The following is a 115343-nucleotide window of genomic DNA, read 5'->3' as shown; positions in this document are numbered from 1 at the left end:
GTTAGGTGTTCCCTAACCAACGGTTCTATTTTAGCAGAATTCCTGACACTTTTCTAGTAAAATTCCCTTTTTCAGAAAATTTTTGTCTATTCTTTCACATAACCTTCATTTTTATAAAAAAACCTCCAGTTTTCCCGTTATCACTTTGGGATCTGAAGGCCGACTTGCTATTTTAATTTTTTCTTTGGTGGATAACGTTTCACCTTGTAAGATTGAAGCTCAGGAAATGTTCCTGTACTATGAAAAATCCGTTGTTCATCTTCATTGGCAAAACGCCCTAAAACCGATTGTGTTGGTAAAATATTTACAAAGGCATTCTCATCGATACTGTAAACTGCTTGTTCTAAATCATAGAGTTCGTAGCGAGTAATGACCATCATAATCATCCGACCTTCTGCACCTGAATAGCCGCCGATTGAAGGCAACAAGGTCATGCCACGAGCGATTTGTTGAGAAACTTCTAAGGCAACGGCTTCTGGTCTCGTGGTGACAATCATTGCTGTGACTTTTTGGTGACTGGTATGAATCATGTCGACCACCTGACTCAAACAGTAAATAGAAATAATAGTATACAACGCACTTTCCCAGTTAAATACAAAACCAGCCAACAGCACAATAATACCATTTAATAAGAACATAAAATTACCAACGGTTTTCCCTGTTGTTTTTGAAAGAATCAGTGAAATAATATCCATGCCGCCAGTGTTAAAGCCCATTTTCAATGAAAGCCCTGCGCCAACGCCGACTAAGACACCACCCATAATTGCGTTCATCAAAGGATTCGTTGTGACTGTTACGATTGGCACAAACATAGTGACAACGGAAATACCAATAACATTGATGAAACTAAGAATCGTTGATTGTTTCCCTAATTTTACAAACCCTAGAATGAAGACGGGAATGTTTAAAAATAAAATGAAGATCCCTGTATTAATATGGATTCCTAAATTTGTATATAATAATGTAGCAATGATTTGCGCAATTCCGTTCATCCCTGCCGAAAAAACTTTTGCCGGAATCAAAAAGAAATTCAAACCGACCGCAGAAGTCAAAGCGGTTATCGCCATCACTGCTATTTTTTTTATCGATTCATTTCTTTGGTAAGTACTAACCAATCGACTCATTTTTCTTCGCTCCTTCGCTATTCTTCTGACTTAGAATAACAGGTTCTATCCTAAAAGAAAAGGGGCTAAAAGCGAACATTGAAAAAAATTTTTTTGCAACGTTTCCATGAAAGAATGCGAGAAGATATCCCTAAAAATTGATCTTCTTATTTCTCTATTCAAAATGATTCTAGCCTAACCTTTTTTACTATTTCATGATATGATGAAGCAAAGAATATTTTAGGAGGTTTTTACATGGCTGCAAAAGAAGCAAGTTTTGATGTAGTTTCAGAGGTCAATATGGAGGAAGTCAAAAACGCAATTCAAATTGCCTTGAAAGAATTGAAAAATCGTTTTGACTTTAAAGGGTCAATTGCTGATATTAAATTGGAAAACGATAAACTAGTAGTCGTAGCTGAAGATGATTATAAAGTCGAGCAAGTGAAGGATATTTTATTTGGAAAATTAGTCAAACGCAATGTTCCGATTAAAAATATTCATTTCTCAGAAAGTGAAAAAGCCTTAGGCGGTACTGCTCGCCAATATGGTGATTTAATCAGTGGTATTGATAAAGAAAATGCAAAAAAAATCAACACAGCTATCAAAAACTCTGGGATTAAAGTTAAGTCACAAATCCAAGAAGACAAAATTCGGGTAACTGGAAAAAGTCGGGATGATTTACAAAAAGTCATGGCTCTTTTACGAGAATTAGATTTACCAATGGCTCTTGAGTTTAATAATTATCGCTAAAAAAATCCTTCAACTGTTAATGAACAGTTGAAGGATTTTTTGGTTTTGGTACCGGCCATTCTTGATTATTCAATAAAACGATTGGTCGGCGTTGAATTTTTTCTGAAAAAGCGGCAATTGCTTTGAAGACCTTTGGCATAAAATAAAACGCATTTAATTCTTCTAAATCCAGTTCTTCTTCTGCCGTAAACGAGACACAAACCTCTTGTTCTGAAAGCATAATTTCAATTTTCTTTAAAAATTGAAGTTGCCGCATTCCCGGCACGAAATAACCAGCCTTTGCAACACGAGAGGTTGTAATATCTAATTTATCACTAATGATTAGCGCTAGCGTCATTAGCTCTTCCGAATCAAAGCCGTTACTATGATTTTCTATAGAAGATAAAATTTCTTCTTGATAAGGCAAACAAATCTTTTGCTTACGAAAATATGCTTCTGCAAATTGTTTCCCCCGAAGTGCATGTCCTGCTTTTCCTTGTAGCGCACCCACATCATGGAGCAGTGCCGCAATTTTTGCCGCTTCTAAATACTCCTCTGAAACAGCAAGTTGTTTCAAAATCATTTCCGTCATGGCTACGACATTGGTTACATGAAGCCAATTATGGTATGCCCACCCAGCTTCTTCATCTTCCATTTGACCAATTGCATCATAAATTTGTCGAATTTCAGTATCTTGATGAATGCGTTCAAACAGCTTCATTTATTTTCTCCTTAAAATTAGTTACTGTTCCAAAAATTCTTTTAACTCTGTAGGATTTTTTTCGCTGTTTAAACCAACAATTAAACGAATCCGCGCTTTCGGTCCGTTTAAACCACGGGCAAAAACGACCCCCATTTTTTTCAAGCCAACGCCACCACCAGCATAATCATAGATATCTTCAGCAATGCCATTGGAACAACGAGAAACTAAAACGACTGGAATCCCGTTGTCTAGCATCTTTTGTAATGCTGGGAGCGTTTCTGGCGGTAAATTACCCGCGCCTAGCGCTTCAATTACTAACCCATCCGTTTCTGGGGTGTTTAATAATTCAAACATCCGTTCACCCATCCCCGCATAGGCCTTCACTACGTGGACATTTCCTTTCACAGAAGAAACATCGCAGACTTCTTGCGGTAAGACCTCTTTCGCAAAAAAAGCACGTTCTTTCGCAATGGTTCCAATTGGTCCAAAAGTTGGCGTCCGAAATGTTGCTACGTTCGTTGTATGTGTTTTTGTCACATAACGCGCCGTATGAATTTCATCATTCATCACGACTAAAACACCTTTATCGTACGATTCGTCTGAACAAGCAGTCCAAATAGCACTGATGAAATTATACAAGCCATCACTACCGATTTCATTACTTGACCGCATTGCTCCTGTTAAAACAATGGGGATTTTTTTCTCTAAGGTTATATCTAAAAAATAAGCTGTTTCTTCTAATGTATCTGTTCCATGCGTAATAACCACGCCATCAATTGGTTCAGAATAAGCTTTTTGAATCCGTTCTTTTAATTGAAACATCCGTTCTAAGGTCATGTGTGGTGAGGGAATATTAAAAATATCTTCGACAACTAAATGAACCTTGCCAGAAAATAATGCTTCTTGTTCCATCAACGGATTTTTTTCATTCGGGGCAACACTTCCTCCTGCTACTTTCGACATGGAAATGGTTCCACCTGTATGAAGGACTAAAATGGTCTTCATTTGTTTCCTCCTTTGTTTTCTTTATTTTTTAACCAAAATTGTTTCACTTGTTGGATAAGTTGTTCATTGGTGTTTGCCTTTCGATGCGCCAACCAATGCGGCGGAAAGAAACGCTGGACACTTGGTAATTCAAATCGTTCGTCTAATAACAACACAAATCCTTTATCTCGCGCATCTCGAATGACACGTCCAGCCGCTTGCAAGACTTTATTCATACCAGGAATTTGATACGCAAATTGAAACCCTTGCCCTCGCTCTTCTTGATAAAACGTGCGAATCAGTTCTTGCTCCGGATTCATTTGTGGTAGCCCGACACTAACAATTATCGTACCAATCAATCGGGTACCTTTCAAGTCAATTCCTTCTGAAAATATACCACCTAAAACACAAAAACCGATGAAAGTTTCTTGAGGATTCTCTTTAAATTCAGCTAAAAATGCTTCTCGCTCTTTTTCGTTTAAGTCCGTTCCCTGAATTTGAGTTTTTACTTGCGGGTAGCGTTGGCTAAATACTTGATAGACATCATCCATATAGGCATAAGAAGGGAAGAAAATTAAATAATTACCTGTTTTTGTTTCACTTAACTTCCCTAAAAGTTCACTAATCTGTGGATAACTTTTTTCACGGTTTTTATAGGTTGTTTGAAGATGACTACCAATCATCAACAATTGATTTTCTTCTGGAAAAGGATACGGAATCCGATAACGTAGGCTTTCTTCACCTCCACCAAGCACTTCTTGATAATAATTCAGAGGTGTTAAACTTGCTGAAAATAAGATACTCGCTTTCCCTTTATCTAATCGTTGTGACAATAAATAAGCCGGATCGACACAAAATTGTTTCACAACGCAGTCATAGTTTCGCAAAGAAATAGACGTATAAAAGCCGTTGTCGTAATACTCGCTGATTCGAAGATAACTTAAACAATCAAAATAAAAACTGAGAATCGACGCCAATTCCTCAATGTGTTGATTTTCTGGCAACCATTCTGCAATTACTTCTGTTAATCGATGTATCTGTTTAACTAATGAATCAATTGGCGCGCGTTGGGCAAAAAAATCCGTGTCTTTTTCTTCGCAGATTGCTTCAATATCATCAAACGTAGTTAAGACTTTTTGACAAGCTCTTTTTAATTGAACAGATTCTTTTTGCAATCTTTTTTGAATTTGCAAAACCGCATTCCTAGAAATAGCGGCCGAATACATCTCCCGTGAACGATTAACCAAATTATGGGTTTCATCCACTAAAAAAATATTCTCTTCTGCACTTTGGGGTTCTTCAAAGAAGCGCCGCAAATAAACCGTTGGGTCAAATAGATAATTGTAATCGCCAATAATTAAATCACACCAAAGACTTGCATCTAACGACAACTCGAATGGACACAATTGGTGCTTTTGTGCATACCGTTCAATAACCTCTCTCGTTAAATGATTTTCATGTTGCAATAAATCCCACAGTCCCTCATTTAAACGATCATAATAGCCGTCAGCAAACGGGCAATGTTCTGGTGTACAATTTCGTTCAGTTAAAAAACAAATTTTATCTTTTGCTGTTAACGTAATACTCTTAGTTTGCGCTTGTTTTTCGGACAGCGCTTTGACGGCATCTTCAGCCACTTGCCGCGTAATGGTCTTAGCTGTTAAATAAAAAATCCGTTCACCTTCTTCTTCACCAATTGCTTTCATCGCTGGAAAAAGAGTGGACATTGTCTTGCCTGTTCCAGTTGGTGCTTCCACGAAGAGCCGCTGTTTACTAAGAATTGTTTTATAGACGGCTACCGCCAATTCTCGTTGCCCTTTGCGATACTCCCCGTAAGGAAAACTAAGATTTTTTAATGATTTATTTCTCAAAATACGCCACTCTTCTTTAAAAATTACCCACTGTTCATAGCGCTTCATCAAATCAGTAAAAAACTCCGCTAATGCAGCTTCTGTAAAATGGCGTTCTTGTCGTGTGATTTGTTTTGTGGTGGTCTGATAATAAGTGAGTTGCAGCGTTATTTCAGAAAGTTGTTCTTGTTGGCAATACATGTGACCATAACACATCGCTTGATACCAAAACAATTCGACCTTTTCTGGCGGCAATTCTTCAAACGCTGGCTCGGATGTTTTAATTTCATCAATGACCACTTGCCCAGTTTCTTTCACAAAAATGCCGTCTGCACGACCTTCTACACAATAATTATGGCCATTTAAAGGTATCTCAATTTTTAAAGATACTTCCTTTTGATAAAGGCTCCCCGCTTCCTTTTGCAACATTCGATGAAGGCGACTACCTTCTTGTGGTGTATGTTCACTCACATGGCGAGAATCGATACTTCCCCGCCTTAAAATAAATTCGACCACTTGACGAACCGCAATTTTTCTCGTTGATTTCACGTAATCCCACCTATCTGCCTCCCTATTATAGAACATACATTCGCTAAACAAAAGCAAAAAATCCAAAACGAACACAATCATGCATTCATTCTGGATTTCTCTTTAGATTATCAACAATTAAAAACAACTCGTTTCTTCTAACTGTTTGGTTTCTTTTCCATTTGCTTTTGCCACGACCAATTGCGCCATTTGTTTAAACGAATTATTTAAACCAATGCCACCCTTTTTGGGCATCTTCACAATTGGCACTTGCTGATAATAGTGACTGACTGCTGGATTTTCTTCTGCCATCGCTGCAATTGCAGGAATGCCCGCAGCATTAAACTTACAAGCTAGACGAGCAGCCATTTCTCCAAAATTAGGATAATGCATGGCTGGTCCGCAAAGAACCGCATCGGCATGAAACTTTTTTGCAAAGCCAATAAATTTCTTTGCTACCTCTTCCTCGTTTTCCAAATAATATTGGTCACCACAATAAAGTGTCGCAACAATTTCCGCTCCTTGCTTCTGTAAAAATGGTAGCAATGTTACCCCTGGACCTAAGGGAGCTTTTTTACCACTTGGTTTCAGCTGAGCTTGTTCATCACTGCCAAATCCTGCTAAACTGTGGTTTAAGACTAAAAGGATTTTTTTCACGCCTATTTCCTCCTTATTTATAAATCATCAAAGTCAAAGGAATCAAAATCAATTTCTTCACTCTCTTCTTCTTGTGCTTTCCATTCTTCACGTAAATATTGGTCATCCATAACTCGAATAAAAGGATAGTAAATGAACATTCCTAGTACCAATAAGAGAGCTTGCAGAATTGATCCTTGCCAACCGCTGACTAAAAATCCTGAGATAATTGGCGGGGTCGTCCACGGCAATTGAATACCGTTCGTCAATGGAACTAAGCCCCAATCCATAGCAAAATAGGCAATAATAATATTAATTGCGGGTACTAAGACAAATGGAATCAAAAGAATTGGATTTAAAACAATTGGCAACCCAAAAATGATTGGTTCGTTAATCCCAAAAACACCAGGAATTAGTGAAAGTTGCGAAAGCTTTTTAATTCGTTGACTTTTACAGAATAAGACCATCACAATGATTAATGAGAGTGTGGAACCGGCGCCACCAAATGTTGCAAACATATCTTGAAATTGTCCAGTGATGATGTTGGGAATTTCATGACCGTCTTTAAATGCTTGTAAATTTTCAACAGACAATGCCCGCAAAACAGGATTAAAGACTGCGCCAACCACGCTACCTCCGTTAATGCCAAAGAACCAAAAGAAGTGTAAAAATAAATAAGCAATGCTCATTGCACCTAAGGTATTACCAAGACTCAATAAGGGCGTTTGTAGAAATTCAAAAATAACATCTTGTAAATTACCATAAGGAGTTAAAGCAGCCAGCCAATTGACTAAAAACATGAGAGTAACAACTAAAAAACTCGGAATCAGGGCCTCAAAAGACTTAACCACTGTTGGTGGCACTCCTTCTGGCATTTTTATTGTCCACCCTTTACGAACAATGGCCACAAATAAACGAGTCGCAATTAATGCGACAATCATTCCTAAAAACAAGCCACTGGAACCCATCCATTTTAAAGGTAAACTAGTAACTTCATAAACCTTTGAACTATTTTCCGGTGTAAATAATGTTTGATAAGGCGTTACAATAAAAAATGAAACCAATGCGATAATTCCTGCTTGCATTGCATCCACATTGAATTGTTTCCCTAAACTATAGGCAATACCGACAACGGCCAGAATGGTCATTACATCAAAACTAGCACTAGCTGGAACAGACATCATTGTCGCCCAGTCTTTACCAAGCAAATGAGACATCCAAGTATCCCATTGTGGCAAAGGAAAATTAGCAATTAATAAGAAGACCGAACCAACAATCAACAAGGGCGTTGATAAAAGGAAGCCATCACGAATCGCTACTAAATACTTATTTTCTCCTATCACTTTTGCCAAAGGGGTCAATACGCGCTCTAACCAATCCAAAAATTTTTGCACGGTCGTCACTCCTATCTATTATTTTTTATTTTGCTTAATTAACCGCAGCGCTTCTTTCAATGCTTTTTCGCCATCCATCATGCCATAAATTTCTGGCGCAATTGCAGCGACAGGAATCCCTTGAGGAGCAAATTGTTCTTTTGTTTTTTCTAATAAAAAACGGACTTGTGGTCCTAATAAAATAGCAACAGGCTTCTCTGCTTCAACCACTTCTTGTGCTCTTGCAATAGGAAAAGCAGTAATCATTAAAGGCATTTGATGTTTTTCAACCACTTCCATCATTTTATTCACCATAATACTTGTAGACATCCCTGCATCACAAAAAAGATAAATTTGTTTTTTACTCATGTTCCTTCACTCTCCTCATTTATTCAATTGGTGCTTTGATTCTTTTTTCATAGGCCGCTAACCATTCTTGTGAAATCGGCTGAATCTCTGTGGTATGATTCTTGCCTGGATTTGCAATATAGATTTCTGGTTGCTGCATATCAGTACCAACCGTAAAAGTAAATTCCACATTCGTAGCTACGCCCCAGTCTCCCTGTTTGTTCATGGCCACCAGTGAAAAAGCTCCTGCTTTCCCATAACGTTGGGTCAATTTTTCGTGAAAAGCATAGACCGCTTGATCACATGCTTGTTGTGGCGAGCGCCCTTCCCCCATTAAACGAACGATTTCATAAGAAAGACAGCCTTTCATTAAATCTTCACCTAAGCCTGTAGCCGCAGCACCACCAATTTCGCTATCAACATAAAAACCAGAACCTGACAGTGGTGAATCACCAACACGTCCTGCTTTTTTCATGAAGAGTCCCGAACTGGAAGTGCCAGCTGCCATTGATCCTGTTTGGTCTAACGTAATAGCGCCGACAGTATCATGCCCATCATAGGGGTTCAACTGATTTTCCTGAATTTCTTTTAAACGCTTTTGCCACCATTGATTAGCGCGTTCTGTCAACATATTCTTTCTTTCAAAACCGTGCAACATTGAATATTTCGTTGCACCTGTGCCAACACGAAAACTATTAAACTTCTCTTTACTTAATGCTTTAGCCACTGAAATCGGATTTTTAACATCTGTAATTCCTGCCACAGCACCAATTGCAAATGTGTCTCCATCCATATAGGCAGCATCCATTTCTAAAATCCCTTCCTCATTAGGTAAACCGCCGTAGCCCACTGACTTATAAAAAGGATAGTCTTCTACTTCTTTAATTAATTGTTCCACGGCCGTGCCTGCAGCACCTCCTTGTTGTAATTCTTCTGTAGCTTTTAGTAACCCATCATGTGCCATCCGCCATGTCGCAATTGCACCCCAAGTCATTTTCCATCCGCCCTTTCGTTAACGCTTACATTTCTCCACCATTATAAACTAGTATATACTATTTTGTATATACTGAAAATGAAATTTTATACAGAAAAATAGAAGATACACGTATGCGACCTCTACGAAACACATTGGCTTCTTCTCATACGTGTATCTTCTATTGGTTTTATGCTTCTGTTAATGCAATCATCGCTTGCATATAGATTTCCAGATTAAGCAGTAAATCTTTTTCATCCATATATTCATCTTGGTTATGCGCAATGCCTTTTTGACCAGGAAATGATGGACCAAAAGCAACGATATTCGGCATAAAACGAGCATACGTAGCACCTGTAGTTGTGACTGGCGTCCCATCTAAGCCAGTAATTTGTTCATAAACCTTGGTTAATTTTTGAACATTGCGCTCATCTTTTGGAAACAGCGTACTAGGGAGGCGGCGGATGACGGTCACTTCACTTTCTGGAAATAGTGCCTTCGTTAGCTGCGTGGTTACTTCGTTTTCTGTAATAGAAACAGGATAACGCACGGCCAATGATAACACCAATTGCTGTCCTCGTTTTTCCAACGCATAGGGCGTTAAAATCAATTGCCCGCTATCCTGATCCTTAAAGTCCAGAGCTACTCCTTCGCCATAGTGCTTTTCGTGAAAACTAGCGGTTAACCAGTCGAAATACTGTAATAAATTTCCTTTGACTAACTGTTCCTCGCTAATTTTCTGTGCCAATAAAGTAATCGCGTTCTTGCCTAGTTCTGGCGCATTGGAAGGAGCACGTTTTCCCGTGATTGCCGTTGTTTTTCCCGCAATCACCACACTTAATTGATCAGGCACATGGTCTTTTGCTTGATCACCCATAATCTGACCAATTTGTTCACTTGAATCATCTGGGATGGTCGTTGTGATTTCATAATTAACAATCCCTCGCTCCCCATAAACTACTGGATATTTACAATCTGGAGTAAATCCAAAAACGGGTGCGTTTTCCTTCTCTAAATATAAGGGGATATCTCCACTCCCACTTTCTTCATCCGTGCCAAACATTAAGCGAATGGTTTTCTTTGGTTGGTAACCAAGTTCTTTCAGTAATTTCATTCCATACAGGCAAGCCAAGATAGGACCTTTATTATCTAGAATTCCTCTACCATACAAACGTTGATTTTTTTTCGTTAATTGAAAGGGTGGCACTGACCAGCCAGAACCTTCTGGTACTACGTCTAAATGACCAATAATCCCCAGATATTCTTCCGCTGTTCCCCATTGCGCATAGCCAACTGCGTCATTGACAATCTCAGTTTGAAAGCCATAACGCTCTGCAAGTTTCAGCGTTTCTTCCAAGGCTCTTTTCGGTCCTTCGCCAAAAGGTGCCTCTTTTTTAGGCGACCCTTTCACACTTCGAATCGCGATAATTTTGTTTAAGTCTTCATAAAATAAATCTTTTTGAGCGGCTATTTCTTCTTTTATCTTCATTCGTTCCAAGAACCTCCTAGCTCCACTTGGTTGTTTTCAGACGGGCTATAGCGGGTCAGTGTGTTTTTAAACGTGTACCGATCTGCTCGATATAAAGAGACATCATATAAAATAGGAGTTGCATCAAGCGCATAGGTGATAGAGTGGACTTGTAAAAGTGGTTGGCCCACAGGAACATTCAATAATTCTGAAATTTCCGCTTCAACTAAAATTGCTTCAATTTCTTGATGCGAATAAGCAATCTCGACGTTTTTCTCGATTAAGCAGAAAAGAGAGCCCTCGAAGTCTTGCTTCGTATGGCCTTGTACGTATGCCTGTGGCAAATAAATTTTTTCAACTGTCATTGGCTCGCCATCTAACATTCGGCGGCGAATCAGTTCATAAATCGCCTCATTTTTGCCCACTTGGAGTGCCTCCCGAATTTTCTCAGCGGGATGTACTACTTCTTCAAAGGAAATGACTTCTGTCTGGCTTTTTTTCCCGTAAGCTTTGGCTGCCTCAGTAAAACCTTGTAAGCCAGCGCGGCCACTTTGAATTTTCGCTTGCGACATCACATAACTACCTTTACCATGTCGTTTTACCAAAATATTTTTGCGAATCAAATCATCAATCGCTTTACGGATGGTCAAGCGACTGCAGTTATATTCTTTAGCTAAATCATATTCTGAAGGTAATTTTTGTGCACTTACATACAGACCGTCTCGAATCTTCTTTTCAATTTCTGCAGAAATTTGCTTAAATTTGGGTGCATTTTCTGTCATTTCATCGCCTATCTTTCTTCAAAAAAATAAATTTCCTAGTATATACCACACTGTCTATACTAAATCAATTTTTAAGAAACCGCAATCATTTGTTGCGTTTCTTAAAAATCAAAAAAAAATATGTTATTTCCCTTTCATCCGTTCTTTGCCTTCTTGACACATATAGAGTAGCGGACAGGCTTCACATTTAGGCGCTCTTGCTAGGCAGTGATAACGCCCAAAGAAAATCATGGTATGGTGCGTTTTCACCCAGAGTTCTTTCGGAACTTTACGCATTAAGGTTTGCTCAACTTCAGTAACATTCGCATTTAGCTTACAAATTCTAAGGCGCTTGGACACTCGTTCCACGTGTGTATCTACTGCAAAAGCCGGTTCACCAAAAGCATCTCCCATTACTACATTGGCTGTTTTTCTCCCCACGCCAGGTAAACTGACCAGTTCATCTCTGGTTTGCGGAACTTCTCCATTGAAACGTTCTAAAAGTTGTTGTGCGCACGCTTTAATATTTTTTGCTTTATTGCGATATAAGCCAATGGTTTTTATTTTAGCAATAATCTCCTCCACCGGTGCAGCTGCTAAAGCTTCTGGTGTTGGAAAAGCTGCGAATAAACCAGGAGTCGCTTTATTTACCGATACATCGGTTGCTTGCGCACTTAAAATCACAGCAATTAATAATTCAAAAGGATTCTTATGTTTTAATTCACATTCTGCATTTGGAAACATCTCATACATAATTTCAATAGCTTCCATTGTTTTCTCTTGTGATAGCATGGCCCACCTCCTTTTTATTCACTGTCTTCTGGATTTAACCAATTGTGTAATGTAACCTTTGGTAACGCTTCTTGTGTCTGACCTTGTTGTTCAATCTCATTTTGAATCATAGAATCTTTTCGTTTTTTCTGATCAGCAGCCACTTGTTCTTTGGTGGTAATATTTTTACGCTCCCACGCAAGTAAAATACGATCAATATATTTCAAACTATACGCCTGATTTAAAACGGCTTCTCGCAACGCTAACCGGATTAATTCAGGGGAATAATGGTCTGTGTTCAACCACTGACCAATCATTTCTAATTCAATTGGTGAAAGTGGACGTCCGAATTCTTTTTCAAAGCCTTGGTAAAGCTGTTTAATTTCATCTTCGTGGTTTGCGACAACTTGTTTTTCTTTGCTCGTTTGTAAAAATAATTGAATCTTTTGAAAAACAGGCAGTAAATCATACGTATCCATCATTTGACCTTTTTGGTTTTGTTGTGTTTCAATTCGAATAAATCCGCGAGAAACCAATTGATTTAATAACTTATAAATCGTATCTGGCGTTTTACCCATCGTCTCTGCAATCGCCATTAAGTCTGGAAATAAATCGCCTGCATTTTGCGAACGAAAAAGTTGCAGTAAAAAGAGAAATTCATCATCTTTCAAACCAATTTTTTGGTAATGATCAAATAGTAAGTTTGAGATCGTTGTTTCACCAGCTTCTAAATATTCACGAATTGATAACATTGTTGTTGTCCACTTCCCCTTGCTTGTTTCACTTATTGCACATGATAAACATCAAAATAAATAGCTTTCATATAATCAATTAAATAACTAGGATTCAATTCTTCCCCCGTTGCATCATAAATTAATTGATTTGGTTTACGTGAAGCGCCGTACTGATGAATATGTTGTGTTAACCATTTACGGATATCAGAATAATCCTCCGAAGCTAAAATTTCATCAACAGATAATTCTTGTTTCATTGCGTGAAATAGTTGCGCGGCGTACATATAACCCAAGGCATAAGATGGGAAATAACCAAAGCTACCTCCAGACCAATGAACATCTTGAAGGACACCTTCTAAATCATTTCCAGGTGAGACGCCTAAGTACTCTTGGTATTTTTCGTTCCACACTTTTGGCAAATCAGCGACTTCCAAAGAACCATTAAATAACATTTTTTCAATTTCATAACGAATAATGATATGCAAAGGATAGGTGAGACTATCGGAATCAATCCGAATCAAACTTGCTTTCGTTTCTTTTAAAGAAGCATAAAAATCTTCAAAAGTAATATCATCAAAAGTGCCTTCTGCGCATTCTTGGAAAAACGGGTATTGTTTTTGCCAAAAAGCCCGGTTGCTACCAATGATAATTTCATTAAAGAGCGATTGTGATTCGTGAATCCCCATAGAGGCACCTTCGCCTAGTGGCGTAAAGTCAAATTTAGGATCAAAATTTTGTTCGTACATCCCATGACCCGCTTCATGAATCACACCAAATGTTGCCATTGAGAAATTATTTTCTTCCCAGCGCGTAGTAATCCGCGCATCATTTCGATTTAGAGCTGTCATAAATGGATGAACTGTATCATCTAATCGGCCTTTTGAAAAATCATAGCCTAATTGTTCAACCACACCAATCACAAAACGGCGTTGTTGTTCTTTGGTCATTTTTCTAGATAAAAAGTCAGTTCTAGGCGGCGTACCTTTTTCCGCTAAAACGGTCCGAATTTCTTGAATCCCTTGTTTTACTTGGTCGAATACTTGGTCTAGCTTCTCAACCGTCATCCCCGGTTCAAATTGATTTAATAACACATCGTACGGTGTTTTTTCTTCTTTTTGCCAATAAGGAATGAACTCCTTTTGAAACGCAACGACCTTCGTTAAGGTTTCTTCTAACAAGCCGAAATCTTGTGCAGCGCGTGCTTTTAGCCAATCTGTATGTGCTTGGTTTAATACTTTAACATATTCTTGCATACGTTCAGCTGGAACATTTTTATTCAAAGCATATTCTTCTTTTACTTTTTCAAAAACCAGTTTCCCTAATTCAGATAATTCTTCAGGGCGTGTCTCAAAATAGGCCAATGCTTCTTGAATAACTGGGCCAATACTTCGTTCAAAATATAATCCGGTTAAATACCCTTCTACTTCTCCTCGAAAAGGACTACTTTTTTCTGGCATCCCAGTTGATGAATCCCAGTCTAATAATGTCAAGGCATTTTTTAGTAATTGAATTTCTTTCACTTCTTGTAAAAATACAGCTTCCTTCATTTTTTACACCAGCTTTCTTAGTCTTCCCGTGGTTTTCTTGGTGGACGTGTTCCCCAGTATTGGAATAAATCTGTTCGTAAGGCTCCGTTGTAAAGCTTCCGTTTTTTAGTAGCTTTGGCACCATAATATTCTTCAAAAGCAAGATCACTCGTCAGTATATACTTGCTCCAAGTAGTTAACGGACGGAAAACATGGCCCATTTCTTTATACAAACGGCGAACACTTTCCTCTTCTCCTAAACGCTCACCATAAGGCGGGTTAGCTACCATTACACCATATTCCTTCTCGGTTGTAAAATCTTTTAAGGCCAATTGTTTAAAGGTAATTGAATCACCTAAACCAACTTCCTCAGCATTCGCTCGTGCGACTTCAATCATTCGCCCATCAACATCTGAACCACAGATATCTAATTCAACATCGTAGTCTGCCTTTGCCTCGGCTTCGTTACGTACTTTTTCAAAAATTGCTGGATCAACCCAATCCCATGTTTCACAAGTAAAACTACGATTAAAGCCAGGGGCAATGTTATGGCCAATTAATGCTGCTTCAATACAAATCGTTCCAGAACCACAAACTGGATCATAAAAAGGACGATCTTTGCGCCAATTGGTCAACATCACTAAAGCAGCTGCCATGTTTTCCTTAAGAGGTGCGCCCCCCTTTTCAATGCGATAGCCTCGTTTAAATAAACTTGGTCCAGTCGTGTCCAACGTCAACGTCACTTTATCTTTTAGAAGAGCCACTTCTAATTTAAACAAAGCTCCTGTTTCGGTTAAAGGCACCGTCGCTGGACGATGGTAAACTTCTCTTAAACGGTTAACAATGGCTTTTTTGGTGATGGCTTGGCAATCAGGAACACTATACAATTTTGACTTAATTGATTTACCTGCAACTGGAAATTCTGCATCTAAAGGCAAATAATCTTCCCAAGGAAGTGCTTTAACTTTTTCAAATAATTCATCAAAACTATAGGCGTTAAATTCGCCAACGACGATTTTAATCCGATCTGCTGTCCGTAGCCATAAATTGGCAGTAGCAATTGTTTCAACAGTGCCTTCAAAGACGGCCCGGCCATTTTCTACTTCACAGGGAATCCCTAAATCACGCAATTCTTTTCCAACTAATGCTTCTAAGCCACTAGCAGCTGTTGCAACAAGTTTGAATGTTTTTTCTTTCGTCATAAAAACTCCTTCTTGACTCTTTTTTATTGTCTGAAGCTAACAGTCCTGCCGACTACTGCTCCGCTTGTTTTTTGTAATTGTCCGCTTTCTCTGAACTAAACGGTCCTATCCCGGCCTCTTTAGAACAGACAGCTTACTACTTTTATCTCAGTTTCTTTATTTTAACATTTTTTTATTCTTTTCGTAAAAAAAGCCTTCACAACTACGTTGGAAGGTCTTCCTGAATTACTTGTAATTTTCTATAAGCCATGTTCTGTATCACCAATTCTTCAGGAAAAATTGGTGACGGTCATCATCTATCTGCAGAGTAAACTCTGCCTCTTCTACTCGTTCATTTCCTTTAGAAGAGCGCCCCTACCATTGTTTGGGTTGCTCGCTCGAGGGGTTTACCGCGTTCCACCGATGGAGTTTCCCACATCGCTTCGTCACTGTGGCACTTTCAAGGATACTTTGACATAGTCGAAACCTTAGTCATTTTTCCTGCCGTTACTCTAAAAGAGTACCTTAGCTTATGATTTCGCTAAGCACGAACACTACAAGCATCTCAGCTTGTGCGAGCATGGACTTTCCTCAGCTTGCAAAAGCAAACCGCGATCACCCGAAAATTACAAATCTGTTTAGACGAACAGCAAAAATTTACACACTACAACAAGTGTCCGCTATTCTAACAAATGCTTTCTGTTCCTCGTGAAAACTTGACTTAAATTGTCTTGTTAAAATTGACGTGTTTGTGCATTATCAACATCATGATTCGCTGGTTCTGTAGTCATTGACGGTGCAGAAGGCGTTACAGGTGTTGAAGGTGTTTCATCTAACTTTTTACCAAAAACTTCACGCTCTAAGTTTGATAAACGTTTTAAAATATCAAAGTTGGTCACTGCTGCACTTTTTGGTACTTCTTGAGCAACACGAGGCGTTGGTTGGGCTTTTGATAATTGGTCTAATTTTGCCATTAAGCGGCTGTTTTCTTCTTGCAAGCTTAATAATTCTTTATTATAAGCTTCGTAGTCTTTAATGACATTGTCTAAAAATTCGTCTACTTCAATTGGGTCATACCCGTTCATCATTTTCGTTTTAAATTCTTTTTGTAAAATGTCTTTAGGACTATATACTAAATTTGCCATGTTTACACCTCATTTGTTTATTTACGATAGAAAATTTCATAGTTCCACAAATACTATTGTAACGAAAAATAGCTAGAAAATCAAACAGATTCTCTAATCAATCACCGAGTTTTGTAAATCATCCATTGTAATTAAGCGAATATCATAGGGTTCTCGTTCCGAAAAATGTTGTGCGTCCTTTAAAAAATACTCCGTTTTGCCAGGGTACTCTTTGTCATAAATAAGTAAGCTGCCCCCAGAATGTTCCAAAAGAAATTTTGTATGCATTTTTAATTGTGCTGGCGATTGATAGGGCTGGTGACTTACTGAGTTGATATAATCAGCCAAACTTTCCGCTTTCGTTAACAGTTCTCGATTTTGTTCATTCCAATTATTGCCAAAGTCTTTAAATGGATAAAGCAAACCTAGCTGGACTTCTGGATATTCCGTTTTTAATTCCCCAACTACTTCAGCTGTCCAAAGTTCAACACCTAAATTGCCAGAAATCAAAATCCATTCTACTCCCGCTTCAATATAACTGGCTAACTCTTTTTTTAAGACATTTTTAATAACTGTGATTTTCGGGTCTTTTCCTTGAAATATCCCCAATTCAAAGCTGCGATAACCGGTGACAAAGAGGGTTTTTATCATTTCCATAAGTCATCCCTTTTCTTTCAGGTCTTTTTTTTGGTATAATACAGGCTAGGAGTGTGATAAACGTGACGTTCCATTATCCTAACGGAATACCTTATAATCATCATGAAGCACAATCACCAAAAAAACAAGTAAAAAAGAAACGCCCCGTTGAATTTGGTAATCGCGGGATGGATTTCGAAGAAGCGATCAATCAAAGCAATCAATATTATCTATTGAATAAGCAAGCAGTCGTTCATAAGAAACCCACTCCTGTTCAAATTGTTAAAGTAGATTATCCCAAACGAAGTGCGGCTGTTATTAAGGAGGCCTACTTTAGACAAGCTTCAACGACTGATTATAACGGTGTATATCAAGGCCGTTACATAGATTTTGAAGCGAAAGAAACGAAAAATACCACGTCCTTTCCCTTTAAAAATTTTCATCAACATCAAATTGATCATATGGAACAATGTATAGCACAACAAGGGATTTGTTTTGTGCTATTATGGTTTTCAAGCTTAAAACGCTGCTTCTTTTTTAGTGGTGAAAATCTAATAACGCATTGGAAAAACCAAACAGTTACTGGAAAAAAATCTATGCCGCTTGCACTCATCGAGAAAGAAGGAATTGAATTATCTTTTGGAATCGCACCGCGAATCCCTTATCTCGACGCAGTGGAACAATATATTCAGACACACTAGATTCATAAAGTTTTGAAAGTATAACAAAGGAGTTGCTATTTATGCCAACCGCAAATTCAGGCTCGCGAGCTGCTAGACATGCATCCAACACCTCATCGAAGTCGAGTTACAAGAAAAAGACACAACCGCCGAAAAAGAAAAAACGGCTTGTTTTAAAAATCTTTCTTGGCTTACTTATCGCTGGGATGGTCGCTTTTTTAGCAGGCGTTGGTCTTTTTTGGTTCTATGCACGACAAGCCCCAAAATTAGAAGATGACAAACTGAATGCGACAGTTTCATCGAAGCTTTACGATATTAATAATGAAATTTTTGAGGATTTAGGCGCAGAAAAGCGTGAATTAATTCAACCAAATGATGTGCCTCAATTATTAAAAGATGCCATTGTTTCTGTCGAGGACCGTCGTTTCTATAAACACATTGGTGTGGATCCGATTCGGATTATCGGTTCTGCCCTTTCAAATGTCAAAAATGGTGGATTACAAGGCGGAAGTACCTTAACCCAACAATTAATTAAATTGTCCTACTTCTCTACAAAAGAATCTGACCAAACCTTGAAACGGAAAGCACAAGAAGCATGGATGGCTGTTCGTTTAGAACGTGAAAAATCAAAAGAAGAAATTTTAACTTACTACATTAACAAAGTCTACATGGCGAATGGTTTCTATGGAATGGAAACAGCGGCTGAAAATTATTATGGTAAACATTTATCTGAACTTGATTTACCACAAACGGCCCTACTGGCAGGAATGCCACAAGCGCCAAACTCATATGATCCCTATACAAAACCAGATACTGCTAAAGAACGCCGGGATGTCGTACTCTACACAATGTACGACAATAAAAAAATCTCGAAAGCAGAGTACGAAAAAGCCAAAGCTACCCCAATCGATGAAGGCTTAGTGCCATTAAAAGCCAGTGATGACAATCGAAAAGTCGTAGATAATTACGTCAAAGAAGTAATCAATGAAGTGAAAGCAAAAACTGGTAAAAATGTTTACACAGACGGACTAGATATCTACACAAACTTAGATATGAATGCCCAAAAACAACTTTACGATATTGTCAACAGTGATCAATACGTTGCGTTTCCAGATGATAAAATGCAAGTGGCTTCAACCGTTATTGATGTTGCCTCTGGACAAGTCCGAGCACAGATTGGTGGTCGTCACATTCCTGATGATGTACAATTAGGAAACAATTTAGCTGTTAACACCCAACGTGATGTTGGTTCAACCGTGAAACCAATCATGGATTATGGTCCCGCAATTGAGAATTTAAATTATTCGACAGGTCGCCTCATGGTGGATAAGCCAACGAAATATCCTGGTACCGACATTGATGTCTTCAACTCTGATTTAACATATCAAGGCGTCATTACTATGCGCCGTGCGATTATGGGTTCTCGTAACACGACCGCGGTCCAGACGTTTGATGAAGTTGGTAAAGAAAACATCATGCCTTTCATTAAAGGACTAGGAATTGACTATAAAAACTTAGAAGCGTCGAATGCCATTTCAAGTAACACAAGCGACGTAGATGGCGATAAATACGGGATTTCCTCATTGAAATTAGCAGCAGCATATGCGGCTTTCGCCAATAACGGGATTTACAACAAACCGTATTACGTAAACAAAGTCGTTTTCAATGATGGAACTAGCGTTGATTATCAACCTGATGGCAAACGTGCGATGAAAGACTCTACCGCCTATATGATGACGGATATGTTAAAAGATGTTTTAAACGGCGGAACAGGATTTAACGGTGCCATTCCAGGCTTAATCCAAGCGGCCAAAACAGGGACTTCTAACTATACTGATGAAGATTTAGCGCGAATGGGCACAACAGAAAAAGGAATTGCCCCGGATAGTACCTTTGTTGGTTATACAACACACTATGCCGTTTCTGTTTGGACTGGATACAATGATCGAAATACACCAATCTATCAAGAATACTATGGAATTGCCTCGGATGTTTATCGTGAAATAATGAGTTACTTGTCTCAAAATGTTTCAAACGATGACTGGGTGCAGCCAGACAGTGTTGTGCGGGTAGGTAATGAATTATACGTGAAAGATGCCTATGAGGTACCAAATGTACAAGTTTTACCAAGTACTACCTCTTCAGCACCACAGCCGGAATCTAGCAGTACGGTGGAATCCTCTTCCACAAAAGAAGCGGAAAGTTCATCAAGTTCTAGTTCAGAAAGTGCGCCTTCTTCCTCTGAAGCGCCACCATCAACCGAACAACCGGCAAGCTCTTCCTCAGCAGAGCAACCGGCAACATCGGAACAACCACCTGAACCATCAAGTTCTAGTTCACAAGAACCACCGCAACCACCTGAAAGTAGTTCTAAACCAGACGAAAATAAAGCAGCATAAAAAGTACGGGGCTCATCATGAGCCCCGTACTTTTTTAGATTAAAAATGGACGAAGTGAACTGAATCACTTCGTCCATTTTTACTTATTTACTTTCTTTATTTGCCAAAGCTGCACCAACGAATCCTTTGATTAAGCGTTGTGGGCGATTTGGACGAGAAATTAATTCTGGGTGGAATTGACAAGCCACAAAGAATTGTTTTTCAGGAATTTCAACAATCTCAACTAAACGATTATCTGGTGAAACTCCAGAGAAGACTAAGCCATTTTCTTCAAATAATTGACGGTATTTGTTGTTAAATTCATAACGATGACGGTGACGTTCTTGTACAACATCTTCATTTCCGTATGCTGCCGCAGTTTTCGTTCCTTTTTTCAATTTACATGGATATAAACCTAAACGTAGTGTACCACCTAAATTCTCGATGTTTTCTTGATCTGCCATTAAATCAATAATGTTATTTGTCACGTCAGGATTAGTTTCTGCAGAACCAGCATCTTCTAAGCCCACAACGTTACGACCAAATTCTACACAGGCCATTTGCATACCTAAGCAAATGCCAAGGAATGGTACGTCATTTTCGCGAGCAAAACGAATCGCTTCAATTTTTCCTTCAATTCCACGATCACCAAAACCACCAGGAACCAAAATACCATCTGCTGAACCAATTCTTTCAGCGACATTTTCAGCAGTTAATTCTTGTGAATCAACCCAATCAATTTCGATATCTGAATCAAAATCAAACCCAGCATGTTTTAATGCTTCTACAACAGAAATATAGGCATCTGGTAATTCAACATATTTACCAACCAGCGCAATTTTTGTTTTCTTTTTCAAGTTAAGAACTTTTTCTTCTAATGCACGCCACTCAGTCATGTCTGCAGCCGGTGCGTCCAATTTTAAATGATCACAAACAATTTGATCCATGTTTTGTGCTTGAAGTGCTAATGGAATGGAGTACAATGTTTCAACATCACGAGATTCAATTACCGCTTCTGGATTAACATCACAGAATTGTGCTAATTTGTTTTTAGTGTTTTGAGAAACAGGTAATTCTGTACGGACCACTAAAATATTTGGTTGAATCCCTAAACTTCTTAATTCTTTGACACTATGTTGTGTTGGTTTAGTTTTCATTTCGCCAGCCGCTTTTAAGTAAGGAATCAAGGTTGTATGGATGTACATTACGTTGTCACTACCCATATCAGCTTTCATTTGACGCAATGCTTCTAGGAAAGGTAATGATTCGATGTCGCCGACAGTACCACCTACTTCTGTGATAATCACATCGGCATCCGTCATTTTCGCTGCACGCATGATTTTTTCTTTGATTTCATTGGTAATGTGTGGAATAACTTGCACTGTTGCACCTAAGTATTCCCCTTTACGTTCTTTACGTAAGACTTCTGAATAAATTTTCCCAGTGGTTACGTTTGAGTATTTATTTAAGTTAATATCAATAAAACGTTCATAGTGACCTAAGTCCAAATCTGTTTCGGCACCATCATCTGTGACAAAAACCTCTCCATGTTGGTAAGGACTCATTGTCCCCGGATCCACATTAATATATGGATCGAATTTTTGAATCGTTACTTTTAATCCACGATTTTTTAATAATCGTCCTAAAGATGCTGCGACAATCCCTTTTCCGATAGAAGAAACCACGCCACCTGTAACAAAGATGTATTTTGTCATAATAGTTAAAAACCCTTTCTTTGATAATATTTTGTAGAGAGAAGTAAAACAACTTTGAAACTCTTACGTTTCTCCAAATAAAAAAGAAACAAAAATAGAAAAGCTCCCTATCCATTACGAATAGGGAGCTTGTAAGTTCGTTCAAACTTCTGACCTTCTTAAAGGTGCCCAAGTAGTATAATACAAGCAAACGGACATCAGGTCAAGTACTTCTATTCAAGAAAATAATTTTTTCTATTTTCTCATTTTTCTTGGACATTCAACTAAAAAGCTTGACTCCTTCTTAGGAATCAAGCTTTTTGGTTTCTTACTCTTCAGAATATTCGTCATCAAAATCGTCTTCATCTTCAACATCATCGTCATCAATGATTGTTAAATCTTCTTCGATTTGTGGAATGTCTTCTTCATCATCGTCTGAATCTGCACCAATCTCTTGTAAATCAGAGTTGTATGCTTTAATTTCTTCATCTTCATCTTCTTCATCATCGTACAAGATGTCTTCTTCATCATCATTTGTTAATTCAGCATCTTCTGGATCGTCATCGTTATAGTCAATTACATCTTCATCGTTTGGATTAGTGATGAAGGCATTTACTTTTTTACGTTTTCTACGACGTGGTGCATCTTCTTCGTCTTCTTCCAAGCCATGTGTAACTTCTTCATCGATTGAATCGATTGGATACCATGAACGTAAGCCCCAACGATTGTCTCCCAATGAGATAAAGCTACCGTCGATGTTTAAATCTGTATAAAATTGTGCTAATTGGTCACGAATTTCACTATCAGACTTGCCAAGATAATTTTGGATTTGGTTAACTAAATCAGAAAAATCCATTACATCTGCATGTTGTTCTAAAATAGCGTGTGCTACTTCAATCATGGATAATTCTTTTTTGTTTAACCCTTCAAATACATTAATTTCCAAGAGGTACACGTCCTTTCACAGTCTACTCCTTATCATACAAAAACATTGAAAAAAAATCAATTCTATTCTGCAATATTTATGCAGTAAATTCTAATTCTAAATGATATTCTCCGATTCGCTCTGTTTGAGAGTATAAATCATAATCAACTAAAATCTTACCAGACATTGGTTGGTCTTTTAAACTAACACGCAAATTATGGGTAAACGTACTAATCTGCAGCAAGCCATAAGGGGTTCGATAACTTGTATCTAATTTTTCCTGATAGCCAAATCTTAAACGCATCCGTAATTCGCCAGCACGAATCAACTGAACATGCCCGTCTGGTTCAATTTTAATGGTTACGGGGGTTGGTTCTGTATCCTCTAATAATTCTTCTTTGTAACGAATGTATAATGTATCACCCATTTTTACTAATTGACCTTCTAAGTCAAAGAAAAAATCTTTTTGTTCGTTGCCTTGTTGGACAATCGTTTTTAGTTGAATCGATACAGGAACGCCTGTTGATAAATCCATAATGGTCACTCCTTTTCCAAAATATAACTTTCTTATTGTTGACTTTTTCAATGTATTTGTCAACTAAAGTCAATTTTTCCTTGCTTATGTACCTTTTCTTATTGTATAAGCTCTTTTCACGGGTTGCAAGCATTTGTTTCATCTATTTAATAAGAAAACCGTTTACTATTTTAGAGAATTCCTTCAGAATTCGTTTATATAACATGCTTTTTTGCGTTTTTTGTATATAATATAAGAGAGAGTAAGAAAATAAACGTATTAAATGACGTAATTATAAATAGACAGGACGTTTTTTATGAGCACAACTTTTCCCCTTCACACCGAATCATTTATGCTCCTTGATTCAGGTTGTTTAACAAACAGTGACTATTTTTTACCTTTTGCCTTGACCGATGTTTTAACCACTTTTTCAGGAATGCAGCACCAACCAATCATTCATTTCTGGCAATTGGATCAAGCAATGATTCTTGGCATGAAAGATACCCGTGTACCACATCTAAAAGAAGGCATCACTTCTCTGCAAGAAAACGATTATTCTGTAGTCGTTCGCAATGCCGGCGGTTTAGGGGTGATTGCCGATTCGGGTATTTTAAATGTTTCACTTATTTTACCAAATAATTCTGAACACAAATTAAGTATCGATGCGGCTTATGAATTAATGTGGGCTTGGCTCCGTCAGAGTTTTCCAGAGAAAGAGATTGACGCCTTTGAAATTACTACATCCTATTGTCCCGGTACTTATGATTTAAGTATTGGCGGTCAAAAGTTTGCAGGGATTGCCCAACGACGCGTCAAAGACGGTATTTCTGTCATGATTTACATCAGCGTTAACGGCAATCAACTTGCTCGTGGAGAAGTGGTTCGAAACTTTTACCTTGCTGGGTTACAAGAACAATTTGGTGAAAATGGCTATCCACCCGTTGATCCAGCAGTGATGGCAAATTTAGAAACCCTGATTGAGACTCCATTAACAATAGACGCCGTAAAAACCCGTTTAATCGAAGCATTACCTCAACAATTTGAAAAATCTATTGATCCAAACTTAACCGAACCAATTATAACCTCAGAATGGTTCCAAACAAATTTAACTGTCCAGCTGGAAAAAATGGCGCAACGAAACGCCTTAATTAAAGGAGAGATCGTATGACGATTCCGTATAAAGAGCAACGATTACCAATCGAAAAAGTTTTTCGTGATCCCGTTCATAATTATATTCATGTCCAACATCAAGTGATTTTAGACCTTATTAATTCTGCTGAAGTGCAACGATTACGTCGCATTAAGCAACTAGGTACTTCTTCTTTTACGTTTCACGGTGCCGAACATAGTCGTTTTTCCCATTCTTTGGGTGTTTACGAAATTACACGTCGGATTTGTGAGATTTTCCAACGTAACTACTCTGTGGAACGATTAGGTGAAAACGGCTGGAATGACGACGAGCGCCTGATTACACTTTGCGCAGCTTTATTACATGATGTCGGTCATGGTCCTTATTCACATACATTCGAGCATATTTTTGATACAAACCATGAAGCAATCACGGTCCAAATCATCACCTCACCAGAAACGGAAGTCTATCAAATTTTAAACCGTGTTTCGGCAGATTTTCCTGAAAAAGTCGCCAGCGTTATTACTAAACAATACCCAAATCCTCAAGTGGTGCAAATGATTTCTAGTCAAATTGATGCCGATCGCATGGACTATCTGTTACGTGATGCATACTTTACAGGGACGGAATACGGAACTTTCGATTTAACTAGAATCTTACGTGTGATTCGACCATACAAAGGAGGCATTGCCTTTGCTATGAATGGGATGCATGCGGTGGAAGACTATATCGTTAGTCGTTACCAAATGTATGTCCAAGTCTATTTCCACCCTGTTTCTCGTGGGATGGAAGTGATTCTTGATCATTTATTGCATCGGGCGAAAGAATTATTTGAAAACCCTGAATTTGACTATGATTTACAAGCCTCTCTGCTTGTACCATTCTTTAAAGGGGACTTCACCTTACAAGAATATTTAAAATTGGATGATGGCGTCCTCTCTACGTACTTTACACAATGGATGGATGTGCCTGATTCAATTCTAGGTGATTTAGCCAAACGTTTCCTTATGCGTAAGCCTCTGAAGTCAGCCACCTTTACTAACGAAAAAGAGAGCGCAGCAACGATTGCTTATTTAAGGGAATTGATTGAAAAAGTTGGTTTCAACCCTAAATATTATACTGCCATTAATTCAAGCTATGATTTACCTTACGATTTTTATCGTCCAAATAAAGACCGTCATCGTACACAAATTGAATTGATGCAAAAAGATGGCTCATTAGTGGAATTGGCAACGGTCAGTCCCCTAGTTGCAGCACTTGCTGGTCAGAGTCAAGGAGATGAACGTTTCTATTTCCCTAAAGAAATGCTTGACCAAGGAAATAAAAAACATTACGATTTATTTGATGAGACGTATCGTGAGTTTTCAAGTTACATTCATAATGGTGCGTTAGTTTTAAAAAAATAGGTTTTCTAGGAGGATTCTATGTCAATTAAGTTAGTTGCTATTGATATCGACGGAACATTGCTAAATTCACAACACAAGATTACCCCACGGGTCAAAGAAGCGCTCCAAAAAGCAAATGAGCAAGGTGTTCGTATTGTTTTATGTACAGGCCGTCCTTTGCCAGGCGTGAAAGAACAATTGGATGAATTAGCCTTATATGGTGAAAATGATTTCGTGATTACCTACAACGGTTCGCTTGTCCAAGCAACCAAAGATAATACGATTATTTCACGCTATACCTTGAGTTATGAGGATTTTTTAGAAATTGAAATGTATTCTCGTAAAGTCGGCGCTCACTTGCATACAATTGATGATTCCGCTATTTACACTGCCAATCGCAATATTGGTAAATATACGATTCACGAAGCATCTTTAGTGAACATGCCTTTAAAATATCGTACGGTGGATGAAATGACACCAGAGATGAACATTATTAAAATGATGATGATTGATGAGCCGGAAGTTTTAGATCCTGCCATTGCAAAATTACCATTACATTTTACCGAAAAATATACGACTGTTAAAAGTACGCCTTTTTACTATGAAATCATGAATAAAAATGCTAGCAAAGGCAATGCTCTAGCAAAATTGGCAGACCATTTAGGCTTAAATAAAGACGAAGTGATGGCCATTGGTGACAATGAAAATGACTTATCCATGATTGATTACGCTGGGATTGGTGTTGCGATGGGCAATGCGACAGAAAATGTTAAAACAATTGCCGATGTGCATACCACTAGTAATGACGAAGATGGTGTCGCTCAAATTATTGAAAAAATGGTTTTAATTTAAACATTCTTTTCAATAACAATAACCCTCAATCTAATCAACATAGATTGAGGGTTATTCGTTATTTTATGATGCTGCCGCTAGCCATTTTTCAACGGCCCAGCGGTGGCTTCCTCTTTTTAATAAACGGACTGCTTCTTCTGGTGCAACCCAGTGTAAAGTATTGGTCCTTTCTAAGGGTTCGCTAAGTTGCCGCCAAGTATTCGCTACATAAAAATATCCAGGATTATAATAGGCAGTTTGGCGATGGTTCGAATAAAAATATTCATCAGCTTCCCCTAAATAACAGCCAATTTCTACACTAATTCCCAATTCTTCTAGCACTTCTCGATGGATCGCTTCTTCTTTCGTTTCGGTGCCTTCAATTTCGCCTCCTGGTAAAAAATAAGCTCCATTTGGCGCTTGTACCAGAACCATTGTGTTATTTTCTGGCTTTGAAACAATAATGTATGCAGCATATCTTGTTTGATAGGTCAATGTCTCTTCTCTTTTTCCAAACGTTGGCGTTTTCATTGGCGCACCTCTTCTCTTTTCATCTATTTTACCTGAGAAATTCCTTTAGAACAAGTCAGAAACCAAGCGTTTTTCTCTACATTTCACGTTTATCTATGCTACTATTAACGTTGGAAATATAATTAAGTTTGAAAGGGAGTTTTTAACTATGAAAATGGCTCATACATGTGTGCGTGTAAAAGATTTAGAGGCATCATTAGATTTCTATCAAAAAGCCTTCAATTTTGAAGAAAGTCGCCGTCGTGATTTTCCAGAAAATAAATTTACTTTGGTTTATCTAACTTTACCAGGAGACGACTACGAACTAGAACTAACTTATAATTATGATCATGAAGCATACGATTTAGGAAACGGTTATGGTCATATCGCCATCAGTACAGATGATTTAGAAGGATTACACGAAAAACATCAAGCGGCTGGCTTAACTGTTACTGACTTAAAAGGCTTACCTGGAACTGCACCATCTTATTACTTTGTTGTCGACCCAGATGGTTATAAAATCGAAGTCATTCGTGAACGTTAAAAAGTTTCACTTGTTCACTTACTGAGTTTTTTGTGTTTGAGAGCTGTCCGAGACAAAACTTGTCTCGACTTCTTCTCAAACACTTTTTTCAAAAAAAGTGCTACAATAGAACGTATGAATTTATTGAGGATGTGATGTTATTATGACAAAAAAAATTATTGGAATCGCTGGCAATCAACTTTTGCAGGCAGCTGAAGTGTTTCACGGTAACCAAGTGACTTACACCCCACAAGGTTTTGTTAGCGCTGTTCAAGCCGCAGGTGGCGTTCCTCTCGTTTTGCCAATTGGCCCCAAAGAATTAGCCGCTACGTATATACAACAAATTGATAAACTACTTTTAGCAGGCGGTCAAGATGTTGCCCCTGAATTTTACGGACAAGAACCCCATATAAAATTAGAAGAAACGAATCGTGATCGTGACGAGTTTGAGTTAGCCCTAATTGAAGAAGCCTTAAAACAAAACAAACCTATTTTTGCGGTTTGCCGTGGAATGCAATTAGTCAATGTTGCTTTAGGTGGCACATTATATCAAGATTTATCGATGTATCCTCAATGGTCAGTTAAGCACGGACAACAACCCACTCAACCAATCTTTGCGACGCATCGTATTGATGTTGAACCAGACAGTCAATTATCAAACATATATGGTACAACTGGTAAAGTCAACTCGTACCATCACCAAGCACTACATACTTTAGGAAAAGATTTACGCGTTACTGCTTGGTCCTCTGATGGCCTTGCAGAAGCAGTGGAATCAACAAATGAACAGCAGCCTTTATTAGCTGTTCAATGGCATCCTGAACTAATGTACGCACGTGATGCCAAATCCCAAGCACTCTTTAACTACTTTGTTCAAAAATTATAGTAAAAACGGAGGGACGTCTTTCGCCCCTCCGTTTTTACTTGCTATCATACTTAAAAATCAAAATTATCTGGATCTGCACCAAAACGATGATCCTTATTTAACTGATTGATTGCGGTTATTTCTTCTGGCGTTAATTCAAAATCAAAGACAGCAAAATTTTCCTGAATTCTTTTTTCGTGAACAGATTTAGGAATCACGATAATATCATTTTGTAAGTGCCAACGAATAATCACTTGGGCCGCTGATTTGCCATATTTTTCACCAATTTTCACTAGTACTGGTTCAGATAATAAATTACCTTGTCCTAGAGGAGACCAAGCCTCCACGGCAATCTTATTTTCGGCTAAATATTTTCGTAGCGGTTCTTGTGTTAACGTAGGATGTAATTCAATTTGATCCACCATTGGCACAACATTTGCTTCTGTTAATAAATCTTCCAAATGATGTTGATGAAAATTGGAAACGCCAATTGCTTTGGCACGACCACTTGCGTAAATTTCTTCTAATGCTTTCCATGATTCTTTATATTTACCAGCAACAGGCCAGTGAATTAAATATAAATCAACATAGTCTAACCCTAATTTTTCTAAGCTTTTATCAAACGCTTTAATCGCATTTTCATAGCCTTGATCTTCATTCCATAATTTCGTCGTCACGAAAATTTCTTCGCGGGGAATACCCGATTGACGAATACCTTCGCCCACCCCTACTTCGTTTTTATAAACGGCTGCCGTATCAATCAAGCGATAACCCGCTTCTAAAGCCCATTTTACTGAATTTGTTGCTTCTGAGCCATCTTCTACACGCCAAACACCTAAACCTAGGCGTGGCATTTCATTGCCGTTTGCTAATTTTTTTGTTTTATCCAAAGTCATGTGTTTCTTCAGTCCCTTCATTTTCATTACTTTTAGTATACTACGCATTCTTCTTTCACGAAACAATCACGACTCGTCAGGTCATTTTCTTTATTTTTAATAAATAACGACGCCAATAGGTCAGCACTCCGATTAGTGCCACAACTACAATTGTTCGACCGCTAACGCTTCCAATCCACAGTTTAACTGCAAGTAACCAGATACAAAAGAGATAAACACAGGACCAATTAAAGGAAACTTTCAATGTACATGATTCCGCAATTTCGATTATCTGACTACTAAAAAAACGACTCCCTAATCGTAAAGCGACTGGATTATGGAAGATGAATGTTCGTCGCTTGTCAGCCGTCAAGCGAGTAGCACATCGTTCATCAATAAAAATTGTTACAGGTAATTTAGAAAGTAAATCATTTTTTGCCCATTCAATTGAAACTTTCACGCAGCACTCACAACCTTTAACAAAATTATAAAATATATTATTTATTTACAAAATTATAACATTCCTAAAAAAACATGTTAAGTCTTTAAAAAAACTTTCTATTTTCTTCCCCTTTCGCCGAGAGATTTAGTATACTAAAAGAAGAAATTTTAGAGAAAGTTGGATTTTTATGTTGATACTTGGGTTAGCCAGTACTGAAACAGTCGATTCTTCTGCTCCTGATTTAGCAGAAGCGACCGTAAAAAAAGTGAGCGCGCTACAACGCTTTTGGAACAATATTAATTGGGATGCCATTGTCGCTACCTTAATTGAAAAAAGTTTATCAATTTTATTTTTAATTTTTCTATTTTTTATTATTCAGCGAATCGGGAAATATTTAATTGATCGCACCTATGCAAATTATAGTAAAAAGCAACATTTTAGTGAAAGCCGTTTAAAAACGTTACACACTTTAATCATTAATGCATTTCAATATACGCTGTTCTTTTTCTTCATCTATTCTCTTTTGACCATTGTCGGTGTGCCTGTTGGCTCATTATTAGCCGGAGCGGGAATTGCCGGTGTTGCCATTGGTTTAGGGGCCCAAGGATTCATGAATGACTTAATTACCGGATTTTTCATTATTTTAGAACAACAAATGGATGTAGGCGATTATATTCGCTTATTGGCGTTAAATATTGAAGGAACAGTTACTTCTGTCGGATTACGAACCACTCAAATTAAAGCGGTTGATGGAACTGTTCATTTTATTCCAAACCGAAACATCACCACAATCAGTAACCTGTCTCGTGCCAATATGCAAGTGTTAATTGATGTCCGCATCAATCCTGAAGAAGGTTATGAAAAAATTTGTGAAGTGATTACAGAAGTCAATGAAACATTAAAAGAAAAGTATATCGAAAGTATTCAAACTGGGCCAGATATTTTTGGCATGGTCGATTTAGGCAATGGCAACTTTGCGGTGCGAACGACCATGTATGTACTAAACGGCAAACAATTTGCGGTCAAAGAAGAATTTCTAGCCCAATATATCAAAGCATTAACAGAGGCCGGCTTTACGATTCCCAATACGCCTATTATTGCAAAATAAAAAACAGCCACCAGATATTTATTAGTTATCTGGTGGCTGTTTTTTTAATTGTCCAATGATTTTAAAAAGCCACTAACTGCCTCCACTCCAAACAATAACGCCTCTTCGTTCGGTTCAAACTTGGCAGAGTGAAGGCTATAGGGACTTGCCACGCCTAACCAAAACATCGTGCCTGGGACTTTAGACAATAGATAGCCAAAATCTTCACCTGTCATTGCAACCGGTGCTTGTTGAAATTGAACTGTTGCTTGTTTGCTCATGTATTCAATCAAATTCGTGGTACATGCGGGCTCATTCACTACAGGTAAATACCCTTTCTGATCAAGATGAACAGTTACTTCACATTGAAAAGATTGCGCAATACCTTCACTAATTTCGCGAATTCTTCGCTGCGTTTGTTCATTAGTTTCTGCTGTCAATGTGCGAATTGTACCAGATAAAGTTGCTTCTTCGGCAATCACATTGCAGGCAGTCCCTGCATGAAAAGTTCCAAAGGTAACGACTGCCCCAACCACAGGATCAACATTTCGACTAACGATCGTTTGTGCTTGCTGAATTAAATTGGTGGCCGCCAAGACCATATCATTTGCTTGATGCGGAAAAGCCGCATGTCCACCTTTTCCTTTTAAGGTAATGTTCACTTCACAAGTGGCAGCAAACAATGTCCCTACTCTGGTACTAATAGTTCCGACTGGCAAATCAGGATTAACATGAAGCGCATAAAATTCATCAGGTAACCACTCACCAAACGCGTGATCTTCATACATCAGCATCCCCCCTGCTTCATTTTCTTCAGCAGGTTGAAATAAAAATAAAAAGTTATTGTCTGGTTGCTGTTGACTTAATTCTTTCAAAACCCCTAAGCCGATTGTCATGTGAAAATCGTGCCCACAGGCATGCATAAATCCTGGTCGTTTTGATTGAAAAGCAGAAACCACTTCCTCTTGAATAGGTAAACCATCAATATCAGCACGCCAGCCGATGGTTTTCTGAGGATTTTTGCCCTCTATGAAGACTAAAATCCCCGTTTGCCATGTTCGAACTTGCAGATAAGGTTGCTTCATTTTATCAATTTCATTAAGTAAAAAGGCTTGTGTTTCCTTTTCTTCTAAACCGATTTCAGGTATTTGATGTAGTTGCCGTCTAATCGCAATTAATTCTTCTTGCTCCACAAAAGCCACTCCTTCATTTTTGGGGTAATCGAAAGCCGCCATGAAGAAGTTTCTTCATCGCGACTGACTAATTTATTTTTAGAGTTTACGTAATTCTTCTAAAATCTCTGTTTTACTCTTGGTTTTATCATCAATTTGTTTAATTACTTTTGCTGGCACGCCTGCGACAACGGTATGCGCTGGAACGTCTTCCACAACTACTGCCCCAGCAGCCACAACGGCACCTTCACCAACACGAACCCCTTCTAGTACGACCGCATTCGCTCCAATGACAACCTCGTTTTCAATAACCACAGGTGCGGCACTTGGTGGTTCAATGACACCAGCTAAAACCGTTCCTGCGCCAATATGACAATGCTTCCCTACAGTTGCACGACCGCCCAAAACAGCGCCCATATCAATCATAGTCCCTGCACCAACGACGGCGCCAATATTTAGAATAGCCCCCATCATAATCACCGCTTGATCGCCAATTTCAACTTTTTCGCGAATCAAAGCACCTGGTTCAATCCGAGCATTAATGTCTTTCAGATCAAGAAAAGGAATTGCTGAGTTACGTGCATCATTTTCTACAACATAATCCTCAATTTTTTCTTTGTTTGCTTCTAAAAAAGGTTTTACGTCAGCCCAATCGCCAAACAATGTCCCAGTTTTACAATTATTAAAGACCTTAATTGTTTCCGGAAACGTGACTTCTTTTAATTGCCCTTTCAGTGTTACTTTAACAGGCGTTTGCTTTTTGGCATCGCCAATATACTGAATAATCTCATATGCGTCCAATCACAGCACTCCTTTACTTCGTGTTATCATACAGAATAACGCATTTATGAGAAAAAAGTAAAGAGTTTCTTGCGTTTTATTTAAATTACTTTCATTTCTTCTTCTGATTTAGGCAGAACAAGATGATGTTTTTCTAATTCATGCGCCATATGATTGACCGCTTTTAAAATTTCTTTGCGTGTAATGATACCCTTAAAGCGTTGATTATCATCAACCACTGGTAAAAAAGAAGCATCTACTAATAAATGTAACACTTCTTCTAAATCCCACGATTCACCAATTACAGGAACATTGACTTCCATTACATCGGCCACAGTAAATTCATTCAATTTTTCAAAATCCACTGAAGTCAAATCAAACATTTTATCTACAACGTCTGTCAAACCGATTAAGCCAACAAAGCGATCTCCCTTATCTAACACAGGAATCTTGGAATAGCGAACTTTCGATAAGACTAATGCCGCGTGACTTAAAGGATTTAAACACATTACATTGGCGACATTTTCGGCAGGTACTAAAAACGTTTCTTGTTTTTCTAATAATAATTCTTTTACAGCAGTCCCTATCATGATTGGGTTGCCTCCATTTCTAATTCTTTAACACGTAACTTATTGTACCTAATTCTGCGGAAAAAGTCTTGGAATTCGCAAATTCTTCATAACTTAACAAACGAAAATTAACGTTTTGTTCTATTCTCCCCAAAAATAAGAGAACGCTTTCTTAAAAAAATAAAAACTTAGTTGTCCCATAACAGACAACTAAGTTTTTATAAAAGACCAATTAATCAGTCAATTATACTTCTTTTTCACACATTTTATCACAGCCATCACTGACCATAATAAGCGGAAATCCCATGTTTTCTAAAATAGTGTTTATCCAATAAAAAATGATCAATTGGTTCAACATCTGGATTAATTATTTCCGTCAAACGGGCCATTGAACAGATTTCATCTAAAATCAAACTGTTTTCAACTGCTTTTTCCGGAGTCATTCCCCAAGTAAATGGGCCATGTCCATAAACTAACACTCCTGGAACTGCTAAAGGATCTAGTTCTTGTTCATGAAATGTTTCAACAATGACTTTGCCAGTCTCTTCTTCATAGTTTTCTTTAATTTCACTTTCAGAGAGCGCTCTTGTGCAAGGTACAGCGCCATAAAAAGCATCCGCATGGGTGGTACCGTAAGGAGGTAAGGCTCGCCCTGCTTGAGCCCATGTAACACTATTCAGGGAGTGCGTGTGCGCAATCGCTCCAATTTCTGGCATTTTTTGATAGAGATAAAGATGCGTGGGTAAATCAGAAGACGGCTTTAATGCATTGGTTTCCAATAGTTGTCCCTTTAAATCAGTCACTACCATCTGTTCCTTGGTCATTTCTTGATATTTGACGCCGCTTGGTTTAATTACGATAATCCCTAATGCCCGATTGATTTCACTAACATTGCCCCACGTTAATTTGACTAAGCCCAGTTTTGGCAAAGTCAGATTCGCTTCATAAACACGTTGTTTCATTGCTTGGATAATCGCTTTATTGTTCATAATAACCCACCTCTGCTAATTTGGGATAGAGATACTGCTGCGCGGCTTGAATTTTTTCTTGAAAATTCAAATCCGTTTCATTCCACATTTCAATTAAAAAAGGACCACTATAGTTTAACCGCTTGAGTGTTTTCAATAAGCCTGTAAAATCAACACAGCCTTCTCCAAAAGTAACTTCCCGAAACTTGCCTTCAAATGTGTCTGTTACAGCGAAGGTATCTTTTAAGTGAATAGCAGCGATTTCAGCAATTCCCTTTTCAAGCTCAACCGCCGGATTATTTTCCGGCCAAGCAGACAAATTACCTAAATCAGGATAGACATGCAAAAAAGGAGACGGAATTTGTTCTTTAATTTCTAGAAATTTTTGTATGCTATTCATAAAAGGGTCATCCATAATCTCAACAGCCAGAATGACACCGTATTGTGCAGCTTCCTCAACGCCCTTTTTCAGACCTTGAAGAAAAAATTCCCTTGTTTCAGCAGTTTTTTCTTCGTAAAAGACGTCATAGCCAGCTATTTGAATTACCCGTATGTTTAATTGATGGGCCAAATGAATCGCTTGAGATAAAATTTCCCGTCCTTTTTCACGTGTTTCTTTATTTAAAGAGCCTAAAGGGAACCGCCGATGACCACTTAAACACAAAGAATGGATAAAAAAATCTTCTTTCACCATTAATTGAGAAAGTTCTTGTAACTGGCTTGGTGTCCAAGCCAATCGTGCTAAACGTTCATCGGATTCATCAATTGACATTTCTAAAAAATCAAACCCTAACTTTTTGGCCCAAGTTAATCGTTCTGCCCAAGTTAAATTTTGCGGGAGTGCTTTTTCATATAGTCCAATTCGTGCCATTTTATCACTTCCAAATCTGATCGATTTTTTTTTGAAAATCTTTGGCTGCTTGTTCAGGATTTTTTGATTCAGTAATCCCACGGCCCGCAATAAATGTTGCAACTGCCATTGTTTGAAACAATTCAAGCGTTTCGACAGTTAAACCACCTGTGACGGACACTTCAAAGCCTAAGTCAATTAGTTCTTGAACTTTATTCAAATCTTTCTCTCCCCAGCTGCCGCCAGCTAAAAGAGCATCTCTACTTTGATGATAAATCACCTGATTAATCCCTAATTCTCGCCATTGTCGAGCTTGTTGCATTGTCCAATCTCCATATAGTTCTACTTGTAATTCTCGGACTTCTTTTTGAGCTGCAGCCATCGTTGGCAAGGTGGCGCAACAAATGACCGTCATGAAATCAGCGCCTGCTTGTGCGACATTACGAGCAACTGTACCGCCCGCATCAGCACATTTTGTATCAGCAACAATCGTTTTATTAGGAAACATGCGTTTTAAACAACGAATTGCTTTTTGGCCTTCTTGTAAACACAAAATAGTGCCAACTTCGATAATATCGACAATTTCTCCGACTTTCATACAATCTGCTAAAGCGTCTTCTAATCTATTATGATCTAAAGCGATTTGTAAGTTTGGTCTTTTCATCTTTCCCATCCTTTTATTCAGATTTTTGATAACGATCTGAAGCCATATATTTTTCTTGAATTTCTTTTGCAGACATTACATTTTTAATGCCAATCACTGTGACTCCACGTTTTTCTGCTTGCTGAAACATTTGTAAAAAATTGACTGGAGTAAAAACAACGTCGTATTGGCTAGCAGAGCTTTTTCCTTCTGAAATGGCGCAATGATGAATTTTTGTAATCGGTACACCTAGTTCTTTCATTGCTTTTTCAACACTCCGCATCATCATTAGACTCGTGCCAGAACCATTGGCACAGGAAACAAGTATTCTCATTTTAAATTCCTCCTTTAATTCTCTTGAAATTTTTTAGCATATTGTTCATAATCATTGACAATCATAAAGTAACCTTCTGGATTTCTCCGATACTGAAGTTGCGGAATTATTAGTAACCCAATCACCACCACTGCTACGCCAACATAGCCTAGAACTTTCATAATGATTGTAAATAACGGCCAAGCTGTTGCCCAATCGAACATACCCAAATAACCGCCATATTGAGATAATCCAATCCATGTAGCAAATAAAGCTGAGCCACCTACTTGGATTAAACCTGAAAGGAAGGGGAATAAACAAGCAGCTTTTACTCCGCCACGATTATTTGCATAAACAGCTATGACAGCGTTATCAAAAAACAATGGGATAAAACCCGCAATAACGATTGTCGGAGACTTTAATAGAATCAGTAAGCCAATCATTAAAAACTGGCCTAATGCGCCAAAGAGAAACCCAATTGTTACTGCATTGGGCGAGCCAAACCCGAAAGTCGCTGCTACGTCAATCCCAGGAACAGCGCCTGGTAAAATGGTATTTGAAATCCCTTGGAATGACTGCGTCAACTCGTCGACAAAGGTTCTAACGCCCAATTGTAAGATAGCTAAATAGACAGCAAAATTTAATGAAGTGGTCATGATATAAAAGAAGAAACTCTGCCCTTCTTGCATAAATTTAGCTTGAATTAAATAATCTTGTCCCAAAACAAGCAAGATAATGCCAAAGAAAAAGAGCATCAAAATGGACGTAGCAACCATATTTTCATTAAAAATGGATAGAAATCCTGGTAATTCGATATCTTCCAATTTTTTATCGACCTTCTCTGAACGATGTTTCTTTTGATCACGTTTTTTCAACCATTCTGCTAATTTTGCAAAAATAAATATGCCAAACATTTGTTGATGGGCTACCGCAAAACCAGCACCTTCTGTTAATTCCTGCGTAATCCCTACCGTTAAATTTGAAGCAACTGCCCAATAACACCCAAGAATTAAGCCCATAAAAATTAGTACTTCGATCCTACCTAAGTTAGGAAAACAAAAGAGTAAAATCCAGAAAGCGGTAGCTGCTTGTTGAATCTGAACATTCCCTGTTGTAAAAACGGCTCTCAATTTTGTATATTTTTGAAAACGAACCAACAAAATATTCATAATAAATGCGATCAATAACAAAATCATCACATCACCAAAGGTTCGTCCAAAGGTTTTCATCAATCCTGCATCGACTGCATTTTGCCCGAAATATGGATCGGTAACCATCGCCTGTAAATTAAATCGCTCTTTCAAGCCTACTAGAATAGGGCGAAAATTATTAACCAAACCACCAGAACCAACACTCAAAATAAAATAACCAACTGTTGCTTTCAGAAAACCTGCTAAGCATTCATAAAAGGGCCTCCGTAACAAGAGATAACCTAATAACACGATGAAACCAATCAAATATGCTGGCTGTGTTAAAACGTTCGTAGCAAAATAAGTCCAACTATTTAACAAGAACTCCCCCATTGATTTTTCCCCCTATAATTGATATTTCTCCATAACTTCTTTAAAATCCATTAGCGTGTTTGTTTCTAACAAGTCAGCAATCACGCCATCCGTCATCAATAAATCCATCAATTGCTGGATATTTTCCAGATGTTCGGCGGGATTTTGGGCTGCCAATGTAAAAAATAATGTTGCTGTTTTTGCTTCTTGATCGCCAGCAAAAGTGACTGCTTGCTTAAATTTTGTAAAAGAAATGGCCGTTCCAAAAACGCCTGCGCTTTCCTCTGATGAATGTGGCATGGCTACTTCAGGAGCAATTATGATATAAGGTCCAAACGTTTCGACACACTGGATAATCTCATCGACGTAACTCTGATCGATGATGTGTTTTTGGAGTAAAATCAAACAACTTTCCTGAATCGCCTCTTGCCAACTAACCGGTTCTTTATCAGGGTAATGAATAAGCTCTTGCTCCCAAAAATAAGTTAACATTGTACATCCAGCCTTTCTTACAAGAATGAAGGAAATGGTGTATCATTTTCTTTAACAAAAACATCATCAAAGCCACGATCAAAGTTAAATTCTAAGTTGTCTTTGTCATCTGGATAAACAAATTTGCCACCCACTTGCCAAATATATGGTTTAAATTGATAATGTAAACGATCTTTTTTAAATTTCCAAATTTCCATGATTTCTTTTGGATCCGCCATAAAATTAGACCAAATATCATAATGAACGGGAATGACTACTTTCGCATTTAAAGATTCGGCCATTCTCAACATATCAACAGAAGTTATTTTGTCTGTGATACCGCGAGGATTTTCGCCATATGCTCCTAAGCAAACATCAATTGCATATTGATTACCATGTTTCGCAAACAAGTTAGAATAATGAGAGTCTCCGGCGTGATATACCGTACCACCTGAGGTTTCAAATAGATAATTGACAGCTAGTTCATTCATGTCCTGAGGCATTTTACCTTTAAATGTATTTTCAGAATCATCAGAAGTAATTAGCGCGGTTCGATCAAAAGCTTCCAAGGCCACTACATTCACATCATTCACTTTTATTTCTTGACCAGGCTCTATAACCCGTGTTTTTTCTGCCGGAACACCCCAACGCTGCCATGTTTTCACTACTTCTTTTGGACCAATAAATAGAGCCTTAGGACAATTTTGCTGAACAGCAGCAGCTGTGTGAATATCCAAATGGTCTGAATGAATATGTGTAACAACTAAAGCATCTACCTCTTTTATTTCAAAAGGATCAATCACAAAAGGTTGTGTTCTTAAATTAGGTTGCATTTTTTGGCAACCACTCATGCGCATCATTTGATGGCCATTTTTCATTAAGCCGTTCCCGTGCGTTTGTTTTCCTGTTCCACACCATAAATCACATAAAATATTCGTGTTCTCATGCGTTTTCAGCCAAATGCCTGTACAACCAAGCCACCAGAGGGCAACCGTTCCTTGAAGCACATTTGTCTGATTAATTTCTTCGTTTAAATAAGTGCCCCATTCTGGAAATGTCGCCTTCAACCAACTTTCTTTTGTAATTTCATGAATCGATTTGCTCATGCTACCACTCCTCTTCTCAAATGATTGTGTTATGCTTTATAAGAAAATCATAGCCGCAAAAAATCACAATGAAAACCCTTTTATATGATTGTTTGCACTTTTAATGATTCTTTTACGTGTTTTGTTTTCCTATGAGTTATACTATTTCATGGGGGACCGTGTCCAAAAAAATAACTAAAGGAGGTTGTATTACTTGAAAAGTTCATTAGAAACCATTGAAAAAAGGCAACAAAACATTCTCGCGCTGCTGCAAAAAAATAAACAAATGACTACCTATAAATTAGCAGATGCTTTAAATGTTTCCTTGAGCACAATTCGTCGTGATTTAAATGTCTTAGAAACTAAGAATGACATTATTCGAAAATATGGGTATTGTATTTACAACGACCAAAATCAGAAAGACTTTGATCAATCAGGACCGGAGTTATTAAAACAAGCCATTGCTCGTGTTGCTTGTAGCTATCTAAGTGATTATGATACCGTTTTCATTAATTCAAGTTCCACTGCTTTGAATATTCTCCATTATTTAAAGGCCGACCATCTGACCATCGTAACGAATAATTTAAAAATTGCCACCAAGCCTCATGTTTCTCAATACAATTATATTTTGACCGGAGGCGAATTACGTTTTCCCAAAGAAGTTCTGGTAGGAGATATTGCCATTAACACAATCACCGCAACGCATGCCGATGTTTGCGTAATTGGCTGTAGCGGGGTCAGTTTAGAACATGGCGTCACTACAAAAATTTTCAATGAAGCAAAAATTAATGAGCTTATGATAAAACAAACAACAAAAGTAAAAATTCTGGTCGCAGACCATCGAAAAATCGGCTTGACATCTAAATTTAAAATTGCTGATATTACTGCTTTTGATTGCTTGATTACAGACAAACATTGCTCATCTACTTTAATTACAGAACTTCGTAAGACCGGCTTAAAGGTTATCCAAGTCGACTAAAAAAAGAGCGTAGGACAAAAATCCAAAAGAGATTTTTGTCCTACGCTCAAAATTTGATAAATAAAAAAGGAGCACTTATTTCTTAACATTCACTTACTTCGTAAACGTTGCCTTTAATCGTTCCAACGGTTGGTGCTCTTTGTTATAGTACTGAACGAGATATTGTTCAGGTGTACTTTCAATTATGGCATATGTTTTCTCTTGAACTGGTCCACGAGGTAAACGAATACTTCCCGGATTAACAAAGAGAATGTTATTGTGTCGCTCTGCACCGAGTACATGAGTGTGACCAAATAAGGCAATTGTCGCTCCTGCTTCTTCCGCTTGTAAAGCAAGTGTCGTGAGCCCCATTCTAACATTGGCCAAATGACCATGTGTCATATAAATAACTTGATCCCCCACTTTTTTAGTCACAGTTTTGGGAAATTCATCATAAAAATCACAATTTCCTTGAACTACAATTAATTTCTGCCAAAGCTCATCTGTCGGTTCTAATTCAGAATCACCACAGTGAAAGAGTGCATCGACTTGTCCTTCATAATGATTCTCTAAGTCAACTAAACAGTCACGGTCGCCATGATTATCGCTTACTACCAAGATTTTCATACGTTTCAACTCCTATTTTTTTAGCCATTCTTCCCATTGTTCTTTTAATTTTGCCACTGCTTGTCCACGATGACTAACTTTATTTTTCTCTTCTCCAGACAATTCAGCTGCCGTCTTACCAAGCTCTGGGACATAGAAAAGTGAATCGTACCCAAAGCCTCCTTCACCACGAGGAATCGTGCCGACTTCTCCTGGCCATTCAGCTTCGACCACCAGACTTTCTTTCTTTGGTTCAGCAAAAACCAATGTACAATGGAAACGCGCTTGTCTTTTTTCTTTTGGCACGCCCGTTAACTCGTGCAATAGTTTCGCATTATTTGAAGCATCGTTAGTTGGTTCACCAGCAAAACGAGCAGAATAGATTCCTGGCATTCCCCCTAACGCATCAACAATTAATCCTGAATCATCTGCTAATACTGGCTTCTGTAAAATTTCTGCAATTGTTTCAGCTTTTAGACGAGCATTTTCTTCAAATGTTCGACCAGTTTCTTCTACATCTGGCAAATTCGGATAATCTAATAACGTCTTAACCGTATATCCTTTTTCACCAAAAATTGAACTAAACTCTTTCGCTTTACCAGGATTTCTAGTTGCAATGACAATCACTTTCTCTTCTGAATCTTGCGAAGGGACTTCTTCAGAGGCTAAAGCATAAAGCGCTTCTTTCTGATACGCAATTAATTCCTCAATCCCTGTTTTTCCATAAAAGAGCATGGCATTTAACTCATCTCCTGAGAAGGTAGCTTCTTCACCCGTTCCTTGAATTTCCACAAATTCACCAGACTCGGTCATCACGATGTTCATATCCACTGCAGCATTCGAGTCCTCTGCGTAATCTAAGTCCAGCACACAATAACCATCGGGCAAAATACCCACGCTGACAGCAGCTAAATGCTCTTTAATTGGGTCTTCCGCTAGCGCACCAGTCATCAATAAATGATTGACTGCTAAGCGTAGAGCAACAAAAGCGCCTGTAATACTAGCAGTACGGGTTCCACCATCTGCTTGAATCACATCACAATCGACAACAATGCTCCGTTCCCCTAACTTTTCTAAGTCAACAACAGCTCGCAATGACCGCCCAATCAAACGTTGAATCTCCATTGTTCGCCCTGTTAATTTTCCTTTCGCACTTTCCCGAATATTTCTTGTGTTCGTCGCGCGAGGGAGCATGCTATATTCAGCTGCTACCCAACCTGTTCCCCCGCCTCGTAAAAATGGGGGAACCTTTTCTTCGACAGTGGCTGAGCAAATTACTTTGGTATCGCCAAACGAAATAACCACCGAACCTTCTGGATGTTTAAAAACATTGGTTTCAATAGTGATCTTTCGCAATTCTTTTGGTGCACGACTATCATGTCTAATCATTTTCGTTTCCTCCTAAGTGAATCTGTTGTGCTTTTAAGTTCTTTATACTAAGCCAACTGCTTGCAATCTCTTCAAACATTTTTGCAGAACCAGTTGTATAAAATTCATGGGGCTGTGTAGGCGCTTCAGGCGTATGGGCAATGTCAAAATAATCGAGAAGCATGCTAACTTCGCCAACTGTTTCGGCTCCTGAGTCAATTAATGTCACATGACTCCCCATCACATTTTGAATCACCGGACGTAACAACGGGTAATGGGTACAACCTAAAATCAACGTATCAAGTCCTTTTAATTGTAATGCTTGAAGGGTTTCTGCCACAATTTTTTTTGCTACGGAAGAACGATATTGATTGCTTTCAACAATGGGGACAAATTTAGGGCAAGCTAAACTAGTCACCTCAATTGCTGGTGCCTTACTTTTAATGGCGATTTCATAGGACGCACTTTTGATTGTCCCTAACGTACCTATGACACCAATTTTGTTATTTTTTGTGACTTTAACGGCTGCTCGTGCGCCAGGTAAAATAACACCGACAACTGGAATTGGCAAGGCAGCTTTAATTTCTTCTAATGCGACAGCCGTCGCGGTATTACATGCGATTACTAGCATTTTTATTCGTTTTTTCAATAAAAAATCGGCCATTTCCCAAGTAAACTGAACGACTTGTTCGGCTGGTCGTGGACCATATGGGCAACGGGCTGTATCTCCTAAATAAATTAATCGTTCATTTGGTAATTGTTTTAGCGCTTCCTTTAAAACAGTTAATCCACCAACGCCAGAATCAATTAATCCAATGGCTTCTTGATTGCTCATTCTCATCCTACCTTTGCCTTTTATTCACTGCCTTTATTTTCTACTTTTTAAGGACTATTGTCAATTTTTCCTGTTTTGCTCTCATTTATTTCTTTTTTTGAAGGAAATCTTTTTCGATTAAAAAACTAGTAATTCATTTTTTTGTATGTTATAATTCCTAACATTGAGAATACAATTAGAAATACATTTGGTTAATTTAATTTAAATAACACGTTTCTCACCGAATCCTCTGTTATCTTTTCTACCAAATGATTGCAAAGGAGACTGCCTATGATTTCTTTAGAACATGTAAATAAGTATTTTGGGGAGCATCACGTTTTAAAAGATATTACTTTGAATGTAGAGCAAGGAGAAAAAATTGTCATTATCGGACCCTCCGGCTCTGGAAAAAGTACATTAATTCGGTGTATGAACCAATTGGAAAAAGTCAATGATGGTTCCGTCGTAATTGATAACATTGACATCACCAAACCGAAAGCACCGATTCAAAAGGTTCGCCAGAAAGTTGCCATGGTCTTTCAAAATTTTAACTTATATGCTCACAAAACGATTATTGATAATTTAACGTTAGCACCGATTAAAGTGATGGGCGTTTCCAAAGACGAAGCGGTTCGTACTGGCATGGAGTATTTAGAACGAGTCGGCTTAGCTGATAAAGCTTCTGCTTATCCTTCGCAGCTTTCTGGCGGGCAGCAACAACGGGTCGCTATTGCTCGTGCCTTAAATATGCATCCTGAGATTATCCTTTTTGATGAACCGACTTCGGCACTTGATCCAGAAATGATTCAAGAAGTTTTAGATGTAATGGTCGATCTTTCCAAACAAAATATTACCATGGTTTGTGTCACACATGAGATGGGCTTTGCTCGTCAAGTGGCTGACCGTGTAATCTTTATGGATCAAGGACAGATTATTGAACAAGGAACACCTGAACATTTCTTTACAAGCACTGAAAACCCTCGTGCAAAAGAATTTCTAAGTAAAATTATTCATAACGGGTAATGAATAAAAAACAAAAAATTGGAGGAATGAAGGAATGAAAAAACAAAATAAATGGCTGGCTGGACTCTCCTTACTTGTATTAGCAGGCATCATTGTTGGCTGTGGTAGCGGCAACAATGACTCAACTTCCAAAAGTGCTTCATCAAACAAAACGGTCACAGTAGAACAATTAAAAAAAGCAGGGAAAATTAAAGTAGGTGTCAAAGAAGACATTCCTAATTTTGGCTATATGAATCCTGATACAAATAAAAATGAAGGAATGGAACCAGATATTGCACGCTTGATTGCGAAAGAAATTACTGGCAGCGAAGAGAATGTGGAATTTGTGGGCGTGACAGCGAAAACGCGCGGTCCCCTTTTAGACAATGGTGAACTAGATATGGTAATTGCTACATTTACAATTACTGATGAACGTAAAAAGACTTATAATTTTACAACTCCTTATTATACAGATGAGATTGGTTTCCTTGTGCGCAAAGAGGATAACTTCTCCAGCATGAAAGATTTAGACGGAAAAACAATCGGCGTTGCACAATCTGCTACGACAAAAGAAAACTTAGAGAAAAAAGCGCAAGAGGAAGGAATCAAATTTACTTATCAAGAATTAGGTTCCTATCCAGAATTAAAAACAGCGTTAACTTCTAAACGAATTGATGCATTTTCAGTGGATAAATCAATCCTATCTGGCTATGTGGATGGCAAGACAGAAATTTTAAAAGATGGTTTTTCGCCACAAGAATATGGAATTACCACAAAGAAAGCAAATACTGAATTAAATGATTATCTAAATGGTTTAATTGAAAAATGGGAAAAAGACGGCACACTAGAAAAAATTTATCAAGACTGGGGCTTAAAAAATTAATCATTCCTAAGACTTGAAGAATCAAAAATTTTAGGAGGGATTTTTATGTTTTTGTTAGCCAATATTTCCTGGCTTGAAGAAGGGCCATTTGCCTTATATCGTTGGGAGGCTTTATTTCAAGATTGGCGAATTTTTGGTCAGGCTTTTCTCTATACTATTCTGCTCTCTTTAGGAGCGATCTTAGTTGCCTTTGCTTTAGGTATTTTCTTTGGCAGTTTATCAGCGACCAAAAGTAAACTTTTACACGCAATTAGTCGTGTCTATGTAGAATTTTTTCAAAACACACCTTTGTTGATTCAATTTATCGTAGTCTATTATGGCTTTCCTCTGCTAAGCCCGCTGCTTTCATTTTCTATTACTACGATTGCCATTCTGTGTGTAGGCTTCTATCATGGCGCCTACATTTCTGAAGTGGTTCGCTCAGGAATCGGAGCTGTTCCAAGAGGGCAATTTGAAGCGGCTTACTCCCAAGGATTAACGTATGGTCAAACGATGCGGTATGTGATTTTACCACAAGCATGGCGGATTATGTTACCGCCTTTAACCAATCAAGTCGTGAACCTAATTAAAAATACGTCAACAGTTGCCATTATTTCTGGCGCAGACGTAATGTTTGCTGCCAATAGTTGGTCGTCTGTCAACTTGAACTATATTCCCGCCTTTGCGCTCGCTGGTTTCTTATATTTCATTCTTTGCTTCCCATTAGCGAATTTGGCTAGAAAAATGGAAGAAAAAAATAAGAAAGCATATAGTAGATAGGAGGAAAACAGATGCCTTTTTCAGAAGAAATGCGTCAATTACTGACAGCAAATAATTTTCAATTTCTATTTAACGGCTTAAAATTGACGCTCTATATTTCCTTCGTCTCAATTATTTTGAGTACGATTTTTGGCACCATTCTAGCCGTTTTGCGAAATCAAACCCATGGACCACTGAAGTTACTTGCCAGTATTTATGTAGAAGTGGTGCGTAATATTCCAAACTTATTGTGGATTTATGTTATTTTTTTGATTTTCAAAATCAAATCCACACCTGCTGGAATTGTGAGTTTTACTGTGTTTACCACCGCTGCTTTAGCGGAAATTATTCGTGGTGGTTTAAATGGTGTTGATAAAGGACAAATTGAAGCGGCACGTTCTCAAGGGTTTTCAAATTGGCAAATTCTTTATCATATTGTTTTGCCTCAAGCCATTCGCAATGTTTTACCAGCGATCGTTTCTCAGTTTGTTACTGTCATCAAGGATACAAGTTTCTTGTATTCCGTAATTGCTTTACAAGAACTCTTTGGCAAATCTTATATCTTAATGGGGCGCTACGCACAAACAGGACAAGTATTCACTATTTACGGAATCGTCGCCCTAATTTATTTCATTATTAACTTTAGTATCTCACAATTTTCACGTTGGCTATCACGAAATTGGGCGAAAAGTTATTAATGTAGTTAAAAACAGGAGGCTGAGACAAAAGTGTTTAGCTCCAAGAAATAAGAAGGAATTTCCGAAAATTGTTCTTTAATTTTTGGAGAATTTCGGCTTATTTCCGAAGGAGCTGCTTTTGTTCAGCTGATTATCTTAAGATTTAGAAAGTGGGGCATAAGTCATTTCGACTTATGCCCCACTTTCCTGTTTTTATTTTATCTTACTTCTACTTGATGTTTTTCAATTAGCGCTTTTTCAACTTTTTCCATTGAACGGTTAATTTCTTCATCCACTAATGTCGCTTCTGCATTAACGAAAGTTAAACTATACGCCATTGATTTTTTGCCAGCGCCTAGTTTTTCACCTTGATATACATCAAATAAATGAATCTCTTTCAAATATTTACCTGCGTTATCTGAAATAGTTTTAACTAGTTCTTGATTGGTAACTGTTTCATCGACTAATAAAGCAATATCTCGAGAAACTGCTGGGAATTTAGACACTGCTTCATAAGTAACCCCGCCTGCTTCTGTGGCTACTAATTGTTGCAAGTTTAATTCAGCAACATATGTTTCAGGAATATCGTACGCTTTTGCTGTCGTTGGGTGAACTTGTCCGACAAAACCAACCACTTCATCTTCTAAATAAATCCATGCTGTCCGGCCTGGATGCATTTCTGGAATCGCCGTTGTCGCTTGGTAGCTGATTTTTTCTGTTAATCCTAAAACAGCTACAATACTTTCCACTAAGCCTTTTACTGTATAAAAATCAACGGCTGTTGCTTTTGTTTGCCAATCTTTAACCATTGTATTACCAGTTAAAGCAAGTGCTAAGTGATTTTCTTCTGTAGGTAAATTTTTTGTTGGATCTTCTGTTTGGTAGAAAACGCGTCCTACTTCGTAGAAGGCGATATTATTATTTTTACGTGCCACATTGTATGCGACATCATCTAATAAACCAGAAATTAAGTTCATACGTAACACAGAACGCTCTTCACTCATTGGCCATTGCAAACGTGTTGTTTGACTTTCTTTCATCATAAATTGACGGGATTTTTCTTCTGTTGTCAACGCATAGCTGATGGCTTCACTCGTACCATGACCTTCCAGTAAGCTCTTTAATTGGCGCGTAACATGTTGTGCTTTGGTTAGACTTCCAGCAACTGTTTCTCCACTTGGCAATGTTGAAGGTAAATGATCATATCCATAAATGCGCGCCACTTCTTCAATAATATCTGCTTCAATCGCAATATCCCAACGTCTTGGTGGAATCGTAATTTCATAGGCGCCTTGATTTACTTCATAAGCAAAACCGAGTGCTTCAAAAATTTCATTCACCGTTGCTTCATCTAATGCAGTGCCTAAATATTGGTTGATTCGTTCTAAAGTCACAGCTACCTGTGCTTCTTTAACGGCCACTTCAGAACCAACTGCAATGCCTGAGACCACTGTTCCGTTGGCTAACTCTGCAATCATCGCGGCTGCCACATCACAAGCTAGCCCAACTGTCGCTTGGTTGATGCCTTTTTCAAATCTACTTGAAGATTCACTCCGTAAATTGAATTGTTTAGACGTTTTGCGAATAGACAATGGATTGAACAATGCCGCTTCTAAAGCCACAGTTGTTGTTTCTTGACTGATTTCAGAATTAGCCCCACCCATTACACCGGCTAAGCCGACAGGCGTTTTTCCATTCGTAATGACGATATTTTCTTCTGTTAATTGACGTGTTTCACCATCTAATGTAATTAGTTCTTCTGCTGCTGTTGCTCGACGAACCAAGATTTCTTTACTATCTAATTTTTGGTAATCAAATGCATGCAATGGTTGACCAAATAATAATAAAATATAATTTGTCACGTCCACCACATTGTTAATCGGACGGATTCCTTCATTCATCAATCGATTTTGCAACCACTGAGGACTTTCTGCAATCGTCACATCTTTAATAACACGAATTTGATACGCTGGCGCATCTTGTGAATCTTCAACAGTTACTGTTACGTAATTTTCCACGTTATCTGAAGCATCTTCTTTGAGTTCGGGATCATTAAACTGAGGCGTTTGACGATAAATTGCGCCAACTTCATAGGCTACCCCTCTCATACTTAGTGCATCTGCACGGTTTGGTGTAATTGATAATTCAATAATCGCATCATCCATGTCTAAATAAGGGAAAACAGGTGTCCCATTCACTGCTTCTTGAGGTAAATAATAAATTCCTTCAGCGTAGGCTTTTGGTACGACATTATCTGAATATCCTAGCTCTTCTAACGAACAAATCATTCCGTTAGAAACTTCGCCACGCATTTTACCTTTTTTAATTTTTTGATTTCCTGCAATTCTTGAACCAGGTAACGCTACGATGACTTTAATTCCTGCTTTTACATTTGGTGCTCCACAAACAATTTGTGACAATTCTTCTTCACCGATGTCTACTTGGCAAATTGATAAGTGGTCAGAGTTTGGGTGAGGAACACATTCTTTTACTTCACCGACAACAATTTTCTTTAAGCCTTCTTCAGGTACAGCAACGCCCTCAACTTCGATACCTGTCACAGACATTTTGTCCGCTAATTCTTGCGGAGTAACGTTTGAAAGATTAACATATTCATTTAACCATTTATAAGAAACTAACATTTTTCAACTACTCCTTTACCTTGAATTGATTTAAGAAACGTAAATCATTTTGATAAAAATTACGGATATCATTTACACCATAACGTAACATAGCAACGCGATCTGGTCCTAAGCCAAAGGCAAAGCCTGAGTACTCTGTTGGATCAATCCCTGACATTTGTAACACATCTGGATGAACCATCCCTGCACCTAAAATTTCAATCCAACCTGTATGTTTGCAGACGTTACAACCTGCGCCGCCACATTTAAAACAGCTAACATCTACTTCGACTGAAGGTTCTGTAAAAGGGAAATAGCTAGGACGTAAACGAATTTTACGATCTTCACCAAACATTTTTTTCATCATGACTTCTAACGTCCCTTTTAAATCACCCATTGTGACATTTTTATCGACAACAAGGCCTTCAATCTGATGGAATTGGTGACTATGTGTCGCATCATCTGTATCACGACGGAATACTTTCCCAGGAGAAATCATTCGTAATGCACCTTTTGAAAAATCGTGTTTTTCCATTGTTCGAGCTTGAACTGGTGAAGTATGCGTACGAATTAACATCTCATCTGAAATATAAAACGTATCTTGCATGTCGCGTGCTGGATGATCTTTTGGTAGATTCATGCGTTCGAAATTATAGTGATCCGATTCTACTTCGTATCCTTCCACTACTTGATAACCCATGCCTAAGAAAATATCTTCAATCTCTTCCATAACTTGTGTCAAAATATGACGTGTACCTTGAGGCATTTGTTTTCCAGGTAAAGTTACATCTAAACTTTCTTCTTTTAGTGCCGCATTTAACGCTTCGTTTTCTAAAACAACTTTGCGCGCTTCAATTGCTTCGGTTAATAAATCACGAATTTCATTTGCAAAGCCCCCCACCACTGGTCGTTCTTCTGGTGAAAGGTTTTTCATGCCTCTTAATACTTCGGTGATTGGCCCTTTTTTCCCTAATGTTTCTACGCGAATTTGGTTTAATTCTTTTAAAGTAGCAACTTGTGCGATTTCTTTGAGCGTATTGTCTCTAAGAGCTTCTAATTGCGCTTGTAATGTCATTATGCGTTCCCCTCTATCTTTTATTTAAACTAAAAAAAACGATAACCCATTCCTTTCAAAGGAACGAGCTATCGTGTTACCATCCTAATTCATAACAAATTGTTGTCATGCACTCATTTCATTTAACGGCAATTACCGGTTTGCTTTCTTCTTGAAAACAAACAAACTCAGGAAGTGAATTTCGCTTGGTGACTGTGTAAATCAGCTTCCAGTCTCTGGCTGACTCTCCCTAAAACACGTCAATTCAAACTACTTGTTTCCATCACTGTTTTTTTAGTTATTGAATTACGTTTAGTTTACAAGAAGTTTTGCTTGCGGTCAACTGCATTCTTCGTCTTTTACCCATTTTTCTGCCCAATGTTGAATTTGTTCCATTGCTAATTGCAAGTCTTCGCCTTTTTCGGTCAGGAAATATTCTAAGCGATTTCCTTCACCGCAACGAACAGCTTTGGTGATAATTCCTTCAGCTTCTAGTTCCTTCAATCGCTCTACTAAGACACGATCACTTAACATTGGAATTTTTTCTTTTAATTCGCCAAAACGTTGAGGACCTCGTTCTAATAAAACATCAATAATTAAACCATTCCATTTTTTACCAAGTATTGAAAATGATTTTTCAAATTTGGGACAAAGTACAAACGATTCTGTTTTTACTTTTTCCATCTTCCTCACCTCTTCAATGAGTATAGCACATTCCTTACAAAATGTAAGTGTTTCTGCTTCTAATTTTTTCTACTTTATAAAATCTACAACATTTCCTGTCTGCATGTCAATAATTACTCCTCCATTTAATAAAATTAAATAGACGTGCGACACCTCTTTATGCGTTGACTCTTGTAGCGCTCTACGATAAAGATTCATCTGTCCGCGATACCGTTCGACAATTTCAGAAATCGCTTGGGGAGAGGTGCCTTTTACATGATCGGTTTTATAGTCATACAAAATGCATTGATTGTCTAATTCGATATAGCCATCAATAATCCCATGAATTAATAAATCATCTTGTGTCGTTTCTGGATAATTTTGAATGAGCTCTTCTGCTTCAATCAGCATAGAAAAAGGTTGTTCCCTTCTAACGGTTTGATGGTGTTGAATCAATTGTTTTCCTAAGGCGGTGTCAAAGAAGGCCACGATTTGTTCCAGATTCATTTTTTCAGCAATTGCTGGTAAAATCAATTTATTTTCCACTAAGCGTTCTTGAACAGCTCGCACTTCCTCATAAGAAGGTTGCGTACTTAAATCAATTAGTTGTAATAAATAATGGGTTGCTGTCCCAATTTCAGCTGCTGAGGGCGCTTGAACCGTATCTAAAAATTTAGGCTTACTTAAATCTCCTTCAATCATTCGATTGACAATCAACGGTTGCGCTTGAATAGTATTGTCTTCCCGAACCTCAATTTTACCAATTTCTTTGTTGTCGGGGTCATCAAATACTCGCTTGATTTCAGAAACAGACTGATAACTGGTAGTCCGAGTAGCCACTTCAAACGGATAATTGAAACTTAACCGTGCAAGACCACGATTGATTTTGTCAGCAGATAATTGCGCTTTTTCGGCTAAATCCTCTGCTTGTCTTTCTGGCAATTGTAATTGCTGAATGGCTGCTCGTAGTTGTTCTTCGTTGAACCACTGAATATGAAAATTAGCTGGGTGCTTTTTGACTTGCGGAACGTTACTTACTACTACTTCTTGCTGATATTCATCGGCTTTTTGATGACGTACCAATGTCATCCCTACCCAATTCATTAAACTACTTTTACTTTGCAAGCGATTTTCAGCTGGTAGCACCAGTGTTTCTACATCGCCAACTTTCAGCCACTCTTTCCACATCGCCGCTTGGTCTTTATAGGAGCCTACCAGAAAAAGTTTTTGTTCTGCACGTGTCAACGCCACATATAACTTCCGCATTTCTTCGGATAGTAATTTTCTTAATCGTACTTGTTTAATCGCCAAAAATGGTAAAGTATCGTACATAACTCGTTCTTCAGGTTGTAAATAACGAATGCCTACCCCTAAATTTTCTTCAAAGATATAGCGTTCATTCAAATCACTGACATTAAATTCTTTGGTCATATCTAAAACGAATACCACCGGAAATTCTAACCCTTTACTAGCGTGAATCGTCATGACGCGTACGGCATTCTCTTCACTTAAAACGACTGGTTCCGCTAAATCTTTGTCTTTTTCTTGCATTTTTTCGATGAAGCGAACAAATTGAAATAATCCGCGGAAGGTTGTTTTTTCATACGCCGCGGCCCGATCGACCAACGCATATAAATTGGCTTGGCGTTGTTTGCCAACAGGCAACCCGCCAACATAATCAAGGTAGGCCGTTTCCCGATAAATCGTCCACAGCAAGGTACTAATCTGGTTGCGTCGAGCCTGTTCCCGCCATTTTTCTAATGATTCAGCAAAACGTATAGTTTTTTCCTGAACAACTGCTTCCTCCATGGTTGGTTCCATCTTTTGATTAAACGTTAAAAATGCTTCGTAGTAACTGGTTTCCTTATTAGCCAAACGAATAAGCACTAATTCGTTTTCTTTTAATCCAACAATTGGTGAACGTAACACAGCTGCCAAAGGAATGTCTTGATAGGGATTATCAATCAATTGAAGCAAGGCAATCATTGTACGAATTTCCGTTGCTTGGAAATAATTTTGAGCATCATTGACTTGAACTGGAATTTCTAATGATTTAAAAACATCTAAAATAGTTAAATTATTTTTCTTCGTAGGCGTTAATAAGACAATATCTTGATAAGTAATCGGTCGATCCGTTTTCAGCTTTTTATCATAAATTAAGAAATTTTGGTCAATTAATTCACGAATTTTCAAAGCAGTAACGTAAAGTTCCCCTTCTGTCTTATCTTCAATCAACAACTCAGGGGATTGTAATTCTGGAAATTCAACTGATTCTGTTGCTTTTTTTTCATAAATTAGCAATTCGGTTGAATAATCAGCCGCCTCCGAAAATTGATCAAAACCATGAACCAAAGCGGCTGACTCATCGTAAGCAATTTGGCCCACTCGCTCATCCATTAATTGACTAAATACTAAATTCGTAAAGTCTAAAACGTCTTTGCGGGAACGAAAATTTTCAGCTAGAATAATTCGTTTACCCTCTTTGCCTTGCCCATACTGATTGTATTTTTCAATAAACAATGTAGGATCTGCCAAGCGGAAAGAATAAATAGACTGTTTCACATCTCCTACCATAAAAAGGTTTCCTTCTGTGCTAAGCGGACGGCGCAACCAATACAAAATAGATTCTTGTAATTGATTGATATCTTGGTATTCATCGACTAACACTTCATCAAATTTTTCGCGATAGTAAACCGAGGCTTCTGATGCTTGCCAGCCATCTGCCTGATTTTTCGCTAAAATAGCTAACGTATAATGTTCTAAATCGTTAAAATCCACTAAATTTTTAAGCCGTTTTTCTGCGCCATAGGCCTCCATAAATTGTTTCCCCACGTGAGCCATTTCTTGAACAATGGGCGTGGCCTCTTTCAAGACTTGTTTCATGGCATCTGGAGAAAGTGTAAACAGTTGCTTTTTCAAATCATTTAACGCTTTTTTATTTTGTTCTCGTAACTGTTTGGCTTGTTCCGCGGTTGGTTTCAACTCTTCGGCACGAACTGTTGGATAGCGGTCAAAGCTTAACAATTCAGTCAAATTATAGGCGCTTTCTAAATCATTTCTCTCTAAAAATTGTAAAAATTGTTTTGTTTGTTCCTTTTCATTTTGAGCTAAATACCAAATCTTTTGAAGTTTCTCTTCGCCCTCTGTTAAGGTCACCATTTCTTCGTAACGCTGAAGAGTTCGTTGCAACGTCTCAACGGCTAGCGGTTTTAAATACGTCTGAAATAACGTTGATTCGCCTAGCTGATTCCCTACTTCGTAGGCTTGTGTTAAGCCATTAATCCACGCCTCTGGATCAGGATTGGCTTTGGCAAATTCATAAAAAGAAAAAATTAAGTTAGTGAGTCCGTCATCACTACGGTCATTGGAAAAATTCGCTGTTAATTGGTAAAACGCTTCTTGATTTTCCGCATAAAATTGTTCACGTAATGCATCCCAAACATCTTCTTTTAATAACAATGTTTCTGTTTCATCTGTTAACATCCGAAAAACCGGATCTATGTCAATTAAATAATAAAAACGACGAATAACAGTTAAACAAAAGGCATGTAACGTGCTGATATTGGCTGTTGGCAAAAGAGCAATTTGACGAGAAAAATGCCGTCTTCTTTCTGGATCTTGTTCTTCATTCATTGCCTTTTGTAAAGCCACTTGGATACGTTCTTTCATCTCACGGGCGGCAGCTTCAGTGTACGTCACAATCAAGAGACGATCGATATCGACGCCGCTTTTGACTTTTTCAATGACACGGCGGACTAAAACAGTGGTTTTTCCTGAGCCAGCCGAAGCAGAAACTAAGATATTTTCATCGCCATCAAACACCGCTTGCCATTGACTGTCGGTGAATTGCTCATTGGCTGGACGTAGTGGAATTGTTTTACTCATCTTCGGTTGCTCCTTCCTCATCTTTGTTTAACAAGCGCGCCATAATTTCCTCTTTGGATAAATTCTCAATACGATGATAATTATTTTCTTTTAACATTACATCAAAATCACAGACACTTCGAAACGGACAATAGCGACAAGCAATCCGTTCCTTGCCTTGATAAGCGGGATTAAGTTGAACTTCGCCGCCAATAATTTGATTTCCCGCTTCAATAAATTTATTTCGGTTATGGGAAAGCAACGCGCCTAATTCTGGTTCTGTCACAAATTTATCTTCTTGGCGACGACCAGGTTTAATTTGTTCTTTGGCGGATTCTTCAATTGGAAACAGCAACGAACTTTGTTTAGCTTGCAGACTCGTGTCTAAATGATCCAATAAATCTGGGTCTTTCATCAAAAGACCATCAAACTGATATTTTTTAAGCATTTGTTGTTCAATGTCGTCTTTGCCTTCATAAGATAACGTAGGATTGTGTACATGCAGATAAAGTGAGCCAGCAGGTTTAGCTTCTTGACCAACTAATTGCACAGCATCCATTAAAGCCACATCCAAGTACGTCAGCATTTGCATGGCTAAGCCGTAATACGCTTCTGTCATATTAAATTTACGGTGACTCGATTTATAATCAATCACACCTAAATAGGTTGATTCGGGTGTAACCAATTGATCAATCCGGTCGATTTTTCCCCGAACATGAATCTTCCCTTGATTTTTTAATGGTAATTCCAAACCAGAAATTCCTTTTTTAGCGGCAATTTGGCCAAATAACACTTCCGTTTGAACAGTCGTCATGCCACTTCGTTGGCTTTGGCGTTTCAGCGCCCAACTGACTTTTTTAATTGTTTGACTTAATTGATAGCGAATATAGTTCATGCGACTAGAGGTCGTTAATACAGAAAAACGCGCATCCCCTAATATGCTATTTAGCACTTCCTCCGCCAATAAATTGACTTCCTGATCGGTTAGCTCAGATAAGTTCCGTTGATTCATAATCAATAATTTAAAGAACTGATCCAATGCTTCATGGAAAAATTCCCCTGTAGCTGCTGGCGAAAGCCCAAAGACATCTCTTTCTTTCAAACGTAAGCCATAGCGAGAAAAGTATTGATATTGACACCGATAAAAACTCTCCATCCGAGAAACGGATGTATAAATATCTTTACCATATAAAGGTTCTGCTAAGACCTCATCAATCTTTTCAGGAATATTTTGATGCGTTAAACTTTCGAAAACTTGCTTGGCTAGCGGAGCAATTGGTTGGTTCATTAGTGCTTTTTCCATATTTAACCAGAAAGGCAACAATCCTTCTTGCGTTTCTTTCCGTTGTCTTTTCAAACGCGTTAATTCACCGATTAACGTCCGATACGTACTAATATGGGCTAAACTGGTCGTTTCATCATCGAAAATGGTTGTTTCATTTTTTTCAAAAACGGGCAAGTTTAAATCTTTTTGGATATTTTTAAAATAAGGAGACGGTTTGACTTCTTGAGCGGTGTCTTTAACACTTGGATAGGTTAAATATAACCGTTCTCGCGCTGAAGAAAAGACGAGATACGCAACAAACGGTTCTTGCGCAATTTTGCGTCCGGTTGTCCCACGTAAATATTGGTTTTCCGTTAAAGTATCATTGATTGTCTGACGTTCTTCATCAGACAATAGTGTTTTATTTTCAATCTTTTGTGGAAAAATTTCTTCCGTCATCCCAATAGCAAAAGTAACCTTGGCAGCGCCAGGTCGCGTTAAATCCATTGCGCGAACTTGTACTTGGTCAATCGCTGTCGGCACTTTACTATAGTGCAAACCTTCCAAACCACTAACAAATATTTCTTGAAACGTTGTAAAATCAAACGAACTTTCTCCGTAAACAGTGACGTATTCATCTAGTAACGACATCAATGCATCCCAAGTCTGTTCATGGTTACGAGCTGTTTCTAGTTGACCTGCTTCGATAGCTTGTAAGCGCCACATTTTTAATTGTGTTGCCACACCACTTTGCAGTAAAAAGTGATAGAAGACGGTCGCTGCTTCCAAACCAGTTTTGGCACTTATCATTGCTTGAAAGTAACTAGGTAACAGCCGTTGAAGCGATTGACGAATCGCATTTGACTCTTCTTCCATCGTAGCGACATCTTCTTGCTCTTCCGCTTCAAAATCATACCGAATAAATTCCCAATCTTTTTCTTGCGACCAATAATAACCTTTATAGCCGTATGCCAGGACTACATTTTCGGTAATATCAACTTTTCTGCGCCAAGCGTTCCGTTGGTTTAACCAATCAGTCAAGCTTTCTTCAGAAGTAGCGAGTTGATTCATTGGCATAAATAATTCCGTTCTCAAAAAACGGAGCACATCGCGATAACGATAATTGTACGAATGAATAGCAAATAAAGATTCAATCCATTCGACTAAAGGGTGCCGATCCATAGCCATATCTCGGTCGACATAAACAGGAATCTCGTGTTCCGCAAAAATCGGTTCTAATAAATTTTCATAACAATCTAAATCACGAGTCAACACCTGAATTTCTTTGTACCGATACCCTTCTTCCACTACTAAACGGCGAATTTCGGTTGCAACATGTGTTAATTCTTCTTTAACGTTTTCTGCACGCCACAGAAATAAGCCATCGCCCCTCCAGTCAGATGTGCTTAATGGAGGCAGGTGTTCTTGTGATTGAATCCAATAATCGTTTAATCCTTGCAAGTCTGGATTTGTAATTAATACCTCTTTCTTTTCCACATAATCTGAAAGAATCGGGATTTGCTTCTGCCTTGCCAGTTGATAAAGCTGATGATAGGTTTGTCCCGCTTCATAAAATAACGACCGCGGATCAGGTAAGTCATGCGGATATTGTTTGTCCAATAAAAGGCCTACTTTCACAGAACCTGCTTGCGCCATTAGTACTTCAATCAACTTTAATTCTCTGGCAGTAAACTGCTGATAGCCTGAAATAACGAATTGAACATTCGACAAATCAACCGTTTGTAAATACTCGCTTAAATGTTGAATAATCTCCGCTGATTCATAGCCATACTGACTCATTTGCAATTGGAATCGCGTAAAAATTAACGTTAAATCTTGAAACTTAAGTTGTAAATCTTGTCCTTTAGGGTTCTCCGTTTGTTTTTCTAAAAATGGATAAAGCTCCGCAATTTCAATATTGCCTTCGCGCATTTCTTGATAAAGCTGAAATAGTTGCTGGATAAAGCCAGGCTTGTTAATTTCACCTCTAAAAATTTGTAACTCTTCTTCTGCTTCTACTAAAATTTTGCGAAAAATCATCGCAGCACCTGCGTCAGATAAAACATCTGCCGAGTAAAAAGGTGTATGTTGTAAATAGTACCAAGCCAAACGATAAAAACTAAAAACCTGCAGACGGGTACTGGTTATTGAATCAGACGTAGTTGTCTGTAATTGACGTAACTTTTGCAAGACTTGAATTTCTTGCTCAAACTTAATATGGTTCGGGACTAAATAGAATACTTCATGCTGTGCGTCTTCCTCTAGCCATTGTTTTGTCGCCTGTATAAGTGGCGCTTCTAAGTCTGCCACGGCGGTTCCTCTAATAAACTGCACACTCATGGTTTCACATCCTTTTCCTTTGCACTGCCTTTATTTTACCACAAAAGAAGGACGGAAACATGTGTTTGTTTTTACACATTTCCGTCCTTCTCTTTTACTCATTGTCTCTTTTATTGTTTTGACACTTCTGGTATTGGACCAAACCGTGAGAATGGCCACATCACAAATTTCACTTCACCCAAAATATCTTTTTTATGAATAAAACCAATGACACGACCGTCTTTTGAATTCCGTCGATTATCACCTAAAACAAAGTAGCTATCTGCTGGTACTTTTTCTTTTAATGAAAAATCGCCTGTCAAAGGTTGACCATCTGTTAAGGCTTTTTTAAATTCATCTAAATAGGGTTCGTCAACTTCTTTTCCATTGATGTACAACGTATCATCCTTGTACGCAATTGTATCTCCAGGTAAACCAATCACACGTTTAATATAATTTTTATCTGGTTCATCTGGCGCTGGGAAAGTAATAATATCGAAACGATTAATTTCTGTGTTTTTTAACGTAATTACCCGTTCACCATCTGCTAACGTTGGATCCATTGAATGACCTCTCACTACGACAGGCGTAAATACAAATTGTCTCAGTAAAAACAGACCCAAAGCTAAACAGGCAAAAAAGACGACTGTTTTAATTAATTCTTTTGATTTCAAACTCATTCCTCCAAAAACCTTATTATCTTATGTCTCATATTCTACCACAAAGTAAATCAATCCTATAGTGCTTAACACCCAATTAATTTTTATGTACGCTTTTTTTACAAAATGGTCAGAAAAAAAACGTATTTCTTTCAAATTTGATTCTTACTTTTTTGATCCTGCTCATAAAAAAAGCATAATCAATTCTAAAAAGGGCTGAATTGATTATGCTTCTAGCGTTTTAGCGATCCATCACAACCACGTAACAAACTTCTAAAGGACCATGCAACCCGACAACCAGTTGCATTTCAATATCTCCTGAATTAGAAGGCCCTGAAATAAAGTGAATCGCTGAGCCGATTTTTTCGCCTTTTTCTATTTTTTCTGTATAAAAAGCTGCTGGCTGAGTCGAACGTGGAACGAGTTTGCTAAACGGTATAATTGAAATGTAATGCTTCGGTAAAAAATGTAAGGCTCTGCCTTGTCCCGCATTGGACTCCACCACAATCGTTCCTGATTCAGCTAGTAAAAACTCAGCAAAGGCAATCGCAATATTTGCCTGAGCAGCTGTTTGAATATTCGCTTCTCGTTGCTCACTTCCAGGTTGCCATTGCTTAACAGAAACAGCCTCTAATGACTTAGCTAAATCAGCTAATCCATAGGCTTCAAAACGTGCATCTGTTGGCAATAAAAGATTGCCCCCACCAAACTCAGCAACAATTTGCTGAATCGTCGTCAGTAAATTTTCTTGTGTGGTTTCCACTAAGTTCGTGTGAATCGTTTCCACACGTTCTTTCACAATCGTTAATAGCTCCGCTGGTGTTTTATCTGCCAACTGTTCTTCTGGTAAATGATTAACTGGCTCAAATGGATGGGCCGAAACAGGCTGTTTTTCTACGCCTAATTTTTCTCGTAGATTTTGTAAAAAAGGTTCTCGATTTTGAATCGCTTCGTTAGTCATTTTTTTCACCTTCTTGATGTTTTTTGAACCAACTTCTGAAGTTTTCTGAAGATTTTGGTGGTCTTGGCAAATCACGAACATCGGTCCAACCTTTTACTAACCCTGGTCCTTTATCAAGGTAGCCCCCATGATTGTACATGTTTTCAACAGTAATTTCTTTTTGTTTACTTAAAATGCCCGCTGCAGCATGATCGACTTTCATGGCTGCTTTAAACATTGCTGGTGAACCAGTGGCTTTACCTACCATACGCATTTGGAAATCTTCGAATCCATGTTTCATTTTCAGATCATCGGTCATCACTTTACGATGTTCAATTAATAATTCGTGCAATGGAATTTTCACAGGACACGTTTCCGTACATGCCCCACAAAGACTAGACGCATAAGGCAATTCCCCAAACTGTTTATATCCACCTAAAATTGGAGAAAGCACAGCACCAATTGGTCCTGGATAAATAGAGCCATAACCGTGCCCTCCAATATGGCGATAGACCGGACAAACATTCAGACAAGACCCACAACGAATACACTGTAAGACTGGCTGAAAGGCTGTTCCTAACGCTTTTGAACGTCCGTTATCCAAAATGACCACGTGAAATTCTTCTGGACCATCGGATTCATCCGCATTTTTTTGCCCGGCAAACGTCACATACGTTGTTAAATTTTGACCAACGGCACTTCTGGCTAAAAGGTTATCTAAAACCTCTGCTTCACGCATTGTTGGTACGATTCTTTCCATTCCCATTAACACGATTTGTGTCTTAGGAATACTGATGGTCAAATCAGCATTTCCTTCATTTGTATTTAAGTTAATTAAGCCGCTATCCGCAATAGCGAAATTACAACCTGTAATGCCAATCTCCGCTTCCAAAAAGAATTTGCGCATCACTTCTCGTGCACAGCGTGCCAAATTTACCGGGTCATTATCTCCTTGATACCCTAATTTTTTCGCAAAAACCTGACGAATCTGTTCGCGATTTTTATGAATACTTGGGAAAACAATATGTGACGGCTCATCCCAGTCATCCATTTGTAAAATGAATTCCGCCAAGTCTGTTTCCATCACACTGACATCGTCTAATCCCAATAACATTGGATCAATATCGACTTCGGTCGTCACCATTGATTTAGATTTCACAATTTTTTTCGCCTTTTTTTCTAGAACCACTTGTTTCACATATTCATTGGCCTCTTCGGCGGTTTGAGCAAAAAAGACTTTGCCACCTCGTTTGGCGACGTTATCACTGAACTCTTCTAAATAGTCAGGCAGATACTGAATTGTATGTTGGCGAATTTGTTCTCCCAGTTCACGCCATTGTGGCCAATTGCCTAAAGCTTCCCGCGCACCTTCTCGTTTCTCCCATTGGGCATCTTGTGCTTTGGCGACAGCCTTTTGCATAAACACATCTTTTTTACTTTCTTCAATTCGTTCACTTAACGGCTTATTGCTCGTTGATAATCCCACAGTTCTTCCCCCTTACCCTACCGATATGATTTGTGGTTGGTCCATGCGTGATTCATCCACTTCGTGATTAAGGACTTCTGCAATATGCATAATCTTAATCTTTTTCCCATCACGATTGAATTTACCCCCGATATTCATCAGGCAACCCATATCCGCACTAATTAAAATTTCTGCGCCTGTATCAATCACATCGTTCATTTTTTCCGTCACCATTTGTTCAGAAATAGCTGGCATTTTCACTGAAAACGTTCCGCCAAATCCGCAACAATTTTCAAGATGTCCTAAAGGAATCATTTCTAATCCTTTCACATGATCTAACAAAACAAAAGGCGATTCTCGTTCATTTAAAATTCGCGTCATATGACAAGAACGATGATAAGTGGCTTTCCCATGTAACGTTGCGCCAACATCTTTGACCCCTAAGACACGATAAAGAAACTGACTAAACTCATAAGTTCGCTCAGCTAAACGTTGTGCTTTTGGTCCATAAATAGGATCATCTGCTAAAAATTTGTGGTATTCTTTCATCATGCCGACACAAGACCCCGCAGGTCCCACCACATAATCGGCACCGTCAAAACTATCAATTTGATTCTTAAGCGTTGTCGTGCTCTCTGTCACATAGCCACTATTGTACGTTGGCTGACCACAACACGTTTGGCTTGTTGGTAAAACCATTTCACAGCCATACCGTTCCAAAACCTCTACCATTGCTTGCCCTACATTTGGAAAAAGTAAATCCACCACGCATGTCGAAAATATACTCACTTTCACGCAAAATAACCTCCTCGTTTTCTACGAAAAGGCTCCATGAAATTAATTGGGCGGCTGTCATTAAAAGTCACTTGGCTGTCGTCTCTAACTACTTCACAGTGCCTTTTCAACAAATACGTTATTTGTAACAAAAATCGTTTTTTAAAATGATTCTTATACAATAATTATTTTACCAGTATCTGGTTTTAACAGCAAACGATTCCAGAAATTTTGTGCATTTTCACACAAAAAAGGAGGCTTTTTTATAAAAGTTTCTTTTAACCCCTTTGAAATTCGTTTTTTCTGAAGAAAAGAGTGACGAAATTTTGAAATTTTGGTAAACTAAGAAAAAACGAGAAACGAGGGCCATGCATGTTCATTTCATTTAACATGTTTATTCTATTAATTGTTGCAACGATCCTAATGATTTTTCTGATTATCTATTTGACAGTCACTGGAAATGATAAAAATAATAAAAAGAAACAAAAGAAAGAAACAAAAAGAACTACGCCAACTTTAAACAAAAAAACAACCGTTCCCCCTTCTCAGAAACCAAATGTTGTAACTGATGTTGCAAAAAAGAGCGAGCCGGAAAAGCAAGCCGTACAACGAACACAGAAACCAACCACTAGAGAGGACGAGACTTCTCAATTTACACGAAGCCAACGTCATAAATGAAAATGGGACATAAGTCGAAATGACTTATGTCCCATTTTCTAATTCTTAAGATAATCAGCTGAACAAAAAATCCGCTAGTTGTTTCACTTTTTCTTTTAATTAATGATAGTTTATTCTTCTTTTCAGGTGTATACTAAATGATTGAAAAGAGACTTTAACTAATTAGGAAGAGGTGATTTTTTGTCTGCAAAGCGGTTTATTCAATTATTCATTTGTTATGCTATTTCAATGATTGTCGCAATACTTTTAACGGACTTATTTAATTTCTCGAGTCCTATAGCTTATTTAGTAGTGGCTAGTATCATCGGCTATGTAGTCATTACTGTTCCATTAACAATTATGACTCTATTAAAAAATAAAAATTAATAAAAAAATTGAGCGATTTTAATCACTTAAATTGCTCGATTTTTTTATTTTCATAATATTTTTCACTTATTTTTTCATTTTCATTGACAGAATAGTTGTAATTGTCAGAAAATTGTATATAATAAAGAAAGTTATTTTCATATTATTTTTTTCAATTAAAGGAGAATCCTATGAGTGAAACACAACAAACAACCTTAAAAAAACAATTAAGCTCGCGCCACATTACGATGTTAGCCTTAGGGGGAGCGATTGGCGCAGGTCTTTTTAAAGGAAGTGGCGAAGCAATTGGTATTGCTGGTCCTTCTGTTTTAATCGCCTTTCTAATTGGCGGTGCTGTTCTCTTCATCGTCATGAGTGGTTTAGGAAAACTTGTTTTAGATGGCGGAGACACACATCATGGTTTGTCTGGCTTAGTTCGACCATTTTTAGGTGCACATTCTGCTGACTTTATTGATTGGGTTTATTATTCCATGTGGACAATTAATATTATCGCAGAAGCGGTTGCCGCAGCTTCCTTTTTACAACTTTGGTTTCCTAATATTCCTGCTTGGTTTTTTGTTTTCATTTTAGCTATTTTAACGACGCTCATCAATCTTTACTCGGTTCGTTTATTTGCAGAAACAGAATATTGGTTGGCGTTTGCTAAAATTAGTGTCATCATTTTGTTAATTATTTTTGGTGTTTATCTGGTGGGACAACAAATGCTAGGCAGTGGTGTCTTCCCTACTTTACAAAGTATCACCGATCATGGTGGCTTCGCCCCACATGGCATGAAAGGTATTGTTAATTCTTTATTAGTAGTTATTTATTCTTATGGCGGTTCAGAATTAATTGCGATTACTGTCAGTGAAGCAGATGATCCTAAAAAAGCCATTCCTAAAGCGATTCGTGGTGTGATGGGACGGATTATTTCCTTCTATATCATTCCATTATTCTTACTTTTGATTATTTTCCCTTGGAATACATTAGCAGGCACAACGGTGAGTCCATTTGTTATGGTTTTTGAAAAAATGAATATTCCTTTTGCTGCTGACATCGTAAATTTTGTGATTATTTTAGCCTTGTTTTCTTCTATTAATTCTGGAGTATACGCCTCTTCTCGCCTTTTATATTTTCGCTTAAAAGATAAAAAAGGACCCATGAGTAAACTTGCGGTTTTAAACAAGCACCAAGTACCTCAACGTTCAGTTTTCTTCTGCGCCAGTGTTTTATATCTGGGCGTTATTCTTTCTTATTTTGTTGGCGATGAATTATTTGGTTACTTAGCCGGTTCTCTCTCTTACACTGTCTTGCTAATTTGGATTTTAATTAGCGCTGCGGCGTTTGTTCTTTCTTTAAAACGAGGGTCTCTCTTTGAAAAAAGTATTAATCTCCTTGCTTTAATCATTTTAGGACTCATCTTTATTGGCATCTTATTTACAAATTCGTTAGGCGTTACTCTTTTAACAGGCCTATTGTACTTTGTTATTTTCTTTAGTTATCGTAAGAAAAATGATTCCTTTCTACTCTCTGATGAAAGCTAAATAGACTGAAAAAACGAACAGTTTTGTAAGAGAACTGTTCGTTTTTTCGATGTTCCATCTCCTTCTTCTTTTGCTATGCTATTTTTGTAAATTGTTAGGAGGAGAAAAAATGAAAAAAATCGGCGCTATTTTATTTATTGGCTTATTGATTGTTGGTGGTTATACAGGCTATCGTTATTATGCAGATACATATAAGGGTGAAAAAGCCTATGCACAAGTTCCTCTAGAAATTCCTGAACGAAAACAAACAGTAGATGACAATCAAAAAAGCATAGATGGTCAATATTCTTTACACTATCGACTAACTTTTGTTAAAAGTAATGGAAAAACACAAGTCATGGATTACGAACGGACAGACAAAAATCCGCAACCTTTGGAACCAAATGCTTACATAGAAGCAACCATTAGTAAAAAAAGAATCATCCAATCTCCTGTCAAAATTGATAAAAAAGAGATTCCAGAAAAAGCTTTCGCACAATTAAATAACCGAAAAACAACCAGCGATAATTAGTCATCGCTGGTTGTTTTTTTACATGGAATAACAATTAATTCATAAATAATGGTACGCTGATTTTGTTTAATTTCATGAGAACCAAAAATTTCTTGTACGCGTTGTTCTAAAATTGTAACTGACCATTGTTCTTCAAAATAGTTGCGGAAAAAGTCTTTTGAAATAGTTTCTGATGCTTCAAAGAAAAATTTTTTTGTGAAAAAAGGTCGCTGTTCTTTTTTTAGAAATGCTTTGTATTTTGCCATCCAATTTAACTGCGGGTTGCTCTCTTGCTCAAAAGGAGAAAATAACGAATCTTGCTCTTCCACTAGCCGAAATATAAGACACCATTTCTCACTTAATTGGCACAATGCATTAACTTTTTCCGGCGTATCCAAAGCAGGGTTCATCGCTGAAAAAACGACTTGAAATTTTTTCCCAGTCTCAATCAGTCTTTCTTGGCTTTGGTGAAGAAAAACAACGTTGCTTGGTGCTTTTGCTTCCGCGATCTCCAACATTCTCTGAGAAATATCGGCTAGCGTATACTCCGTGACTTGCTCTTGAAAAAAAGGTAAGTATCGTCCTGTCCCACCTGCAATATCCAGAAATGTCTGACACGGAAAAAGACCTTCTTGGACCAAGAAATCACGTAATTCTCGGGCAATTGGAAATGGCGATTCTTGTTGAATTTCTTCATATTCTTCTGCAAATTCATCCCAAAATTCCGCTAATTCTTGCTCATTATTATTCATCAATAGTTGCCCCTTTCTCTCAATTCTTATAAAAAGTGTAGCAAAAGAAGCGCCAAAGAGCTAACAAGTTCACTCATTTAAATCAATAATTTCATCTACAAATCGCAGGGTTTTAGGTCGATGAGTAACCAAAATAGTCAACTTATTGTGGGTAAATTTTTGTACTTCTCGTAACACTTTTTCTTCGGTCTTTTCGTCCAATGCAGAAGTCGCCTCATCTAAAATAAGGATCTCTGCTTGTGTAAATGCTAAGCGTGTGAAAGCAATCCGTTGTTTCTCGCCACCAGAAAAATTCATTCCTTTTTCACTCACAATAGTGTTTAAGCCTTCCGGTAACCGTTCATAAAGTTCCCCCAACTGAAAACGATACATAGCTTCAATTACTTGGTCATCAGAAATTTCTTGATTCAATACAATATTTTCTTTCAACGTTCCTTGAAATATTGGCACATCTTGAGATAAATAAAAAACTTTTTCATAATAATCTTCCAAATTAAATTGTGTTAGAGGAAATTGATTCACATAAACTGTCCCCTCTGTCGGCTTCAATAATCCTAAAATCAATTTAATCAGGGTAGATTTGCCTGTCCCACTTTTTCCAATCAAGCCATAGATTTTATTCATTGAAAATTGTCGATTTTGTTGGGACATAATCGTTTGACTATCTACGCTAAAACACACATCTTTTAATGAAATTGTTTGAATTTCAGGTAACGCTTTGCCCGAAACCGCTAAGTCAGGATCATCTTCTTTTTTATAAAAATCTTCCAAGCGCTGATAGGCTACTTTATCCAAATTATATTGAACAAATAAAACATTAAATATGGCTATCGGCGTATAAATTCGATCGATATACATCACTATCGCTACAAGTCCACCTAAACTTAACGTCACGACGTTAGTAAAACTAAGTACGACAATACTTACTTTGATAAGTGCGACTAACAAAGCAAAAAAGCCAAAGAAAAATTCATGGATCATAGTCATTTTTGTTATATTTTGACTATTTTCCTCTGCCATTAACGCGTAATTTTCAATCTCTTTTTTATATTTTCGATTAATTCTAAAAGTTAATAGTTCTGTCATCCCTCGTATCAAAGTAGCATTCATTGCTTCTTCAGAAATAAGTGTTTTTTCTTTCATTTTTTGTAGCGTTTTCAAAAGTATTTTGGTTAAAATAAATACAATCACATAACCAATTAGAATTGCTCGCAGTAATTTTTTATCAATCAATGCTATGAAAAATAAATTAAATAACGTCTCTGGAATTAGCTCTCGAAATAAGCGTCCATAAAAATTCAAGTGGATATTTCTCCCAGCTGCTGCACCAACTTCTACTTTTTGTAGTAAAGCTCCCGCTCCCAGTTTTAGATATTCTTCATAGGAAATCTTGCTAATTTTTATTAAACTTAATTTCTTCAAATAGAAATAGATGCCATTAGTTAAGTAAGCTTTCGGTTTCTGTTCACAGTAAGACAATAGCGGAATTAAAATAATTGTCGTTCCATACGCTACTAACAACCCTAGTTGGAAACTTTTTTGATAATGATCTAACAACTGTTGAAAAAAATAAATTGCTAAAGCACTACATAATGAAACAATCACACCAATCAAAATGTACCAAGTGAAGCTTTTCTGAAAGTGCGACCATATTTTTTTAGTCATTTACTCCCTCCTTTTCGAGCAATACATACCTTACTGTAGCATAGTTTTTGATTGGCGCCTATCAGCAATTTATCTCCAGATAATAGAAAAGCCCCCCAGCGAAAGCTGGATGGCTTTTCTATTGTTAATTCTTTCTGATTTGTAGATAACTTACACCTAAAACGGCAAATGTACTTGCCAGTATTCCTGCTATTAGCATAAACGGTGTTTTTGTTGTGCCTGTTTTGGGAAGTTCTCGTTGCCCGTTTGCTTCATTTAATTTTTGAATTGGTTCACTAAGCAGTTGGGGAGCCAACTGTGGGCTTCCTTCATTTTTCAATGTGTTTAATGGAGCGTTTAGTATTTGTGGTTGATTTTTTGATGTAATAGTTTTATTTGTCTCCACAGTTGTTTCTGTGGATGGCTGTTTTTTCTCAGTTGTAGTAATTTCTTTTGTTGGCGAGACATGAACTTCTGGTTGGCTGCTTTCTGCGGTTTCTGTTGTGCCATTCTCTTCAGTTGTTACGCTTGGTTTTTCAGGTATGATTGGCTCAATCGTGCCTAACGTTTCACTTTCATCTGGATTTTCTTCTTCCGTTGGCGACACATGAACTTCTGGTTGGCTGCTTTCTGCAGTTTCTGTTGTGCCATTCTCTTCAGTTGTTACGCTTGGTTTTTCAGGCATGATTGGCTCAATCGTGCCTAACGTTTCACTTTCATCTGGATTTTCTTCTTCCGTTGGCGACACATGGACTTCTGGTTGACTGCTTTCTGCAGTTTCCGTTGTGCCATTCTCTTCAATTGTTACGCTTGGTTTTTCAGGTAGGATTGGCTCAATCGTGCCTAGTGTTTCACTTTCATCTGGATTTTCTTCTTCTGTTGGTGAAACATGAACTTCTGGTTGGCTGCTTTCTGCGGTTTCTGTTGTGTCTGTCTTTTCACTTGTTTCTGTTGCCTGTTCCGAAGTAGGTGTCTTTGGTTCCCATTCTTCTATTGTCTCTAAAGGAATGTCTAGACTTTCTTCTGTTGGCATTTCCACATTTTGATTGCCGCTTGCCTCGCCTTCTACAAAAACATTTTTAACCTGTGATGTATTTTTTTCATTCATTGCGTCTTGATTGTTTAGTTGATAATTGATGTCATAACTATTTTCAAATGTTGCTTGATGTTGGCCTGCTTCTGTGATTGTCGAAGTGTAACGGACGATAAAGGAAGTAAAGCGTGCTTTATCCCGATAAAAACGTAAATTAAAGTCATTATCTGTTACGAAGTCAATTTTGCCATAACCTTGTTGCTCAAACTCGGCAAGTGAAATATATTTAGTTTCTTTGTCATTCACAATATCAAATGTAAAACTCTCTTTATTTAATTGTTGACCACTTCCTTGTCGATCCGCAATTGAAATATCTTCAGTGACATCGGATTTATTGAGGTTCACATTTAAAAACCAACGTACTTGATTTGACTCTCCAGCCAAATCGCCTACTTTATAAAAAAACGGATAGTCTCGCTCAATTTGGCCAGTCTCTGTGTTAGTCACTCCTTCAATCGTCAAACGTTGAGTCGCCGTTGCTGTTCCGAAATCCGTTTCTATCACATTCGGTTGCGAACTATTGGTGATAAGCGTTTTAATCCCGAAAGAAAAATGCCCATTCACATTATGTAAAGATTCAACTTTTTCGTTAAATGTTGCTACAACATGATCTTTATAGATAAAAACTTCCCCTAAACCATTTAAATTGATTTTTCGTGGTGAACCATCGTTCTCGGTCATTCCAACTAGTGCGTCTGGTAAAGTTAAAGTAATAGTATCTCCAGGTTTTATTTTCTGATTTTCTTTGTCACTAAAAGATACTTTAATGGAGGTCATCTCCCCTTGATATAAAGTAGTGTGATCTAATTCTACTTTGTCAACGATTGAACTTTTGCTCAATTCGGCGCCAAACGAAATTGGACCAATCAATAACGCCCCCGCAATTGGTAGAATCATTACCAACAGTAACACTAAAAATTTTACACTTTTTGTCATAAAAAATTATTCACCCTTCTTTTCTCTTATTTTTTCCACTTAGTGGTCTTTTTCAGAAGTTGACAATAGCAAAAAGATATGTCTCGTACAATATTAATGCTCATTTAAGTAGCCTTTTTTTTAAATTTCTAATTCACTTCCTAAGGAAAACGTTTTATTATGGTAGTTACATTAGATAACATTTGTTACAAAATATCTAATGCTGCCAAGTTTGAGTTGCATAAATAACATATTTCACATCAATAATGAATAAAAATACTTATTTCATCCTCATTTTGTTTCCCCGGCCATTTATTCTTGTTATAATAAAAGTTATGAGATAAGGAGGAAAAGAATGAAAAATTCATATTTTGACGGTGGTTTAGCCACGTATATCGGGACTTCAATTTTAGCAACCTTGATTACTGTCTTTACATTAGGCATTTGCGCACCTTGGGGAATTTGTATGATGTACAACTGGAAAATCAAGCATACCGTTATTGATGGTAAACGCCTTTATTTTGACGGTACAGCTATGCAATTATTCGGTCATTGGATTAAATGGCTTTTATTAACTATAATTACTTTAGGAATTTATGGTTTTTGGTTGAATATCCGTTTGCAACAATGGATTACAAAACATACCCACACACTTGCATAAAAAGAGGAAGGATGAACTGAGTTACGGTCCATCCTTCCTCTTTTTATGAATATCTAACAGAGTGTTATCCTACTCTTTGAAAAAACAAGGAATTTATGCTATACTTTGATAAGTATCAAGGGATACTTATGTTATTTCGGGGGCGTTACGGATTCGACAGGCATAGTTGAGCTTGAATTGCGTTTCGTAGGTTACGGCTACGTTAAAACGTTACAGTTAAATATAACTGCTAAAAACGAAAACAATTCTTTCGCTTTAGCTGCCTAAAAACCAGCTAGCGAAGATCCTCCCGGCATCGCCCATGTGCTCGGGTCAGGGTCCTAATCGAAGTGGGATACGCTAAATTTTTCCGTCTGTAAAATTTAGAAGAGCTTACCAGACTAGCAATACAGAATGCCTGTCACTCGGCACGCTGTAAAGCGAACCTTTAAACGAGTGTCTATGAACGTAGAGATTTAAGTGGCAATATGTTTGGACGCGGGTTCGACTCCCGCCGTCTCCATTTTTAGAAAAGTAGAGAAAAACAAAAAAGAGCAAAAACCTTATAAAATAAAGGTTTTTGCTCTTTTTTTCTATAAGCAAGAGAAGGCTCGTTACCTCCTCTTACACTTCCTACCACATTATCTTTCTAAAACCACTTCATTTTCTTTTTCTATTGGTGATTTTGGGTATTGCATAGAACATGGCTAAAAATATTATTGTTATCAAAAGAGTTTTTAAGATTTCAATTTCTCCTGAATCTATCCAAGTATACACAAAAGCGATGATAAAAGTAATTACTATTTCCGTAACATGATCTTTTAAATTCATTAGCTTAGCCCACATTGAACTGCCCATAAAGCTAGTTGTCCAGCTACAATAATAGCATTCGTCTTTAAACCATTGGCTTTAGCGAAGCGTAATACAGTCACTGCTAATTCTTTCCAGGCTTTCTTTTGTGCAGCTTTTACAATTGCACTGATACTAATCATTGCAAAAAACTCATCTTTGATTTTGTTAGCAACGCAACTTCCTAATGCATTCCAATTAAAACGTGCTTGAACTACTGTTGAAGCATCAGAAATATTTACATTTAACTCTTCCTCAACTGAAGAAATCTCTTGCTGAGCAAAATTATTTTTGACATAGTTTTTAAAGTTATCTTCCGTCACTCCATTCGCATACATTTCTTCCAGTCCTTTTGCTACAGCCTCAACTTCTGAATCCTCTAGCTGGTCAGATGCATAAACACTTGTTCCAGCGCTGATAAAAATGCCTAATGTCATTAGTAATGCCATCGCCAAACAAAAAAATTTAGCCTTTTTTGTCACCTGTAATTCCATAAATAAATCCCTACTTTCTTTTCCTTGTTATAATCATAACAAGGAAAAAGATAATTTATCATCAAAATCCCTATTTGATGCTTATATTTTCCTATATATCCTAGAGCTGATTTTTCTCACTAGTGATCACATCAATTTGAACTAATGATTCAAAAAAAGACACAGGTTATTTGAGGTACGTTCGAGGTAATGCTAGGTTCTATTTTGAAAACAACGCAGCTCTCTTGAAATATTTTTTGAGCTTGTCTAAACCTTCTGAAACGAATATAGAAAATAAAAAAAGAGTCCCCTTTTTCAAGGAAACTCTCAATTGCTAAGTCAAAATAACTTCACGTTATCTAAATCTTTTAAATCAATCCTATGGTTCGCGGAACAAAGGAGCTAAAAACTTAATAGAATAAATCGCACAAATTCCGACAATAATATAGATAATTTTTGCTAATGGTGTGGTTGCACCGCCACTAATTGTTGCAACTAAATCAAAATTAAATGCACCAACTAATAACCAGTTTAAACCTCCGACAATCAATAAAATTAAAGCAATAATATCCAGATATTTCATTTTTAACACTCCTTCCAAATTTGATAAGCCAAGAGTAACACGTTTATTCTTTATTTACGAAAATAATGATTCAGGAAAAAAACTTTTTTTCAATTATTTTCTCGAATCATTTTTTCATTATTAAGAATTTTATGATATAACTAAAGAGTAGACAAAAACAGATTCATTATCTCTGATAAGAAATGGTGGTTTATTATGCGTGCTAAGTTATTTTTAATTTTGCGGAATCGAGTGTTATCCCGTGTTGTCTTTGTCATTCTATTTTTACATGTGCTTTTTACCACAAATGATTTCACGGTGTTGCTGCTCCTCTTACTATTGAATTATTTACTCACGCTTGAGGATAGCGCGAAAAAAAACAGAAAAATCCAAACTTGGCAGGAATTTAAACAGTCGATTGATTGGCCCTTTGTCGCTTTTTATTCAGGGCTTGCTCTTTTAGTTATTTCGTTAATACTTCTGTTTCTCTGGTTCAATTATGCACGATAAGGAGGATTAAAAATTGAAAAGCTATTTTTTTACTCTTTTTTTTAGTATGTTTAGCCTTTTCGTCATACTACTTTGGTTTTCTGGATATGATAGTAAGGGATTTCTATTGGCCCTTACAGATTTTCTAGGTTTTTCTATTATTCACCAAACGCCTGTGCTGGATACTTATTATTCCCAGCAGCCTTTAACAACCAGAATGTTGATTTCTTCTGGGCTTCATTTTTGTACTTATTTTTGCTTAGGTTTGGTCATTGATTTACTACGTAAAGGGTTTAAAAAAATAAAAACATAGTCACTTTTATTATACGAATCGTTAATTTCCATGCTTTCTGGTCGTCTTTTTCCGTCGCTTGTACCAGATAATGAAGCCGCTAATAATTAACGCACAGGCAATTAAAAGTAATGTCCATAATAGTAAATTTTGTTGTTGTACCACTTTTTTCATCCCCGCTGCTGCTTTTTCTGGTTGATATGTGATACGATGTCCTCGAACTAATAACCGATGACTGTTTATCATATACGGTGTGCAAGTTAATAAAGTGACGAGATCTTGGCCAGACTCAATGTGTAAATCTTTTGTATCAGTTGGTTCAACGGTTTTTATTTGATCTACTTGATAAGCAAGCGTCTTCCCATTGACTTCGATATAAAATTCATCGCCTTTTTTTAATTCTGGCAAATCTGTAAATAATTTGGCTTGAGGGAGACCACGATGGCCTGAAATGACCGCATGTGTATTCGCACCACCTGTAGGATAGGAGGTTCCTTCTAACAAGGAGCTTCCTTTTTCCAATAGCAATGCATTCGTTTTATCAAAAATTGGTAAACGGACATTTATTTTTGGAATGGTTAAAACACCAATCGTATGACTTTCAAAATAGGATTTGTCTGGTTTTTTCGTTGTTTTTTGCGTTTCAGAAAAAGGATCTAATCCAGGATTGCTGCCTTTTTTCGCTAATTCTTGGTTTTTCTTTTCCATTTTTTCTTGAAGTTCAGCCATTTCTTTGGTGTTTTCTTGGCTTGCTTTTGCTTGATAATGAGCGATAATTTGTTGATCCAGATAGTTATTTAATGCATCGCTAACAAAAGGATACGCAAATGCACCTATTCCAATAATCAGTAAAAGAATCATAAAACCATCAATGATACGACGTTTCTTTTTTGACTTCATTGCTTCCTCCTTAAAAATAAAGCATGAAAGCCTGGGACAGTGATTGGCCCAGGCTTAAAAACTGATAAACGGCGGAAACAGAATCAACGCTACGCGTTGCTCCGATCTCAACAACTTCTAAGGTGTTTTCTCGTCAAAGACTCGTCGCAGTTTTGTCCTTGAGAGTTCTCGGAGCTAAACACTTCTGTTCCGACCTCTTTGTTTTTCTAAAAATTTCTTCGGTGATGCTAGAAATTAAGCATTTTCTTTTCTACGTCTAGCAAAGTAGACTCCTGCAATAAGTAGCAAGACTGCGCCACTTCCTAAGTAAACGTAGATTCCTTTGCCACCTGTTGAAGGTAAGGTACCTTTGTGTTTGTTTGGTACTTTTTCTGGTGAAACTAGGTTTTCTGTTGTGCCATATGATTGTTCATTGACCACAAATTCAATCCGATTTGTTAACAAGACATAATCATCAGGAGCTACAGTTTCTTCTAAATAATAGGTACCGTATTTAAGCCCTGTGATATCAACTAATCCATCAGCCGTTGTTGTAAAAGTAGTTGCTTCAGCTTTTGTTTTCACCCAAGTTGCTGCTTTCGTTGTTTCATCGATTTTCAAATAATTTGCTGTGTCGCTGTTTTGATCACGGACGACAAAGGAAGCTCCCGCCAAGGCTTGTGTCGCTGTCACATCGCCATCGACTTTAATGAAACGTTTCCCACCTGTCACAACTTCAACAGTTGGTGGTGTTTGGTCGTCGGTATGGCCGTTATCAACATTCGCCTCATTTTTAAAGCCTTTCGTAGGATCTGCTTTTTCATTTAAATGCATAAAGTAAACGAATTTTAGTGTGCCGCCTGGTGTTAGCGTAGGAATATACGCTGGATTAACGGCGACAGTGAAGCCATTTGCTTGTTCAGTCACTTGATAATTTTCAGGAGCAATCACTGTATCCCCATCATATAACGCATAGGCATACTCTCCAGAAGTCACGTTATCAAAAGTTAAGGCTGCATCATGTTTATCAACTAAATTGAATTTGACGTATTTATTAGCGTCGCCTTCTTTGTCTGCAATCCCCAATGGAATATTTACAGAAATTTGATATTTAATTTTTTCTCCAATTGCCACATCTTTACCATCTAAGTTTGGTGTTGTTTTATCAACTTTAGAGGTATCATTTTTGACTGTTTTTTCAACAGGTGTTTGATTGTTTGCTTCAATTGTAAATGGTGTTTTTGTTTGATTTTCAATTAATTCTGCATTATTTGGAGCTTTTACTTCTTCTAAAATATACGAACCAACCTCAAGATTTTTAACTGTTAATTCTCCCGTTCCATTCTCTGCTTCTGTGAAATCATTTTCGCCAATTTCATAACTTTTCCCAGTAATAAAGCGTTTTGCTTGTTCTTTATCCGTTGTCCATGTATATAATCCATCTTTGACTCCTTGGATATATTTTACTGTGCCTGGTGAGCCTTCGCTTTTGGAAATAACAAATTCTGCGCCATTTAATCCTTCATTTTCAGCAGTTCCTACTTTTTTCACATGTAAACTACCATCATTGGCTACCACATTTTTAGGATAAATATGAACAACCGCTAATTCTTCTGTTCCATATTTATAGGAACCATCTGCTTGCTTGATCATTTCGTAAACTGGGAACGCCACCACCATATTCGTAGCAGCAACTACACCCTCTTTTGGTTCTTCTTTAATGGTATACACTGCATCTTTACCATTTTGTTTTTTAGGTAACTGAACAGTGACATTCCCATTTGCATCGGTGGTTCCTTGAGCAACAGGTTTCCCAGGAGTTAAACTTTGGACAGCTTGTTTAGCTGCATCAACGCTTGCGCCTGCCGCTCGTTGCTCGTAAAATTCGCTCGTCACGTTATAAATACTAAACGTCACATCTGCCAGTCCTTGATATTTATCAAACTCGCTCATTTCTTTCCCGCTATTTTGAATAAGCGGATCTGGTAAATCCGTCATTTTCTTTTTGTGAATCACGAGCTGTGCGCTCTCCCCATTTTCTTCTGCAAATGCAGTTGTTGTCCCTAATACACTCGTGAAAAGTGGCAAAATTAGTAACAAGGTACTAACGGTGTACCAAACTTTTTTTAATTGCTTCATTTTCTCTCTCCTCTTTTTTGTTTTTGATAAAATAGCCAAATGACTACCATCCCAATGATTAGCAGGCCTGCAATCGTCAACCAAATAGAACGTTCTTCATTTGTTTTTGGTAAGAAGCCTGACTCTTTTACTTTTTTATTGATTACATGTAACGGTGCTGTTCGTTGTCCGTTCGTTGCGTAAGAATTTTTTTCCACCGTAAAAGGAATTTCTGTTTGATTCAGAAGATAACCTTTTGGTGCAGAGATTTCTTCCAAGAAGTACTGGCCATCTTTTAAACCTTTAACTGAAAATTCACCGGCTTGATTAGACGTGAATTTTTTAGCTAATGCTTTTTCTTTTTGCCAACGATACCCGTTTGCTGTTTCATTGAGGTATTCCCCCGCTTGATTTTTGACGATAAAAACAGCCTCTGGCAAGGTGATTTTCGCATTTTCACTATCAACTTTGACAAAAGACTTGCCGCCTGTACGAACTGTGGCTCTTTTAGTCAAGGTATGTTTGTCCGTGACTAATTGTCCTTCGTTGTTAATCGCAGTGTCAGGTTCAGCGGTCTTTTCTAAACGCATTTGATACGACACAGTCATTGTTTGATTTGCAAAGTTTTGTAAGTCTTTAATTGAAAAATCAAGCGTAAATCCATGCTTTTGCGTCGTCAGTGTGTAACCTGTAGTAACTGTTTTTCCAGCCACTTTTACCTCAATTGATTCTGGTAAAAGTGTCAACGTTGTATCCGCCTTATCTGACAAACGGAATTCCTGATATCCTAAAATATTCGCTGGAATCTGAGTCGTTAACTGATAGTTAATGTGCTCTCCTTGATTAAAGCCTTGTTGCTTATCGAGTACCGTTTTTTCAAGTGGTGGTAAGTCATAGGCATTTTCTTCATTTTTTGGATATAAATGAATATGCGTTAACGATTGCCCTTGTGGATCTTGAACAGGCAAAATCACTACTAGGTTGCTAGCTTTTTCCTTTACCACTTCTGGTGCTTCCGTTTCAACAAATAAATAGGCTTTATCTCGTTGCTGCGAATCTTTGCTCGCTAATGAAAAAGAAACCACTCCATCTTCTCCATTTATTGTCTGTGTTTTATCTTCTGCGATCGGTTTTCTATTTGTTGCACCGGTTTCTGCTAATTGACGCTGTGCTTCTTGGACCGTTTTTCCTTCAGAACGAAGCTGATAAAACGGATCCGTCACATCATAGACTTGATAAGTGACGTCATTTAAGCCCCGATAATTTTGAAGCAGCGTTCCCTCTTCCCCTGTGTTTTGCTGCTGTTCTGGTAATTGACCATCAGGGAACAATAATTTGTGCAACGTAACTTGAACGCTTGCTTGCGATGCTTCTGCTAATGCTTGCTGTGAAAACCCGAAAAGAGCGAGTAGCATGACGCAAATACTTAACCAACGTGCGTTTTTCATTGATTACACACTCCCTTCTGGTCGTCTAATAAAGAGATAAACACCCGCTATCACGAATGTACTAATCGCTATCAAGTAAAACCACAAGCGTCCTATGCCACCAGTTTCAGGTAAAGGAACCTTTGCTTGGTTAGTAACATCTAAAGTAATTTGATTATTCTTCTCTCCAGAAATTAAAACATCTGCTACTTTTTCCCCATCTATCGTGACTGAACCATCTTCGCGAATTATTAATTCGATTGGTTCTTTTAACCCCTGATATCCTTCTGGCGTAAAGGTTTCTGTTAGGACATATTTCCCTGGTTTTAAGTTTTCAAAAACAAAAGTATCCGTTTCTTTGCCATCTTTTGGTAATTCAATATCCGTATCTGGTCCTGTTAAACGGAATTTCGCTCCTTTAAGTGGCGTCTGATTATCGGCTTTTTTATGAACCGTTAAGTCAAAAGGTTTCAAATGATTTTGATGTGTCAGTGTCCATTCTGGCGCATTTTCTTCAATATTTTTGCCTGCATAGTGAATTTCCCCATATTTATCAACAGTAAATTCATAATTTCCAGCAAGAGTGTCGTAGCCTAATGGTCCTGATTGTTCCACCATTCGATACTCACCAGGTTCACTAATTTTAAAATAGCTCAATCCTGCAGTATCTGTTTTTTGAGTTGTCACAGTTTGGTAACTTCCTTGAGCATTTTTTCTTTGCAACGCAAAAGTCGCCTCTGCTAAGTTCACTTGTTTGCCATTTTGCATGGTGTATTTTCTAATTCTGATTGGCAAAGAAGAAAATTTATTTTCAATTTCCAATGGAATAACTTGATTTGTGGTGGTCACTTCTTGTCCATCGATGCTTACTTTGCCTTGCTCACTCACCTCAATTTGCCAAGTCGTTTTCTTGCCTAACTCATGTCCTGCAGGTGCTTTTACTTCAGTTAATGTATAGCGTTCCCCTTTTTGTAGGCGCACATCTTTTGGCAAGGAATAGCTACCATCTTTATTGTCCACTAATGTTGTCTGAACATTTTTACCACTCAATTCAAAGACGGCTCCCACTAAGTTTTTCTCACCTGAGGAAGAATTTTTGATTACTTTTAAATCTAATGGCTTGAACTGCTTCGTGTTTTTCCAAGTAGTATCGTCGATTTTTTCTTGACTGTAACCAGGAACTGCTAATTCACGGGTTGTTTGATAATTGAAAGCTTGTCCTTGATTATTGTATTGGGGAAGCCCAAGAACTTCTTGATAGCTTTCATCCGCGGTTTTGGAAAGTTGGGTTACATTTTTGCGCTCCCAACTATTGCTGGTATCATTTTCTGGTTTTGATAATTTAATATACCCAGTTTGCCAGTTGGCTGTGTCAGTTACTTGCTTTCTACTAATTTCATAAATCACATTATCTGGCCGACTTGTTGGGTCTTGATCATACTCTTCCCAGATTTTTTTCACGTCTAACTTCACGCCAGGTGCTTTTCCAGAAGGAACCCCAAAATCAACTTTTTCAGGGGCCGTGGCTAATGGCTGAAACGTTGTCCGACCATTCATTTGATACCAAAAATCAGGTTTGAAGTTTTCTGACTCTGTTTGAATACGTACTTGATAATGAATTTGAATTTCTTGCCCTTTACCCAAATAAATCTCATTACTATTAATTGTAGCGCCTGTTAGCGACACTTCTGGTAATGTTTGAACCTGAACAGGACCCACACTTTTCATTGATAATGTATTTGGCTCGTATTTAAAAGGTTCAGCAATTGGATCAGCTACTTTTCCGTTTACAACCGTTCCTGAAATCTGAACGGCTTTTTTCGCTAAATAATCAGAAATGTCTGGTGCATAATCCGCGGATTCATAATAAAGGTCTCCATTTTCATCGGCTGACACCATCTCGCGCATTTTATCTTCAACTTGTTGTTTAGATAAATTAGCTCGTGGATCGCTTTGCAATTGAATGCCCAATCCATGTATTTCAATCCCACGTTGTTTTAAGGCCATTGCCTCACCTATCGTGGCGATAAACGTACTGTTAATTCGTTTATTGATATTGTTTTGATCTGGCGCATTATAGCTACCAGAGATATAAGAAGTGCTACCTGGTTGGTCTTGTCGATTCGTAAATTGTGTCCCGTAAAAGCGACCATCCGCCTCTGTTTGAACTCGACTCACTTTATAAGAGAAGGTTGGGACGCCATCCGTTAAAAGTACAATAACTTTCTTATGTCCATTTGGCGTTGCTAACATATCACCAGCATCTCTTAATGCTTTTTGAGTGAAAGTTCCTCCTCTAGTGCTACTTGGCGTAATATTTTTAATTGGATTTTTGACTGTATCAAACGGTCCCATTTGAATGGCGTTGTTATTATAACCGTCACTTGAGTAGCCAACATAGCCCATGTTGATGTTATTGGTAATACCGCTATCTGCCAATGTATCAACAAAACGGTTCACTCCTTTTTGTACTTCACCAATCCGATTGTTTTCATTCATACTACCGGACCAGTCAACGACTAAGACCAAATCCAATGGCGTGATTTCTTTCTGAACATTCCCACGCACATTAAGATATACATCAAAAAGCCCTGGTGTTGTTGTTTCTCTAGCATATTTTCGGATGGCATAATCGGCTTGGTCTCCTGTACCGCCATACTCAATATAAGAATTTGTGCGATTAGTAGGGTCCCCATTCCAACTCGTTTGGCCGTCCCATTGTGCACTACCGTCTTTATTCCCTTGATGGTTTAGCACATTTTGATTGCCTGTGGGCCGCCAATTAGCTGTCGGATAAGCACCAGAATTATCCGTCGTGTATTGTGGTGCAATTAAAGGTAGTGCCAGATTCGCTCTCAAAGTAGCTGGCGCCATTCTTGCTTCTGCAAATGGATTGGTTACCTCTTCTGTTGCGGTCGGCTGTTCTGTTTTTTCTGGAGCCGAATCATTTTTGTTAGTTTCTTTCGTATTTTCTGGTACAGTTATTTTTTCTGGTTCAGTTGATTCTTTAGCAGAATCCTCTACTGTTATTTTTTCAGAAGTAACTGAAACATCATATTCGTTGTTTTCATACAATAACTTAGGTGGCTGAGCTGTTTGAAGCGAACTTTGCTCAACAGCTAACGAAAGCTGTACCGGCTTTTTTACTTGTGCGTCCAAAGTCAGATAAAGCGTACCATTAGTCACTTGGTAAGAATATCCGTCTTTTTCAATTACAGCAGTATCCATGAACTGTGCATTTTTCAATTGAATTTCTCGTTGTAATGGCTGCTCTGTTTGGTTGAGAAGATTTAACTCGATATTAATATTCGTTTTATCATTCTCATCTGTTATCATTTGAGCGGATGTAATTTCAACTTCTTTGGCTGTTTCTGCATAGCCAATGAGCGGTATGAAATAGGATGAGACAAGTAAAAAGACTACGCCGAAAACCCCAAATTTCTTTAGTAATTTAATGTCTGTTCTCTCCTTTCTTTTATGAATTAACAGTTAAATTAGAATTGCCTAGCACGTAAAATTTCATTATTCTAATCTGATAATTATTATACAGAGAAGGAGCTCATTAAATCACACCAGCTTTCATACCAAGCGGTTTCATTTCTGAAATTGCGTTATTGTTTCGATGATTGTTTCATTAAAGTAAAGGACTTGGGAGGAAACAATATGATTAGGTTTTTAGAAAAAAATTATCGGAAAATGGAAGAAATCATTCGTGTCTTATCCATTTCTGATAAATGGATGACTAAAAAAGAACTTGCAAAATATATTGGTAGTTCTGAGTCTACTTTTATTCGTTATATTGAGGAGATTAAACAGCGTTGGGGCGAAAGTTTAACCATTAAAACATCGCATAAATTAGGCTATCGTTTAGAAAACTTTAATGTGTCCTTATATTTAAACGTGCTGACGGATATGGCAAAAACGTCAACGACCACCCAATTGCTCCATGAGTTTATCCAAAATCCTGGCAAAACCATCGAATATTATTGCGATACCATCAATATTAGTCGCTCTTCTTTTGCTCGAAAATTGAAGCAGTGTAATCAGGTCTTGGAAACTTACTCTCTTCGCGTTATCGTTGATCAAGGCTATCAATTAACTAGCCAAACAGAAGAATTGCCTTTACGTATTTTTACAACCTTTTTCTTTTTAATGTATTATGGTCATTATGAATTGCCTTATCAATTAGATAAGCAGGAAATCAAACAATTAATGCGTCGTAATCAATGCCAATTAAATATTATTAGTATGGATAACAGTTATGAACACGATTTCTTTATTATGTATTTTATTGTTGATTTATTAAGATAGCATCAAGGATTTCAACAACGTTTCCAGAAAAAAACAGATAAAAAGAGTCCAATCAAAATGGAAGATTATCTTTTACTCAGTCGTCATTTCACTGGACTCAGCCGTGAGACCTATCGAGAAGTTCTCCGGTATTTTCAAAGAGGCGCTTTTCAGCAATACTACTCCGAAGACCAAGAAGTCATCAGTCAAAGAATACGTGAAAATTTAAAATTTAATGCTTTTTCACAGATTGAACAATTAACAGAAGAAGTCGTCGACTTCGCTGTTCACTTGTTAACCTGTCTTTATTTGTTTTCTCAATTAGTGCCTTTTGACACCTCCGAATTGACACAAAGGGCCACCTTTTTCACTCGACAAATTCATTTTACTCAGCTTCACTTATATGCACGATTAAAAGCAGAATTGCATTTCTTTTCCGCTCTTTTAGAAACAAATCTATTAAACTATTCATCTTCTTATATTTTTTGGTTGCTTAATACTTTTCCAGAAATTAACCAGAGTTTCGACTCAAAAAAGATTTTGATTATTAGCGACATGGGCCTGAATCATAGTCAATATATTGGAAACTATGTCCACGATATTTTAGCTTTGCATCGGATTCGTTCAAATACGTTAGCAATTACGGAAGAACAATTAGGTGACCATCGACTCGAAGAATTTGACTTGATTATTACCAATCAACCAATTATTGAAACCAGTGTTCCAAGTATTTTAATTAATGATGCTATCTTATTTTCTAACAAAAGAGAATTGCTCGATTTATTAAACTTTTAACGTCTTAATGGTTTTCCCTATCTACCAAAAAGATAGCCCTTTTATCAAGAACCACGTAATGTGAGGTGCCATCATACAGAAGATATTTTTATTTTTCTGAAGTAAATATCCACCCGCATAGCGGGTGGCTTTTTAATAGCCCTAGAAGGGCTCGCTACCTGCTGCTCCCTTTAAGGGAGCTTTTTTTAGAGACTGCCAACCGCTACCATTCTATTCTTATCTAGTTGTTACTTCCTAAATGGATCTTTATACTCTCTTTTGTTTATACTATCCCTTATTCGATCTTCTGCTTCTTGTTCTCGTATATACTTAGCTATCGTTTTTTGGTTCAATCCTACAGTGCTCACATAATAGCCTTTTGACCAAAAGGATCGATTTCCATAATTGTATTTTAAATTCGCATGACGTTCATGAATGATTACTGCACTTCTTCCTTTTAAGAAACCCATAAAACCTGATACACTCAACTTCGGCGGAATTCTTACCAACATATGGATATGGTCGGGCATTGCATGCGCTTCAATGATTTCGACTTCTTTCATCTCACACAATTTCCTTAGTATTTTCCCTATATCTCGCCTCAATTGACCATAGATTACTTTTCTTCTATATTTTGGTGTAAACACAAGATGATACTTACAATTCCAACGAGTATGTGCTAAACTTTTATCGTCGTTCGACATTCAAAAACTCCTTTCGATTTGATAACGGTTGGTAGCCTTTATCTATTATATCGAAAGGAGTTTTTATCGCTAAAGCTCTGGCCTCCACGCGCAGTACGCGTGGTTTTTTTGTCGAAATCTCTTTAGAGATTTCGACTGACTAAAGTCATTAATAAAAAAGAAAATAGGACATAAGTCGAAATGACTTATGTCCTATTTTCACTCTTAAGATAATCAGCTAAACGAAACCAGCAAATTAAATTTCTGATTGATTCACTGGCCATCTTGTGTGACTTTTACTTGGCAAAATTAATGTAATGAAGATCACTAAAGTACCGATAAAAGGAAGTAAATAGAATAAAATCCACCAGTTACTGTGGTCGCGATCATGCAATCTTCTTGCTCGAACAGTAAAGTTTGCCAACCAAATTAAAGCAGTCAGCAAGAAAAAGATAATGGTCACGGTATTCCATTCTTTAATGATTGTTCCATCATTGGGTGTTACTTCAATATATCTGTAAACGCCCGTAATTGCTGAATAAATCCCTAACACCAAATAATTAATTAATTGTGGCCACCAATATTGTGCTCGTGTTGCTGACGCATTCATTGTTGTAATATTATTCCAGTATTCTCTATACGCGTTAAACATATTATCACCCCCGCATTAACTATTACAGAAGTCTTTCGTTTTGTCAAAGAATAACGTTATTTTATGCCGCTTAATGACACGTCCATGTGCCTTCCTTAAACTCACACGAAGCTGACTTTTCAGAAGAAGGAGTTAATGAAACTAACGGTTGCTGTTGTTTTTCTTCTGCGAGAATTTTTTGAATAGTTTGGCTGATTTGTTGTTTCGGTACTGCACCATTAATTAAATATTTTTGATTAATGATTAGTGCGGGAACTCCTTGTAAACCATAAGCAGAAGCTAGCGCAAAATCTTCTTGAACCGCCGTCCAAACAGCCTCGGAAGCAACAGCTTCTTTCCATAAAGCAAAATCAATCGTTGTCTCTTTTACTAGCTCCTCAATTACTTCTGGCTCTTCAATATTTAAACTTCTCATAAATAAACCTTCTTGTAACTTATCAAACAGTACCCAATAAGTGTCTTGGTTGCCAATGTATCCAGCTGCTTTTGCTGCTAATAATGCATTCTTTGATGTTGGAAAATCAAATCGTTGCTTCCTCATCCCTTCAATATTAAAACGATGCTTTGAATCGTTTTGATTGGCATGCACCCAATGCGTCAAAACTTCTTCTTTTACTGCTGCTCGTGAGCCAAACATTGTTTCAAAATCGTTTGCGGACCACCCCAACGCAAACGACCGATGAATCAATTCAATTTCAGGAAATTCTTGTTGAATCTCATGCATGCGGTCAGACATTGGAAAACAAAAACTACAAATAACATCATGGAAAAATTCTATTTTCATCCTTACCCTCCAGTAACTCTTTTTTCAAAACAGATTGAACTAAATTTACCATTTTACTTACTAAAAGTAAACAAATGAAGCCAATTAAAAGAAAAAGATGAAACAAAATGCGCTATGGCTTTTGTCTCACCTGTTCTATCTACTTATTCTGATGTGTCCATTCCATTACCCGCTCACCATTCGTATCTAATTCACCATTAAATACAAAACCAAGTTGTTGATACAACCGAATTGCTGAGCTGTTCGTATCATAAACACTCAAGTATAGCTTGTTTGTTTGGTATTTTTCTATTAGCATTAACATTAAAAGTCGACAGGCTGCTTTCCCATAACCTTGTCCTTGGAACCGTTGATCAATTAAAAAGCGGTCTAACCAAACGCGCCCATCTTGCCAACGTCCATACATGGCATAGCCGATTAATTGATTGCCGTCATAAATACCTGCCGATTCCCATTCTGGAAATTGGTCCGATTCTTTTAGATTTTCTGCCATTGATTCAATGAAGGTTTGTTGTTCAGCGAAAACTTGTAGGTTTTCCACTGCTTTACGATTATCGTTTGTTACTTTTTCAAAATGTATTTCCATTGTTTTCACCTAATTAGTTGTTATTTTCTGCATACTTGTATTCTTTCTTGCTTCTTATTTTAACATACTTATTTCCCTTTGCTTTCTCTAACTCTCTGTGATTATACGTTTCTCTTTTTTATGGGAAATCTTCCCTATAAATGGAGACTCTTTTCAAGAGATTTCTTTTTACACTGCCCGTTTCAAATGATATAAATGATATATAGAGTGTTTTAACTATGTGCAACATGATTAAAAGTTAACTGTTGGGGAGCAGTTAACTTTTTCTTTTTAACCACAAAAGAGAGGATCCGCTGTGAGAAATAACTGCAGTGGATGCTCCCTTTTGTATATTATTTATTTACTAGCCGATAGTTGAAAGCTTTCCCGTTACTCAGTAGTATCGATTTTGTCTTCTTGACTATCTAAAGAACGGTCAACTTTTTCGTCGTAACTTTCCATGGAATTTTCATTTTTATGTTTCTGCTTATCGACCGTTTTATCGACTTTTTCTTTCTGTCGATCAATTGTTTTTTCCATCTCTTCGCCAGCCGAGGTACAACCACTCAGTAAAAGGAAACTTGTGAATAAAAACGCTGACAAGATAACTGTTTTTCCGATTTTTGTTTTCATAAACTCACCTCTCGTTTAATTTAAAAAAACGTCCCGATAAAACATTGTTTCCTTGATTAATTACTCACAATTAGCGAACGACTAAGACATTGCACAAAGCATGGTTAACCACATAATCTGTAGTAGAACCAATCAAGGTTCGTTGAATAGCACCTCTTCCCGTGGCACCTAGCACAATTAAATCTATAGCATAATTTTCAGAAATCGTGTTGGCAAGATAACGTTTTGGGCTCCCAAGCTCAACAATTTTTTTGACTGTTTTTACACCAATTTCACTCGCTTGTTTTGCCTTTTCAGTGAGCATCTCTTCTGACTTGTGTTTTTCTAAATCATACAATTCTTCAAAAGAAAATGGACTCGTCGTAAATTCAGCATCATTAATAATTGTAGCTAAATAAAGAGTAGCTTGTTCCTCTTTGGCAATCCTGACAGCTTCATGAAAAGCTTTTTCAGATTGATCTGAGCCATCAAGAGCAACCAAAATATGTTGATATACTGACATTTTATCCGCCTCCTTAACCAAATTAAGAATCAAAACTAACACAACAGCTGTGTTACATTTTAGTGGCTATCTGTTGTAATTTTTCCACGGTTAATGCTTGATAATTTGTTTCTTCAAGTAGTCCTGTTTGAATTTCAACAGAAACATCTTCCGTACATGTTTCTAAAAACATTGTGGCATAATCAAACTGTTGCTCTAAGAATGTTTCATACTCCCGTCGACAACGTAAAAATTCTTTCGCGGTATCTGAAACATGTAAACACATGCGGCGCTTATTCGCTTTCTTGGTTATCACAAAATAGGTTCCTTCTAAAATCGTGGTAATCTCTTCAATAATATACGCTGCATCTTTTACCATTCCGTCAATCCAGTCCTTTATTTGTTTTCAGTATCGTTGCTTTTTTCTTTGTCGTCACTTAACAGCTCTTTAATTTTTTCACGATTGTCGTATAACTTTTTTCCTACGCCCACTAAGGCACCACCAGCCAATAACTTTGTTAAAAAGCCGCCATTTGCATTTGTTTTTTTGCCATGGTGTCCTTTTAAATGATGTCCCATCCTAGCCACCTCCATAATTTTTATTTCTATTACCTATGAACATTATCTCATATGTTTTCACAAAACGCACGTATAACAATAGTTTTTTAATCAAGGCTCGACCACTTTGTAAACTCATGACTTTTAATATGCCGAATCTCTTCAAATAAAATATGTGTATGTCCAACTTTTGCATACTCCATTGAACTCATCCCTTCAAAAACACCAACAATTGGCGGTTGAACACGGCCAAAATCATCCAATGTATTCAATTGGATTTCTAAAACCTGGTTATTTTTTAAAGACTGCTCTAAGTATTCTTCAATTTCTTCTGTTGTCTGTTGCGGTAAGCGTTCAAACGCTCTCTTAGAATATTCGTCAGAAGCTTCGATTCCTTCTTGTAACTCCCCCAATGCAAAAGCGGTCGCCCATTTCAGTTCAAAGGGCCGATCATGGTACTCATTATAAGGTGTAAATTCTTTTTTTGTTCGTTTCATGATGTTATCCTCCTAAACCGACATTTCCTCCAGCATGTCCACCGACTAATCCTGAACGATGAATTGCCGTCGCGCCTTCCAACAAAGAAGAGGCGTGAATTAAAGCTTGAAAGCCAAATTTTTGTCGGATTTTATCAATCAGATAGTTTAACTCCATTTCACTAATTTGCTCTTCTGGTTCCGAAAATAAATCTAATTGTAAAGATTCATTCCAAACTAATTTCCCATAAGAAAGCCCTAATTGCCGGACATCGGTTCCCGCTAGATAATGTTCTCTAAAAAGGGCTAATACATAGGTAATCAAAACTTTTGTATTGTTTGTTGCAGGAATCGTTTGTTGTTTTCGCCAACCAGTTCGTCCTTCACGGTCAATTTGTCCTTTGGAATAACCAACGTAGACTGTGATACATTCCGTTTGACAATGCGCTTTCCTTAAACGAGCAGCCACTTGTTCTGTCAGTTCCTTTAAGACTAGTTCAATCTGATCTCTTCGCGCATAATCTCTCGGCAAAATCTGACTATTTCCAAATGATTTTTCAGCTTTATGTTCCGCTTTTTTCCCTAAAAAGGTACGATCAATCCCCCATGAATGAGCATACAATTGAAGCCCCATCACGCCAAATGTTTCTTGTAAAAGATGCGGATTCGCTTGCGCTAACTCATATACAGAATCAATTCCTAAGCGATTCAGTCGTTTAGCCATTCTGCGACCAATCCCACAAAAATCTGTCAAAGAAGGCAACTGCCAGACAGTATCTGGTACACGATCATACCGCCATTCTGCAATAAAATCTGGCGAATGTTTGGCGCCATTGTCCAACGCCAATTTAGCCAGTAACGGATTGTCCCCTATCCCAACGGTCACATAAATACCCACATGATTATAAACGACTCTTTGGATAATCCGAGCCATCTTATAGGCGGTTTCACAATGAAAATAACTTAAAGAAGCCGTTACATCAAGAAATGATTCATCTACACTAAACACAGAGTGATCTTCATCTGCGACAAACTTTTTATATAAATTATTGATTTCTTGATTTTTTTTCATGTACAAATTCATTCGTGGCGGAACCACATATAAATCAGGATGAGCGGGCACTTGATTTTTACGCGTAACATTTGAAACACCTAAAACTTTTTTTGCCATTGGCGATGCTGATAAAACTAATCCCCCCGCATTTTCGGCATTACTCATCACTACTAACATCGTTTTCAACGGATCTAACCCACGTTCTGCGCATTCTACACTAGCGTAAAAACTTTTGCAATCAATACAAAGAATATCGCGACTAGGTTCTTTTTCATAATCAAATTTCATAAACATCACCTCACTTGCAAAATCATTATACGAACAAACGTTCGATTAATCAAGCGAACACTGTTTATTTTTTTGTTTTTTTCAAGAACGGTTGGTGATCAAAAAAAAATAAGTATTCGGAATTTTTATATTCCAAATACTTATTTTTTCTTTTACATCTTATTTCGATTTAAAAATAACGATAAAAAGCCCGTTCCTAACAGAATTACTGCTGAAACATAATAAGGGAAAAAGTGATTGATATCAAATAAAGCTCCTGCTGCCATTGGTCCTAAAATATTACCAAAACTTGTAAATGTCGAATTTAGTCCGTTGATGGTTCCTTGTTGATCTCCAGCATGTTTGGATAAATAAGTAGTTACTGCTGGTCTAAACAAGTCAAACGCTAAAAAGACAATAAACGTTGAAAATACAACAACTAAATTATTTTTTGTAAAGGCAATCACGGCAATAAAAATGGCACTTGCAAAAAAGGTTAATTGGATTAAACCCATTTCACCTATTTTTTGGACGATTGCATCAAAGAAAAACAACTGACAAATCAACGCTAAAATACCACTAACCGTAATCACGATTGCTATTTCACTTGTGGTAAAGCCAAAATTAATAGTCGCCATAATACTATAAATAGATTCGAACGCTTGCAGGCCAAAAGAGGAAATTAAGATAATCACAAATAATGAGGTAAACATTGGATTTCTTAAAATATCCATAAATGAACCTTTTTTCGCTTCAACAGCGGCTAAAATTCGTTTCTCTGGCTCCTTCAAAACAGTTAATGTCAAAATAAAACCAATAAACGCTAAAAATGCGGCCGCAAAAAACGGGGCGCGAATGCCTAAATAAGCAATAAAACCACCAACTCCTGGTCCGATAATAAAACCACCACTAATTGCAGCTGACACAAGCCCCATCGCTTTCGGACGTTCAGAAATCGTGGTCATATCTGCCACAAAAGCTGTCACTGACGGCATTAATAAAGCGGCGGCAATCCCACCTAAACCACGAGAAATATAAAAACCGCTTTTCGCTTGGGCTAAACCAAATAATAACTCAGAAATTGAAAAAACCAACATGCCCGTCGCAATCATTTTTTTCCGACCAATTTTATCCGAAAGGACACCTGCGATTGGCGATGTGATTAATTGGGCAATCGCAAAAATAGAAATCATCATTCCCATTGTGGTACCAGAAAAATGCATTTCTTCTTTTAATTGGGGAATTACGGGAATGACTAGGCCTACGCCTAGAAAAACAAGAAACAAGTTAGAAATTGCTAAGTACATCATACTATTTTTTTTCGTCATAATTTGCCTCCTCCATAAAAAAACAGCCATCAAAAATGGCTATTTCTGTTTCTTTGTATGTACTTTCTTTGACAGTGTTTCGGCTAAAACACTCGTTGAGTCATTGAGATACATTTTACACTAACTCGCTGAAAATTTCACTAGTTTTTACTTATTTTTTTAAAGGAAATTGTTATTTTTTAAAGACATAACTTAAGTATCCAAGTATTTAATGAATCGCTTTTGTTTTTTATCAGAAATATAGCCAATGTGTTCATAAAATTGATGTGCTGCTGTACGCTGTTCCCCTGAATTTAAGCGAATCGCAGACAAGTTACACTTTTTAGCTTCCGTTTCTAGTTTCGTCATTAATTGTTTGCCAATTCCACGGCCTTCTGCTTCTTTTGCCACTGCTAATCCCAGAACGTTCAATAACGTTTGGGAATAAATTGTTTCATACAGTTGCGCATGCACATAGCCTAAAATCTTCCCTGTCTTCGTTTCTTCATAAACATATAAAAACTCTCTGTCACTGGCTAGTAGTAATTTCTCAATCTGTTTACAGGTCACGTCAACGGGAACTTCATAGCCCAATTGTTCTTTATTAATGATAGTTAACGCCGCTGCATCTGTTGGCTTCATTTTTCTAATCAAGGGTAACAACCTCCTTTACATTCTTACTTAAATAATAACGAAAGCATAATATCCGCAAAATCATTTAATTCTGAATCATTGTATTGCTCTAACAAAACTGTTTCGCCTCGATACTCTTTTAAAGCTAGTTGTATCAGCGAATGATAATTAGTAGGAAAATGTACTAGGCCCCATTCCCCTCCAGCCCTTTTTGATAAAATTTTATTCTCTTGCTTAAATGCCATTACTCTACACATATTTAAAATAACGTACATAGGTTGTTGAACAATTTCTTTTTTTGCCTCTTTCACATCAGCTACAATACTTTCAAAATATTTCTTTTGATCTATCCAGCCAAAAACGGAATCAATCGGTTTTCCTACGAGTACTTTTCCATATAATTTTGTAATCATAAGATGTGCCACTAGATCCTCATCGTATCCCATCATATCTTCAATATATTTATTTTTATTAGTCAGATATCTGGAACGATGTATCGGAGAAAAATGTAAATCGAAGGGAATCGGATAACTCAAATTTATTGTATCTTTTAATTGTAGCACATGGAATTCTATCCCTTTTTTTGGTGCCCACTTATCTAAAATATTAATTGTATAATCTAATAATTGTTTCTTCTCATCAATAGTAAGCTTTTCATAAACCACAATCAGTACATCCAAATCACTTACTGAATGACAATAGGTTCCAAAAGCATAAGAACCATGAAGATATATTCCAACTAAATTTTCTTTTATTATTTTCATATATCCATTTTCCGTTTGAGCCAATAATTGATGAACCACGATTATTCCTCCATTATTGATTGATAATTGCTATAGTTTTTTCGATAAATAAAGAACTAACGCATCATCATTAACACACCGATTGTTTGGTTTCAGCTGCTTATTTTGAAACCAGACTCCTGAACCATCTGGCACATATCCCTGTTTGATATATAATCTTTGCGCTGCACCATAACCAGGATGCAGGCCTACTCCCAAGGAAACAGTATCTGCATAACTTTTGGCAACATTTTCTGCACGATTTAATAATAACCGCCCCACTCCTTGTTTTTGAAATGACAAGAAAACATTGAAATCAGCTATTTCAGGATATAAATTTTTAAAAGGTCCTTCCTTAGCTAATGGCAGTAACGTCACATAACCTAACAGCGTTGCCTTTTTCTCCGCTACAAAAACCGTTCGTTGCTTGACTAATTGTTCTTCTAAATAGTTCATTAAAATCTCTTGGCGACTTGGCCAACCTTGTTGGGCAAATTGAGTATCCAGCGCTAAGATATCTTTCTCTTGCATTTCTCTAATAACCACTAGCTCAGACATTAGCATTCCCTCCCGAAAAGCGTTTTCATTTTATAAAACGAAGCGAATAATTCTTCGCTCCCTTATTCATTTTCAAAAACCATCGAGTTGATGATATTTGGGCAAAACAGCAACACATGTTTCTTCTGAATTAACAGCAATAACGAACCCTTGCCATAAGGACCACGTCACCGCTTCACCTAATTTCTCTTTCACTCGTTGAATCATTTCAGCTTGCGTTAAGTCTCGAGCAGGGAAATGTTGAACTTTATCGTTACTGATTAAAAAAATAAATGATTCTGAAAAAGCTGTCATGACTTCAGGTGGTAAATTTTTTAATCGTTCTTGGTAATCCATTGAAACCACTCCTTCTTTTTTATCATACCACAACATCCATTTCTCTAAAAAGCGCAGCACTTACTACTGAATATCTGCTAAAATTTGCCTGATAATCTGCTTTTCAGACAGTTGTTCAGATAACCGCTTTTCTCCCGGAAGCTCTAAATAATCTTCTGGTAGCCACCAACGTTTCATTTCCACGACACCAAATTCTTGATTCTTGTTTCTCTGGCTATGTCTTTTCAGCGTTTCTTCAAAAGAAATATCAAAATAATAAACCTGAACGTTTCCTTCAAAGAGATGGATTATTTCCTGAAAAAAGGAATGATAGATGGCTTTTTGAAAAATCCCTTCAACAATCACATACTGGCATTCTTGATAACCAAAAGCTACCAACTGTTTTAACAAAGCAATACTTAGATTACCTGTTTCATCTTTAACACGAAGCATTTCTCTGCGCACCACATCTTGAGAAATCAATAACGATTGTTCTTTAAGACACTGATGAAGCGCTTTAGCTATCGTTGTTTTACCACTACCAGAATTACCACGTAAAATAATTAATTTCGGTTGCATCTGTTTCCCTCCATTTTCTTGATTGTTGAAAACAAGCAGAAAAGAGCAAAAAACTTGGAAAAAACTCTCCAAGTTTTGCTGTTATTTTGATGAATGTTTCGTTGAATCTCGCTGAATGAATTCCGTTCCGACAATAATTTTTCTAGGAACTGGTGGGGTATTCAAGCATAACTCTTTCATTGTCTCAACGGCTAGCTCACCCATCCATTCAGTATGAACTTTAACTGTTGTTAATGTTGGTGAAACATATTTTGCGACACTAATATCATTAAAACCAATGATAGAAATATCTTCTGGCACACGAATGGCTGCTTCTTGTAACGCCCGCATCGCACCAATTGCCAACGTATCACTTGCAGCGAAAAAAGCGGTTGGACGAGTGTCCGCTTTTTCAATAAAGTCTTTCATCGCTTGATAGCCTTCTTCAACAGAAAAAGCTGCTTCGACAACCCATTCTTGATGATAAAGGTCCAAATCTTTTAAGGTTTCTTTAAAAGCGACAAAACGTGGATCAACCAATGCCACGCGGGACTCTTTCGTATATTCTTGCCCAGAAAGCATACCGATTTTCTGATGCCCTTGCGCCAAAAATTCTTGCACAATTGTTTTAACACTTCCAGCAAAATCAACAACAATGGAGTTTTGGCCAAAAGCCATTGCATCAAAGTCTACAAATAGAAGAGGTGCGCCTAAGGCGGCTAAGGCCGCCACTTGCTTTTCATCAAATTTTCCTAGGGCAATTGTCCCGTCAAATCTTTTTTGAGACAGGTTTGTCAGAGATTCTTTGACTAAAAGAAAACCCAATTCCTCTGCCCGCTTTTCAACACCTAAACGAATCGATAAATAGTAAATATCATCCAGTTCTTCTGGATCGCTGAACCATTGGACAAACCGAATTTTCTTTTTGCCTGCTTGTTTTTTTCTGGCTCGCTTTTTATAATTTAACGTTTCTGCTGTTTCAAATATTTTCTTCTTCGTTTCATCACTAACTGATAATGTTTCATCATAGTTCAAAACTCTCGAAACTGTCGCTGAAGAAACACCGACTTGCTCTGCTATATCTTTAATGGTTACGATGTTCCTCACCTCAAATTAATCATTTTCAATACATTGAATAAATCGTTCAAAAGCACGACGGCCTTCTTCATCACGTTTAAAGACGCCGGCATCTGTTAAAATTTGAACAAAAATTGTCCCAATTCCTTGTTGGATCACTTCTTTGACATTGGCTTCAGTGATGGTTTGCTGACTGAGTTCATCCGCCCAAGCTCGATGACTTTCAGCAATTTGATTGGGTTGCTTTAATAAATACTTTTCGACTTCTCTTAATTCTTGTGCCAGCCTTGGTGGCAAAATAGCTAGTCCCATTACTTCAATTAAGCCAATATTTTCTTTCTTAATATGTTGTACTTCTGGATGTGGATGAAAAATGCCATCTGGAAATTCCTCCGAAACATTATTATCTCGTAAAACTAAATCCAATTCAAATAATGACCCTTTGCGTCGAGCAATTGGCGTAATCGTATGATGCGGTGTGCCATCTTCTGAATAGGCCCGAACTGAGACACGTTCATCAGAATAATTGCGCCATTTGGTCAAAATTAATTCGGCCGCCTCAACTAGTTCCTCTTGATGATTACTTTGAAGACGAATCACAGACATCGGCCATTTTAAAATACCAGCAGTTATCTCAGGATATTTTTTCAAAGAAAATCTTGTTTCCATTGGTGCTAAATCCATTGGAAATGTATGACGTCCTGCTTGGTAATGATCATGAGATAAAATAGAACCACCAACAATTGGCAAATCTGCATTAGAGCCCACAAAATATTCAGGGAATAACTCCGTAATTTTAAGGAGCCGCTGGAACGTTTTTTTCTCGATTTTCATTTCTCGATGTTGTTGGTCCAAGAAAATCGCATGCTCATTATAGTAAGCATATGGCGAATATTGAAAGCCCCAAGCTTCGTCCTCTAAATTTAGTCGGATAATCCGATGGTTTGTCCGTGCTGGATAATTCACACGGCCATAATAGCCTTCATTTTCCATACATAACATACACGCTGGATATTTTTTTTGACTCATTTTCTTTTCAGCCAAAATTTTTCGAGCATCCTTTTCTGGCTTCGATAAGTTAATGGTAATTTCTAGTTTACCATAGGGTGAGTCCATTGGGAAAATAATATTTTTGGCGATTGCTTTCGTTTTAATGTAGTTATTCGTTTTACATAACTGATAAAAATAATCCGTTGCTTTTCGTGGAGACTCTTGATAATAGTCCATAAACTTCCGATTAATAGTGGTTGGGGTCGGCGTAATAAAATCCATTAACTCCGCTTCTAGTTGTTCTGCTTCCGTAATTGAGTCATTGATTTGGTGATTGGCTTGTGCAATGTTTAAAAGATGTTCCACCACACGCAACGGTTCTTGCTCACAAGCAACCGCTTCTGGTTGTTCAAAAAAATCACAGCCAACTAGTTTGGCAATCCGATTCGTCAAATAATAACGGTCTGTTTCCGTCCAATCGCCATTTTCTATGATTATCTCTACAAATGCAGCAATCCATTTACTACTTTCTTTCATCATCTGATGTTCTCCTATTCATTATAGCCTTGAGGATGTTTCACATGCCATTGCCAAGCGGTGGCGATAATGTCCTTGACCTCAGTTACTTCTGGTTGCCAGCCTAAAACTCGTTTGGCTTTTTCACTAGAAGCAATTAACGTACTAGGATCCCCTGCTCGGCGTGGCGCGATTGTCGCAGGGATTTCTTGACCTGTCACTTCGCGTGCAGCATCTAACATTTCTTTAACAGAATAGCCGTTGTTGCTACCCAGGTTAAAGACGTCACTTTCGCCGCCATTTTTCAAGTATTCTAAAGCCAAAATATGTGCTGCAATCAAGTCTTCAATGTAAACATAATCTCGAATGCACGTGCCATCTGGTGTATCATAATCATCCCCAAAAATGCTTAGCTCTGCTCGTTGGCCCAATGCCACTTGTAAAATAATTGGCACAATATGCGTTTCTGGCGTGTGATCCTCACCAATTGAGGCATCTTTTTTTGCTCCTGCAACATTAAAATAACGCAAAGCAACATATTTCATTCCATAAGCGTTGTCGCACCATTTCATGATTTTTTCCATCATTAATTTACTTTCCCCATACGGGTTTTTAGGATTCGTTGGGGTTTCTTCTGTAATAGGCATTGCTTTTGGTTCTCCATAAGTGGCCGCTGTGGAAGAAAAAACAATGTGTTTCACTCCGAATTCTTGCATGACTTCCAAGGCAATTTGAGTGCCATGAACATTGTTATTGAAATACATTAACGGTTGCTCCACGGATTCTCCTACTAAAGAATTGGCCGCAAAGTGCAACACACCTTCAATTGATTCCTTTTCAAAGACACTACGTAAAAAAGCTTTATCACGAATATCGCCTTCATAGAAAGTCGCTTGTTCATGAACTGCTGAACGATGTCCCGTTAATAAATTATCAACAACAACAACGGCATATCCTTTTGAAATTAATTGATCGACGGCATGTGAGCCAATGTAGCCTGCGCCACCTAATACTAAAATAGACATTTAAAGCCTTCCTTTCTAAAATAACTTTCTGGCACCATCATCAATTGATGCAGGATAAAAATCAGCAGCATAGCCAATTTTATCTTGATAACTCTGGCCAACAGCTTCAATAAATGCATCTATATTTTGCTTTGGTACCAAAGCAATACTACAACCGCCAAACCCTGCACCAGTCATCCGTGCGCCCAAAACGCCTGGTTGTTCTTGCGCACAAGCCACTAAGGTATCCAACTCAATACCGGTTACTTCGTAATCTTCTTTTAGCGAAAGATGTGAGGCATTTAATAATAAGCCAAATTCTTCCAAATCCCCTTCAGTTAGCGCTTGTTTTGCCAATAAAGTTCGTTCATTTTCTGTGACGGCATGACGCGCTCGTTTAATCAACGTTGGATCTCCAATCAATACTTGATATTGTTCAAATGTCTCGCTGTCTAATTCACCTAAAAATTCAATAGATAACTCTTTTTGAAGCAAACGAACGGCTTCTTCGCATTCTGCACGGCGTTCATTATATTTTGAATCTGCTAATTCACGACGTTTGTTAGTATTCATAATGACAATCGTATACTCACCTAATTTGGCGGGAACCATTTCATAGTGCATATTATTGGTATCTAGTAGAATAGCTTGATCTTTTTCTCCCATCCCTACGGCAAATTGGTCCATAATTCCTGAATTAACTCCAATAAATTCATTCTCCACTTTTTTACCGATTTGCACCAATTCAAGCATTGGACAGTGTAAAGCATATAAATCATTACAGATCGTCCCCATTAAAAGTTCAATAGAAGCAGAAGAAGACAAGCCAGCACCATTAGGAATCGTACCGTAGAAGAGCACATCTAAGCCAGAATCAATATTGTGTCCGCTTTCAATCAAGTAATTTAAAACGCCTTTAGGATAATTTGCCCAATCATCTGAATCTGAATAGGTTAAATCTTCTAATGAAAATTCGATGAGACCAACCTCTTTAAAATTATCAGAAAACATTCGAATTTTTTGGTCGTCTCTTTTTCTTGCCACACCAAATGTCCCTAAAGTAATAGCCGCTGGGAAAACATGACCGCCATTGTAATCTGTATGTTCACCAATCAAATTAATTCTTCCAGGGGCAAAATAACAGGCTGTCCCTTTCTCACCAAATATTTCTACAAATCGATTCATTAACAGTTCTTCCATCACTAATCGCTCCTTTCACTAGTAAACAAATTGTATAATATTTACTAAACTTTTGCAAATATTTACTTAACATTTTCTTAATTGTCATTTTGATTGAAAACGTGTACAATACAATTAAATAAAGATTTATTTTCTTAGCGTTTCTTTTCGACTATTTAAATAATCTAAACAACAAAGTTAAATTTACTAAATATTTACTTGAAGGAAGGATTGATTATTTTGACTATTTCAACTGAATCATTTGGACAAGGAATGCTTCTTTACACACTGACGAATAAAAATGGTGTGACTTTAAAAGCAACAGATTTTGGTGCGCGAATTGTTGCGCTCGACGTTCCTCTTACAAAAAATGAATCCCGATCACTCGTGCTAGGCTTTCCCTCAGCAGATGAATATTTGTCTAAAGACTTATATTTTGGTGCAACAATTGGTCGAACAGCTGGTCGAATTGCCGATGGCTCCTTTGAACTAGCGGGTAAAACGTATCAAACGATGATTAATACTCCTACTCAAACAACACTTCACGGCGGCACACCTGGGTTTGAAAGTAAAAAATGGCACAGCGAAATCCAAGAGGCACAAGTGAATCCTTCTGTGAAATTTTGGCTAGAGAGTCCTGCTGGTGAAAATGGTTTTCCTGGAAATCTCACTGTTTCAGTCACGTATACATTGACTGAAGAAAATGAATGGCAAATTGAGTATCAGGCAACTACAGATGAACAAACACTTTTTAATCCAACCAATCATGTCTACTTTAATTTAACTGGAAATCCCGCAATCCCCATTGATGCGCATGAGTTGCAAATAAATGCCCAAAAGTATGTCCCGCTTGATGAAAGAGTTTTACCACTTGGAGAATTAGCTTCCGTCGACCAGACAGCTTTTGATTTACAAAAACCTAAAAAATTAGCTGAGGTTTTTTCAAGTAACGATGAACAAATCCAAAAGATGAACGGCTTCGATCACCCTTTCATCTTAACCAATCATGATTTAATTAACCCAGATGTTATCTTAAAAAGTCCTACTAAAGATATCACCTTAGAAATGTTCACTGATCAACCTTCAGTTGTTATTTTTTCAGCAAATTTTGCTGATAACGGTCCCGATATTCAAGGGCAAAAATTAGTCAATCACGGAGCGCTCACATTTGAAACCCAAGTCTGTCCTGGTGCTGAAAGATTTCCCTTGTTCGGTTCTATCACCCTCTCACCTGAACAGGAATTTCACTCAACGACCCGTTTCAAACTAATTTATTAAATGAAAAGATGCTCTTAACCAAGCTTATCTTCGAACTAAAAAAGATAAGAATGGTTAAGAGCACTTCTATTATTTGACATTTTTAATCGCTCCATTTACACTATTTTCAATTAGAAAGGTGGTGATGTCTATGTATGCAATCAAATTTTTTCATGGCTATTTAACTGCAGATGGTAAACGTACGCGAGATAAATCAGGTTGTTTAGTTTACCACTCTGAAAAAGAAGCACAAAAATTAGCAGATAAAATTGGCGGGAGAGTTAAAAAAATTGGATAACCTTAGGTAAAGGATAGATAAGCAAGGCTATTTTGCTATCTGTCCTTTTTTATTTTACATATTCCTCGACTTATTGTATTGATTTGATACAATAGAGAAAAAGCCTAAAGGAGCGCTTACATGAAACAAAATGACTTTGATTATATGCAAATGTTAAAAGGTGAATTATATTACGCCCCCACCATTTTACCCGAAAACAAATCAACAAAAGGCAAGGTGTTAGCTCAAAAAATCAATCAACTTCCTATCGACAACGTGAAAGAAATTGTGGCCCTAGAAAAAGAATTATTAGGAAAAACTGGCAATGAGTTATATATCACCCCACCCCTCCATTTAGATTACGGTCGCCATATTGAGGTAGGAGAAAATTTTTATGCAAATATGGATTGCATTTTTTTAGATGTAAACAAAATCATCTTCGGTGATAACGTCATGGTTGGCCCTCGTGCTAGTTTTTATACTGCCGGCCATCCAATTGATCCAACGATTCGAACTGCAGAATTAGAATTCGGTACGCCAATTATTGTTGAAGATAACGTGTGGATTGGCGGCAGTACCACCATTTTACCTGGCGTTACAATTGGAAAAAATGCTATTGTCGCTGCTGGTGCTGTGGTTACAAAAGACGTTCCTGCGAACACGATTGTTGGGGGTAATCCAGCAAAAGTCATTCGCAAAATTGATGAAAACGATCAGCAATTTTGGACAGAAAAGCAACGCCAGTATCAAATCGCTAAGAAGCAATTCTTTCATGAATAAAAAATCCCCAATCCAATGAAAATAACGGATTGGGGATTTTTTATTTTAATCTTCTTCATAATAATTAAACATCCAATGGATGCCAAACTGATCTTTTAGGGAACCATACTTTTTGGACCAAAAAGTTTCAGATAATGGCATTGTAACAGTGCCACCTTCAGATAATCGTTTAAATAAGCGATCAATTTTTTCATCATCATCTGTGCTAACCACGAGCGAAAGGTTATTTCCTTCCGTAACTTCAAAACCAAACATATCAGGAACATCTGAAATCATTACATAGGTTCCTTCAATAATGATACTTGCGTTCATCACTAAATCCTTTATCTCGTCGTTTATAGGATGCTCAGGATCCTCAGGTGCTTCGCCAAAAGTCATTAAATTTTGACATTTTGTATCAAAAACATCTTCATAGAACGCAATTGCTTCTTTTGCTTCACCTTTAAAATTTATATACAGCTCTAACAAATGACTCACCTTCTTTCATGATCAAATTTTATACTTTATTTTCTCATGATTTGTCAGAAAGCAAAAATAGTCTGCTTAAAAATCTGATTTTTCTAGTAACAAGGTAACAAATTTTTCCAAATACAGTTGGTCAACCGCATCATAGCTATTTGTTACACCACTATCAATATCTAAAACACCGACCAATTGATGATTTTTTACCATCGGTACAACGATTTCAGACATCGCAGCTGAGTCACAAGAAATATAATTGGCGTGTGTCTTCACGTTATCAACAATCAATGTAGCTTGTTTTTCCGCGGACTCACCACAGACACCTTTGCCCATTTTAATTCTGGTACAAGAGACTTTCCCTTGAAAAGGCCCCAAAACTAATTCTTCATCTTTATATAAATAATACCCAGCAAAAACGGTATCTGGTAATGTTTGTGCAAGTAACGCGGACGAGTTTGCTAAATTTGCAATAGCATCCGTTTCTATTTCTAGCAAACCGCTCAATTGTTGTAAGCACAATTCGTAGGCTGCTTTTTTGTTTTCTCTCGTTTGTTCAGTCATGCTTGGTTCATCTCCTTCATTTTGTCTTATTATAAAGGAAGATACGCAAAAGTGCTATGTTAAAGTGAGTCAAACAAACTTGAAAAGCTGATACACGTTGTGAGCAGAAGCACTTTATAAGGATTAAACTGTGACGAGTAACCGCAGGACTGACACTATGCGTCGCTCAGAGCTGAACCCTGTTTCCTCTGTTTGGCTTTTTAGCATTCTATTTCTACCTAATTTTAAAGCAAGTTAAACCCATTGTCCTTTCAACATAATCTGGCGTTTCTGTGGTTTTCTAGCAATCACTTCTGCTGTAGAAGCTGCTTCTGTAAAAATAAAGTTTGCTTCGTCGCCTTCTGTAAACCAAAGGCGTTCTTCTTCAAATGAAAAAGGTGCTTCTTTACCACAGCCATGGACGTAAGCTTGAGTAAGTTGCTCTTCTGTAATCTTTCCTGTCATTTCACAAAAATTACGTAATTTTTCAAATAAATCACCTGAAACATTAGAACTCCAAGAGTCAAAAAAGCCATCACTACCTAAATGAACCGATACACCAGCTTGGCGTAACACATCAATTGGTGGCAATAAATAACGAGGATCATAGGGAATTGTAGACATAATCGCCGTTTGATGCGTTGCCAAGCGTTGGTATAGTTTTTCTTTTTCTGCTGGTCGTACATCTAGCAGCGCAAAGGCGTGACTGATAGCGGTTCGCTGAGTAAATTTTCGTTCTTCCAAAATGTCTAAAAATTTATCAATTGTATAAACGCCAACTTCCCCCGTATCATGCAAGTGAATATCGATTCCTACTTGAAATTCTTCTGCCAGATCAAAAATGGTTTCTAAAGATTCTTCAATTGCATAATCAATGCCTGCAGGATCTAAACCGCCAACCATTGTTCCACCATTTTTTAGGGCTTCTCTCATGAGTAAAACCGTGTGGGGATTTTTTAATAATCCATGCTGTGGAAAGACAACAATATCATAATCAATCACATGCGCATATTTTTCTAAGGCTCTTTTGACGCCCCAGAAGTTTTCTAGTTCTACATAAGGATCAATGTTGACATGTGTCCGAATATAAGAGGCTCCATAACCAATCAATTTTTCAATCATGGCCGTCGCTCGTTGTTCTGTTGACGGCGCTAACAATTTAAGTTCACTGGCTTCGTCTGCTAAACGCTCTTTTAAATTCTTAACAGGTTGGCTAGCACGCCAGCCTAATGAAAGGTAGGTTTTATCTAAGTGATTATGGCTCTCTTGAAAAGCGGGAATAGCCAGTTGTCCGTTTAAATCAGTGCCTTGTTGCTTTTCAGTGACTTGATTTTGCGGAATAATCGCTTGGATTTTGCCTTCTTGAATCGCTAAAGTATAGCGTGCGGTTTTAGTATACGTTAATTCGTGGTGGTCTTTAGCAAAACCAGTTTCTAAACGAACATTATTCAAATAAACAATGGATGCTGTCATTCTCTTTCCCCCTTTTGAACGGCTTCAACCAGTTGTCCTTTTAGTATCAGTTGTTGGATTGGCTGTTGGCGTGCAATCACGTGAGCAGTGCTCTCAGCATTAAATAGTAGGAAATCTGCAGAATCGCCGACGTTAGGCCAAACTCGCTGCCCGTTAGGATCAAGAGGCGTTACAAAATTACTCGCTAAGCCCCATAAACGATTCAAGCGATACTCATCGCTAATTTTAAATCTTTGAGCGGCTGTATTTAATTTTTCTATTGTATTGCCACTGCCAAAAGGCGACCAATGATCCGTCAAACTGTCATGAGCCACGGAGATCTTAACACCTTGTTCAACCAAGGTTGGAATCGGCATGGTGGGCATTCCAATCGGTACAGTCGAAGTCAAATCAATACCTGTTTCGATGAATTTTTGCGCAATGTCTCTAATTGCTGCTTCTTCTAAGCCCCCTAAGGCTAAAGCATGACTTAAAGTGACTTCGCCAAACATTTTTGCTTGTTCTGTATAATCAACAAATTTATTAAATTCATAAAGTCCCAAAGTATCACGGGCGTGTAAATGAACATCAATTTTTTTATTAAATGTGGTAGCTAATTCAAATATTTTTGCAATTGAATGATCCACATGACGATCCACAAGGGCTGGATCAACGCCACCGACATGAGTTGCCCCCATGCGTAAGGCTTCGCGCATCAAAGGTTCGACTTGTGAGCGGAGTAATCCGTGTTGAGGAAAAGCCACAATTTCATGAGTAATGTATTGTTCATATCGACTAAATGCTTCTTTAGTGATTTCAATATGTTTCGTTCCAATAGATGGATCTACATTACAATGACTGCGAATATGATAATGGCCTTGTTGAATATACTGCTCAATAACTTGGCAAGCACGTTCTAAACTAGTTGGTAATTGTTCAGGTAACAGCCAAGTTTCTTCTTCAATACGTGTTAAAATTCCTTTCGTTAGTGGACGACAGGCCTTCCAAGGTCCCCCAAAATACGTTTTATCAATATGAATATGCATTTCTCTTAGAGCAGGTAAAACGAGTTGCTGATTCACATCGATAACTGTTTCGCTCTCTAAAGGCCTTAACTGCGGTGCGACCGCAGTACAGACCTCGTTTTCAATTCGAATATCATAGCTAGCTGTTTCTGTCGCAACAATTCGCTGATTCACAGTAGAAAATCCTGTTTCTAATTTACAGTTTTTTAAAAGCATGACAAACCCCTTCCTACCTTCATTCAATTAGTTAACATAAGCCCATTTTAAACTGTACGTAGGTCCAAATGAATGCCAATACAGATCCTTGATTTTTTGATTAGCTAATACAGAAATGCTTCGATTGTAGATTGGTGCTAAAACCGTTTCCTGATTCACCAAAATATCTTGTGCTTGAGCAAAGTCATTTAAACGAGCCTCTTGATCAGCCGCATGTGTTGTTCTAGTCTCTTGGATTAATTGATCATACGTATCACTCTTGAACGTTACGCCGCCCAAGGTACTATCCGAAGTAAAAATGCGCATAACTGTTAATGGATCACGATAATCGGTTCCCCAACCAGATAATTCTAAATCATAGTCTCTCGTTTGATCACGATCAACACGAATAGTAAAAGGAACTTGAGTAACATTCACTTCTAATCCGTCTAGATTTTCTTCCAATTGAAATTGGAAAAACTCAGCAGCTTTTTTTGCGCTGTCTGTATCATCTGTTAAAAATTCTAATTTGATTTTATCCAGCCCAATTTCTTTTTTACCTTTTTCCCAGAATTCTTTTGCTTTCGCTGTATCATAGGTTAAGTAGTTATTTTTCTTAGCAGCTAGTTTTGTGAAATCTGTTCCATCTGGCGCAATCGTTTGTCCCGGCGGAATTACTTGATCTGTAGCCGTTGATTGATCTTGCAAGACTTCTTTTACAAAACTTTCTTTATCAAAAGCTTGTGCCAACGCTTTACGAATATTGTTGTTCGCTAAAGCCGGATTTTCTTTTCCATCACGAACGCTGTTCATTTTTAAAAAGTATGTGACGAATTGAGGAATTGAAAGAAAGGCTGGATTATCAACATAACCAGGAATAAATTCACCACTCAGCTTATTCACTACATCCAATTCATTCGAGTCAAACAAATTCACCGCTGTCGTTGGGCTCTTAATTACTGAAACTTTCGCTTCTGTTAATTTAACTTTTTCAGCATCCCAATACGTATCATTTTTTTCGTAGGTCCAGTCATCGGAAGAGGCATTATCCCATTCTTTCAATTTAAAAGGACCATTATAAATCAAATGTTCTGCATCAGTGGCATATTTATCCCCTTGTTCTTTGATATATTTTTCATTTTGCGGAAACAAAACAGGAAACGAAAGCAAAGATTTCAAATAAGGGGTGGGCCGTTCTAAAGTTATTTCTAACGTTTTATCATCTAGCGCCTTAACCCCAAGAGTATTCACATCTGCGCCTTCTAAAGCAATTTCCTTAGCATTTTTAATGACATCAAAAAATAAAGCTTGATGAATCGATCCTGATTTAGGGGAAGCAACTTGTTGCCATGCATAAACAAAGTCGTTTGCTGTTACTGGATCATCATTCGACCATTTGGCATCTTCTCTAATCTTAAATGTATAAACGGTTTCATCTTCAGAAATCGCTGGTTCTTCGGCAGCGACCCCCAACTCTAATTCATCTTCTTTACCTAAAACATAGAGTCCTTCATAAACTTGATTCATGACTAAAGTCGAGGTCGTATCCCCCGCTGTGTGTGGTTCCATTGTCGAAATAGCCGCTTCAGAACTAATTGCAATTTTTTGTTCCGCTGCTTTGTTACTATCAGCCGAGTTTCCCGTTCCCGCCTGACAAGCCGTTAAAGCTAAAAGCAAACCGACGCATCCTAACATTTTTAATTTTTTCATACCGATCCCTCCATTTTACAAACTATAACCTTCAAAGTTACCAGAATTTTCTGATAAAATATAGAAAAAGAAGCATATCTGATAAGAGTCTCAAAAAACTTACAGATTATAGAAATACTTGAGAAATTTAAAGTAGCTGAAACAATAGTAAAAGCATTAAAAATTAAGTATACTATTGCTATATCTTTAAACGATGCGTTTCTATGGGTTGTAAGCGCTGATTGTTCTTATTTGGTCACTTGTGACTACCAATCACGTGATGACTTGGAACTTTTTTCTATTAGTATAAGGATACCTTATTTTCCCTAAAATAGTTTTGTAACATCTTACAATAAATACACTTAATTTTTAGATAATTCATACAAAAGGAGGCCTTGCTAATGATGACGGTCAATGATCTACTCCATGCAGAAGAACTACCTGGTTTAACCTTATTGACGCACGAGACCAATTTAGATGCGCCAATTCTACAAGCAAATATTTTAGAAAATCCTGATGCTTTTGACTGGTTAACGCCAGGAGAAATTTTATTAACTACCGGCTATATTTTCAAAGATCAGCCTTGCTTGCAAAAACGTCTTATTCAAGAACTAGCAAATATGAACTGCGCTGCTCTAGGCTTTAAAGTCCAACGTTATTTCAATGAAGTTCCACAAGAGATGATCCAATTAGCGAATGACGTCGGATTACCAATTCTCTCAATCCCTTATAATTACAACTTTTCTCAAATTATTTCATTGGTCAATCGCCGAGTCAATCAACCTGACGAAACGATTAGCCAACATTCTGTTCATATGCATAATAAATTTTATACAATTATCAAAGCTGGCGGAAAAAGTACCCAATTACTGGAAGTATTAAGTGCCGCGATTCAAGCGCCTGTAATGCTTTTAGATGAGCGTTTTCAGATTATGAATCATTTTGATTTACCTGATGCGCCAACAAGAATCACCAGTATTTTAAACAACGCGACTCTCAAAAAACAGTTTGAGACAGCTTTAAAAGCCCAGAACAATGAGCTACTATTATTTTATAAAGAACCATTGACTGTTGAATTTTCCTTAGCGAACCATCAGTTATCTTTGCGAATTTTACCCATCAAAAAGAAAAATCTCAGCTTATCTTACTTAGTGATTTGGCAAACTACCAAAAAATTACAGACGATTGATTTATTATCTGTGGAGGTCTGTGCTCACTACCTTTTACCACAACTTCAATTAGAATCTTCGGAAAATTTAACAACGAGGCAAAAGATCGGGGCGCTGTTTCAAGACCTTATCCAAGAAAAAAATACCAATCCTCAAGCTTGGCAAGAATTTAGTAATTATCTGCAATTAAATGAAAAAGATACATTTAGTCTCTTGCTTGTAGCCATTGAACAATTGGAACAACTGTTTAATCCGACTATTCAAATGAATAGCATTGGCCATCAATTGAATCATATTTTAGAAGGATATCGACAAAAAATTACTGCCTTTCCTACACAAACTGGCTTTATTTTATTACTAGAAAATCCAGCGCAAGAGGAAGCCACCTACCTTGCACAAACCACTCATCTTGCCAAGAATTTACTAGAGCAACTAATGAAACTGAATCCAAAATTATCATTTAAATTAGCGATTGGGCCAACTGTCAAAAAAATCACCAATCTGTGTGATTCTTATAAATTAGCACAAGAAACATTCCACTTAGCACAAGCAAGTCAAGAATTACAACAACGAACTATTTTGAATTATGACGACCTCTTTTTTTATCGTTTAATGATCGAAACCCTGACCAAACAAGCCAAACAAAAAATATATCAACGATTGATTGAACCATTAGAAAAAGAAGATCAAAAACATGAAAGTTCCCTACTAGAAACCATCAATACCTACTTTCAATCGAATAAAAATATTTCGTTGACTGCCACAAATATGTATGTACATCGTAATACAATTATTTACCGCTTAAAAAAAATAGAAGAGATTCTTCACTTAACTTTAGAATTTCCTGATAGTTCGCTACAACTAAGTTTGGCTGTTTATTTATATAAACAAAAATTACTATAAAAAAACCACCACGAATAGTAAATCGTGGCGGCTTTTTTAACTGTTTCAATTTTGTTAGCGAATAATCATTACAGAAATTGGTGCATATCGAGCCATATAAGCTGCTTGGCTACCAAAAAAGCTTTTTAATTTGCTAGTTGACTTGGAGCCAATAATTAACAAATCTGGTTTATTCAAAGGAATAAGCTTATTAATAATTAATTCCCCTGGGTTCCCTTCATTGACAATTACACTTACTTTATCGATGCCATTCGCTAACGCTTCTTGTTGATATTTTTCCGTTTGTTTCTCTAATTTCGCCAACTGTTCTTGCCAATAATTTTTATCTAACGATTGGTAAACATTAATCTCCTTCTCTTCTAAAATCGAAACAATAACCAATTCAGCTTGTTCTTCTTTTGCTTTTTGGATAGCATAATGAAATGCTTTTAACGCATCTGGCGACTCTTCAACACCAACCATAATTTTTGAAAATTTCATTATTTAACCTCCTCTACTTGTTGCTCCATAGCTGCAAGCTGCTGTGCATATCGTTTATCGCCTTTATATAATTCTACAACCGTCCAAACTAACAAGAGGATGACGAGTGCTATGATGACATAAGCAATATTATCGGCTAACGTAATTTGACTCGCTGTCGGATTATCACCGAAGAATCCTTCAATTTGATCAGGTAAGCCTTTCATATTGAGGTAAATTAAGCCAATGACAGAAACCCAGCCTAACAATTTAATTAACCACGAGTTTTTAAAATGTTCACCCATTTCAACACGGCTATCTGTAAACATCAGTAAAGGCAACATCGAAAATGGCAAAGCAAATGCTAGAAAAACTTGTGAATTGTTCATTAAATTATTAATCGCAATATGCTCCTCCACTGTACTTTTTCCGCTGGTCATTAAAACACAGATTAAGACAGGAATAACAGATAACAAACGTGTGACCATCCGACGTAACCAAATTGGTACGCGCATATGAATAAACCCTTCCATAATAATTTGACCAGTTAAGGTTCCTGTAATTGTTGAATTTTGTCCTGATGCCAATAAGGCTACCGCAAATAAAATTGATAAAATTCCAGAACCTGCAATATGCGCTAAAATAGAATTACTCATAACCGCTGGATTTGATAAAGCATCAAACAAACCAAAGAATGAAGGATCTTTGACACTGCCGGATTTAAAAACGGCCACACCCATAATCAATAACAAAGAGTTAACAAAAAATGCCATCGTTAATTGAATATTAGAATCCCAAGTTGAAAAGCGTAAAGCGCGTTGAATATCGGTTTTATCTTTACGATCAATTTTACGACTTTGGACAACAGAAGAATGTAAATACAAATTATGAGGCATCACTGTTGCACCAATAATCCCCAATGCACCTGTCAGTGGCGTTTGCCCATTCACCGCATGCGATGTAGAAAAAGCTTCTGCGCTAGGAACCAGCCCTTTAATTACATCTCCCCATACTGGATTTGACAATGCCACTTGATAAGCAAAAATCACAAAAATAACAACAATTAAAGCAACAACAATAGCTTCAATTTTTCTAAAACCAATTTTTGTCAATAACAACAAAAGTAAAACATCAAATACCGTAATGAAGACAGCCAGACCTAAAGGAATATGAAATAATAAATATAAGGCAATTGCGCCCCCGATAACTTCAGCGATATCTGTAGCCATAATTGCTAACTCTGTTAAAATCCATAATACAATACCTAACGTCTTACTAGTTCTAGCACGAATCGCTTGTGCTAAATCCATCTGTGAAACAATACCTAATTTAGCAGCCATATATTGGAGCAACATTGCAATCAAACTGGAAATTAAAATAATCGACATCAATAAATATTGAAAATTTTGTCCCCCAGTAATTGAAGTAGACCAGTTTCCTGGATCCATATACCCCACTGCTACCAATGCTCCTGGACCTGAGTAAGCAAATAACGTTTTCCAAAAACTCATATTTTTAGGCACGTTGATGGTGCCATTAATTTCTTCAAGCGAAGGACCATTTGCATATTCAATCAAATGATGTCTTTGCTTTGGTTCATGTTCTTCTGAATTTTTCAATTCAATTCCTTCTTTCGTTTTGCAATAATTTTAAAAGGCCCTTCCCGCTAGAAGGTTAACCTCTAATATATTTTAGGTACACCTAAAATATACTGCTAAAAATAACAAAATGCAAGACTTGAAAGAAAATTTTGACAGTGTAAAAATAGATTGTCGTAAATGTGCGGTCTTAAAGTTTGAAGAAATCAGGGTAGCTGGTAGTTGATTATCTTAAGAAGTAGAAAATAAGGGACCTAAGTCATTTCGGCTTAGGTCCCTTATTTTATTTTTATTCGGTTATTCTATTAAGAATGGATGCTACAATTTCTGTCGTGTCAGCTGAATGATTTCTAAAAATCTCGGTAAACTGAATCTGACGAAAACCTTCAAGTACTTCGGGCAACTTATTTTTCCCCCATTCAAAAGTTCCATCATTTCTTTTCAATAATCTCTGTAAAATTTCTTCTTTCTCGACCGCTAACAAAAAATGATAAACGTCAATGCCAGCTCGTCTCAAATAACCAATCAGCTCTTCTTCATATTCTTTTTTATAAAGGGTCATTGGAACAATAATCGTCCGTCCAGACTCTTTGGACATTCGTTTTAATAAATGAGCATTCCAGCAACGCCATTCCTGATACTCTTGAAAATCATTTTCTTTCATTTCTTCGGGAACTAACTCCATCAATGCACTACCAATAATTTCTGGATCATAAATGATTGCATTGGGAAGTTTTTGTTGTAACTCATGTGCAATGGTCGTTTTTCCGGCTCCAAACGCACCGTTTAACCAAATAATCATCATAATTTCCTTTCTTCTGAACAAATTTCTTTGTTGTTTAATTTAGGTGCTAGATTACTTTTAATTTTTTTAGCCATTCACTTATAGTTACTACTTACATCTTTAACAGTAAACGAGACAAACTAAAAATACAACATCCTACGCTATTAACCTCGGGTTACATAACATACTCATCTGATAATTTTCCCCTAAAAAAACAGAATGTGGGCAATCTTTTTAAGAATCATTGAATAGAATAACAACAAACAGTAATTCAGGTATAACCAGCTAGAAATTGTTTTATTTTTAGTCACGAGTATGATAAGCATGTAAATCAAATAGAATCATATTAGGTGAGGTTACTCTGAAGAACACAGGTTATCGCTCGGAAATGTCGAGAGACAGTAACGAGTAAAGCAGGGATTGTCGAATTAAGGCTTTCCTAAGATAACTAGAATTTTTTTTCTTACGTCTCAGAAAGCCAAAGCTCAATTATTGTGATTACCCTATAATCTTCTTCTTTTATTCGGCGACCTCTTTAATATGATTAATTGGAGGTTTTTAAATTGAAAGCTGTCACTGCATCATCTAAGAAAAATACCCTACTTGCTAAAAGTATCGGGAATCTTACCTTACTCATCATTTTAGGCATTTTCATTTTTATCATCGTCTTCTCTTGGCTAAAAATGAATCGCCCTCTTCACACCCTTCCCTCAGAAGAATTCCTCGCAACACCAAGTAAAACAGATGATTTCTTATCTCCATCAAATCTTTTTTACTTTTCAATTCGAACCATGTTTCGAATGATTGTGGGTATGGCTTGGTCCTTCCTGTTTTCCTTTGTTTTTGGTATTTTAGCCGTAAAATATAAAACGGCAAGAAGAGTCATTTTACCATTAGTTAATTTCCTTGAATCCGTTCCATTACTAGGCTTTTTGACCTTTACAACTGCTTGGTTACTTGGTTTATTTCCAGGAAATGTGATGGGTGCAGAAGCGGTTGCTATTTTTGCCATCTTCACAGGTCAAGCTTGGAACATCATGTTGACTCTTTATCAAATAATGGAAGTTATTCCTTCAGATCTAGTCAATGTGACCGATCAGTTCAAGTACAATGCTTGGGAAAAATTTTGGCGTCTTGAATTTGTTTACTCAATTCCTGGCTTACTTTGGAACGTTATTATTTCTCAAACTGCGGCTTGGTTTGCCTTGGTGGCCAGCGAGCAAGCTTCTGTTGCCTTTCCTAAAGAAACCAACCTTTATTTACCAGGAATTGGTTCTTATATCCAAGTAGCATTAAATCGAGCCGACTTTAAATCCTGTTTATGGGCTGTTTTTGCCTTACTAATCAATGTGGTGATTTTAAACTTTTTAGTTTTTCAACCTTTAGTTCGAGCCACTTATTATTTTAAATATGAAACAGATGTCGAAAGTACAACGCCACCTAAATCCATCATTTATCATTTATTAAAAAAAGCAACTTTAACGAAATACTTTTCAAAAGCTTTTGTGAAATTCAGTCATTTTTGGATTTACGATTTACCAAAAGTTTGGTACTTTTTCAAGCTAGACTATCTCTATCGATTACTAGCAAAATTACGCCATTTCTTCAAAACATTATGGTATGTCAGCTTAACCATTATTGGGGTTTATTGTTCTATTAAGCTCTATCATTTCTTGCCCCATCAAGATTTCAGCATGATTCCTAGATTAACCCTTTATACTACGCTACGGGTTACCTTGGCTATGGTCGTTGCTGGCATTATCTTTACTCCCTTAGCAATCTGGGTTGCGAATGATAATCGGCGCTTAAGTATCGTTCAACCGATTGGACAAATTTTAGGCTCCATTCCGTCAAATGTTTATACTCCATTCATTGTGTTGATTATTAGTATGGGCTTCAACAAATTAGAATGGTGGATTTTACCACTCATCATGGTTGGTTGCCAATGGTATTTTTTCTTTAATGTAATTGCTGGCTACTTAGCCATCCCTGATGATATTCGTGACGTAACCAAACTTTTTAAATTATCTAAATGGCAATGGTGGACAAAATTTTTGATCCCTTCTATTTTACCTTACCTCATTACAGCAATTATTAACGCTGCTGGTGCTGCTTGGAACGCTGATATCGCAGCAGAAAGCATTCAATGGGGCAAAAAATCAATAGATGTTACTGGCCTAGGACAATATATTGCGGCAAACGATGGCGTAAAAGATAAATCTGCCTTAGGAACCTTAGCGATGTGTTTCGTTGTTGGTTTATGTATCGCCTTTGTTTGGCAACCTTTATATCGAGCAGCAAAACAAAAATTTCACTATTAATAGCTGGACGACTCAACTCGACTAAATTTTTAAGATAAACTAGAGAGGAGAACGATAGGTGATTTCCCTTGACCTATCTAATAAGACGATGGAAAATAAAGAATTATTAAGCATAAAATCAGTATATAAAGAATTTGAAATTGAAGGACATTCAGAACATTTAAAAGTCCTTGAAAATATTGATTTAACAGTTAAAACGAATGAATTTTTAAGTATTATCGGACAATCAGGAACAGGAAAATCAACGTTGCTCAGAAGTATCGCTGGACTTCTTCGTACAACTAGAGGTGAAATTACTTTTGAAGATAAAATCATTAATGAGCCTGATGCCAATATCGGCATGGTTTTTCAACATTTTGCCCTTTTTCCTTGGTTGACAGTTGAAAAAAATATCAGCTTTGGCTTAGAAAACCGTAAAGAAATTTCTCGCGAACAAATAAATAAAAGAGTCAGTAATCTCATTGAAATGATTGGTTTAACTGGTTTTGAAAAAGCTTATCCCAGAGAGTTATCTGGTGGAATGAAACAGCGTGTAGGCTTTGCTCGTGCTTTAGCCATCGAACCTAGTTTATTGCTCTTAGACGAACCTTTTTCAGCTTTAGATATCATTACAGCCAGCCAATTATCCAATGATTTATTAGAAATTTGGTTAAACAATCAAATTGCGACTAAATCAATTGTAATGATCACGCATGACGTTCAACAAGCAGTCCAACTTTCTGATCGGGTTGTATTAATGGATGCAAATCCTGGTCGTATTGCCAAAATTTACTCAATCGATATCCCCAGAAATCAACGTTCGCCAAAAACAACCATTGATATTGTAGAACAAATAACAGAAGAAATGGTTCGTCGCATTCATTTGTAAATAGAACTGTTTTGACTTCTGCTTATGTCTTGACAAAGAGTTACTTAAAAGACTATTATTTCTTTGTAATAAGTTAGGTGAGGCTCCTATACAAACATAGGCTATTGCTCAGAAATGTCGAGAGACACCAATGAGTAGAACAAGACTGGTCGAGGAGAAGGCTTTTCTCAAAATAGCTAAGAGTGATCTTTACGTTGTATAGTGCTAAAGCTCAACGTTCATGTTGATGTATATTTTTAGTCTCTAGTCAATCAGTTAAGTACTTTTATTTAAAATTAAGAGAGGAGTGAAAGTATGACTACTATGTTAGCAATCATTGGAACTGTTGTAATCATCACAGTTCAAGTTATTGAATATAATATGACAGAAATTCATATTCCCACTGCAGGAACATTTAATGACGATGATGCAGAACCCCCACATTCTTCTGTACCCCTTGTATTTATTCGCACTATACTTATCACTCTCTCACTTAACTTTCCATCTCATTTTTTTGAGATGGTTTTTTTATGTATTCGAGAAAATAATAAACAAAAAAGACTGTTAAATCAATGATTTAACAGTCTTTAGTATACCGGCGGCCGGGGTCGAACCGGCACTCCCGTGAAGGAACTGGATTTTGAGTCCAGCGCGTCTGCCAATTCCGCCACGCCGGCAAGATATTTTGGAAGGCGGTAACCGGATTTGAACCGGTGATGAAGGTTTTGCAGACCTCTGCCTTACCACTTGGCTATACCGCCATATTCCATTTTTGTTACAAAAAAACTGGGGTAGCTGGATTCGAACCAACGCATGACGGAGTCAAAGTCCGTTGCCTTACCGCTTGGCTATACCCCAATAAAATTACAAAGGGCGACCGATGGGAATCGAACCCACGAATGCCAGAGCCACAATCTGGTGTGTTAACCACTTCACCACGATCGCCGTAATCTTAAAAAGTGTATCTATTAAATAATTAAATGGCAGGGGCAGCAGGAATTGAACCCACACCAACGGTTTTGGAGACCGTTGTTCTACCTTTAAACTATGCCCCTAAAATGGAGGAAAGTGGATTCGAACCACTGAACCCTAAGGAACGGATTTACAGTCCGTCGCGTTTAGCCACTTCGCTATTCCTCCATAAATGGCGTGAGACAGAGTCGAACTGCCGACACACGGAGCTTCAATCCGTTGCTCTACCAACTGAGCTACCACGCCTAAAACAAAAGCTTGTTCAAATAATTTCAAGTAACAACATTAAATGGCGGTTCCGACGGGATTTGAACCCGCGATCTCCTGCGTGACAGGCAGGCATGTTAACCCCTACACCACGGAACCAACCGAGTAATGGAGGTTAACGGGATCGAACCGCTGACCCCCTGCTTGTAAGGCAGGTGCTCTCCCAGCTGAGCTAAACCTCCAAAAAGGAATGTTACTATTAAAATAAATGACCCGTACGGGACTCGAACCCGTGTTACCGCCGTGAAAGGGCGGTGTCTTAACCGCTTGACCAACGGGCCAGTTTGTAAATATGAAACGGAGAGTAAGGGATTCGAACCCTTGAGACAGTGTTTACCGCCTACATGATTTCCAATCATGCTCCTTCGGCCTCTCGGACAACTCTCCATAGCTGAAAGAAGCACATACTCATGATATTTCATATGTTAAACTCCGGCAGTAGGACTCGAACCTACGACATCATGATTAACAGTCATGCGCTACTACCAACTGAGCTATGCCGGAATAATCGCGTGGCGACGTCCTACTCTCACAAAGGGAAACCCTTCACTACAATCGGCGCTAAGAAGCTTAACTTCTGTGTTCGGCATGGGAACAGGTGTATCCTTCTCGCTATCGCCACCACACTGGGTGTTGTTTCTTATTGAGTTGAATCTTCATTCACTCAAAACTGGATTGAAGTTTGAATCAAAATAACCAAGTTGCTTTTACTTATCCATTCTTTGGTTAAGT

Annotated in this window: 110 protein-coding genes, 12 tRNA genes, 2 rRNA genes, 2 other RNA genes, 1 pseudogene, 2 riboswitches and 1 other annotated feature (1 of these 130 only partly in view); of the genes and pseudogenes, 30 read left to right on the top strand and 97 right to left on the bottom strand. The window is 37.5% G+C overall.

The window, feature by feature from the left end:
- Window positions 1-167: 167 nt before the first annotated feature.
- Window positions 168-1124, bottom strand: a complete 957-nt coding sequence (locus tag IGK70_RS05285; RefSeq protein WP_002381974.1) for a YitT family protein — start codon at window positions 1122-1124, stop codon at window positions 168-170.
- A 234-nt stretch (window positions 1125-1358) separates the two neighbouring features.
- Between IGK70_RS05285 and IGK70_RS05280 the strand changes: the two genes are divergently transcribed.
- Entirely contained in the window at window positions 1359-1853 is a 495-nt protein-coding gene (locus IGK70_RS05280) for a YajQ family cyclic di-GMP-binding protein (protein ID WP_002357974.1), read from the top strand.
- Between the two features lie 16 nt (window positions 1854-1869).
- On the opposite strand, the gene IGK70_RS05275 is transcribed toward IGK70_RS05280, so the two are convergent.
- From IGK70_RS05275 to IGK70_RS05200, 16 genes are all read right to left on the bottom strand, one after another.
- Window positions 1870-2553: an HD domain-containing protein gene (locus IGK70_RS05275; RefSeq protein WP_002384700.1), complete on the bottom strand. Its 684-nt coding sequence runs from the start codon at window positions 2551-2553 to the stop codon at window positions 1870-1872.
- A gap of 21 nt (window positions 2554-2574) precedes the next feature.
- Window positions 2575-3540 (bottom strand): asparaginase, encoded by a 966-nt coding sequence (locus IGK70_RS05270; RefSeq protein ID WP_002382144.1) that lies wholly within the window; start codon window positions 3538-3540, stop codon window positions 2575-2577.
- Complete coding sequence (locus tag IGK70_RS05265; protein WP_162783000.1) at window positions 3537-5999, bottom strand: ATP-dependent DNA helicase; 2463 nt, start codon at window positions 5997-5999, stop codon at window positions 3537-3539. The genes IGK70_RS05270 and IGK70_RS05265 overlap by 4 nt, the downstream gene beginning before the upstream one ends.
- A gap of 36 nt (window positions 6000-6035) precedes the next feature.
- Entirely contained in the window at window positions 6036-6554 is a 519-nt protein-coding gene (locus tag IGK70_RS05260) for a GrdB-related putative oxidoreductase (RefSeq protein WP_002361637.1), read from the bottom strand.
- A 17-nt stretch (window positions 6555-6571) separates the two neighbouring features.
- Complete coding sequence (gene celB, locus IGK70_RS05255; protein ID WP_002384702.1) at window positions 6572-7927, bottom strand: PTS cellobiose transporter subunit IIC; 1356 nt, start codon at window positions 7925-7927, stop codon at window positions 6572-6574.
- An 18-nt stretch (window positions 7928-7945) separates the two neighbouring features.
- Window positions 7946-8275, bottom strand: coding sequence for a PTS sugar transporter subunit IIB (locus IGK70_RS05250; protein ID WP_002357981.1), 330 nt, complete (start codon window positions 8273-8275; stop codon window positions 7946-7948).
- Window positions 8276-8294: 19 nt separating this feature from the next.
- Entirely contained in the window at window positions 8295-9248 is a 954-nt protein-coding gene (locus tag IGK70_RS05245; RefSeq protein ID WP_016630233.1) for a N(4)-(beta-N-acetylglucosaminyl)-L-asparaginase, read from the bottom strand.
- A gap of 169 nt (window positions 9249-9417) precedes the next feature.
- Window positions 9418-10716 (bottom strand): Sapep family Mn(2+)-dependent dipeptidase, encoded by a 1299-nt coding sequence (locus tag IGK70_RS05240; protein ID WP_002419191.1) that lies wholly within the window; start codon window positions 10714-10716, stop codon window positions 9418-9420.
- A complete protein-coding gene (locus tag IGK70_RS05235) occupies window positions 10713-11477 on the bottom strand; it encodes a GntR family transcriptional regulator, LSA1692 subfamily (RefSeq protein WP_002357984.1) in 765 nt (254 codons plus the stop codon). Before IGK70_RS05235 ends, IGK70_RS05240 begins: the two co-directional genes overlap by 4 nt.
- A 123-nt stretch (window positions 11478-11600) precedes the next feature.
- Window positions 11601-12248, bottom strand: coding sequence for an endonuclease III (gene nth, locus IGK70_RS05230; protein ID WP_002384704.1), 648 nt, complete (start codon window positions 12246-12248; stop codon window positions 11601-11603).
- 14 nt (window positions 12249-12262) lie between these two features.
- Window positions 12263-12979 (bottom strand): DnaD domain protein, encoded by a 717-nt coding sequence (locus IGK70_RS05225; RefSeq protein ID WP_002361632.1) that lies wholly within the window; start codon window positions 12977-12979, stop codon window positions 12263-12265.
- Between the two features lie 32 nt (window positions 12980-13011).
- Window positions 13012-14508 (bottom strand): carboxypeptidase M32, encoded by a 1497-nt coding sequence (locus tag IGK70_RS05220; protein WP_438775188.1) that lies wholly within the window; start codon window positions 14506-14508, stop codon window positions 13012-13014.
- 17 nt (window positions 14509-14525) lie between these two features.
- Window positions 14526-15689 carry a THUMP domain-containing class I SAM-dependent RNA methyltransferase gene (locus IGK70_RS05215; RefSeq protein ID WP_002357989.1) on the bottom strand — a complete coding sequence of 388 codons (1164 nt, stop codon included), beginning with the start codon at window positions 15687-15689 and terminating at the stop codon, window positions 14526-14528.
- A 237-nt stretch (window positions 15690-15926) separates the two neighbouring features.
- Window positions 15927-16295: RNase P RNA component class B (gene rnpB / locus IGK70_RS05210), an RNA gene on the bottom strand.
- A gap of 107 nt (window positions 16296-16402) precedes the next feature.
- Window positions 16403-16813, bottom strand: a complete 411-nt coding sequence (gene gpsB / locus IGK70_RS05205) for a cell division regulator GpsB (RefSeq protein WP_002382134.1) — start codon at window positions 16811-16813, stop codon at window positions 16403-16405.
- Window positions 16814-16906: 93 nt separating this feature from the next.
- The gene (locus IGK70_RS05200) at window positions 16907-17449 is read right to left on the bottom strand and encodes a DUF1273 domain-containing protein (protein ID WP_010827303.1); all 543 of its coding nucleotides are present in this window, start codon (window positions 17447-17449) and stop codon (window positions 16907-16909) included.
- A 62-nt stretch (window positions 17450-17511) separates the two neighbouring features.
- Here IGK70_RS05200 and recU point away from each other — a divergent pair, with 62 nt between their 5' ends.
- Window positions 17512-18129 (top strand): Holliday junction resolvase RecU, encoded by a 618-nt coding sequence (recU, locus tag IGK70_RS05195; RefSeq protein ID WP_010816424.1) that lies wholly within the window; start codon window positions 17512-17514, stop codon window positions 18127-18129.
- A gap of 41 nt (window positions 18130-18170) precedes the next feature.
- A complete protein-coding gene (locus IGK70_RS05190; protein WP_002360569.1) occupies window positions 18171-20507 on the top strand; it encodes a PBP1A family penicillin-binding protein in 2337 nt (778 codons plus the stop codon).
- 83 nt (window positions 20508-20590) lie between these two features.
- On the opposite strand, the gene IGK70_RS05185 is transcribed toward IGK70_RS05190, so the two are convergent.
- The 3 genes from IGK70_RS05185 to IGK70_RS05175 all read right to left on the bottom strand — a co-directional run bounded on the left by IGK70_RS05185 (window position 20591) and on the right by IGK70_RS05175 (window position 23640).
- Window positions 20591-22201, bottom strand: coding sequence for a CTP synthase (locus IGK70_RS05185; protein WP_002357995.1), 1611 nt, complete (start codon window positions 22199-22201; stop codon window positions 20591-20593).
- Between the two features lie 307 nt (window positions 22202-22508).
- Window positions 22509-23126, bottom strand: a complete 618-nt coding sequence (gene rpoE, locus IGK70_RS05180; RefSeq protein ID WP_002357996.1) for a DNA-directed RNA polymerase subunit delta — start codon at window positions 23124-23126, stop codon at window positions 22509-22511.
- Between the two features lie 76 nt (window positions 23127-23202).
- Window positions 23203-23640: a DUF1934 domain-containing protein gene (locus IGK70_RS05175; RefSeq protein ID WP_002382132.1), complete on the bottom strand. Its 438-nt coding sequence runs from the start codon at window positions 23638-23640 to the stop codon at window positions 23203-23205.
- A gap of 331 nt (window positions 23641-23971) precedes the next feature.
- On the opposite strand from IGK70_RS05175, the gene IGK70_RS05170 reads away from it, so the two are divergent.
- From IGK70_RS05170 to yidA, 3 genes are read left to right on the top strand one after another with little or no spacing between them, the layout of a single operon-like run.
- Complete coding sequence (locus tag IGK70_RS05170) at window positions 23972-24787, top strand: lipoate--protein ligase family protein (RefSeq protein ID WP_162783032.1); 816 nt, start codon at window positions 23972-23974, stop codon at window positions 24785-24787.
- Window positions 24784-26154 (top strand): dNTPase, encoded by a 1371-nt coding sequence (locus IGK70_RS05165; protein ID WP_002357999.1) that lies wholly within the window; start codon window positions 24784-24786, stop codon window positions 26152-26154. The genes IGK70_RS05170 and IGK70_RS05165 overlap by 4 nt, the downstream gene beginning before the upstream one ends.
- An 18-nt stretch (window positions 26155-26172) precedes the next feature.
- Window positions 26173-26985: a sugar-phosphatase gene (yidA, locus tag IGK70_RS05160; RefSeq protein WP_002377829.1), complete on the top strand. Its 813-nt coding sequence runs from the start codon at window positions 26173-26175 to the stop codon at window positions 26983-26985.
- Between the two features lie 63 nt (window positions 26986-27048).
- On the opposite strand, the gene IGK70_RS05155 is transcribed toward yidA, so the two are convergent.
- Window positions 27049-27495, bottom strand: coding sequence for an NUDIX hydrolase (locus tag IGK70_RS05155; protein WP_002358001.1), 447 nt, complete (start codon window positions 27493-27495; stop codon window positions 27049-27051).
- 148 nt (window positions 27496-27643) lie between these two features.
- Between IGK70_RS05155 and gloA the strand changes: the two genes are divergently transcribed.
- Both gloA and IGK70_RS05145 read left to right on the top strand, forming a co-directional pair.
- The gene (gene gloA / locus IGK70_RS05150) at window positions 27644-28018 is read left to right on the top strand and encodes a lactoylglutathione lyase (protein WP_002358003.1); all 375 of its coding nucleotides are present in this window, start codon (window positions 27644-27646) and stop codon (window positions 28016-28018) included.
- Between the two features lie 142 nt (window positions 28019-28160).
- The gene (locus IGK70_RS05145; protein ID WP_002394177.1) at window positions 28161-28883 is read left to right on the top strand and encodes a gamma-glutamyl-gamma-aminobutyrate hydrolase family protein; all 723 of its coding nucleotides are present in this window, start codon (window positions 28161-28163) and stop codon (window positions 28881-28883) included.
- A gap of 50 nt (window positions 28884-28933) precedes the next feature.
- Here the strand turns inward: IGK70_RS05145 and IGK70_RS05140 are convergent, their stop codons facing one another.
- Together IGK70_RS05140 and IGK70_RS05135 are read right to left on the bottom strand one after the other, a co-directional pair.
- Window positions 28934-29806, bottom strand: a complete 873-nt coding sequence (locus tag IGK70_RS05140) for an aldo/keto reductase (RefSeq protein ID WP_002393437.1) — start codon at window positions 29804-29806, stop codon at window positions 28934-28936.
- A gap of 28 nt (window positions 29807-29834) precedes the next feature.
- Entirely contained in the window at window positions 29835-30197 is a 363-nt protein-coding gene (locus IGK70_RS05135; protein WP_002358008.1) for a hypothetical protein, read from the bottom strand.
- A 169-nt stretch (window positions 30198-30366) separates the two neighbouring features.
- On the opposite strand from IGK70_RS05135, the gene IGK70_RS05130 reads away from it, so the two are divergent.
- Entirely contained in the window at window positions 30367-31287 is a 921-nt protein-coding gene (locus IGK70_RS05130; protein WP_002382128.1) for a mechanosensitive ion channel family protein, read from the top strand.
- A gap of 44 nt (window positions 31288-31331) precedes the next feature.
- On the opposite strand, the gene IGK70_RS05125 is transcribed toward IGK70_RS05130, so the two are convergent.
- The 10 genes from IGK70_RS05125 to ulaG all read right to left on the bottom strand — a co-directional run bounded on the left by IGK70_RS05125 (window position 31332) and on the right by ulaG (window position 39640).
- Complete coding sequence (locus IGK70_RS05125) at window positions 31332-32501, bottom strand: N-acetyldiaminopimelate deacetylase (RefSeq protein ID WP_002388919.1); 1170 nt, start codon at window positions 32499-32501, stop codon at window positions 31332-31334.
- A 36-nt stretch (window positions 32502-32537) separates the two neighbouring features.
- Window positions 32538-33239 (bottom strand): 2,3,4,5-tetrahydropyridine-2,6-dicarboxylate N-acetyltransferase, encoded by a 702-nt coding sequence (gene dapD / locus IGK70_RS05120; protein WP_002358012.1) that lies wholly within the window; start codon window positions 33237-33239, stop codon window positions 32538-32540.
- An 80-nt stretch (window positions 33240-33319) separates the two neighbouring features.
- Window positions 33320-33808: a cyclic-di-AMP-binding protein CbpB gene (gene cbpB, locus IGK70_RS05115; protein WP_002382126.1), complete on the bottom strand. Its 489-nt coding sequence runs from the start codon at window positions 33806-33808 to the stop codon at window positions 33320-33322.
- A 257-nt stretch (window positions 33809-34065) separates the two neighbouring features.
- The gene (locus IGK70_RS05110) at window positions 34066-34776 is read right to left on the bottom strand and encodes an L-ribulose-5-phosphate 4-epimerase (RefSeq protein WP_096397659.1); all 711 of its coding nucleotides are present in this window, start codon (window positions 34774-34776) and stop codon (window positions 34066-34068) included.
- Complete coding sequence (locus tag IGK70_RS05105; protein ID WP_096397658.1) at window positions 34766-35626, bottom strand: L-ribulose-5-phosphate 3-epimerase; 861 nt, start codon at window positions 35624-35626, stop codon at window positions 34766-34768. The genes IGK70_RS05110 and IGK70_RS05105 overlap by 11 nt, the downstream gene beginning before the upstream one ends.
- 4 nt (window positions 35627-35630) lie before the next feature.
- Window positions 35631-36269, bottom strand: a complete 639-nt coding sequence (locus IGK70_RS05100; protein WP_002388019.1) for a 3-keto-L-gulonate-6-phosphate decarboxylase UlaD — start codon at window positions 36267-36269, stop codon at window positions 35631-35633.
- A 13-nt stretch (window positions 36270-36282) separates the two neighbouring features.
- Window positions 36283-36582: a PTS sugar transporter subunit IIB gene (locus tag IGK70_RS05095; protein ID WP_002358018.1), complete on the bottom strand. Its 300-nt coding sequence runs from the start codon at window positions 36580-36582 to the stop codon at window positions 36283-36285.
- Window positions 36583-36596: 14 nt separating this feature from the next.
- Window positions 36597-38084 (bottom strand): PTS ascorbate transporter subunit IIC, encoded by a 1488-nt coding sequence (locus IGK70_RS05090; protein ID WP_002361608.1) that lies wholly within the window; start codon window positions 38082-38084, stop codon window positions 36597-36599.
- A 12-nt stretch (window positions 38085-38096) separates the two neighbouring features.
- Window positions 38097-38555: a PTS sugar transporter subunit IIA gene (locus IGK70_RS05085; RefSeq protein ID WP_104855618.1), complete on the bottom strand. Its 459-nt coding sequence runs from the start codon at window positions 38553-38555 to the stop codon at window positions 38097-38099.
- A 17-nt stretch (window positions 38556-38572) separates the two neighbouring features.
- The gene (ulaG, locus tag IGK70_RS05080; RefSeq protein WP_010827300.1) at window positions 38573-39640 is read right to left on the bottom strand and encodes an L-ascorbate 6-phosphate lactonase; all 1068 of its coding nucleotides are present in this window, start codon (window positions 39638-39640) and stop codon (window positions 38573-38575) included.
- A 193-nt stretch (window positions 39641-39833) separates the two neighbouring features.
- Between ulaG and IGK70_RS05075 the strand changes: the two genes are divergently transcribed.
- On the top strand, window positions 39834-40598 hold the full coding sequence (locus IGK70_RS05075; RefSeq protein ID WP_002382117.1) for a DeoR/GlpR family DNA-binding transcription regulator: 765 nt from the start codon (window positions 39834-39836) through the stop codon (window positions 40596-40598).
- Between the two features lie 93 nt (window positions 40599-40691).
- Here the strand turns inward: IGK70_RS05075 and IGK70_RS05070 are convergent, their stop codons facing one another.
- From IGK70_RS05070 to racE, 3 genes are read right to left on the bottom strand one after another with little or no spacing between them, the layout of a single operon-like run.
- Window positions 40692-41204 carry a metallophosphoesterase gene (locus IGK70_RS05070; protein WP_104855642.1) on the bottom strand — a complete coding sequence of 171 codons (513 nt, stop codon included), beginning with the start codon at window positions 41202-41204 and terminating at the stop codon, window positions 40692-40694.
- A gap of 12 nt (window positions 41205-41216) precedes the next feature.
- Window positions 41217-42572, bottom strand: coding sequence for a ribonuclease PH (gene rph, locus IGK70_RS05065; RefSeq protein ID WP_002369622.1), 1356 nt, complete (start codon window positions 42570-42572; stop codon window positions 41217-41219).
- Window positions 42565-43392, bottom strand: a complete 828-nt coding sequence (gene racE, locus IGK70_RS05060; RefSeq protein ID WP_025191109.1) for a glutamate racemase — start codon at window positions 43390-43392, stop codon at window positions 42565-42567. Before racE ends, rph begins: the two co-directional genes overlap by 8 nt.
- A gap of 264 nt (window positions 43393-43656) precedes the next feature.
- Here racE and IGK70_RS05055 point away from each other — a divergent pair, with 264 nt between their 5' ends.
- The 4 genes from IGK70_RS05055 to IGK70_RS05040 are packed head-to-tail and all read left to right on the top strand — an operon-like array spanning window position 43657 to window position 46686.
- A complete protein-coding gene (locus IGK70_RS05055) occupies window positions 43657-44388 on the top strand; it encodes an amino acid ABC transporter ATP-binding protein (RefSeq protein WP_002360585.1) in 732 nt (243 codons plus the stop codon).
- Window positions 44389-44422: 34 nt separating this feature from the next.
- Window positions 44423-45250: a transporter substrate-binding domain-containing protein gene (locus IGK70_RS05050; protein ID WP_002360586.1), complete on the top strand. Its 828-nt coding sequence runs from the start codon at window positions 44423-44425 to the stop codon at window positions 45248-45250.
- A gap of 45 nt (window positions 45251-45295) precedes the next feature.
- Entirely contained in the window at window positions 45296-46009 is a 714-nt protein-coding gene (locus IGK70_RS05045) for an amino acid ABC transporter permease (protein WP_002366455.1), read from the top strand.
- Window positions 46010-46020: 11 nt separating this feature from the next.
- On the top strand, window positions 46021-46686 hold the full coding sequence (locus IGK70_RS05040) for an amino acid ABC transporter permease (RefSeq protein WP_002382114.1): 666 nt from the start codon (window positions 46021-46023) through the stop codon (window positions 46684-46686).
- A gap of 197 nt (window positions 46687-46883) precedes the next feature.
- On the opposite strand, the gene pheT is transcribed toward IGK70_RS05040, so the two are convergent.
- From pheT to IGK70_RS04995, 9 genes are all read right to left on the bottom strand, one after another.
- The gene (gene pheT / locus IGK70_RS05035; RefSeq protein ID WP_010827297.1) at window positions 46884-49307 is read right to left on the bottom strand and encodes a phenylalanine--tRNA ligase subunit beta; all 2424 of its coding nucleotides are present in this window, start codon (window positions 49305-49307) and stop codon (window positions 46884-46886) included.
- A 7-nt stretch (window positions 49308-49314) separates the two neighbouring features.
- On the bottom strand, window positions 49315-50361 hold the full coding sequence (gene pheS / locus IGK70_RS05030) for a phenylalanine--tRNA ligase subunit alpha (RefSeq protein ID WP_002358034.1): 1047 nt from the start codon (window positions 50359-50361) through the stop codon (window positions 49315-49317).
- A gap of 56 nt (window positions 50362-50417) precedes the next feature.
- Window positions 50418-50636: a binding site (T-box leader), on the bottom strand.
- A gap of 43 nt (window positions 50637-50679) precedes the next feature.
- Window positions 50680-51024, bottom strand: coding sequence for a winged helix-turn-helix transcriptional regulator (locus IGK70_RS05025; RefSeq protein WP_002358035.1), 345 nt, complete (start codon window positions 51022-51024; stop codon window positions 50680-50682).
- Window positions 51025-51093: 69 nt separating this feature from the next.
- Window positions 51094-54888, bottom strand: coding sequence for a helicase-exonuclease AddAB subunit AddA (addA, locus tag IGK70_RS05020; protein ID WP_104855641.1), 3795 nt, complete (start codon window positions 54886-54888; stop codon window positions 51094-51096).
- Window positions 54881-58471: a PD-(D/E)XK nuclease family protein gene (locus tag IGK70_RS05015; protein WP_104874142.1), complete on the bottom strand. Its 3591-nt coding sequence runs from the start codon at window positions 58469-58471 to the stop codon at window positions 54881-54883. Before IGK70_RS05015 ends, addA begins: the two co-directional genes overlap by 8 nt.
- A 110-nt stretch (window positions 58472-58581) precedes the next feature.
- Entirely contained in the window at window positions 58582-59130 is a 549-nt protein-coding gene (lepB, locus tag IGK70_RS05010; RefSeq protein WP_002358039.1) for a signal peptidase I, read from the bottom strand.
- A 220-nt stretch (window positions 59131-59350) separates the two neighbouring features.
- Window positions 59351-60070 (bottom strand): LutC/YkgG family protein, encoded by a 720-nt coding sequence (locus tag IGK70_RS05005; protein ID WP_002361597.1) that lies wholly within the window; start codon window positions 60068-60070, stop codon window positions 59351-59353.
- Window positions 60063-61535 carry a LutB/LldF family L-lactate oxidation iron-sulfur protein gene (locus IGK70_RS05000; RefSeq protein WP_002358041.1) on the bottom strand — a complete coding sequence of 491 codons (1473 nt, stop codon included), beginning with the start codon at window positions 61533-61535 and terminating at the stop codon, window positions 60063-60065. Before IGK70_RS05000 ends, IGK70_RS05005 begins: the two co-directional genes overlap by 8 nt.
- 12 nt (window positions 61536-61547) lie before the next feature.
- Window positions 61548-62309 (bottom strand): (Fe-S)-binding protein, encoded by a 762-nt coding sequence (locus tag IGK70_RS04995; RefSeq protein ID WP_075582634.1) that lies wholly within the window; start codon window positions 62307-62309, stop codon window positions 61548-61550.
- A 369-nt stretch (window positions 62310-62678) separates the two neighbouring features.
- Between IGK70_RS04995 and IGK70_RS04990 the strand changes: the two genes are divergently transcribed.
- The 4 genes from IGK70_RS04990 (at window position 62679) to IGK70_RS04975 (ending at window position 65366) form a co-directional block, all read left to right on the top strand.
- Window positions 62679-62966, top strand: a complete 288-nt coding sequence (locus tag IGK70_RS04990; RefSeq protein WP_002390077.1) for a hypothetical protein — start codon at window positions 62679-62681, stop codon at window positions 62964-62966.
- A gap of 180 nt (window positions 62967-63146) precedes the next feature.
- Window positions 63147-63332 carry a hypothetical protein gene (locus IGK70_RS04985; protein WP_002358046.1) on the top strand — a complete coding sequence of 62 codons (186 nt, stop codon included), beginning with the start codon at window positions 63147-63149 and terminating at the stop codon, window positions 63330-63332.
- Between the two features lie 170 nt (window positions 63333-63502).
- Complete coding sequence (locus IGK70_RS04980; RefSeq protein WP_002382100.1) at window positions 63503-64855, top strand: amino acid permease; 1353 nt, start codon at window positions 63503-63505, stop codon at window positions 64853-64855.
- A gap of 109 nt (window positions 64856-64964) precedes the next feature.
- Window positions 64965-65366, top strand: a complete 402-nt coding sequence (locus IGK70_RS04975) for a YxeA family protein (protein WP_002369637.1) — start codon at window positions 64965-64967, stop codon at window positions 65364-65366.
- On the opposite strand, the gene IGK70_RS04970 is transcribed toward IGK70_RS04975, so the two are convergent.
- The 3 genes from IGK70_RS04970 to IGK70_RS04960 form a co-directional block, all read right to left on the bottom strand.
- Entirely contained in the window at window positions 65363-66097 is a 735-nt protein-coding gene (locus IGK70_RS04970) for a class I SAM-dependent methyltransferase (protein WP_104855639.1), read from the bottom strand. The genes IGK70_RS04975 and IGK70_RS04970 overlap by 4 nt on opposite strands.
- A 69-nt stretch (window positions 66098-66166) precedes the next feature.
- Entirely contained in the window at window positions 66167-67762 is a 1596-nt protein-coding gene (locus IGK70_RS04965; protein WP_104855638.1) for an ATP-binding cassette domain-containing protein, read from the bottom strand.
- 124 nt (window positions 67763-67886) lie between these two features.
- Window positions 67887-69770 (bottom strand): collagen binding domain-containing protein, encoded by a 1884-nt coding sequence (locus IGK70_RS04960; protein WP_104855637.1) that lies wholly within the window; start codon window positions 69768-69770, stop codon window positions 67887-67889.
- A gap of 334 nt (window positions 69771-70104) precedes the next feature.
- On the opposite strand from IGK70_RS04960, the gene IGK70_RS04955 reads away from it, so the two are divergent.
- Both IGK70_RS04955 and ssrA read left to right on the top strand, forming a co-directional pair.
- Window positions 70105-70410 carry a DUF898 family protein gene (locus tag IGK70_RS04955; protein WP_002375213.1) on the top strand — a complete coding sequence of 102 codons (306 nt, stop codon included), beginning with the start codon at window positions 70105-70107 and terminating at the stop codon, window positions 70408-70410.
- A 138-nt stretch (window positions 70411-70548) separates the two neighbouring features.
- Window positions 70549-70915: a transfer-messenger RNA gene (ssrA, locus tag IGK70_RS04950) on the top strand.
- Between the two features lie 134 nt (window positions 70916-71049).
- Here the strand turns inward: ssrA and IGK70_RS04945 are convergent.
- From IGK70_RS04945 to IGK70_RS04935, 3 genes are all read right to left on the bottom strand, one after another.
- Entirely contained in the window at window positions 71050-71235 is a 186-nt protein-coding gene (locus tag IGK70_RS04945) for a hypothetical protein (protein WP_002384733.1), read from the bottom strand.
- The gene (gene entV, locus IGK70_RS04940) at window positions 71220-71732 is read right to left on the bottom strand and encodes an enterococcin EntV (RefSeq protein WP_002358120.1); all 513 of its coding nucleotides are present in this window, start codon (window positions 71730-71732) and stop codon (window positions 71220-71222) included. The genes IGK70_RS04945 and entV overlap by 16 nt, the downstream gene beginning before the upstream one ends.
- A gap of 358 nt (window positions 71733-72090) precedes the next feature.
- Complete coding sequence (locus tag IGK70_RS04935) at window positions 72091-72294, bottom strand: DUF378 domain-containing protein (protein ID WP_002381996.1); 204 nt, start codon at window positions 72292-72294, stop codon at window positions 72091-72093.
- 195 nt (window positions 72295-72489) lie between these two features.
- Here IGK70_RS04935 and IGK70_RS04930 point away from each other — a divergent pair, with 195 nt between their 5' ends.
- Window positions 72490-72783, top strand: coding sequence for a hypothetical protein (locus IGK70_RS04930; protein WP_002358125.1), 294 nt, complete (start codon window positions 72490-72492; stop codon window positions 72781-72783).
- Window positions 72784-72796: 13 nt separating this feature from the next.
- On the top strand, window positions 72797-73075 hold the full coding sequence (locus IGK70_RS04925) for a hypothetical protein (protein ID WP_002363681.1): 279 nt from the start codon (window positions 72797-72799) through the stop codon (window positions 73073-73075).
- 21 nt (window positions 73076-73096) lie between these two features.
- Here IGK70_RS04925 and srtC read toward each other — a convergent pair whose 3' ends face one another.
- From srtC to ebpA, 4 genes are all read right to left on the bottom strand, one after another.
- Window positions 73097-73954 carry an Ebp pilus assembly class C sortase gene (gene srtC, locus IGK70_RS04920; RefSeq protein WP_002375215.1) on the bottom strand — a complete coding sequence of 286 codons (858 nt, stop codon included), beginning with the start codon at window positions 73952-73954 and terminating at the stop codon, window positions 73097-73099.
- Between the two features lie 234 nt (window positions 73955-74188).
- Window positions 74189-76072: an endocarditis and biofilm-associated pilus major subunit EbpC gene (gene ebpC / locus IGK70_RS04915; protein ID WP_002360608.1), complete on the bottom strand. Its 1884-nt coding sequence runs from the start codon at window positions 76070-76072 to the stop codon at window positions 74189-74191.
- Window positions 76069-77499 (bottom strand): endocarditis and biofilm-associated pilus minor subunit EbpB, encoded by a 1431-nt coding sequence (gene ebpB, locus IGK70_RS04910; RefSeq protein WP_104855636.1) that lies wholly within the window; start codon window positions 77497-77499, stop codon window positions 76069-76071. Before ebpB ends, ebpC begins: the two co-directional genes overlap by 4 nt.
- Window positions 77500-77502: 3 nt before the next feature.
- A complete protein-coding gene (gene ebpA / locus IGK70_RS04905; protein ID WP_162783031.1) occupies window positions 77503-80967 on the bottom strand; it encodes an endocarditis and biofilm-associated pilus tip protein EbpA in 3465 nt (1154 codons plus the stop codon).
- Window positions 80968-81141: 174 nt separating this feature from the next.
- Between ebpA and IGK70_RS04900 the strand changes: the two are divergent.
- Window positions 81142-82563, top strand: a pseudogene (locus IGK70_RS04900) (helix-turn-helix domain-containing protein).
- A 227-nt stretch (window positions 82564-82790) separates the two neighbouring features.
- Here the strand turns inward: IGK70_RS04900 and tnpA are convergent.
- The 20 genes from tnpA to IGK70_RS04800 all read right to left on the bottom strand — a co-directional run bounded on the left by tnpA (window position 82791) and on the right by IGK70_RS04800 (window position 97635).
- Window positions 82791-83246, bottom strand: coding sequence for an IS200/IS605 family transposase (gene tnpA / locus IGK70_RS04895; protein WP_000063801.1), 456 nt, complete (start codon window positions 83244-83246; stop codon window positions 82791-82793).
- A gap of 235 nt (window positions 83247-83481) precedes the next feature.
- Window positions 83482-83877 carry a DUF805 domain-containing protein gene (locus IGK70_RS04890; protein WP_002358131.1) on the bottom strand — a complete coding sequence of 132 codons (396 nt, stop codon included), beginning with the start codon at window positions 83875-83877 and terminating at the stop codon, window positions 83482-83484.
- Window positions 83878-83947: 70 nt separating this feature from the next.
- Complete coding sequence (locus IGK70_RS04885; protein ID WP_002375225.1) at window positions 83948-84661, bottom strand: DsbA family oxidoreductase; 714 nt, start codon at window positions 84659-84661, stop codon at window positions 83948-83950.
- Between the two features lie 139 nt (window positions 84662-84800).
- On the bottom strand, window positions 84801-85247 hold the full coding sequence (locus tag IGK70_RS04880) for a GNAT family N-acetyltransferase (protein WP_010713539.1): 447 nt from the start codon (window positions 85245-85247) through the stop codon (window positions 84801-84803).
- A gap of 369 nt (window positions 85248-85616) precedes the next feature.
- The gene (locus IGK70_RS04875) at window positions 85617-85859 is read right to left on the bottom strand and encodes a hypothetical protein (protein ID WP_002358134.1); all 243 of its coding nucleotides are present in this window, start codon (window positions 85857-85859) and stop codon (window positions 85617-85619) included.
- A 70-nt stretch (window positions 85860-85929) separates the two neighbouring features.
- Entirely contained in the window at window positions 85930-86361 is a 432-nt protein-coding gene (locus IGK70_RS04870; protein WP_002391595.1) for a universal stress protein, read from the bottom strand.
- A 52-nt stretch (window positions 86362-86413) separates the two neighbouring features.
- On the bottom strand, window positions 86414-86719 hold the full coding sequence (locus IGK70_RS04865) for a hypothetical protein (protein ID WP_002375233.1): 306 nt from the start codon (window positions 86717-86719) through the stop codon (window positions 86414-86416).
- Between the two features lie 17 nt (window positions 86720-86736).
- On the bottom strand, window positions 86737-86934 hold the full coding sequence (locus IGK70_RS04860) for a hypothetical protein (RefSeq protein ID WP_002360617.1): 198 nt from the start codon (window positions 86932-86934) through the stop codon (window positions 86737-86739).
- Window positions 86935-87005: 71 nt separating this feature from the next.
- A complete protein-coding gene (locus tag IGK70_RS04855) occupies window positions 87006-87395 on the bottom strand; it encodes a hypothetical protein (RefSeq protein ID WP_002358138.1) in 390 nt (129 codons plus the stop codon).
- A gap of 4 nt (window positions 87396-87399) precedes the next feature.
- Complete coding sequence (locus IGK70_RS04850; RefSeq protein WP_010827286.1) at window positions 87400-88716, bottom strand: Y-family DNA polymerase; 1317 nt, start codon at window positions 88714-88716, stop codon at window positions 87400-87402.
- 152 nt (window positions 88717-88868) lie between these two features.
- The gene (gene emeA, locus IGK70_RS04845; protein ID WP_002358140.1) at window positions 88869-90023 is read right to left on the bottom strand and encodes a multidrug efflux MFS transporter EmeA; all 1155 of its coding nucleotides are present in this window, start codon (window positions 90021-90023) and stop codon (window positions 88869-88871) included.
- Window positions 90024-90215: 192 nt separating this feature from the next.
- Window positions 90216-90656, bottom strand: a complete 441-nt coding sequence (locus IGK70_RS04840) for a GNAT family N-acetyltransferase (protein WP_010824522.1) — start codon at window positions 90654-90656, stop codon at window positions 90216-90218.
- A gap of 23 nt (window positions 90657-90679) precedes the next feature.
- Window positions 90680-91438, bottom strand: a complete 759-nt coding sequence (locus IGK70_RS04835) for an aminoglycoside adenylyltransferase domain-containing protein (RefSeq protein ID WP_162782997.1) — start codon at window positions 91436-91438, stop codon at window positions 90680-90682.
- A 30-nt stretch (window positions 91439-91468) separates the two neighbouring features.
- A complete protein-coding gene (locus IGK70_RS04830) occupies window positions 91469-91981 on the bottom strand; it encodes a GNAT family N-acetyltransferase (RefSeq protein WP_016626404.1) in 513 nt (170 codons plus the stop codon).
- 66 nt (window positions 91982-92047) lie between these two features.
- Entirely contained in the window at window positions 92048-92347 is a 300-nt protein-coding gene (locus tag IGK70_RS04825; protein WP_002390034.1) for a hypothetical protein, read from the bottom strand.
- A 27-nt stretch (window positions 92348-92374) separates the two neighbouring features.
- On the bottom strand, window positions 92375-92941 hold the full coding sequence (locus IGK70_RS04820; RefSeq protein WP_002408620.1) for a kinase: 567 nt from the start codon (window positions 92939-92941) through the stop codon (window positions 92375-92377).
- A gap of 9 nt (window positions 92942-92950) precedes the next feature.
- Window positions 92951-93955, bottom strand: a complete 1005-nt coding sequence (locus IGK70_RS04815; RefSeq protein WP_002360622.1) for a LacI family DNA-binding transcriptional regulator — start codon at window positions 93953-93955, stop codon at window positions 92951-92953.
- 6 nt (window positions 93956-93961) lie between these two features.
- Window positions 93962-95452 carry a UDP-glucose--hexose-1-phosphate uridylyltransferase gene (gene galT, locus IGK70_RS04810; RefSeq protein WP_016626403.1) on the bottom strand — a complete coding sequence of 497 codons (1491 nt, stop codon included), beginning with the start codon at window positions 95450-95452 and terminating at the stop codon, window positions 93962-93964.
- Between the two features lie 14 nt (window positions 95453-95466).
- Window positions 95467-96456, bottom strand: a complete 990-nt coding sequence (gene galE, locus IGK70_RS04805) for a UDP-glucose 4-epimerase GalE (protein ID WP_010710165.1) — start codon at window positions 96454-96456, stop codon at window positions 95467-95469.
- Between the two features lie 15 nt (window positions 96457-96471).
- On the bottom strand, window positions 96472-97635 hold the full coding sequence (locus IGK70_RS04800) for a galactokinase (RefSeq protein ID WP_016626768.1): 1164 nt from the start codon (window positions 97633-97635) through the stop codon (window positions 96472-96474).
- A 198-nt stretch (window positions 97636-97833) separates the two neighbouring features.
- Here IGK70_RS04800 and galM point away from each other — a divergent pair, with 198 nt between their 5' ends.
- The 3 genes from galM to IGK70_RS04785 all read left to right on the top strand — a co-directional run bounded on the left by galM (window position 97834) and on the right by IGK70_RS04785 (window position 99928).
- On the top strand, window positions 97834-98892 hold the full coding sequence (gene galM, locus IGK70_RS04795; protein ID WP_002384757.1) for a galactose-1-epimerase: 1059 nt from the start codon (window positions 97834-97836) through the stop codon (window positions 98890-98892).
- A gap of 130 nt (window positions 98893-99022) precedes the next feature.
- A complete protein-coding gene (locus IGK70_RS04790) occupies window positions 99023-99169 on the top strand; it encodes a hypothetical protein (protein WP_002384758.1) in 147 nt (48 codons plus the stop codon).
- A gap of 120 nt (window positions 99170-99289) precedes the next feature.
- Complete coding sequence (locus tag IGK70_RS04785; RefSeq protein WP_104855716.1) at window positions 99290-99928, top strand: sugar O-acetyltransferase; 639 nt, start codon at window positions 99290-99292, stop codon at window positions 99926-99928.
- A 45-nt stretch (window positions 99929-99973) separates the two neighbouring features.
- Here the strand turns inward: IGK70_RS04785 and IGK70_RS04780 are convergent, their stop codons facing one another.
- From IGK70_RS04780 to IGK70_RS04760, 5 genes are all read right to left on the bottom strand, one after another.
- Window positions 99974-100405 carry a VOC family protein gene (locus IGK70_RS04780; RefSeq protein WP_002382065.1) on the bottom strand — a complete coding sequence of 144 codons (432 nt, stop codon included), beginning with the start codon at window positions 100403-100405 and terminating at the stop codon, window positions 99974-99976.
- Window positions 100406-100471: 66 nt separating this feature from the next.
- Window positions 100472-100951: a GAF domain-containing protein gene (locus IGK70_RS04775; RefSeq protein WP_002360627.1), complete on the bottom strand. Its 480-nt coding sequence runs from the start codon at window positions 100949-100951 to the stop codon at window positions 100472-100474.
- A gap of 234 nt (window positions 100952-101185) precedes the next feature.
- Window positions 101186-102403 (bottom strand): amidohydrolase, encoded by a 1218-nt coding sequence (locus IGK70_RS04770; protein WP_002371358.1) that lies wholly within the window; start codon window positions 102401-102403, stop codon window positions 101186-101188.
- Entirely contained in the window at window positions 102400-103650 is a 1251-nt protein-coding gene (locus IGK70_RS04765) for an amidohydrolase family protein (RefSeq protein WP_162782996.1), read from the bottom strand. Before IGK70_RS04765 ends, IGK70_RS04770 begins: the two co-directional genes overlap by 4 nt.
- Window positions 103651-105312 (bottom strand): peptide ABC transporter substrate-binding protein, encoded by a 1662-nt coding sequence (locus tag IGK70_RS04760; RefSeq protein WP_002363656.1) that lies wholly within the window; start codon window positions 105310-105312, stop codon window positions 103651-103653.
- Window positions 105313-105692: 380 nt separating this feature from the next.
- On the opposite strand from IGK70_RS04760, the gene IGK70_RS04755 reads away from it, so the two are divergent.
- The gene (locus IGK70_RS04755; RefSeq protein ID WP_002358159.1) at window positions 105693-107363 is read left to right on the top strand and encodes a PucR family transcriptional regulator; all 1671 of its coding nucleotides are present in this window, start codon (window positions 105693-105695) and stop codon (window positions 107361-107363) included.
- A gap of 54 nt (window positions 107364-107417) precedes the next feature.
- On the opposite strand, the gene IGK70_RS04750 is transcribed toward IGK70_RS04755, so the two are convergent.
- The 3 genes from IGK70_RS04750 to IGK70_RS04740 all read right to left on the bottom strand — a co-directional run bounded on the left by IGK70_RS04750 (window position 107418) and on the right by IGK70_RS04740 (window position 110225).
- Window positions 107418-107843, bottom strand: a complete 426-nt coding sequence (locus IGK70_RS04750; RefSeq protein ID WP_002358161.1) for a universal stress protein — start codon at window positions 107841-107843, stop codon at window positions 107418-107420.
- On the bottom strand, window positions 107843-109441 hold the full coding sequence (locus IGK70_RS04745; protein WP_104855718.1) for an Nramp family divalent metal transporter: 1599 nt from the start codon (window positions 109439-109441) through the stop codon (window positions 107843-107845). Before IGK70_RS04745 ends, IGK70_RS04750 begins: the two co-directional genes overlap by 1 nt.
- A 268-nt stretch (window positions 109442-109709) precedes the next feature.
- Window positions 109710-110225, bottom strand: a complete 516-nt coding sequence (locus tag IGK70_RS04740; RefSeq protein ID WP_162782995.1) for an AAA family ATPase — start codon at window positions 110223-110225, stop codon at window positions 109710-109712.
- A 314-nt stretch (window positions 110226-110539) separates the two neighbouring features.
- A riboswitch (M-box (ykoK) riboswitch) is annotated at window positions 110540-110708 on the top strand.
- A 44-nt stretch (window positions 110709-110752) separates the two neighbouring features.
- Here IGK70_RS04740 and IGK70_RS04735 point away from each other — a divergent pair.
- The 3 genes from IGK70_RS04735 (at window position 110753) to IGK70_RS04725 (ending at window position 113948) form a co-directional block, all read left to right on the top strand.
- Complete coding sequence (locus IGK70_RS04735) at window positions 110753-112525, top strand: ABC transporter permease subunit (protein ID WP_002384764.1); 1773 nt, start codon at window positions 110753-110755, stop codon at window positions 112523-112525.
- 88 nt (window positions 112526-112613) lie between these two features.
- A complete protein-coding gene (locus IGK70_RS04730) occupies window positions 112614-113393 on the top strand; it encodes an ABC transporter ATP-binding protein (RefSeq protein WP_002360638.1) in 780 nt (259 codons plus the stop codon).
- A gap of 62 nt (window positions 113394-113455) precedes the next feature.
- Window positions 113456-113623, top strand: a riboswitch (M-box (ykoK) riboswitch).
- 64 nt (window positions 113624-113687) lie between these two features.
- A complete protein-coding gene (locus tag IGK70_RS04725; RefSeq protein WP_010827271.1) occupies window positions 113688-113948 on the top strand; it encodes a hypothetical protein in 261 nt (86 codons plus the stop codon).
- A gap of 17 nt (window positions 113949-113965) precedes the next feature.
- Here the strand turns inward: IGK70_RS04725 and IGK70_RS04720 are convergent.
- The 14 genes from IGK70_RS04720 to IGK70_RS04655 all read right to left on the bottom strand — a co-directional run.
- Window positions 113966-114049 (bottom strand) — tRNA-Leu (locus IGK70_RS04720).
- A 13-nt stretch (window positions 114050-114062) separates the two neighbouring features.
- Window positions 114063-114133 (bottom strand) — tRNA-Cys (locus tag IGK70_RS04715).
- 25 nt (window positions 114134-114158) lie between these two features.
- Window positions 114159-114230 (bottom strand) — tRNA-Gln (locus IGK70_RS04710).
- Window positions 114231-114244: 14 nt separating this feature from the next.
- A tRNA-His gene (locus IGK70_RS04705) sits at window positions 114245-114317 on the bottom strand.
- A gap of 36 nt (window positions 114318-114353) precedes the next feature.
- Window positions 114354-114427 (bottom strand) — tRNA-Trp (locus IGK70_RS04700).
- Window positions 114428-114431: 4 nt separating this feature from the next.
- Window positions 114432-114512, bottom strand: a tRNA-Tyr gene (locus IGK70_RS04695).
- A 5-nt stretch (window positions 114513-114517) separates the two neighbouring features.
- Window positions 114518-114590: transfer RNA gene (locus IGK70_RS04690), tRNA-Phe, on the bottom strand.
- A gap of 44 nt (window positions 114591-114634) precedes the next feature.
- Window positions 114635-114710, bottom strand: a tRNA-Asp gene (locus IGK70_RS04685).
- Between the two features lie 10 nt (window positions 114711-114720).
- Window positions 114721-114793, bottom strand: a tRNA-Val gene (locus IGK70_RS04680).
- A 27-nt stretch (window positions 114794-114820) separates the two neighbouring features.
- Window positions 114821-114892: transfer RNA gene (locus IGK70_RS04675), tRNA-Glu, on the bottom strand.
- Between the two features lie 17 nt (window positions 114893-114909).
- Window positions 114910-114998: transfer RNA gene (locus IGK70_RS04670), tRNA-Ser, on the bottom strand.
- Window positions 114999-115041: 43 nt separating this feature from the next.
- Window positions 115042-115115, bottom strand: a tRNA-Asn gene (locus IGK70_RS04665).
- A gap of 6 nt (window positions 115116-115121) precedes the next feature.
- Window positions 115122-115237 (bottom strand): 5S ribosomal RNA (gene rrf / locus IGK70_RS04660).
- 96 nt (window positions 115238-115333) lie between these two features.
- Window positions 115334-115343: ribosomal RNA gene (locus IGK70_RS04655) — 23S ribosomal RNA — on the bottom strand; it runs 2903 nt beyond the window's last position.

The organism is Enterococcus sp. DIV0358, from assembly GCF_051713465.1.
Classification (GTDB): domain Bacteria; phylum Bacillota; class Bacilli; order Lactobacillales; family Enterococcaceae; genus Enterococcus; species Enterococcus faecalis.
The sequence above is the reverse complement of the archived record's forward strand: the minus strand, read 5'-3'. Positions and strand labels throughout refer to the sequence as shown.

Coding starts and splice junctions, on each gene's coding strand:
- IGK70_RS05285 (WP_002381974.1), bottom strand. CDS start 1,124: ATGAGTCGATTGGTTAGTACTTACCAAAGAAATGAATCGATAAAAAAA.
- IGK70_RS05280 (WP_002357974.1), top strand. CDS start 1,359: ATGGCTGCAAAAGAAGCAAGTTTTGATGTAGTTTCAGAGGTCAATATG.
- IGK70_RS05275 (WP_002384700.1), bottom strand. CDS start 2,553: ATGAAGCTGTTTGAACGCATTCATCAAGATACTGAAATTCGACAAATT.
- IGK70_RS05270 (WP_002382144.1), bottom strand. CDS start 3,540: ATGAAGACCATTTTAGTCCTTCATACAGGTGGAACCATTTCCATGTCG.
- IGK70_RS05265 (WP_162783000.1), bottom strand. CDS start 5,999: ATGATTGTGTTCGTTTTGGATTTTTTGCTTTTGTTTAGCGAATGTATG.
- IGK70_RS05250 (WP_002357981.1), bottom strand. CDS start 8,275: ATGAGTAAAAAACAAATTTATCTTTTTTGTGATGCAGGGATGTCTACA.
- IGK70_RS05245 (WP_016630233.1), bottom strand. CDS start 9,248: ATGACTTGGGGTGCAATTGCGACATGGCGGATGGCACATGATGGGTTA.
- IGK70_RS05240 (WP_002419191.1), bottom strand. CDS start 10,716: ATGAAGATAAAAGAAGAAATAGCCGCTCAAAAAGATTTATTTTATGAA.
- IGK70_RS05235 (WP_002357984.1), bottom strand. CDS start 11,477: ATGACAGAAAATGCACCCAAATTTAAGCAAATTTCTGCAGAAATTGAA.
- nth (WP_002384704.1), bottom strand. CDS start 12,248: ATGCTATCACAAGAGAAAACAATGGAAGCTATTGAAATTATGTATGAG.
- IGK70_RS05225 (WP_002361632.1), bottom strand. CDS start 12,979: ATGTTATCAATTCGTGAATATTTAGAAGCTGGTGAAACAACGATCTCA.
- IGK70_RS05220 (WP_438775188.1), bottom strand. CDS start 14,508: ATGAAGGAAGCTGTATTTTTACAAGAAGTGAAAGAAATTCAATTACTA.
- IGK70_RS05215 (WP_002357989.1), bottom strand. CDS start 15,689: ATGACGAAAGAAAAAACATTCAAACTTGTTGCAACAGCTGCTAGTGGC.
- gpsB (WP_002382134.1), bottom strand. CDS start 16,813: ATGGCAAATTTAGTATATAGTCCTAAAGACATTTTACAAAAAGAATTT.
- IGK70_RS05200 (WP_010827303.1), bottom strand. CDS start 17,449: ATGGAAATGATAAAAACCCTCTTTGTCACCGGTTATCGCAGCTTTGAA.
- IGK70_RS05190 (WP_002360569.1), top strand. CDS start 18,171: ATGCCAACCGCAAATTCAGGCTCGCGAGCTGCTAGACATGCATCCAAC.
- IGK70_RS05185 (WP_002357995.1), bottom strand. CDS start 22,201: ATGACAAAATACATCTTTGTTACAGGTGGCGTGGTTTCTTCTATCGGA.
- IGK70_RS05175 (WP_002382132.1), bottom strand. CDS start 23,640: ATGGATTTATCAACAGGCGTTCCTGTATCGATTCAACTAAAAACGATT.
- IGK70_RS05170 (WP_162783032.1), top strand. CDS start 23,972: ATGCTCCTTGATTCAGGTTGTTTAACAAACAGTGACTATTTTTTACCT.
- IGK70_RS05165 (WP_002357999.1), top strand. CDS start 24,784: ATGACGATTCCGTATAAAGAGCAACGATTACCAATCGAAAAAGTTTTT.
- yidA (WP_002377829.1), top strand. CDS start 26,173: ATGTCAATTAAGTTAGTTGCTATTGATATCGACGGAACATTGCTAAAT.
- IGK70_RS05155 (WP_002358001.1), bottom strand. CDS start 27,495: ATGAAAACGCCAACGTTTGGAAAAAGAGAAGAGACATTGACCTATCAA.
- gloA (WP_002358003.1), top strand. CDS start 27,644: ATGAAAATGGCTCATACATGTGTGCGTGTAAAAGATTTAGAGGCATCA.
- IGK70_RS05145 (WP_002394177.1), top strand. CDS start 28,161: ATGACAAAAAAAATTATTGGAATCGCTGGCAATCAACTTTTGCAGGCA.
- IGK70_RS05140 (WP_002393437.1), bottom strand. CDS start 29,806: ATGCGTAGTATACTAAAAGTAATGAAAATGAAGGGACTGAAGAAACAC.
- IGK70_RS05130 (WP_002382128.1), top strand. CDS start 30,367: ATGTTGATACTTGGGTTAGCCAGTACTGAAACAGTCGATTCTTCTGCT.
- IGK70_RS05125 (WP_002388919.1), bottom strand. CDS start 32,501: ATGGCGGCTTTCGATTACCCCAAAAATGAAGGAGTGGCTTTTGTGGAG.
- cbpB (WP_002382126.1), bottom strand. CDS start 33,808: ATGATAGGGACTGCTGTAAAAGAATTATTATTAGAAAAACAAGAAACG.
- IGK70_RS05110 (WP_096397659.1), bottom strand. CDS start 34,776: ATGAACAATAAAGCGATTATCCAAGCAATGAAACAACGTGTTTATGAA.
- IGK70_RS05105 (WP_096397658.1), bottom strand. CDS start 35,626: ATGGCACGAATTGGACTATATGAAAAAGCACTCCCGCAAAATTTAACT.
- IGK70_RS05100 (WP_002388019.1), bottom strand. CDS start 36,269: ATGAAAAGACCAAACTTACAAATCGCTTTAGATCATAATAGATTAGAA.
- IGK70_RS05095 (WP_002358018.1), bottom strand. CDS start 36,582: ATGAGAATACTTGTTTCCTGTGCCAATGGTTCTGGCACGAGTCTAATG.
- IGK70_RS05090 (WP_002361608.1), bottom strand. CDS start 38,084: ATGGGGGAGTTCTTGTTAAATAGTTGGACTTATTTTGCTACGAACGTT.
- IGK70_RS05085 (WP_104855618.1), bottom strand. CDS start 38,555: ATGTTAACTTATTTTTGGGAGCAAGAGCTTATTCATTACCCTGATAAA.
- ulaG (WP_010827300.1), bottom strand. CDS start 39,640: ATGAGCAAATCGATTCATGAAATTACAAAAGAAAGTTGGTTGAAGGCG.
- IGK70_RS05070 (WP_104855642.1), bottom strand. CDS start 41,204: ATGAAAATCTTGGTAGTAAGCGATAATCATGGCGACCGTGACTGTTTA.
- rph (WP_002369622.1), bottom strand. CDS start 42,572: ATGATTAGACATGATAGTCGTGCACCAAAAGAATTGCGAAAGATCACT.
- racE (WP_025191109.1), bottom strand. CDS start 43,392: ATGAGAATGAGCAATCAAGAAGCCATTGGATTAATTGATTCTGGCGTT.
- IGK70_RS05055 (WP_002360585.1), top strand. CDS start 43,657: ATGATTTCTTTAGAACATGTAAATAAGTATTTTGGGGAGCATCACGTT.
- IGK70_RS05050 (WP_002360586.1), top strand. CDS start 44,423: ATGAAAAAACAAAATAAATGGCTGGCTGGACTCTCCTTACTTGTATTA.
- IGK70_RS05045 (WP_002366455.1), top strand. CDS start 45,296: ATGTTTTTGTTAGCCAATATTTCCTGGCTTGAAGAAGGGCCATTTGCC.
- IGK70_RS05040 (WP_002382114.1), top strand. CDS start 46,021: ATGCCTTTTTCAGAAGAAATGCGTCAATTACTGACAGCAAATAATTTT.
- pheT (WP_010827297.1), bottom strand. CDS start 49,307: ATGTTAGTTTCTTATAAATGGTTAAATGAATATGTTAATCTTTCAAAC.
- pheS (WP_002358034.1), bottom strand. CDS start 50,361: ATGACATTACAAGCGCAATTAGAAGCTCTTAGAGACAATACGCTCAAA.
- IGK70_RS05025 (WP_002358035.1), bottom strand. CDS start 51,024: ATGGAAAAAGTAAAAACAGAATCGTTTGTACTTTGTCCCAAATTTGAA.
- addA (WP_104855641.1), bottom strand. CDS start 54,888: ATGAGTAAAACAATTCCACTACGTCCAGCCAATGAGCAATTCACCGAC.
- IGK70_RS05015 (WP_104874142.1), bottom strand. CDS start 58,471: ATGAGTGTGCAGTTTATTAGAGGAACCGCCGTGGCAGACTTAGAAGCG.
- lepB (WP_002358039.1), bottom strand. CDS start 59,130: ATGAGTTTGAAATCAAAAGAATTAATTAAAACAGTCGTCTTTTTTGCC.
- IGK70_RS05005 (WP_002361597.1), bottom strand. CDS start 60,070: ATGACTAACGAAGCGATTCAAAATCGAGAACCTTTTTTACAAAATCTA.
- IGK70_RS04990 (WP_002390077.1), top strand. CDS start 62,679: ATGTTTATTCTATTAATTGTTGCAACGATCCTAATGATTTTTCTGATT.
- IGK70_RS04980 (WP_002382100.1), top strand. CDS start 63,503: ATGAGTGAAACACAACAAACAACCTTAAAAAAACAATTAAGCTCGCGC.
- IGK70_RS04975 (WP_002369637.1), top strand. CDS start 64,965: ATGAAAAAAATCGGCGCTATTTTATTTATTGGCTTATTGATTGTTGGT.
- IGK70_RS04970 (WP_104855639.1), bottom strand. CDS start 66,097: ATGAATAATAATGAGCAAGAATTAGCGGAATTTTGGGATGAATTTGCA.
- IGK70_RS04965 (WP_104855638.1), bottom strand. CDS start 67,762: ATGACTAAAAAAATATGGTCGCACTTTCAGAAAAGCTTCACTTGGTAC.
- IGK70_RS04960 (WP_104855637.1), bottom strand. CDS start 69,770: ATGACAAAAAGTGTAAAATTTTTAGTGTTACTGTTGGTAATGATTCTA.
- IGK70_RS04955 (WP_002375213.1), top strand. CDS start 70,105: ATGAAAAATTCATATTTTGACGGTGGTTTAGCCACGTATATCGGGACT.
- IGK70_RS04945 (WP_002384733.1), bottom strand. CDS start 71,235: ATGTGGGCTAAGCTAATGAATTTAAAAGATCATGTTACGGAAATAGTA.
- entV (WP_002358120.1), bottom strand. CDS start 71,732: ATGGAATTACAGGTGACAAAAAAGGCTAAATTTTTTTGTTTGGCGATG.
- IGK70_RS04935 (WP_002381996.1), bottom strand. CDS start 72,294: ATGAAATATCTGGATATTATTGCTTTAATTTTATTGATTGTCGGAGGT.
- IGK70_RS04930 (WP_002358125.1), top strand. CDS start 72,490: ATGCGTGCTAAGTTATTTTTAATTTTGCGGAATCGAGTGTTATCCCGT.
- srtC (WP_002375215.1), bottom strand. CDS start 73,954: ATGAAGTCAAAAAAGAAACGTCGTATCATTGATGGTTTTATGATTCTT.
- ebpC (WP_002360608.1), bottom strand. CDS start 76,072: ATGAAGCAATTAAAAAAAGTTTGGTACACCGTTAGTACCTTGTTACTA.
- ebpB (WP_104855636.1), bottom strand. CDS start 77,499: ATGAAAAACGCACGTTGGTTAAGTATTTGCGTCATGCTACTCGCTCTT.
- tnpA (WP_000063801.1), bottom strand. CDS start 83,246: ATGTCGAACGACGATAAAAGTTTAGCACATACTCGTTGGAATTGTAAG.
- IGK70_RS04890 (WP_002358131.1), bottom strand. CDS start 83,877: ATGTTTAACGCGTATAGAGAATACTGGAATAATATTACAACAATGAAT.
- IGK70_RS04885 (WP_002375225.1), bottom strand. CDS start 84,661: ATGAAAATAGAATTTTTCCATGATGTTATTTGTAGTTTTTGTTTTCCA.
- IGK70_RS04880 (WP_010713539.1), bottom strand. CDS start 85,247: ATGGAAATACATTTTGAAAAAGTAACAAACGATAATCGTAAAGCAGTG.
- IGK70_RS04875 (WP_002358134.1), bottom strand. CDS start 85,859: ATGAAAACAAAAATCGGAAAAACAGTTATCTTGTCAGCGTTTTTATTC.
- IGK70_RS04870 (WP_002391595.1), bottom strand. CDS start 86,361: ATGTCAGTATATCAACATATTTTGGTTGCTCTTGATGGCTCAGATCAA.
- IGK70_RS04865 (WP_002375233.1), bottom strand. CDS start 86,719: ATGGTAAAAGATGCAGCGTATATTATTGAAGAGATTACCACGATTTTA.
- IGK70_RS04860 (WP_002360617.1), bottom strand. CDS start 86,934: ATGGAGGTGGCTAGGATGGGACATCATTTAAAAGGACACCATGGCAAA.
- IGK70_RS04855 (WP_002358138.1), bottom strand. CDS start 87,395: ATGAAACGAACAAAAAAAGAATTTACACCTTATAATGAGTACCATGAT.
- IGK70_RS04850 (WP_010827286.1), bottom strand. CDS start 88,716: ATGAAATTTGATTATGAAAAAGAACCTAGTCGCGATATTCTTTGTATT.
- emeA (WP_002358140.1), bottom strand. CDS start 90,023: ATGACGAAAAAAAATAGTATGATGTACTTAGCAATTTCTAACTTGTTT.
- IGK70_RS04830 (WP_016626404.1), bottom strand. CDS start 91,981: ATGCTAATGTCTGAGCTAGTGGTTATTAGAGAAATGCAAGAGAAAGAT.
- IGK70_RS04825 (WP_002390034.1), bottom strand. CDS start 92,347: ATGTTGTGGTATGATAAAAAAGAAGGAGTGGTTTCAATGGATTACCAA.
- galT (WP_016626403.1), bottom strand. CDS start 95,452: ATGAAAGAAAGTAGTAAATGGATTGCTGCATTTGTAGAGATAATCATA.
- galE (WP_010710165.1), bottom strand. CDS start 96,456: ATGTCTATTTTAGTATTAGGTGGCGCAGGCTACATTGGCTCACATGCC.
- IGK70_RS04800 (WP_016626768.1), bottom strand. CDS start 97,635: ATGGAAGAACTGTTAATGAATCGATTTGTAGAAATATTTGGTGAGAAA.
- IGK70_RS04790 (WP_002384758.1), top strand. CDS start 99,023: ATGTATGCAATCAAATTTTTTCATGGCTATTTAACTGCAGATGGTAAA.
- IGK70_RS04785 (WP_104855716.1), top strand. CDS start 99,290: ATGAAACAAAATGACTTTGATTATATGCAAATGTTAAAAGGTGAATTA.
- IGK70_RS04775 (WP_002360627.1), bottom strand. CDS start 100,951: ATGACTGAACAAACGAGAGAAAACAAAAAAGCAGCCTACGAATTGTGC.
- IGK70_RS04770 (WP_002371358.1), bottom strand. CDS start 102,403: ATGACAGCATCCATTGTTTATTTGAATAATGTTCGTTTAGAAACTGGT.
- IGK70_RS04760 (WP_002363656.1), bottom strand. CDS start 105,312: ATGAAAAAATTAAAAATGTTAGGATGCGTCGGTTTGCTTTTAGCTTTA.
- IGK70_RS04755 (WP_002358159.1), top strand. CDS start 105,693: ATGATGACGGTCAATGATCTACTCCATGCAGAAGAACTACCTGGTTTA.
- IGK70_RS04750 (WP_002358161.1), bottom strand. CDS start 107,843: ATGAAATTTTCAAAAATTATGGTTGGTGTTGAAGAGTCGCCAGATGCG.
- IGK70_RS04740 (WP_162782995.1), bottom strand. CDS start 110,225: ATGATGATTATTTGGTTAAACGGTGCGTTTGGAGCCGGAAAAACGACC.
- IGK70_RS04730 (WP_002360638.1), top strand. CDS start 112,614: ATGGAAAATAAAGAATTATTAAGCATAAAATCAGTATATAAAGAATTT.
- IGK70_RS04725 (WP_010827271.1), top strand. CDS start 113,688: ATGACTACTATGTTAGCAATCATTGGAACTGTTGTAATCATCACAGTT.